The sequence below is a fragment of the Pyrococcus horikoshii OT3 genome (assembly GCF_000011105.1).
Classification (GTDB): Archaea; Methanobacteriota_B; Thermococci; order Thermococcales; family Thermococcaceae; genus Pyrococcus; species Pyrococcus horikoshii.
The window spans coordinates 571182-683687 of the sequence record NC_000961.1 but is presented as its reverse complement, the minus strand read 5'-3'; the positions used below and the strand labels follow the sequence as shown (position 1 = coordinate 683687).

The 112506-nt window shown below is 41.2% G+C and carries 123 protein-coding genes, 4 tRNA genes, 1 other RNA gene and 1 CRISPR repeat array (2 of these 129 running past the window's edge); of the genes, 62 read left to right on the top strand and 66 right to left on the bottom strand.

The window, feature by feature from the left end; all coding sequences use genetic code 11:
* Together PH_RS03635 and PH_RS03630 are read left to right on the top strand one after the other, a co-directional pair.
* Positions 1-845 carry the 3' portion of a DUF58 domain-containing protein gene (locus PH_RS03635; protein WP_010884867.1) on the top strand. 388 nt of this gene lie to the left of the window's left edge, so only the last 845 of its 1233 coding nucleotides appear in the window; the start codon falls outside the window, past its left edge; the stop codon is at positions 843-845.
* Positions 842-1258: a hypothetical protein gene (locus PH_RS03630; RefSeq protein ID WP_010884866.1), complete on the top strand. Its 417-nt coding sequence runs from the start codon at positions 842-844 to the stop codon at positions 1256-1258. Before PH_RS03635 ends, PH_RS03630 begins: the two co-directional genes overlap by 4 nt.
* On the opposite strand, the gene PH_RS03625 is transcribed toward PH_RS03630, so the two are convergent.
* From PH_RS03625 to cgi121, 4 genes are read right to left on the bottom strand one after another with little or no spacing between them, the layout of a single operon-like run.
* Entirely contained in the window at positions 1248-2441 is a 1194-nt protein-coding gene (locus PH_RS03625; RefSeq protein WP_010884865.1) for an MFS transporter, read from the bottom strand. The genes PH_RS03630 and PH_RS03625 overlap by 11 nt on opposite strands.
* An 11-nt stretch (positions 2442-2452) precedes the next feature.
* Positions 2453-2716 (bottom strand): TMEM165/GDT1 family protein, encoded by a 264-nt coding sequence (locus tag PH_RS03620; RefSeq protein WP_010884864.1) that lies wholly within the window; start codon positions 2714-2716, stop codon positions 2453-2455.
* Positions 2713-3888: a pyridoxal phosphate-dependent aminotransferase gene (locus PH_RS03615; protein ID WP_010884863.1), complete on the bottom strand. Its 1176-nt coding sequence runs from the start codon at positions 3886-3888 to the stop codon at positions 2713-2715. Before PH_RS03615 ends, PH_RS03620 begins: the two co-directional genes overlap by 4 nt.
* Positions 3889-3934: 46 nt before the next feature.
* Positions 3935-4366: a KEOPS complex subunit Cgi121 gene (gene cgi121, locus PH_RS03610; protein ID WP_048053564.1), complete on the bottom strand. Its 432-nt coding sequence runs from the start codon at positions 4364-4366 to the stop codon at positions 3935-3937.
* 200 nt (positions 4367-4566) lie between these two features.
* Between cgi121 and PH_RS03605 the strand changes: the two genes are divergently transcribed.
* The 7 genes from PH_RS03605 (at position 4567) to PH_RS03575 (ending at position 11178) form a co-directional block, all read left to right on the top strand.
* Positions 4567-4755 carry a ribbon-helix-helix domain-containing protein gene (locus PH_RS03605; RefSeq protein WP_010884861.1) on the top strand — a complete coding sequence of 63 codons (189 nt, stop codon included), beginning with the start codon at positions 4567-4569 and terminating at the stop codon, positions 4753-4755.
* Positions 4756-4775: 20 nt separating this feature from the next.
* Positions 4776-6020: a cell division protein FtsZ gene (ftsZ, locus tag PH_RS03600; RefSeq protein WP_010884860.1), complete on the top strand. Its 1245-nt coding sequence runs from the start codon at positions 4776-4778 to the stop codon at positions 6018-6020.
* Positions 6021-6060: 40 nt separating this feature from the next.
* Positions 6061-6831 carry a ParA family protein gene (locus PH_RS03595; RefSeq protein WP_010884859.1) on the top strand — a complete coding sequence of 257 codons (771 nt, stop codon included), beginning with the start codon at positions 6061-6063 and terminating at the stop codon, positions 6829-6831.
* Complete coding sequence (locus tag PH_RS03590; protein ID WP_010884858.1) at positions 6818-7150, top strand: hypothetical protein; 333 nt, start codon at positions 6818-6820, stop codon at positions 7148-7150. The genes PH_RS03595 and PH_RS03590 overlap by 14 nt, the downstream gene beginning before the upstream one ends.
* 102 nt (positions 7151-7252) lie before the next feature.
* Positions 7253-8626: an acetate--CoA ligase alpha subunit gene (gene acs / locus PH_RS03585; RefSeq protein WP_010884857.1), complete on the top strand. Its 1374-nt coding sequence runs from the start codon at positions 7253-7255 to the stop codon at positions 8624-8626.
* Entirely contained in the window at positions 8627-10573 is a 1947-nt protein-coding gene (gene iorA / locus PH_RS03580) for an indolepyruvate ferredoxin oxidoreductase subunit alpha (protein ID WP_010884856.1), read from the top strand.
* The gene (locus PH_RS03575) at positions 10570-11178 is read left to right on the top strand and encodes an indolepyruvate oxidoreductase subunit beta (RefSeq protein ID WP_010884855.1); all 609 of its coding nucleotides are present in this window, start codon (positions 10570-10572) and stop codon (positions 11176-11178) included. The genes iorA and PH_RS03575 overlap by 4 nt, the downstream gene beginning before the upstream one ends.
* A 1-nt stretch (position 11179) precedes the next feature.
* Here the strand turns inward: PH_RS03575 and PH_RS03570 are convergent, their stop codons facing one another.
* From PH_RS03570 to PH_RS03565, 3 genes are all read right to left on the bottom strand, one after another.
* Positions 11180-11611 (bottom strand): Tfx family DNA-binding protein, encoded by a 432-nt coding sequence (locus tag PH_RS03570; RefSeq protein WP_048053211.1) that lies wholly within the window; start codon positions 11609-11611, stop codon positions 11180-11182.
* A 46-nt stretch (positions 11612-11657) separates the two neighbouring features.
* An RNA gene (locus PH_RS09570) (C/D box small nucleolar RNA) lies at positions 11658-11713 on the bottom strand.
* 43 nt (positions 11714-11756) lie between these two features.
* Positions 11757-11834: transfer RNA gene (locus PH_RS03565), tRNA-Arg, on the bottom strand.
* 92 nt (positions 11835-11926) lie between these two features.
* Between PH_RS03565 and thyX the strand changes: the two genes are divergently transcribed.
* Together thyX and snatA are read left to right on the top strand one after the other, a co-directional pair.
* Positions 11927-12658, top strand: coding sequence for an FAD-dependent thymidylate synthase (gene thyX, locus PH_RS03560; protein ID WP_010884853.1), 732 nt, complete (start codon positions 11927-11929; stop codon positions 12656-12658).
* Positions 12659-12766: 108 nt separating this feature from the next.
* On the top strand, positions 12767-13372 hold the full coding sequence (gene snatA / locus PH_RS03555) for a neutral amino acid NAAT transporter SnatA (RefSeq protein WP_010884852.1): 606 nt from the start codon (positions 12767-12769) through the stop codon (positions 13370-13372).
* Here the strand turns inward: snatA and fbp are convergent, their stop codons facing one another.
* Positions 13373-14500: a fructose-1,6-bisphosphate aldolase/phosphatase gene (gene fbp / locus PH_RS03550; RefSeq protein ID WP_048053210.1), complete on the bottom strand. Its 1128-nt coding sequence runs from the start codon at positions 14498-14500 to the stop codon at positions 13373-13375.
* A gap of 110 nt (positions 14501-14610) precedes the next feature.
* On the opposite strand from fbp, the gene PH_RS03545 reads away from it, so the two are divergent.
* The gene (locus PH_RS03545; protein ID WP_010884849.1) at positions 14611-15399 is read left to right on the top strand and encodes an extradiol dioxygenase; all 789 of its coding nucleotides are present in this window, start codon (positions 14611-14613) and stop codon (positions 15397-15399) included.
* On the opposite strand, the gene PH_RS03540 is transcribed toward PH_RS03545, so the two are convergent.
* The 4 genes from PH_RS03540 to PH_RS03525 are packed head-to-tail and all read right to left on the bottom strand — an operon-like array spanning position 15386 to position 19631.
* Complete coding sequence (locus tag PH_RS03540) at positions 15386-16459, bottom strand: ABC transporter ATP-binding protein (RefSeq protein ID WP_010884848.1); 1074 nt, start codon at positions 16457-16459, stop codon at positions 15386-15388. The two genes, PH_RS03545 and PH_RS03540, sit on opposite strands and share 14 nt — an antisense overlap.
* On the bottom strand, positions 16459-17298 hold the full coding sequence (locus tag PH_RS03535; protein WP_010884847.1) for a carbohydrate ABC transporter permease: 840 nt from the start codon (positions 17296-17298) through the stop codon (positions 16459-16461). Before PH_RS03535 ends, PH_RS03540 begins: the two co-directional genes overlap by 1 nt.
* Positions 17295-18236, bottom strand: coding sequence for a carbohydrate ABC transporter permease (locus PH_RS03530; protein ID WP_010884846.1), 942 nt, complete (start codon positions 18234-18236; stop codon positions 17295-17297). Before PH_RS03530 ends, PH_RS03535 begins: the two co-directional genes overlap by 4 nt.
* A 9-nt stretch (positions 18237-18245) precedes the next feature.
* Positions 18246-19631 carry an ABC transporter substrate-binding protein gene (locus tag PH_RS03525; RefSeq protein WP_143522647.1) on the bottom strand — a complete coding sequence of 462 codons (1386 nt, stop codon included), beginning with the start codon at positions 19629-19631 and terminating at the stop codon, positions 18246-18248.
* Between the two features lie 136 nt (positions 19632-19767).
* Here PH_RS03525 and PH_RS03520 point away from each other — a divergent pair, with 136 nt between their 5' ends.
* From PH_RS03520 to PH_RS03510, 3 genes are read left to right on the top strand one after another with little or no spacing between them, the layout of a single operon-like run.
* Positions 19768-20841 (top strand): TrmB family transcriptional regulator, encoded by a 1074-nt coding sequence (locus PH_RS03520; protein WP_010884843.1) that lies wholly within the window; start codon positions 19768-19770, stop codon positions 20839-20841.
* Positions 20838-21530, top strand: a complete 693-nt coding sequence (locus tag PH_RS03515) for an HAD family hydrolase (protein WP_010884842.1) — start codon at positions 20838-20840, stop codon at positions 21528-21530. The genes PH_RS03520 and PH_RS03515 overlap by 4 nt, the downstream gene beginning before the upstream one ends.
* Positions 21527-23740, top strand: coding sequence for a glycoside hydrolase family 65 protein (locus PH_RS03510; RefSeq protein ID WP_010884841.1), 2214 nt, complete (start codon positions 21527-21529; stop codon positions 23738-23740). Before PH_RS03515 ends, PH_RS03510 begins: the two co-directional genes overlap by 4 nt.
* Here PH_RS03510 and PH_RS03505 read toward each other — a convergent pair.
* Entirely contained in the window at positions 23737-24879 is a 1143-nt protein-coding gene (locus PH_RS03505; protein ID WP_010884840.1) for a DUF763 domain-containing protein, read from the bottom strand. The two genes, PH_RS03510 and PH_RS03505, sit on opposite strands and share 4 nt — an antisense overlap.
* A 49-nt stretch (positions 24880-24928) precedes the next feature.
* On the opposite strand from PH_RS03505, the gene PH_RS03500 reads away from it, so the two are divergent.
* Complete coding sequence (locus PH_RS03500; RefSeq protein ID WP_010884839.1) at positions 24929-25222, top strand: transcriptional regulator; 294 nt, start codon at positions 24929-24931, stop codon at positions 25220-25222.
* Here PH_RS03500 and PH_RS03495 read toward each other — a convergent pair.
* From PH_RS03495 to PH_RS03485, 3 genes are read right to left on the bottom strand one after another with little or no spacing between them, the layout of a single operon-like run.
* Complete coding sequence (locus PH_RS03495) at positions 25203-25577, bottom strand: ribonuclease III family protein (RefSeq protein ID WP_010884838.1); 375 nt, start codon at positions 25575-25577, stop codon at positions 25203-25205. The genes PH_RS03500 and PH_RS03495 overlap by 20 nt on opposite strands.
* Positions 25570-26697 carry an iron-containing alcohol dehydrogenase gene (locus tag PH_RS03490; protein WP_010884837.1) on the bottom strand — a complete coding sequence of 376 codons (1128 nt, stop codon included), beginning with the start codon at positions 26695-26697 and terminating at the stop codon, positions 25570-25572. Before PH_RS03490 ends, PH_RS03495 begins: the two co-directional genes overlap by 8 nt.
* Positions 26698-26704: 7 nt before the next feature.
* Entirely contained in the window at positions 26705-27367 is a 663-nt protein-coding gene (locus tag PH_RS03485) for a C2H2-type zinc finger protein (protein ID WP_048053209.1), read from the bottom strand.
* 122 nt (positions 27368-27489) lie between these two features.
* On the opposite strand from PH_RS03485, the gene hypE reads away from it, so the two are divergent.
* On the top strand, positions 27490-28500 hold the full coding sequence (hypE, locus tag PH_RS03480; protein WP_010884835.1) for a hydrogenase expression/formation protein HypE: 1011 nt from the start codon (positions 27490-27492) through the stop codon (positions 28498-28500).
* On the opposite strand, the gene PH_RS03475 is transcribed toward hypE, so the two are convergent.
* Entirely contained in the window at positions 28487-28954 is a 468-nt protein-coding gene (locus tag PH_RS03475) for a Mut7-C RNAse domain-containing protein (RefSeq protein WP_010884834.1), read from the bottom strand. The two genes, hypE and PH_RS03475, sit on opposite strands and share 14 nt — an antisense overlap.
* A gap of 52 nt (positions 28955-29006) precedes the next feature.
* Here PH_RS03475 and PH_RS03470 point away from each other — a divergent pair, with 52 nt between their 5' ends.
* A complete protein-coding gene (locus PH_RS03470; RefSeq protein WP_010884833.1) occupies positions 29007-30017 on the top strand; it encodes a M42 family metallopeptidase in 1011 nt (336 codons plus the stop codon).
* The gene (locus PH_RS03465) at positions 30005-30553 is read left to right on the top strand and encodes a GNAT family N-acetyltransferase (RefSeq protein ID WP_010884832.1); all 549 of its coding nucleotides are present in this window, start codon (positions 30005-30007) and stop codon (positions 30551-30553) included. Before PH_RS03470 ends, PH_RS03465 begins: the two co-directional genes overlap by 13 nt.
* Here the strand turns inward: PH_RS03465 and PH_RS03460 are convergent.
* Genes PH_RS03460 through PH_RS03445 form a run of 4 tightly spaced genes read right to left on the bottom strand, consistent with a single transcriptional unit; the run spans position 30531 to position 32689 of the window.
* Positions 30531-30977, bottom strand: coding sequence for an adenylyltransferase/cytidyltransferase family protein (locus PH_RS03460; protein ID WP_010884831.1), 447 nt, complete (start codon positions 30975-30977; stop codon positions 30531-30533). The two genes, PH_RS03465 and PH_RS03460, sit on opposite strands and share 23 nt — an antisense overlap.
* Entirely contained in the window at positions 30956-31474 is a 519-nt protein-coding gene (locus tag PH_RS03455) for an RNA-binding protein (RefSeq protein WP_048053208.1), read from the bottom strand. The genes PH_RS03460 and PH_RS03455 overlap by 22 nt, the downstream gene beginning before the upstream one ends.
* 1 nt (position 31475) lies before the next feature.
* Positions 31476-32102: an orotidine-5'-phosphate decarboxylase gene (gene pyrF / locus PH_RS03450; protein ID WP_048053207.1), complete on the bottom strand. Its 627-nt coding sequence runs from the start codon at positions 32100-32102 to the stop codon at positions 31476-31478.
* Positions 32099-32689, bottom strand: coding sequence for a DUF4443 domain-containing protein (locus tag PH_RS03445; RefSeq protein ID WP_143522646.1), 591 nt, complete (start codon positions 32687-32689; stop codon positions 32099-32101). The genes pyrF and PH_RS03445 overlap by 4 nt, the downstream gene beginning before the upstream one ends.
* A 222-nt stretch (positions 32690-32911) precedes the next feature.
* Here PH_RS03445 and PH_RS03440 point away from each other — a divergent pair, with 222 nt between their 5' ends.
* Together PH_RS03440 and PH_RS03435 are read left to right on the top strand one after the other, a co-directional pair.
* Positions 32912-33721 (top strand): hypothetical protein, encoded by an 810-nt coding sequence (locus PH_RS03440; protein WP_010884827.1) that lies wholly within the window; start codon positions 32912-32914, stop codon positions 33719-33721.
* Between the two features lie 178 nt (positions 33722-33899).
* Complete coding sequence (locus tag PH_RS03435) at positions 33900-34949, top strand: bis-aminopropyl spermidine synthase family protein (RefSeq protein ID WP_010884826.1); 1050 nt, start codon at positions 33900-33902, stop codon at positions 34947-34949.
* Here PH_RS03435 and PH_RS03430 read toward each other — a convergent pair.
* From PH_RS03430 to PH_RS03415, 4 genes are all read right to left on the bottom strand, one after another.
* Entirely contained in the window at positions 34919-35755 is an 837-nt protein-coding gene (locus PH_RS03430; RefSeq protein ID WP_010884825.1) for an ATPase, read from the bottom strand. The genes PH_RS03435 and PH_RS03430 overlap by 31 nt on opposite strands.
* Positions 35756-35779: 24 nt before the next feature.
* A complete protein-coding gene (gene argF, locus PH_RS03425) occupies positions 35780-36733 on the bottom strand; it encodes an ornithine carbamoyltransferase (RefSeq protein ID WP_010884824.1) in 954 nt (317 codons plus the stop codon).
* A gap of 129 nt (positions 36734-36862) precedes the next feature.
* Positions 36863-37660 carry a diphthine synthase gene (gene dph5, locus PH_RS03420; RefSeq protein WP_010884823.1) on the bottom strand — a complete coding sequence of 266 codons (798 nt, stop codon included), beginning with the start codon at positions 37658-37660 and terminating at the stop codon, positions 36863-36865.
* Complete coding sequence (locus PH_RS03415) at positions 37661-38485, bottom strand: MBL fold metallo-hydrolase (RefSeq protein ID WP_010884822.1); 825 nt, start codon at positions 38483-38485, stop codon at positions 37661-37663.
* 47 nt (positions 38486-38532) lie between these two features.
* On the opposite strand from PH_RS03415, the gene PH_RS03410 reads away from it, so the two are divergent.
* Positions 38533-39684, top strand: coding sequence for a M20 metallopeptidase family protein (locus PH_RS03410; RefSeq protein WP_048053205.1), 1152 nt, complete (start codon positions 38533-38535; stop codon positions 39682-39684).
* Here the strand turns inward: PH_RS03410 and pyrI are convergent.
* Together pyrI and pyrB are read right to left on the bottom strand one after the other, a co-directional pair.
* Positions 39674-40132, bottom strand: a complete 459-nt coding sequence (gene pyrI / locus PH_RS03405; RefSeq protein WP_010884819.1) for an aspartate carbamoyltransferase regulatory subunit — start codon at positions 40130-40132, stop codon at positions 39674-39676. The two genes, PH_RS03410 and pyrI, sit on opposite strands and share 11 nt — an antisense overlap.
* Complete coding sequence (gene pyrB / locus PH_RS03400; RefSeq protein ID WP_010884818.1) at positions 40133-41059, bottom strand: aspartate carbamoyltransferase; 927 nt, start codon at positions 41057-41059, stop codon at positions 40133-40135. It lies immediately after the preceding gene.
* Between the two features lie 91 nt (positions 41060-41150).
* Between pyrB and PH_RS03395 the strand changes: the two genes are divergently transcribed.
* Genes PH_RS03395 through PH_RS03380 form a run of 4 tightly spaced genes read left to right on the top strand, consistent with a single transcriptional unit; the run spans position 41151 to position 44657 of the window.
* Positions 41151-41450 carry a PadR family transcriptional regulator gene (locus PH_RS03395; protein ID WP_010884816.1) on the top strand — a complete coding sequence of 100 codons (300 nt, stop codon included), beginning with the start codon at positions 41151-41153 and terminating at the stop codon, positions 41448-41450.
* A 1-nt stretch (position 41451) separates the two neighbouring features.
* Complete coding sequence (locus tag PH_RS03390) at positions 41452-42639, top strand: MFS transporter (protein ID WP_048053204.1); 1188 nt, start codon at positions 41452-41454, stop codon at positions 42637-42639.
* Between the two features lie 22 nt (positions 42640-42661).
* Complete coding sequence (locus PH_RS03385) at positions 42662-43846, top strand: CGP-CTERM-anchored Cys-rich protein (protein WP_231833729.1); 1185 nt, start codon at positions 42662-42664, stop codon at positions 43844-43846.
* Positions 43767-44657, top strand: a complete 891-nt coding sequence (locus tag PH_RS03380) for a thiamine-phosphate synthase family protein (protein WP_010884813.1) — start codon at positions 43767-43769, stop codon at positions 44655-44657. Before PH_RS03385 ends, PH_RS03380 begins: the two co-directional genes overlap by 80 nt.
* Before the next feature lie 112 nt (positions 44658-44769).
* A CRISPR array of direct repeats spans positions 44770-45950; the repeat unit is 30 nt; unit sequence CTTTCAATTCTCTTATAGTCTTATTGGAAC.
* 1017 nt (positions 45951-46967) lie between these two features.
* Here the strand turns inward: PH_RS03380 and PH_RS03370 are convergent.
* Both PH_RS03370 and PH_RS03365 read right to left on the bottom strand, forming a co-directional pair.
* Positions 46968-47381 carry a hypothetical protein gene (locus tag PH_RS03370; protein WP_010884810.1) on the bottom strand — a complete coding sequence of 138 codons (414 nt, stop codon included), beginning with the start codon at positions 47379-47381 and terminating at the stop codon, positions 46968-46970.
* Positions 47382-47387: 6 nt separating this feature from the next.
* Positions 47388-47594, bottom strand: a complete 207-nt coding sequence (locus tag PH_RS03365; RefSeq protein WP_010884809.1) for a hypothetical protein — start codon at positions 47592-47594, stop codon at positions 47388-47390.
* Positions 47595-47850: 256 nt separating this feature from the next.
* On the opposite strand from PH_RS03365, the gene PH_RS03360 reads away from it, so the two are divergent.
* On the top strand, positions 47851-48264 hold the full coding sequence (locus PH_RS03360) for a secondary thiamine-phosphate synthase enzyme YjbQ (protein ID WP_048053203.1): 414 nt from the start codon (positions 47851-47853) through the stop codon (positions 48262-48264).
* Here the strand turns inward: PH_RS03360 and PH_RS03355 are convergent.
* Positions 48218-48910, bottom strand: coding sequence for a M48 family metallopeptidase (locus PH_RS03355; protein WP_010884807.1), 693 nt, complete (start codon positions 48908-48910; stop codon positions 48218-48220). The two genes, PH_RS03360 and PH_RS03355, sit on opposite strands and share 47 nt — an antisense overlap.
* A 50-nt stretch (positions 48911-48960) precedes the next feature.
* On the opposite strand from PH_RS03355, the gene trm10 reads away from it, so the two are divergent.
* From trm10 to nob1, 3 genes are read left to right on the top strand one after another with little or no spacing between them, the layout of a single operon-like run.
* Entirely contained in the window at positions 48961-50070 is a 1110-nt protein-coding gene (trm10, locus tag PH_RS03350) for a tRNA (guanine(9)-/adenine(9)-N1)-methyltransferase (protein WP_048053202.1), read from the top strand.
* Positions 50071-50117: 47 nt separating this feature from the next.
* Positions 50118-51485 (top strand): serine--tRNA ligase, encoded by a 1368-nt coding sequence (gene serS / locus PH_RS03345; protein WP_048053201.1) that lies wholly within the window; start codon positions 50118-50120, stop codon positions 51483-51485.
* Complete coding sequence (gene nob1 / locus PH_RS03340; RefSeq protein WP_010884804.1) at positions 51470-51955, top strand: endoribonuclease Nob1; 486 nt, start codon at positions 51470-51472, stop codon at positions 51953-51955. Before serS ends, nob1 begins: the two co-directional genes overlap by 16 nt.
* Here nob1 and PH_RS03335 read toward each other — a convergent pair.
* The 4 genes from PH_RS03335 to PH_RS03320 form a co-directional block, all read right to left on the bottom strand.
* Positions 51952-52422 carry a type II toxin-antitoxin system VapC family toxin gene (locus PH_RS03335; RefSeq protein WP_010884803.1) on the bottom strand — a complete coding sequence of 157 codons (471 nt, stop codon included), beginning with the start codon at positions 52420-52422 and terminating at the stop codon, positions 51952-51954. The two genes, nob1 and PH_RS03335, sit on opposite strands and share 4 nt — an antisense overlap.
* Positions 52391-52648, bottom strand: coding sequence for a hypothetical protein (locus PH_RS03330; protein WP_010884802.1), 258 nt, complete (start codon positions 52646-52648; stop codon positions 52391-52393). The genes PH_RS03335 and PH_RS03330 overlap by 32 nt, the downstream gene beginning before the upstream one ends.
* 216 nt (positions 52649-52864) lie before the next feature.
* Positions 52865-53266, bottom strand: coding sequence for a hypothetical protein (locus PH_RS03325; protein ID WP_010884801.1), 402 nt, complete (start codon positions 53264-53266; stop codon positions 52865-52867).
* A gap of 23 nt (positions 53267-53289) precedes the next feature.
* Positions 53290-53802, bottom strand: coding sequence for a KH domain-containing protein (locus PH_RS03320; protein WP_048053200.1), 513 nt, complete (start codon positions 53800-53802; stop codon positions 53290-53292).
* A gap of 178 nt (positions 53803-53980) precedes the next feature.
* On the opposite strand from PH_RS03320, the gene PH_RS03315 reads away from it, so the two are divergent.
* The 4 genes from PH_RS03315 to PH_RS03300 all read left to right on the top strand — a co-directional run bounded on the left by PH_RS03315 (position 53981) and on the right by PH_RS03300 (position 58423).
* Positions 53981-55165 carry a magnesium transporter gene (locus PH_RS03315; RefSeq protein ID WP_048053199.1) on the top strand — a complete coding sequence of 395 codons (1185 nt, stop codon included), beginning with the start codon at positions 53981-53983 and terminating at the stop codon, positions 55163-55165.
* A gap of 46 nt (positions 55166-55211) precedes the next feature.
* A complete protein-coding gene (gene mtnA, locus PH_RS03310; protein WP_010884797.1) occupies positions 55212-56306 on the top strand; it encodes an S-methyl-5-thioribose-1-phosphate isomerase in 1095 nt (364 codons plus the stop codon).
* Positions 56284-56994, top strand: a complete 711-nt coding sequence (locus PH_RS03305) for a DUF257 family protein (protein WP_010884796.1) — start codon at positions 56284-56286, stop codon at positions 56992-56994. The genes mtnA and PH_RS03305 overlap by 23 nt, the downstream gene beginning before the upstream one ends.
* Before the next feature lie 109 nt (positions 56995-57103).
* The gene (locus tag PH_RS03300; protein ID WP_010884795.1) at positions 57104-58423 is read left to right on the top strand and encodes an MFS transporter; all 1320 of its coding nucleotides are present in this window, start codon (positions 57104-57106) and stop codon (positions 58421-58423) included.
* Here PH_RS03300 and PH_RS03295 read toward each other — a convergent pair.
* The 4 genes from PH_RS03295 to PH_RS03280 are packed head-to-tail and all read right to left on the bottom strand — an operon-like array spanning position 58366 to position 62902.
* Positions 58366-60243 (bottom strand): threonine--tRNA ligase, encoded by a 1878-nt coding sequence (locus tag PH_RS03295; protein WP_010884794.1) that lies wholly within the window; start codon positions 60241-60243, stop codon positions 58366-58368. The two genes, PH_RS03300 and PH_RS03295, sit on opposite strands and share 58 nt — an antisense overlap.
* A gap of 34 nt (positions 60244-60277) precedes the next feature.
* Complete coding sequence (gene ndk / locus PH_RS03290) at positions 60278-60751, bottom strand: nucleoside-diphosphate kinase (RefSeq protein ID WP_048053198.1); 474 nt, start codon at positions 60749-60751, stop codon at positions 60278-60280.
* A gap of 14 nt (positions 60752-60765) precedes the next feature.
* On the bottom strand, positions 60766-60984 hold the full coding sequence (locus PH_RS03285) for a hypothetical protein (protein WP_010884792.1): 219 nt from the start codon (positions 60982-60984) through the stop codon (positions 60766-60768).
* Positions 60977-62902 (bottom strand): helicase C-terminal domain-containing protein, encoded by a 1926-nt coding sequence (locus PH_RS03280; protein ID WP_010884791.1) that lies wholly within the window; start codon positions 62900-62902, stop codon positions 60977-60979. The genes PH_RS03285 and PH_RS03280 overlap by 8 nt, the downstream gene beginning before the upstream one ends.
* Positions 62903-62983: 81 nt before the next feature.
* On the opposite strand from PH_RS03280, the gene PH_RS09970 reads away from it, so the two are divergent.
* Complete coding sequence (locus tag PH_RS09970) at positions 62984-63169, top strand: HEPN domain-containing protein (protein ID WP_010884790.1); 186 nt, start codon at positions 62984-62986, stop codon at positions 63167-63169.
* A 225-nt stretch (positions 63170-63394) separates the two neighbouring features.
* Positions 63395-63691, top strand: coding sequence for a nucleotidyltransferase domain-containing protein (locus tag PH_RS03265; RefSeq protein ID WP_394295102.1), 297 nt, complete (start codon positions 63395-63397; stop codon positions 63689-63691).
* Here the strand turns inward: PH_RS03265 and PH_RS03260 are convergent, their stop codons facing one another.
* The 4 genes from PH_RS03260 to PH_RS03245 form a co-directional block, all read right to left on the bottom strand.
* A complete protein-coding gene (locus tag PH_RS03260) occupies positions 63692-64849 on the bottom strand; it encodes an MFS transporter (protein ID WP_048053197.1) in 1158 nt (385 codons plus the stop codon).
* A gap of 303 nt (positions 64850-65152) precedes the next feature.
* Complete coding sequence (locus tag PH_RS03255; protein ID WP_048053196.1) at positions 65153-65968, bottom strand: GNAT family N-acetyltransferase; 816 nt, start codon at positions 65966-65968, stop codon at positions 65153-65155.
* A 524-nt stretch (positions 65969-66492) separates the two neighbouring features.
* The gene (locus PH_RS03250; RefSeq protein ID WP_010884784.1) at positions 66493-67353 is read right to left on the bottom strand and encodes a hypothetical protein; all 861 of its coding nucleotides are present in this window, start codon (positions 67351-67353) and stop codon (positions 66493-66495) included.
* Positions 67354-67611: 258 nt separating this feature from the next.
* Positions 67612-68898 (bottom strand): ATP-binding protein, encoded by a 1287-nt coding sequence (locus PH_RS03245; protein WP_048053195.1) that lies wholly within the window; start codon positions 68896-68898, stop codon positions 67612-67614.
* 128 nt (positions 68899-69026) lie between these two features.
* On the opposite strand from PH_RS03245, the gene PH_RS03240 reads away from it, so the two are divergent.
* Both PH_RS03240 and PH_RS03235 read left to right on the top strand, forming a co-directional pair.
* A complete protein-coding gene (locus PH_RS03240) occupies positions 69027-69413 on the top strand; it encodes a HEPN domain-containing protein (protein ID WP_010884782.1) in 387 nt (128 codons plus the stop codon).
* Entirely contained in the window at positions 69389-69703 is a 315-nt protein-coding gene (locus tag PH_RS03235) for a nucleotidyltransferase domain-containing protein (RefSeq protein ID WP_010884781.1), read from the top strand. Before PH_RS03240 ends, PH_RS03235 begins: the two co-directional genes overlap by 25 nt.
* Before the next feature lie 484 nt (positions 69704-70187).
* Here PH_RS03235 and PH_RS03230 read toward each other — a convergent pair whose 3' ends face one another.
* Positions 70188-70364, bottom strand: a complete 177-nt coding sequence (locus PH_RS03230) for a hypothetical protein (protein ID WP_231833714.1) — start codon at positions 70362-70364, stop codon at positions 70188-70190.
* A 151-nt stretch (positions 70365-70515) separates the two neighbouring features.
* Here PH_RS03230 and PH_RS03225 point away from each other — a divergent pair.
* Positions 70516-70593, top strand: a tRNA-Ala gene (locus PH_RS03225).
* 12 nt (positions 70594-70605) lie between these two features.
* A tRNA-Val gene (locus PH_RS03220) sits at positions 70606-70683 on the top strand.
* A gap of 371 nt (positions 70684-71054) precedes the next feature.
* Here PH_RS03220 and PH_RS03215 read toward each other — a convergent pair.
* From PH_RS03215 to PH_RS03175, 9 genes are read right to left on the bottom strand one after another with little or no spacing between them, the layout of a single operon-like run.
* On the bottom strand, positions 71055-73577 hold the full coding sequence (locus PH_RS03215; RefSeq protein ID WP_010884779.1) for a CDC48 family AAA ATPase: 2523 nt from the start codon (positions 73575-73577) through the stop codon (positions 71055-71057).
* Positions 73558-74349 carry a hypothetical protein gene (locus PH_RS03210; RefSeq protein ID WP_010884778.1) on the bottom strand — a complete coding sequence of 264 codons (792 nt, stop codon included), beginning with the start codon at positions 74347-74349 and terminating at the stop codon, positions 73558-73560. The genes PH_RS03215 and PH_RS03210 overlap by 20 nt, the downstream gene beginning before the upstream one ends.
* Positions 74350-74379: 30 nt before the next feature.
* On the bottom strand, positions 74380-75375 hold the full coding sequence (porB, locus tag PH_RS03205) for a pyruvate synthase subunit PorB (protein ID WP_048053193.1): 996 nt from the start codon (positions 75373-75375) through the stop codon (positions 74380-74382).
* Between the two features lie 10 nt (positions 75376-75385).
* On the bottom strand, positions 75386-76573 hold the full coding sequence (porA, locus tag PH_RS03200; RefSeq protein ID WP_048053192.1) for a pyruvate synthase subunit PorA: 1188 nt from the start codon (positions 76571-76573) through the stop codon (positions 75386-75388).
* A gap of 15 nt (positions 76574-76588) precedes the next feature.
* Positions 76589-76906, bottom strand: a complete 318-nt coding sequence (porD, locus tag PH_RS03195; protein WP_048053191.1) for a pyruvate synthase subunit PorD — start codon at positions 76904-76906, stop codon at positions 76589-76591.
* Positions 76907-76936: 30 nt separating this feature from the next.
* Positions 76937-77872 carry a 3-methyl-2-oxobutanoate dehydrogenase subunit beta gene (locus PH_RS03190; protein WP_048053190.1) on the bottom strand — a complete coding sequence of 312 codons (936 nt, stop codon included), beginning with the start codon at positions 77870-77872 and terminating at the stop codon, positions 76937-76939.
* Between the two features lie 5 nt (positions 77873-77877).
* Complete coding sequence (porA, locus tag PH_RS03185; RefSeq protein WP_048053189.1) at positions 77878-79062, bottom strand: pyruvate ferredoxin oxidoreductase; 1185 nt, start codon at positions 79060-79062, stop codon at positions 77878-77880.
* Positions 79063-79072: 10 nt separating this feature from the next.
* Positions 79073-79390: a 3-methyl-2-oxobutanoate dehydrogenase subunit delta gene (locus tag PH_RS03180; RefSeq protein WP_010884772.1), complete on the bottom strand. Its 318-nt coding sequence runs from the start codon at positions 79388-79390 to the stop codon at positions 79073-79075.
* Between the two features lie 33 nt (positions 79391-79423).
* Entirely contained in the window at positions 79424-79981 is a 558-nt protein-coding gene (locus PH_RS03175) for a pyruvate/ketoisovalerate ferredoxin oxidoreductase subunit gamma (RefSeq protein ID WP_010884771.1), read from the bottom strand.
* A gap of 225 nt (positions 79982-80206) precedes the next feature.
* On the opposite strand from PH_RS03175, the gene PH_RS03170 reads away from it, so the two are divergent.
* Genes PH_RS03170 through PH_RS03130 form a run of 9 tightly spaced genes read left to right on the top strand, consistent with a single transcriptional unit; the run spans position 80207 to position 86303 of the window.
* Positions 80207-81259, top strand: a complete 1053-nt coding sequence (locus PH_RS03170; RefSeq protein WP_010884770.1) for a hydroxymethylglutaryl-CoA synthase — start codon at positions 80207-80209, stop codon at positions 81257-81259.
* A gap of 13 nt (positions 81260-81272) precedes the next feature.
* Positions 81273-82442 (top strand): thiolase domain-containing protein, encoded by a 1170-nt coding sequence (locus tag PH_RS03165; protein ID WP_010884769.1) that lies wholly within the window; start codon positions 81273-81275, stop codon positions 82440-82442.
* 1 nt (position 82443) lies between these two features.
* Entirely contained in the window at positions 82444-82848 is a 405-nt protein-coding gene (locus PH_RS03160) for a Zn-ribbon domain-containing OB-fold protein (protein ID WP_010884768.1), read from the top strand.
* Positions 82849-82871: 23 nt separating this feature from the next.
* Positions 82872-83327, top strand: a complete 456-nt coding sequence (locus PH_RS03155; RefSeq protein WP_048053188.1) for a hydrogenase maturation protease — start codon at positions 82872-82874, stop codon at positions 83325-83327.
* Positions 83324-83569, top strand: coding sequence for a LysO family transporter (locus PH_RS03150; RefSeq protein ID WP_010884766.1), 246 nt, complete (start codon positions 83324-83326; stop codon positions 83567-83569). The genes PH_RS03155 and PH_RS03150 overlap by 4 nt, the downstream gene beginning before the upstream one ends.
* Complete coding sequence (locus tag PH_RS03145; protein ID WP_048053187.1) at positions 83566-84150, top strand: lysine exporter LysO family protein; 585 nt, start codon at positions 83566-83568, stop codon at positions 84148-84150. Before PH_RS03150 ends, PH_RS03145 begins: the two co-directional genes overlap by 4 nt.
* Before the next feature lie 2 nt (positions 84151-84152).
* A complete protein-coding gene (locus PH_RS03140) occupies positions 84153-85082 on the top strand; it encodes a transglutaminase-like domain-containing protein (RefSeq protein ID WP_010884764.1) in 930 nt (309 codons plus the stop codon).
* 19 nt (positions 85083-85101) lie between these two features.
* Complete coding sequence (locus tag PH_RS03135; protein ID WP_010884763.1) at positions 85102-85620, top strand: cob(I)yrinic acid a,c-diamide adenosyltransferase; 519 nt, start codon at positions 85102-85104, stop codon at positions 85618-85620.
* Positions 85617-86303, top strand: coding sequence for an aspartate racemase (locus tag PH_RS03130; RefSeq protein WP_010884762.1), 687 nt, complete (start codon positions 85617-85619; stop codon positions 86301-86303). Before PH_RS03135 ends, PH_RS03130 begins: the two co-directional genes overlap by 4 nt.
* 5 nt (positions 86304-86308) lie before the next feature.
* Here the strand turns inward: PH_RS03130 and PH_RS03125 are convergent.
* Positions 86309-86457 (bottom strand) — tRNA-Trp (locus PH_RS03125).
* Between the two features lie 83 nt (positions 86458-86540).
* Between PH_RS03125 and PH_RS03120 the strand changes: the two genes are divergently transcribed.
* Positions 86541-87773 carry an MFS transporter gene (locus tag PH_RS03120; protein ID WP_048053186.1) on the top strand — a complete coding sequence of 411 codons (1233 nt, stop codon included), beginning with the start codon at positions 86541-86543 and terminating at the stop codon, positions 87771-87773.
* Here the strand turns inward: PH_RS03120 and PH_RS03115 are convergent.
* Genes PH_RS03115 through PH_RS03100 form a run of 4 tightly spaced genes read right to left on the bottom strand, consistent with a single transcriptional unit; the run spans position 87763 to position 89584 of the window.
* Entirely contained in the window at positions 87763-88320 is a 558-nt protein-coding gene (locus PH_RS03115; protein WP_048053185.1) for a Gins 15 protein, read from the bottom strand. The genes PH_RS03120 and PH_RS03115 overlap by 11 nt on opposite strands.
* A gap of 31 nt (positions 88321-88351) precedes the next feature.
* On the bottom strand, positions 88352-89101 hold the full coding sequence (locus PH_RS03110) for a DNA polymerase sliding clamp (protein WP_010884759.1): 750 nt from the start codon (positions 89099-89101) through the stop codon (positions 88352-88354).
* Positions 89079-89270, bottom strand: coding sequence for a hypothetical protein (locus tag PH_RS03105; RefSeq protein ID WP_048053184.1), 192 nt, complete (start codon positions 89268-89270; stop codon positions 89079-89081). The genes PH_RS03110 and PH_RS03105 overlap by 23 nt, the downstream gene beginning before the upstream one ends.
* On the bottom strand, positions 89252-89584 hold the full coding sequence (locus PH_RS03100; RefSeq protein WP_010884757.1) for a transcription factor S: 333 nt from the start codon (positions 89582-89584) through the stop codon (positions 89252-89254). Before PH_RS03100 ends, PH_RS03105 begins: the two co-directional genes overlap by 19 nt.
* 82 nt (positions 89585-89666) lie before the next feature.
* Between PH_RS03100 and PH_RS03095 the strand changes: the two genes are divergently transcribed.
* From PH_RS03095 to pheT, 5 genes are all read left to right on the top strand, one after another.
* On the top strand, positions 89667-90317 hold the full coding sequence (locus PH_RS03095) for a haloacid dehalogenase (RefSeq protein ID WP_010884756.1): 651 nt from the start codon (positions 89667-89669) through the stop codon (positions 90315-90317).
* Entirely contained in the window at positions 90277-90912 is a 636-nt protein-coding gene (locus PH_RS03090) for an endonuclease V (RefSeq protein WP_010884755.1), read from the top strand. Before PH_RS03095 ends, PH_RS03090 begins: the two co-directional genes overlap by 41 nt.
* Complete coding sequence (locus tag PH_RS03085; RefSeq protein WP_010884754.1) at positions 90824-91462, top strand: DUF120 domain-containing protein; 639 nt, start codon at positions 90824-90826, stop codon at positions 91460-91462. The genes PH_RS03090 and PH_RS03085 overlap by 89 nt, the downstream gene beginning before the upstream one ends.
* A gap of 213 nt (positions 91463-91675) precedes the next feature.
* Positions 91676-93175, top strand: coding sequence for a phenylalanine--tRNA ligase subunit alpha (locus PH_RS03080; RefSeq protein ID WP_010884753.1), 1500 nt, complete (start codon positions 91676-91678; stop codon positions 93173-93175).
* A gap of 11 nt (positions 93176-93186) precedes the next feature.
* A complete protein-coding gene (pheT, locus tag PH_RS03075) occupies positions 93187-94857 on the top strand; it encodes a phenylalanine--tRNA ligase subunit beta (protein WP_010884752.1) in 1671 nt (556 codons plus the stop codon).
* 169 nt (positions 94858-95026) lie between these two features.
* Here pheT and tdh read toward each other — a convergent pair whose 3' ends face one another.
* The 6 genes from tdh to PH_RS03045 form a co-directional block, all read right to left on the bottom strand.
* Entirely contained in the window at positions 95027-96073 is a 1047-nt protein-coding gene (gene tdh / locus PH_RS03070; RefSeq protein ID WP_010884751.1) for an L-threonine 3-dehydrogenase, read from the bottom strand.
* Positions 96074-96155: 82 nt separating this feature from the next.
* Positions 96156-97073 carry a type II secretion system F family protein gene (locus tag PH_RS03065; protein WP_394295101.1) on the bottom strand — a complete coding sequence of 306 codons (918 nt, stop codon included), beginning with the start codon at positions 97071-97073 and terminating at the stop codon, positions 96156-96158.
* A gap of 5 nt (positions 97074-97078) precedes the next feature.
* Positions 97079-98155, bottom strand: a complete 1077-nt coding sequence (locus PH_RS03060) for a type II secretion system F family protein (RefSeq protein WP_010884749.1) — start codon at positions 98153-98155, stop codon at positions 97079-97081.
* A gap of 2 nt (positions 98156-98157) precedes the next feature.
* Positions 98158-101568 carry an ATPase, T2SS/T4P/T4SS family gene (locus PH_RS03055; RefSeq protein ID WP_010884748.1) on the bottom strand — a complete coding sequence of 1137 codons (3411 nt, stop codon included), beginning with the start codon at positions 101566-101568 and terminating at the stop codon, positions 98158-98160.
* Positions 101561-102505, bottom strand: a complete 945-nt coding sequence (locus PH_RS03050; protein ID WP_048053182.1) for a hypothetical protein — start codon at positions 102503-102505, stop codon at positions 101561-101563. Before PH_RS03050 ends, PH_RS03055 begins: the two co-directional genes overlap by 8 nt.
* 5 nt (positions 102506-102510) lie before the next feature.
* Positions 102511-103923 carry a DUF515 domain-containing protein gene (locus tag PH_RS03045; RefSeq protein ID WP_048053181.1) on the bottom strand — a complete coding sequence of 471 codons (1413 nt, stop codon included), beginning with the start codon at positions 103921-103923 and terminating at the stop codon, positions 102511-102513.
* 128 nt (positions 103924-104051) lie between these two features.
* Here PH_RS03045 and PH_RS03040 point away from each other — a divergent pair, with 128 nt between their 5' ends.
* The 3 genes from PH_RS03040 to trm14 are packed head-to-tail and all read left to right on the top strand — an operon-like array spanning position 104052 to position 106539.
* Positions 104052-104384 (top strand): TIGR04076 family protein, encoded by a 333-nt coding sequence (locus PH_RS03040; RefSeq protein WP_010884745.1) that lies wholly within the window; start codon positions 104052-104054, stop codon positions 104382-104384.
* Positions 104341-105408, top strand: a complete 1068-nt coding sequence (locus tag PH_RS03035) for a GTPase (RefSeq protein WP_010884743.1) — start codon at positions 104341-104343, stop codon at positions 105406-105408. The genes PH_RS03040 and PH_RS03035 overlap by 44 nt, the downstream gene beginning before the upstream one ends.
* Positions 105409-105444: 36 nt before the next feature.
* Complete coding sequence (gene trm14, locus PH_RS03030; RefSeq protein ID WP_010884742.1) at positions 105445-106539, top strand: tRNA (guanine(6)-N2)-methyltransferase; 1095 nt, start codon at positions 105445-105447, stop codon at positions 106537-106539.
* On the opposite strand, the gene PH_RS03025 is transcribed toward trm14, so the two are convergent.
* Both PH_RS03025 and PH_RS03020 read right to left on the bottom strand, forming a co-directional pair.
* Positions 106536-107219: a fumarylacetoacetate hydrolase family protein gene (locus PH_RS03025; protein ID WP_048053180.1), complete on the bottom strand. Its 684-nt coding sequence runs from the start codon at positions 107217-107219 to the stop codon at positions 106536-106538. The genes trm14 and PH_RS03025 overlap by 4 nt on opposite strands.
* 5 nt (positions 107220-107224) lie before the next feature.
* A complete protein-coding gene (locus PH_RS03020; protein ID WP_010884740.1) occupies positions 107225-108013 on the bottom strand; it encodes a nitrilase in 789 nt (262 codons plus the stop codon).
* A gap of 395 nt (positions 108014-108408) precedes the next feature.
* Between PH_RS03020 and PH_RS03010 the strand changes: the two genes are divergently transcribed.
* From PH_RS03010 to PH_RS03000, 3 genes are all read left to right on the top strand, one after another.
* The gene (locus PH_RS03010) at positions 108409-109050 is read left to right on the top strand and encodes a metallophosphoesterase (protein ID WP_010884739.1); all 642 of its coding nucleotides are present in this window, start codon (positions 108409-108411) and stop codon (positions 109048-109050) included.
* A gap of 126 nt (positions 109051-109176) precedes the next feature.
* Complete coding sequence (locus tag PH_RS03005) at positions 109177-110346, top strand: inorganic phosphate transporter (protein WP_231833713.1); 1170 nt, start codon at positions 109177-109179, stop codon at positions 110344-110346.
* A 5-nt stretch (positions 110347-110351) separates the two neighbouring features.
* Positions 110352-111023: a TIGR00153 family protein gene (locus PH_RS03000; protein ID WP_048053179.1), complete on the top strand. Its 672-nt coding sequence runs from the start codon at positions 110352-110354 to the stop codon at positions 111021-111023.
* 1 nt (position 111024) lies between these two features.
* Here the strand turns inward: PH_RS03000 and PH_RS02995 are convergent, their stop codons facing one another.
* Entirely contained in the window at positions 111025-111252 is a 228-nt protein-coding gene (locus PH_RS02995) for an Lrp/AsnC family transcriptional regulator (RefSeq protein WP_010884736.1), read from the bottom strand.
* Between the two features lie 128 nt (positions 111253-111380).
* Between PH_RS02995 and cysS the strand changes: the two genes are divergently transcribed.
* Positions 111381-112506, top strand: the 5' portion of a protein-coding gene (gene cysS / locus PH_RS02990; RefSeq protein WP_010884735.1) for a cysteine--tRNA ligase. 305 nt of this gene lie beyond the right edge of the window; only the first 1126 of its 1431 coding nucleotides appear in the window; it begins with the start codon at positions 111381-111383; the stop codon falls past the right edge of the window.

Here is a 112506-nt window from a genome sequence, read left to right as displayed (position 1 = left end):
GGGTAAGAATCTCGTACAGAGATCCCTTTGGACTCTTCGAGGAGGATTATATTGTTGAGGTTTATGATGAGATAATTGGAGTTCCGAGAATAGAGGAAGTAGTAACCCCCTATTCGACAAAAGGAACAAAGATAACAACGGGGCATTTACCCTCTCCAAGGTTAGGGGAGGGACTAGAGTTCCATGCAGTGAGGGAATATAGACCTGGAGATCCTATGAAGGTAATAAACTGGAAGGCCACGGCAAAGACGGGAAAAATTATGGCAAATGAATTCGAAAGTGAGAGGAAAGTAGACGTTGTCTTGATAGTAGATGCTACATACAAGGGTAAGGAAGTATTCGACTACCTAATTAGGGTTGCGGCATCCCTGCTTATGGATGCATTAGAAAATGGGACTAGCTTTGGACTTTTAATTTCGGAAGCAGTTCCCGTGTGGATAAAGGTAGACTATGGGAAGAGGCATTTTTTTAAGTGTATAGATGTACTTAGTATGAGCAAACCTGATAAGAATAACCTTATTGCATATCAGGTTGAGCACTTGGCCAGAACTAGGCTACCCCCGAGGGCTCAGATAATATTCATTTCGCCCCTCTTAACTCAAGAGAGCGAGAAGGCCATATTTGAATTATACAAACTCGGTTATAAAATTGTCGTATTGAGTCCCAATCCATATTCACTAAGAGAACCAAAGAGCAAAGAGGAAGAGATCGCCATAAGGATACTTAGCCTAAAGAGAATGGCCAGGATTAAGAAGGTTAGAGAGTGGGGGATCGTAATAGACTGGAACGTAAGGGAACCATTAAAGGCAACGATACTGAATTCAATTAGGAGGAGAATTCTATGAGAGGATTATCATCGTTGTTGCTAATGATTGTACTTGCACTCCTTCTCTATCCTCTACCACATGGAGTAATTTTAATAGGGATCATGACCCTATCCCTACTTTCCCATACCCTTGGTATTATTAGCCTGGGGATATTGGCCTTGTACCTTATAGTGTTCAGGATCACTAATATCGTGGGAGTCGCAATAATGGCCCTGGGATTATTGGTCGTAGAAATTAGAGAGATGGAAAAAATAAGGGCACCAATGGAGCACTTTCTCTATCTCATAGTTGCAGTTGGACTAAGTTTATTAACGTACTTTGGAGTGTATGCGATATCCCTAGCTGGTGTTTCCCTCGATGTTACTTTACTTGCAGTTCTCTTTTTACTGCTCTTGTACGCGTTTATCCGGATCTCCGTGCTCAGTCCTTAACCTCAATTGGAAGTTTCATTCTACTTACAATTATTAGGGTCAATATTCCCACCAGAGGCATTATAGAAAGTTCAGCAAGCGCTAAGGCGATGCTATACCTTGCTAAGACTTCAGTAATAGTTGGAGCTATTGCATTGGCTGAATTGGAAATTAACCCTAATGCAAAGTTAGCCCTAGTTACTAAGCTTTCAGGATACACGGCCGGAGCACTTGTCCAAAATGCTGGCCCCGTCCCTTGAAGGGCTCCAACCAAGATCACGCTCGCTAGGACTAAGGGATAATTACCGGAGAGTATACCCTTGGAGTAAGTCACTAAGCCCAGGAAAGACACTATATACGCAAGTATCATAACCTTAACAATTGCTTCAAAGAGGCCCCTGGGAGTTGTATTCTTCCTTGAGAGCAAATATCCTAGGTATCCAAACCCTATACTCCAGAGGGCCTTTGAAATGTTTAGGGAGGTGGATAAAGTTGCAACCTGCTCCTTGCTCCAACCCATGTCATATCCAAGCTTTGCTGAAAACCCTATTATTGTGAATATAACCCATAGGGCCGGGAAAAACGTAAAGCCAAGTACCCAAGTAAAGGGGAGTTTCCAAATGCTTACAGTTGCCTCTCCTTCTTTCTGATGTTTAATCTCAAAATCATCAGTTAGGAAGTACCATATAATATAAACTAGGTACATTATAAGGCCCGTTATCACGAAGCTCTCCTTCCAGGGTATCCTGCCAAGTATATAGCTTGCACTAATACTACCAAAGACTCCTCCCCAGAAGATTCCAGATAGTATTATCCCTTTGGCGAACGGCCTTTCCGAGACAAAGTACCTAGCTATCTGAGTGCTAAATAGGGGTACTAGGCCAACTACAAAACCTTGAATGAACCTTAAGAATACAACCACATTCCAATTTCCAACGAAGGGGATTAGCATTTGGGGTATCGCGGCCCAGGAAATTGCTATACCAACGCTCCTCCTGAAGGATCCCTCATATATTCTCGTACTACCCAGGAGAAACGCTATAAATAATCCAAAAACGTAAGCTATGTGTTGCAACTCGAATTCATTGCTCGAGATTCCAAAGTGATGGATTATATCTGGCTTTGCAACTCCCATAAACGTTAGAGTTCCAAATCCGGCCGTCATTAATATTGTGTCAAGTATCACGGCCCTCCATCTACCCATTCTACCACCCCCTAAATTTTATCGAAGAATATTAGGATACCGAATATAATGAACAGAATACCCGCCGCTTTATTGATCACACTCATTGTAAAATAGTCCCCTATTTTTTCTCCGATTAGAGCTCCTATCAGGTTAACAACGGCAAGGGCCGAAACTGCTCCAATAAAGGCTTTTAACCATCCATACTTAGTTGCAAAAGTAATCGTGGCTAGCTGGGTTTTATCCCCAAGTTCCGCTAAAAAGATAAGTAAAAATATTTGGAGGACATCTTTCACTTTTCACCCTCCAAGGCTTTTTCAATTCTATTCATAGCTTCTATGAGTTTCTCCTTACTAGTCGCGTAGCTTATTCTAACGTAACCTTCACCCATCCTACCGAACGCTGTTCCTGGGATCACGACCACTCTAGCCTTCTCCAATAACCATTCACTGAATTTTTCACTAGACATTCCAGTTCCGGATATATTTGGGAATACGTAAAATGCCCCCTTTGGTTCTTTAACCTTTATTCCTGGCATATTCTTGAGCCGTTTTACAACAATTTTCCTCCTTTCATTGTATTCTTTTTTCATTTCCTCAACGGCCTTCCAGCTCTCTTCGCTCCTTAATGCCTCAATTCCAGCAATTTGAACAAACGAAGCTACATTCCCTATTACGTATGCATGTAACTTTGTCATTTCTTTAATTACCTGGGAAGGAGCAACTACAAATCCCAACCTCCAGCCCGTCATTGCAAACGTCTTTGAGAATGAATTTGCAAGTATTGTATTCTCTGGTGCGAATTTTATCATTGGATAATGCTTTGCATCCTCGTATATGAAATGTTCATAGGGTTCATCACTTAGTATGTAAATGTTGTAATCTTCCGCTATGTCTGCAATTGTCTTTGCCAACTCCTTATCTAGCGTTGCCCCAGTCGGATTATTTGGATAGTTTATCACTATCATCCTAGTATTCTTTGATATCTTCTCTAACAACTCGTTAGGATCGGGTAAGAAATTGTTTTCCTCTCTTAAAGGAATCCTAACTGGCTTTGCTTCTGCGACTTTCGCATCTTCAGCATATGAAACAAAAGCTGGATCTGGTATTATAACTTCATCTCCTCTCTCCAATAATGATTCAAAGGCTAAGTAAGTACCCTCATACGCTCCAGCTGTTATTATCACATTTTCTACCTCTATATCAATTCCATAGAATTTCTTATAGTATTCAACGACGGCTTCTCTTAGCTCTGGAATTCCTGCATTTGGAGTGTAATGAGTCCATCCTTCATCTAGAGCTCTTTTAGCGGCTTCTTTTATGTTTTTAGGAGTATCAAAGTCTGGTTCTCCGATTCCTAAAGATATTACATCCTCCATTTTAGAAGCTCTTTCGAATAATTCTCTTATTTTCGATCTTTTGATAAGGAGGACCCTCTCAGCGATAAAATACTTCCTCTTTTCTCTCATTTTTGAACACCCAGAACCGGATTACATGAAAAATTTATAAAACTTTTTAAAAGGCTTCAACCATAGCCATTTTTTCAAGGGACTTTTTCAGTTCTTCCTGGGGGCATTTGTTTAGTTCAATTTCCCTTATGCCGAGGGATTGCAGTAACCTCCGAAGCTTGTCACACGGATTATCAACATTAAAGATGACAATAAAATTCTCCCCTTTCGATGCGCCGACTAATTTTAAAGCATCCTTGATCTGCTTTACTCCGGCCAACCTCAGCAAAATTTCCCCCCTTACAGTCTTGGCAGTGTTTCTCTCAGAATTAAAGGATTTAAGAGCAAGTATTGTGGCAAAAACAACTTCTTCATAGCATTTAGTCCTCATAACCTGGCATTGTTCATCGCAAGCCTCTAGAACCTTCCCTACATCATCCTCATTTAAGTGGACTTTTGCAATACATATATTTCCAAATTTTGTTTTTATTTCTAGCATGGTATATTTGGAAATAACCACCGATAAATACATTTCTCCCCCTCACCAATTGTGTTGCTAAAAATTTTTAAATTTTGACCGGTATAAATTTAAAAGTTTTTTAAGTTCATAATATCACAAAAATAATTTAAGCCAAAAAATATTTAACTAGATAAACTCAAGCCTTAGAATAGGGAATTCCGCTGAAGGGTGTTGTAGGGATGGCCAAGATGAAAATAATCAGCGTCCAACTTCCCCAGAATTTAATTCATGGTCTAGATTCTCTCGTTAAGAGGGGAATATATCCAAATAGAAGTGAAGCTATAAGGGTAGCCATAAGAGAGCTTCTAAAAAAAGAACTCTACAAGGAGGAGATACAAGAAGAACTTCCTGAATACGTTGTTAGATAACAGTAGGGGAGGAGGAGAATATGGTATTTGACAAGTTATTGGAGCAAGCCGGGATAAATCTTGAATTCGAAGATAAGGAAATCAAAGATTCTGACTATCTTGGAGATGTTTCAGACTTGATCAAAATAGCCGTCATAGGAGTGGGAGGTTCGGGAAATAACACTATTTCTAGATTGTATGATCTAGGAGTCCAAGGTGCAGATCTTATAGCTATGAACACAGATGCCCAGCACTTACATCAAATAAAGGCCCACAAAAAGTTACTTTTAGGAAAGTCAATAACTCACGGAAAGGGATCTGGTGGAGATCCGAGAATTGGATATAGGGCCGCTGAAGCTAGTGCAAGTGAGATAGCTGATATCGTGAAAGATTACGATCTCATATTCTTAACCGCTGGAATGGGAAATGGAACAGGAACCGGAGCAACACCTGTAATTGCAAGGATAATTAAGGAAACAGCAAGAAACAATGGCTTACCTCAAGAACCTCTTGTTATTAGCGTTGTTACTTTTCCATTTAAAATGGAAGGGAAAGTAAGAATTGAGAAAGCAAAAGCAGGTATTGAAATGTTATTAGAATATTCAGACACCGTGATCATAATTCAAAATGATAAGTTAATCGAGCTTGTTCCAAAACTTCCTATCCAAGTTGCATTCAGGTTCGCGGATGAGATAATTGCAAGAATGGTTAAGGGAATTGTGGAGACGATAAAACTCCCTTCCATGGTCAATATAGACTACGCCGATATATATAGTGTAATGAAGGGAGGAGGGCCAGCACTAATAGGAATCGGTGAGAGTGATTCAAACAATAGAGCAGTCGATGCTGTGATGGAAGCTCTAAATAATAAGATGTTGGACATTGAATTCGGATCAGGAGATAAAGCCCTTGTTCACTTTACTGTAGGCCCAGATGTTAGTCTAGAAGAAATAACTAAGGCAATGGAGATAGTGTATGAAAGACTTGGAGAAAAAAGCGAAATTAAATGGGGTGCGATGATAGAGGAGGATATGGGAAAAACCGTCAGGGCTATGGTAATAATGACGGGAGTGAGAAGCCCGCAAATCTTAGGGAACATCAACGTCAATGCCTTAACGTATTCGTCATCATCCCTAGTTGTGCCAAGGGATAGTAAAATAATGAGTGAGAGTAAAGTTGATGAGATATTTAGCTCCATAGATCCAAGAGCAAGTAAGCTTAGGAAGGGAAATAACTCGTCTAGGATAAACAAGATTTTCAAAGACCTTGGATTTTATGAGCTTTAAACTTTTTAATTCTTTTCTTCAGATAACTTTAGGTGATTAAATGGGCGTAGTAATTAGCATAGCGAATCAAAAAGGGGGAGTTGGAAAGACAACGATAGCATTAAATCTCGGATATTCTCTCTCAAAATTTGGAAAAAAAGTACTTTTAGTAGACATTGACCCGCAGTTTAATCTTACGTTTGCATTAATTGGTATGGACGTAATTAATTACGAAAACAAGAACGTTGGAACCCTTATGACAAAAGAAAGCACTGTAGAAGATGTTTTAATAGAAATTAACGAAAACATACACTTAATACCCAGCCACTTAACCCTCTCCGCTAAGGAGATAGAGATTTTAAACACCTATAATAGAGAGAGGAGACTTGAAAAAGCCCTCAAGCCAGTATATCCGGAGTATGATTACATAATAATTGATAATCCCCCAAGCATGGGAATATTCCTGGTTAATTCATTAACGGCCTCGGATTATGTGCTCATTCCATTGGAGTTGAGTTATTTTGGGGTTATAGGGATGCAACTCATGTTTAATTTAATGAAAATGATCAAAGATGAAACCAATGAAGGCCTAAGACTTCTGGGAATAGTCCCTAATAAGTTCACAAGGCAGACTAAGATCCCAGAAAAGAGGCTTAAAGAATTAAAGGAGTTATACCCCGAAGCCCCAATATTAACCACTATACCAAAGACTGTGACCATTGAAAAAGCCCAAGCAGAAGGCAAGAGCATCCTTGAGTATGACCCCAATGGAAAAGCTAGTAGGGCATTTGAAAAACTCGCAAGGGAGGTGATTTCACTTGTCGAAGGATAGCAAAAAGATACCAAAATTATTTTCAGGCTCTTTAGATGATCTAACAAAGCCCGGAAAAAGAACTGAGGAGAAAAAGGACTTAAAATCTGAGAAAAAGCAGAAGACTCTATACATATCTTTAGATACAAATAGAAAGTTAATAGAGCTATATGGGGAGGAGGGAAGGAGACAAAGCAAGATTGTGGAGGATGCCGTTGATCTTTATTATTACCTCAAAAGGGCCCTGGGAGAAAGGAAATTTGACGAGCTCATGGAAGTTATCAAAAGGGAGGATGTAGAGGCCCTTAGGGAGTATTTAACTGAGAAGTTTAAGGTCTAATCCTCCCTCTTTTAAATTTTGATCATCAATGAATTTTACAGTCCACTAAAGCCTAAGAAGTCTTATAAGGTAGGAGTATAAGCATCAGATTGGTGGAAGAAAATGCTTGACTATTTCTTTAATCCTAAAGGAATAGCCGTAATAGGGGCTTCTAATGATCCAAAAAAGCTCGGCTACGAGGTTTTCAAAAATCTAAAAGAGTATAAGAAGGGCAAAGTTTATCCAGTAAACATAAAGGAGGAAGAAGTTCAAGGCGTCAAGGCGTATAAAAGTGTTAAGGATATTCCAGATGAAATTGACTTGGCAATAATAGTTGTCCCAAAGAGATTTGTAAAAGATACGCTAATCCAATGTGGCGAGAAGGGAGTTAAGGGAGTAGTTATAATAACCGCAGGGTTTGGAGAAACAGGGGAGGAAGGGAAGAGAGAGGAAAAGGAGCTAGTTGAGATAGCCCACAAGTACGGAATGAGGATCATAGGGCCGAACTGTGTTGGAATAATGAATACCCACGTTGATTTGAATGCCACTTTTATAACCGTCGCTAAGAAAGGAAACGTAGCATTCATAAGCCAAAGCGGTGCATTAGGAGCAGGGATAGTATATAAGACAATAAAGGAAGACATTGGATTTTCAAAATTCATAAGCGTTGGTAACATGGCCGATGTTGACTTCGCTGAACTAATGGAATACTTAGCGGATACTGAAGAAGACAAAGCAATAGCCCTGTACATAGAGGGAGTTAGAAATGGAAAAAAATTCATGGAAGTTGCAAAGAGAGTTACAAAGAAGAAGCCTATCATAGCTTTAAAAGCTGGAAAGAGTGAAAGTGGCGCAAGAGCAGCATCAAGCCATACAGGTTCTTTAGCGGGTAGTTGGAAAATATATGAGGCAGCATTTAAGCAGAGCGGAGTTTTAGTAGCGAACACTATAGATGAGATGCTCAGCATGGCTAGAGCATTTTCACAACCTTTACCTAGAGGAAATAAAGTAGCCATAATGACTAATGCTGGAGGCCCAGGAGTCCTAACTGCTGATGAACTTGATAAACGTGGATTAAAATTGGCCACCCTGGAGGAAAAAACAATAGAGGAACTCAGGTCATTCCTACCACCAATGGCCGCTGTAAAAAACCCAGTTGATATGATAGCATCCGCAAGGGGAGAGGATTACTACAGAACCGCAAAGCTTCTTCTTCAAGATCCAAACGTTGATATGCTGATCGCGATATGTGTCGTCCCAACCTTTGCAGGAATGACGCTAACGGAGCACGCTGAAGGAATTATTAGAGCGGTAAAAGAGGTTAACAATGAAAAGCCAGTTCTAGCCATGTTTATGGCCGGGTACGTGAGCGAGAAGGCTAAGGAACTTCTCGAAAAGAATGGAATCCCGACCTATGAGAGACCTGAAGATGTTGCATCCGCTGCTTACGCTCTCGTTGAGCAGGCTAAAAACGTTGGAATTTTGGAGGTGGAATGAATGGTTAAAGTAACTGACATAGTCTTATGGGATAAACCCGGGGAAAAGGTCCTCCTTTTAGGAAATCAAGCCATAGTTAGAGGGGCCCTGGAAGGTAACATCGGGGTTTACGCAGCTTATCCTGGAACCCCAAGTTCTGAAATAACGGATACCATGGCCATGGTAGCAAAGAAGGCCGGAGTTTATATGGAGTATTCAACCAACGAAAAGGTTGCATTTGAGACGGCACTAAGCGCTTCCTGGGCAGGATTAAGGGCTATGACCGCTATGAAGCACGTTGGATTAAACGTTGCAATGGATAGCTTCATGACCGTAAGTTACATGGGTATCAACGGCGGCTTGATTGTAGTAGTCGCAGATGATCCAAGCATGTGGAGTAGTCAAAACGAGCAGGATACAAGGGCAATAGCAAAGTTTGCAAACATTCCTGTTTTAGAGCCTTCAAGCGTTCAAGAGGCAAAAGATATGGTAAAGTATGCATTTGAGATCAGCGAAAAATATGGACAGATGGTCATACTAAGGACGACAACAAGAAGCTCTCATATGAGAGGGGATGTTGTCCTGGGAGAGCTTCCCCAGGAAATAAAGGAGGGAAAAAGGAAGTTCGGTAACTTTAAGAAGAACCCAGAGAAGTACGTAGATATACCAGCGTTTCAAAGGCCTAAGCATCCATGGTTATTGGAAACGATAGAAAAGTTCAGGGAAGAATTTAACACATCCCCATTTAACTGGATAGAAGGTCCGGAGGATGCAAAGGTTGGAATAATAGCTCCGGGATTGTCTTATGCTTACGTCAAGGAAGCTCTAGCCTGGCTTGGAATTGACAATGTAAAGATATTAAAGCTGGGAACGCCCTTCCCAGTTCCCTACGGATTGCTAGAGAAGTTCTTTAACGGATTAGAGAGAGTTCTCATAGTTGAAGAGCTTGAACCCGTTGTTGAGGAGCAGGTAAAGGTATGGGCATTCGATAACAACATCAACATTGAAATCCATGGAAAGGATCTAGTGCCAAGGGTTTATGAAATGACGACTAGGAGGGCCGTAGAAGCGGTAGCAAAATTCTTAGGTGTTGAAACGCCAATAAACTTCCAAGAAATAGATGAGAAGTATAAGAAAGTTCAGGAAATGGTTCCTCCGAGACCGCCCTCACTCTGTCCAGCATGCCCCCACAGGAACACATTCTTTGCAATTAGGAAAGCCGCGACACCAAGGGCGATATTCCCAAGTGACATAGGATGTTACACCCTTGGAGTTCTACCACCGCTCAAAACCGTCGATACGACTATAGCGATGGGAGGTTCCATTGGAGTAGCTCACGGATTAAGTATAGCCCTCAATGGAGCTCTAGGAGAGGAGCAAAGAAAAACAGGTAAAGAGAAGAAGATCATTGTCGCAACAATTGGTGATTCAACATTCTTCCACACTGGATTGCCGGCCTTGGCCAATGCAATATACAACCGCTCCAACGTTCTAATAGTGGTTATGGATAACATGGTTACCGCAATGACTGGAGACCAACCAAACCCAGGAACCGGTGAAACACCTCACGGACCCGGAAAGAGAATACTAATTGAGGAAGTGGCCAGGGCTATGGGAGCTGACTTTGTTGCCGTCGTTGATCCTTACGACATAAAGGAGACCTATGAAACTATAAAGAAGGCCCTCGAGGTTGAGGGAGTTAGTGTAGTCGTCTCAAGGAGGGCATGTGCCCTCTACAGGATCGGGCAATTAAGGAGGGAAGGAAAACAGTGGCCAATCTACCAGGTCAACGAGGAGAAGTGTACAGGATGTAAGATCTGTATTAACGCCTATGGTTGTCCAGCAATTTACTGGGATGCAGAGAAGAAGAAAGCTAGAGTCGATCCTCTCATGTGCTGGGGCTGTGGAGGCTGTGCACAGGTCTGTCCATTCGGAGCTTTCGAGAAGGTTAGGGAGGGAGAGCTATGAAGGAGTACAATATCGTTATTACGGGTGTTGGAGGTCAGGGTATCCTTACTGCTGCGAATCTATTGGGATGGGCAGCTCTTAAAGCAGGGTACAAAGTGAGGGTGGGCGAAGTCCACGGAATGAGTCAGAGGTTTGGTTCAGTTATAGCCTACGTCCGTTTTGGTGATGACGTTTATGGAGCAATGGTTCCTGAAGGAAAAGCCGATGTAATACTAAGCTTCGAACCCGTCGAAGCTTTGAGGTATATAAATTACCTTAAGAAAGGAGGTCTCGTGTTCACTAACGCAAGACCAATTCCACCAGTCCAAGTTTCAATGGGTCTCGCAACTTACCCAAGCCTGGAAGAGATAAAAAGAATTGTTGAAGAAGAGTTTAATGGCAAATTCCTAGCTTTTGATGCTGAAAAACTAGCCATAGAAGCTGGAAACGTGATAACTACCAACGTAGTTCTTATTGGAGCACTAACTCAAACCCCAGGATTTCCACTTTCAGCTGAGCACGTAAAAGAGGTGATAAGGCTCAGCGTTCCTCCAAAGGCCGTTGACGTTAACATGAAGGCCTTTGACTTAGGAGTTAAAGCCGCAAAGGAAATGCTCAACCTCTGATTTATTTTTTCTCTATTTCATCCAAGTTTATCAGGCAATCACTAATTCTCAGCCTATTCTTTGAATCCAGGAATATTACGAAATCCCTCTTTGCAAGCCTATTCTCTATTGGAGCATGCTCAACAAGAAAAGCTATTATTTCGGCCGTGCTATAAGGAACTTTAACCCCAGCCTCATCGGCCTTTTTGAAAAGCTTCTCGGGCACGCTAAATATATCCTCACCAGCCTTAACATTTACGTTGACCTTCGAGTTTATTTGCTCCCATAGAAGAAGAGTATTTTTAGCCTTTTCTATTTTCTCTAAAGCTCTTTTCTCCAATATACTAACGTTAGCTCTCGTAGTCTTAAGTATCTTAGCAATTTCACTCTGTTTAAGGCCTTTAGCCCTTAAAACTAAAACCTTTATTTGTTGCTCCGTTAAGAACGTCTTCATTGGTAAGCACCTCTGCTTACATATAAGGAAAAGGGTAAAAATAATTTGCTCAGCCATCGCAGGCTTCATCATATGTCAGGGACGCCACCCTACATCATCGCCCTTAGAGAATTGTACTCAAGTCGAAAGGGCAAGAAAAGAAATCTGGCGGACCGGCGGGGATTTGAACCCCGGACCTGCGGCTTAGGAGGCCGCCGCCCTGTCCTGGCTAGGCTACCGGTCCATGCCCAAAATTTTGTGGCCATAGAGCATTTTTAAATCTTGCGGTTGCATAAACCTAATAACAAGCCCTCAAAGATAGTAGAGGGAGTCAAAATGGTTAAGGTAAAACTGATAAATTACACTCCCAAACCCTTGGAGACAGTTACTTGGGCTGCACTTATAAGCTATTGGGATGGTTGGAGTACCGAAGCTTTTGAGAAGATATCCCCTAATGATGTTGAAATTCACCTACCTAGAATCCTAAGCTACGGACACGAATCAATCCTGGAGCATGCAACTTTCACATTCTCCATAGAGGGATGCTCAAGGGTGTGCACGCATCAGCTCGTTAGGCATAGGATAGCAAGTTACACCCAACAGAGTCAAAGGTACATTAAAATAAACCCTGAAGATGTTGAGGAAACCTTCGTCATACCGGAGTCCATAAAAAAAGATTCGGAGTTATTAAAAGAGTGGAAAGAGCTACTTAAGAGATCTTTAGAATTGTACGAGAAAAGCATTGAAAGGGGGATACATCAAGAGGATGCAAGATTCATCCTTCCCCAATCAGTTAAAACGAAAATTGTAGTAACGATGAACCTAAGGGAACTAAAGCACTTCTTTGGATTGAGATTATGCGAGAGGGCCCAATGGGAGATCAGGGAAGTTGCTTGGAAGATGCTTGAGGAAATTGCCAAAAGGAAAGAGCTCAAGCCGATAATTGAGTGGGCTAAGCTAGGGCCAAGATGCATCCAACTTGGCTACTGTCCAGAGAGGGAACTTATGCCACCAGGTTGCTTAAAAAGAACGAGGGAAAGGTGGAAAAACTTATTGGAAAAGTATTAGCTTCTCTTCTTACAGGGGAAAGTTTACTTCAAATTTAGTTGACAAAAAGACCACATAAGTTTCCGCTAGCTTTTTAAGTATTTATTTTACCGACCCTGGGGGAGCACGATGCTAGAAGCTATAAAAACGTTCATGATCCTCTACACAGGAATGTTTGCCATTACAAATCCCATTGGGGCCGTTCCCGTATTTATGAGTGTTGTCGGTCATTTACCTGCTGAGATTAAGCATGAAGTAGCTAAGAAAGTCTCAATTACAGTCTTCATAACTCTCACAGTCTTTGCACTAGTTGGGCAATGGATATTCAAATTCTTCGGTTCAAGTATCGATGCCTTTGCAATAGCTGGGGGAATACTTCTGTTCAGGATGGGAATGGAAATGCTGTCTGGAAAGCTTTCCTCCGTTAAGATAGATGAAGAGGATGTGACACTGGAAGAGGTAGCTGTAATACCCCTAGCCATTCCACTAATCTCAGGGCCCGGAGCTATAACAACCGTTATGCTATATATGACTAAGGAGTCCCCTGGGATCGTAATCCTCACGATAATTGCAATAGGGCTTACAACTTATGGAATCTTATATTCAGGTAACAAGATAATAGAGAGGCTCGGAAGGGTTGGAGTTAAAGTCACAACAAGAATGATGGGCCTAATTCTTACTTCAATGGCCATGCAAATGATAATAAATGGAATAAAAGGAGCATTCGGAATTTAACTACTCTATCGGCTCAAATCTATCCTTTAACTTTTCTAGAACTCCTGGAAGGGTTGTGTACTCCATTTCCTCAGATGGTAGCCTGTGTGGTTCGAAAGGCCCATGCCTTCTTATGTAATCAGTTATCTCTAGGGCCTTCTGTCTCGCCCAATCAAATGCAGGATCATCGAAGAGGTCAACGGGTCCGATAAGCTTTCCTTCCGGGCTTATCTGCCATCCTAGAGCTACGGCCCTAGGTGGTCCATCGAATCTCGTTGGCGTTGCATACTTTAGAGGAACTGGCATTAGTGGGCCGTTGTGGCTACCTCTCATCCATCCACTAACCAAGTGTGGGAATGCAAATGGTTCTAGAACTTCTCCCAGGGCTGGAAGGCCACTTTGGGCTCTTACTATTGCTACAGGATCATCTTTTCCTACGTACTCTCCTGCAACTTCATAAAGCTTCTCAGTTGAGACTACAGCAACTGGTTCATCCTTTGGTACTGGGTGGCCCTCCTTTGGATAGACCCTCTTGATAACGTACCTGCTCTTGGCTCCTATTAAGGCTAAGATGTCGTACATTTCCTCTGGAGAGCTCATTATAACCTTCTTGTGCTCTAAAATATCCCAGATCTCAAACCTGAATCCCATGTGCATCTTTGGATCTATGACTAACCCTGCAGTATTAAAGGGATCTGCAAACATCCTAAAGATCGGTAGGTTGAAAGCTCCCGGCTCGGTCTTATCTAAGTGGAAGGTAACTATTGGCTCGCTCTTTCTTAAGGTTATTTCCATCTCAGCAACGCTTGGTCCCAGTCCTCTAACGTTACCACTAAAGGCATCTTTAAGCAAGTCCTGACCAGCTCCGTAAAGACCAAGCTCCTTAGCAACCTCAGTAGCCTTCTTAAATGCCTCCCAAGCTAACCCGTGAACCTCGGGGCTGTCTACACCCTTCTTATGGGTCATGATCAGCTGAAGGTCATCTCCAGCGTAAGTTACGTAGAAGTCTATTATCGTCCCGTTCTTCTGGGCTTCAGAAAGAACCTCCCTGGCCTTTTCAATTAGGGCTGGATGAACTCTGGAGTGTCCCGGCCATCCACCAACATCAGCCTTTATAACGCTTATAGTTATCTTCTCACCAACGGCCATCGCAACCACCTCTGAAAAAAGCCAATTTATACTATTTATAACCACTTAAAAAGATTTGCTTCCCCCAAACTGTTTTAATACTCTAAGATTTATTCATTTAAGGTGGTGCTATGCTAGTTGGAATGGCCGTAATGCCTCATGGAAACGAAGCAGTTTATCCCCCAGACGATGAAAGTAGAAAGTTAAATGAAGCATTAAAGGAGATAGGAAGGAGGTTAAAAGATTCAGAAACCTACGTATTGATAAGCCCACATAACGTCAGGATAAGCGACAAACTTGGAATAATTATGACGGAATACCTAATCCCCTGGCTTCCCTTTAACGATGTACATGTGCCAAGTGAAAGCGAGTATAAAACAGATAGAATGTTGGCCGAGAAGATATTCAAGGAAGCAAGAGGAAGGTTTCCAATCGTTGATATAAACTTCGCAAGTGCTAAGGGAAGATACTCAAGATTTCCACTAACTTGGGGAGAAATAATTCCTCTCCACTTCCTTGAGAAGAGGGAGATAGTATTACTAACCCCAGCCAGGATAGATAGGAACATCTTAGTAGAATTTGGAAGGTTCCTTGGGAAGTTATTAGAGGAAGAGGAGAAAAAGATAGGGCTAATAATAAGTGCTGACCATGGGCACGCCCACGATGAAAAGGGGCCTTATGGGTATGCTAAAGAATCTGAAGAGTACGATAAGATAATAACGGAAGCACTAAAGAGTTCAAATCTCGAAACTTTATTAAGCCTAGATGATGAATTCATAGCAAAAGCAAAGCCTGATAGTTATTGGTCCCTTTTGATAGGACTTGGAGTTCTAAAGGAGATACCGATGAAATCAAGCCTGGTAACTTACGCTTGTCCAACTTACTATGGAATGGCATCGGCATTGTTTAGCCGTAAATGAGCTCACCTGTTCTTGGGTCAAAGAGGTAAATCCTAGTGAGACTAGGTCTCCAATATATTTTCCTTTCCTTAATTTTTAATTCCTCAGGCACCCGAATTATTATTTCAACATCACCATACGCTGGATGGGCATAGCTCTCGACGCCGAGCTTCTCAATCCCTATCAGTTTACCTTCAATGAAATCCTCTCTTGGCATTTCCGAGACCTCTACATGTTGAGGCCTGAATCCCAGGATTACCCTTCCTTCAATGTTTAAATCCTCTGGTAGCCTAAGAGAAAATTCACCGCAATCAAAGATGACTTTTCCATCTTTTTTAATTATTTCACCCTCTATAAGGTTCATCTGGGGACTTCCAACAAACGTTGCTACAAATGTATTCTTAGGTTTATAAAAGATTTCATCAGGAGTTCCAACTTGCTGAATAACCCCCTTATTCATGACTGCTATCCTATCCGCCATTGTCATGGCTTCAACCTGATCATGGGTAACGTATATCGTAGTTATTTTTAGGTCATAGCTGAGTAACTTCTTTAATTCAAACCTCATCTGAGTTCTAATCTTTGCATCTAAATTGCTCAAAGGCTCATCGAGCAGGAAAACTTCAGGCTCCCTAACAAGGGCCCTAGCCAATGCAACACGCTGTTGTTGACCTCCGCTGAGCTCACTAGGTTTTCTATTAAGCAAATCCCCAATACCCAAGAAATCTGCAATTTCCTTTACCTTTTTTATTCTCTCGCTCTTAGGAACTCCTGCCATTTTCAGCGGAAACTCTATGTTACCAAAAACTGTCATGTGAGGATAGAGAGCATAATTCTGAAATACCATAGCTACGTTCCTTTTTGTAGGATCAATGTCATTAACGAGTTTATCCCCTATCCAAATTTCTCCCTCAGTAGGTGTTTCTAAACCTGCTATTAACCTTAGGGTCGTTGACTTACCGCATCCACTAGGTCCGAGCAAAACCATAAATTCTCCATCCTTAACTTCTAGATTAAGCTTATTTACAGCCACAACATCTCCAAATACTTTGGTAACATTCTTTAATAGCACCCTCGCCATTATCCCTTCCCTCCCGTAACTACTATTCCTCTAATTAGGTACTTATTTAGAGCTACGAATAGTAGAATCGTGGGAGCGGCCGCCACTATCGAGCCAGCTATGATCGGAGTGTACTCAGTCCACATGCTCCTTTGGAACGCGAAGCTTAGACCTACGGGTAAAGTGAAATTCTCAGGAGAACGGAGGAATATCAGTGGGCCAATGAATGCATTCCAAGCACCTAAAAATTGATAAACAGCGACAGCACCTAAAGCTGGTTTGGCAAGTGGGAGTGCTATGTAAAAGAAAGACTTTATTGGCCCACATCCATCAAGTCGGGCTGCTTCAAATATTTCGTTAGGTAGAGATGTAAAGTATTGTCTCATCAAGAATATACTAGATACGCTCACTAAGCTTAAGAGGGAAAGGCCAAATATGTTATCAACAAGCCCCAATTTGTAAATTATGATGTAGTTAGGAACTAACGTTACAAACATTGGAATCATGAGTAAAGATAACAGACTAGAGAATATCACATCTCTTCCAGGAAACTTTAATCTGGCAAAAGCGTAACCAGCCATGCTTGAAAAGATTATATTCCCGGTAACCGTTATTCCAGCGTAAAGGGATGTGTTGAGTATCCATCTAGGGAACAATTCGAGTCTAAATAGTTTTCTGTAATTTTCTAACGTGAAGGGATGGGGAATCCACTCTGGTGGATACTTAGATGCCTGGGCCCACTCCATAAAGGATGCAACTATCGACCTTATGAAGGGCATTAAATACACTAAGGCAAAGATTATCAAGACGGAATACGTAAGCAGTAACCATAACTTCTTCATAGTTTTCTCACTAATCATCTTATTGCCCTCCCAAACCTTCTTTGAAAGAGATAAGTCGTCGTGAAAATTATCGCAAAGAGAAACCAGCTTTTAGCGACCGCGACACCAGGCCTTATGCGAGCAAAAGCTTCGTTATATATATCCATTGCAATGGTATATCCAGCTCCCCCAGGGCCTCCACTAGGTCCCGCCATAACCCAGGCTAGATCGAACATTTGAAGAGCTCCTATTAATCCCATGACGACCACGTAGACTATCATTGGCCTTAGCATTGGAATCGTTATATAGATGAACCTTCTAATGGGGCCGGCCCCATCAAGCATTGCAGCTTCATATATTTCCCTGGGGATGGCCTGCATAGCGGCTAAAAACGAGACCATAAAGTGCCCACTAGTTCCCCAAATTGCAACCAAAGAAATAGCGTACAGTAGGTACCTCCTATCATGGATCCAATCTATTGGGTGAAATCCTGGAATGACATGAACTAGAACATAGTTTATGAAGCCATTCCTCATAAATAACCAGATGAAAATTAAGGATATTATCACAGAGGATGTCGTTGCAGGAAGGAAGTAGGAAACCTTAAAAAACTGCTGACCTTTAATCTTCTGATTTGCAAATGCGGCTAATATTATCGCTAATATTGTTTGAGTGGGAACAACGATAAGCGTGTAAAGTAGCGTGTTTTTAAGGCCAGTGTAGAATGGAGACAAAAGATAAGGAGCACCTTTCATTCCCCTTATTAAATCCCTGAACATTATCTCAAAATTTCTCAAACCAACAAAATGCATTTTTCCTATGTAGTCCCATTCAAAGAAACTTAGATAGAAGGCGAATATCATAGCAAAATAACCAAACAAAATGTTCAGAAAAACCGCCATAGATATTAGTGTGTATCCAGCAACGATTTCCTTATTTTTAGCCTTTTCATAAAAATTAGAAAGAAATGAAGGCATAATATCACCTCATTGACTTAGCTCTTCCTGAACTACCTGCTTCATAGTCTCTATGGCCTCGTCTATGCTCATATCACCTCTCATTGCAGCGGCCATAGCATCGCTAAACTTAGCTTCGAGGGGCCCTGACTTTGGACCCCAAAGGAATACTATCATCTTATCATACTTAAAGGATAGTGTTTTCCTGTGCTGAGGCCAGAGATCAGGGTCGTTTTCAAAGCCTTTCATACTTGGTAATGTCTGCCCAGCTTTAACCACTAGCTCTTTCTGACCTCTTGGTCCCAGGATGAACTCAACAAATTTCCATGCTTCCTTGGGATGCTTTGTCTTTGAGTTTATACCAAGGATAACCGTATAGACCATCGTAACTCTTCCATTCTTTCCAGCCGGTAGTGGAGCTATGTCCCAATCTTCTCCATACTTAAAGTTCGGGAACTGATCTGCTAAAAACGGAATCATCCAATTTCCACTTATCACCATGGCAACTTTCTGTTGTCCAAAGGCATCACCAAGCCAACCAGCTCCAACATCCTCCGGAGCTACAACGTAGGGAGGTAAGCCCTTCTTTTCTCTTTCCACCTTTCCTTTTCTGTATAAGTTAATGTACCAAGTTAACGTTTCCCTAACGACCGGGTTATCGAACCATGAAGCATCTTCCGGTTTTTCAAACCACGGCTTAGGTGCTCCATTGCTAACGGCAACAGGAACGTATCTATTAAATCCTCCTAGATATATAGCCAACCCTGGCTTTCCAGTTTTCTCTGTTATTATCTTTGCGTACTCTAGCAATTCATCCCACGTCTCGGGCGGCTTAGTGAGGCCCGCTTGTTCAAAGAGCTTTTTATTGTAAAATAGCGCAAGCATGCTCCAGTCCTTTGGAAGACCATAGAGTTTTCCATTCTTTTTAAATGGCTCCAATAGGAATGGATAAAACTTGTTTATGAAGCTTTCATCTGCAAGCTCTGAAATTGGATATAAGGCCCCTTTCTCTATGAATATTGGAGCCCAGGAGCTATCAACATAGAAAACATCTGGCGCAACACCGGCTCCAAAGGAGGCTAGGATATTCTCATGGAACATCTGAGTTATAACCTCGTACTTTACTTTTATGTTTGGATTTTCCTTCTCAAAGAGTTCTATCATTCTCTGGTAATTTTTCATTTCAGTTTCTCCAGCACTCCAACCTGCAAATCTAATGAATACTTGATTTTGTATCATTGTCTTAGTTTCCGTCTTAGTTATAGTTTCAGTCGTCTGAGTTGGTGTTGGAGATTGAGTCCCAGTTGGGGACTGTGTTGGACTTGTTTGCGTTGTTCCTCCACCTATGCATCCTGCAGCTATTGTGGACAAAACCAGGGCAAGGATCAAAAACCCAACCAAGAGGGGCTTTCTCATTTTACTCACCTCATGACTATGGATGGGAGATCCTTAAAGATTTATACTAATGTTCTATTATATAAATTTTGCTATCTTAGTATCAAATATATTTAAATAGTATAAAGTCGTATAATCTATCTAAGGAGGGAGCAGCATGGATGAGTATAACTTCATAGTAGAGAAACTCCAGGAATTAGGGCTGACCAAGAGAGAGGCCGAGGTTTACTTAGCTATTCTCATGAAAAATGGAGCTACTGTAAAGGATCTCTTGGAGACCCTTGACGTTCATCAGCCCCAACTTTACAACATCATTCAAAGCCTCATAAGGAAGGGATTCATAAGGGCATCCGCAGGAAGACCTAGAGTGTATACAGCAAACGACATAACAGCATTAATAGATGTGCAAAAAATGAAGCTAGATTCCCTCAAGAGAATTCTCCAAGAAGAGTTAGGAAAAATAAGGGAAAATGAAGGTGAAGAGCCGTATATATCTTATGTAAGGAGTTTAGAGGGAGTTCTAGCGAGTGCCATAGAAACCATAAACTCTGCGGAAGTTGAAATAAGGGCCGAATTACCATATCAAATCTATAAAGAGCTTTCACCGTATTTTGTTAGCGCTCTTCGGAGAGGAATAAACTTATACCTTCTAGTATATCCAACTACAAAGAGTTTTATCGAGCTCGCCGATTTTAAAAACCAGATAAAAGTAAAGACATCTGAATTGGGAAATTTCCTACTAATAATATCAGACCTCCACAGGGCCGTATATTCCAAGCGCAGGTTCTTCACGATCCATAAGTTACCAATTTCTGAAAATGAAGTTTATGGTTACATAATTCATGAGAAGGACCTCCTCTTAAGGCTCTTGAACATACACAACAACTTATGGGTCAAGGCCAAGGAGATCATAGGCTGGATCCCAGGACCAGAGGTGTATCCGAAGACGTTTATAGACTTCTCAATGGCCCTTAATGAGCTAGAAGCATTGCTTAGACTAGGGTATACTCCAATAGTGAGGGTGCTTGGAAGGGATGTAAAAAGTGAGTACCCGATTGAAGTTTCCGGGAGGGTTAGGGCCGTTAACAGGATAGGAATAGTGAGCAACTTCATCTTGGAGAGTAACGAGGGAACGTTTACTGTTGGAGGATTTGACGCTGAAATTGAAGATATAGAAGCCCAGAGGGTTATAATTGAGAAAGTCGAAAGGGAAGGAGGAAAGAAACCATGAAGCCGGCCTTAATATGGGATTTTGATGGAGTCCTGGTTTACACTCCTCATGAAAAAGCGTGGAGAGAAGCCACTAGAAAGTATGGTGGGGATATTGACCATGAATTCTACGTTAAGTATGTATCTGGAAAACCAAGGTATGAAGGGGCCCATAATATCTTGACGTTAACTGGGATCTATGAAAAGTATGGAGCGAATTCAGAAGAGGAGAAAGAGAGACTACTAAAAGAATTTGCGGAGTTTAAGAATAAGATCCTTAACGAGCTTATAGATAAGGGAGAGTATGAGGTAAATTGGGGTGCCATAGAGTTTTTATTAAATGCTAAGAAAAGTGGAATATTAAATGCACTAGCCTCGGCTTCAAGAAATGCATCTAAACTAGCATCAAGGATCATCGTCAACGATAAAAGGTTAGTAGAGCTATTTGACGTAAATGTAAGTGGCCTGGCATCAACAAAGAAGGAAGTTTTTAGACTAGCAATTGAAGAATTAAAGAGGAGATTTTCTCCAACATGCTTCATAATAATTGAGGACGCCCCAGCGGGAGTTAAAGCAGGAAAGGAACTAGGGAGCTTAGTCCTGGGATATGAAAGGGATACGACCCTAGAGGAAGCAGACATGAGATTTAGGGATTTTAAAGAGCTTAATCCTTCCGTCATATTCGAACTATGTAAGGAGGGGAAGATATGAGATTTCAATTCGGATTCTCCAAAGAAGATGAACAGGTGCTGGGCACAATACTAACACTCGGAAATGGACAATTAGGAGTTAGGGGAGAATTTGAACTCGAGAGATCTCCTTATGGAACGATCGTTAGCGGGGTCTATGATTACACTCCCTACTTCTACAGGGAATTGGTAAATGGTCCCAGGACTATAGGGATGATAATAATTATAGATGGAGAACTAATAAATCCAAGCTCTCAAAAAGTCAAGGAATTCCAGAGAGAGCTCGATATAGAAAAAGGCTTATTAAGAACTCACTTAGAGATTGAAACAAAAAATGGAAATAAAATTTTATATAAAAGTACAAGGATAGTCCACATGAAAAGAAAAAACCTAATCCTTCTAGATTTTGAGCTAAAAGCTAGCAAGGGAGGAATCGCAGTTGTAGTTAATCCCATAGAATTCAATACTGCAAATCCAGGGTTTATAGACGAGATAATGATCAAGCATTATAGAGTGGACTCGATAAAAGAGACTGAGGAGGGAGTATACGCTAGGGTGAAAACTTTAGACAATAAGTACACGTTGGAAATTGCAAGTAGCTTGGTTCCATCAGAATATACATCGAGGAGCACCTTTAGAACCGATAATGAAATTGGAGAAATTTACATTGTTAAACTTAAACCAGGAAAAACGTACAAATTTACAAAGTACGTTACAGTATCTAAAGGAGCAGCTTTAGAGGAGTTAAAAGATGTTAAGAGATTAGGATTTGAAAAGCTATATGAAGAGCATATAAACAGCTGGAAGAGAATATGGGAGAAAGTGAAAGTGGAAATCGAAGGAGATAAAGACCTTGAAAATGCCCTAAACTTTAACATTTTTCACTTGATCCAATCCCTTCCACCAACAGATAAAGTCTCGCTACCAGCAAGGGGAATACATGGGTTTGGGTATAGGGGACATATATTCTGGGATACAGAGATATATGCATTACCTTTCTTCATATTCACGATGCCAAAAGAGGCCAGGAGATTGCTCCTCTATAGATGCAACAACTTAGATGCCGCTAAAGAAAATGCAAAGATGAATGGATATCAAGGGGTCCAATTTCCCTGGGAGTCGGCAGATGATGGACGCGAGGCTACCCCCTCTGAGATACCATTGGATATGTTGGGAAGGAAAATCGTTAGAATTTACACCGGAGAGGAGGAACATCACATAACTGCGGATATAGCATATATAGTTGATTTTTATTACCAAGTCTCTGGAGATCTCGAATTTATGAACAGGTGTGGCCTTGAGATAATCTTTGAGACGGCCCGATTTTGGGCTAGTAGGGTTGAGTTCGAGGAAGGAAAAGGGTACGTCATTAAAAAAGTAATAGGACCTGATGAATACCATGAGCACGTTAACAACAACTTCTTTACAAACTTAATGGCCAAGCATAATCTCGAACTTGCAATAAGATACTTTAGAGAGTCAAAGAATAGGGAACCGTGGAAAAAGATTGTCGAAAAATTAAACATAAGAGAGGAGGAGGTTGAAAAATGGGAAGAGATAGCTAAAAACATGTACATTCCCAGGAAGATAGACGGAGTTTTTGAAGAGTTTGATGGTTACTTTGAATTGATGGATTTTGAAGTTGATCCCTTCAATATTGGAGAAAAAACACTCCCCGAGGAAATCAGGAATAACATAGGGAAAACGAAACTCGTTAAGCAGGCCGATGTCATCATGGCCCAATATCTCCTTAAGGACTACTTCTCTCCAGAGGAAATAAAGAGTAACTTTAACTATTATATAAGGAGAACTACCCATGCTTCATCACTCTCCATGCCCCCATACGCGATCATTGCAACCTGGATAGGGGAGGTAAAGATAGCATATGAGTACTTCAAGAGATGTGCAAATATAGATCTCAAAAACGTGTACGGAAACACTGCAGAGGGATTTCACTTAGCAACGGCGGGAGGAACCTGGCAAGTACTCGTCAGAGGATTTTGTGGCCTCAATGTAAAAGGAAACAAAATAGAGCTTAATCCTAATCTTCCTGAAAAATGGAAGTACGTTAAGTTCAGGATATTCTTCAAAGGTTCATGGATAGAATTTAAAATTTCTAGGAAGAAAGTTAGGGCTAGAATGCTTGAAGGATCGAGAAAAGTCAAAATATCTAGCTTTGGAAAGGAAGTAGATCTATATCCTGGAAAAGAGGTTGTAATAGTAGCTAATTAAAATGTAGGGACCTTTTCTTTCTCTGGAAACTTCCACTTTTCGCTTATCCTTTTTACGGCTTTTAGCAAATACTTGTTACCACTTTCGCTTAGCTTCCCAAGGAAGTTTATAAGATCGTCATAAGTCTCCTTCTCAACTCTAAACGGAACCCTGTCCTTTCCTCCAAGGGCGTAAGCAAATTTAAAGGGATCCGGAGGATGGGTAACGGGATCCCTCCAGCTCGGTTTCACATCATATATGAGCTCTGCAACCAGAGAAAGAGCCCGCAACGTACTTGGGCCAATCCCTTTAATAAGGAGGAATGTGGAATAATCTTTTATTTCTAGTTCTCTCATAAATTCCAAAGCCCTAGCGTTAAGTTCTAACTTTCCGAGACTTTCATACCTCTCATATATCTCCTTCACATCAACATCCCTAGGCTTATAGAATACTGCATACCCCTTTACCATTGCCTTTACAGTTTCTAAATCTCTCATAACCCTTCTTCCCTCTTGGGCGATCTCCACTACTGTCCTTTGAAATTCTCTCATGTCTTTATCTACAGTATTTAGGGCGAAATCACTTCTAATTCCGGAAATTCCAGAATGAGGATTTTCTAAATCCTTAAGATCAGAGTTAAACCAATGATACCTTCTAGCTAACTTTTCTTTAACGTTCATCCCCTGCTGAACAACGGCCCAGTTTCCTTCCTCATCTAGAAAGAAAGTATGATGGTAAAGCTGATATCCAGCTTGCAGGGCTACATTGTCCACTTTAGCAACGAGCCTAGATACCTTTATGTACTCCCCTGGATCTAATTCAAACTTCTCTGCTATCCCTTTAATTTCCTCAGGGGTCTTTCTGCTATTCTTCCCCTTACCTCCGGCAACCTTTACCCCAAGATCCAACTCATTTAGTGCCTCCTTTATTATACCCGTAGTAACCGTTGTGCTTCCAGAAGAGTCCCAGTCCATTCCAATCAAGTTGTTAAAGGCTTGAAACCATACAGGATCTGCTAATCTCTCGAGTAACCCTTTTGTTCCGTACTCCTCAATAAGTAACTTAAGAACTATCCCAGCGAGCTTCTTCATCCTAGTGGCCAACCATAATGGGACATGCCCCGTATGAAGAGGGAGCTCAGCAATGCCAGTTCTCATCATCTAACCTTCAACCCACAACTTTAAATCAGTTACCTCCTTAACTCAAAGCATGCCCTCAAGAAGAGAGAAAATTATAGAACTACTCTTGGAGAGAGATTACAGCCCTAGCGAGCTAGCAAGAGCGCTAGATATTAGAGGAAAGGGATCTAAGAAGCTGATATTGGAGGATTTGAAAGCTATCGCCAAGATCGCCAAGAGGGAAGGGATGATACTCCTTGTAAAACCCGCTCGATGTAAGAAGTGTGGCTTTACTTTTAGGCCCGAGATAAACATTCCTTCGAGATGTCCAAGATGCAAAAGTGAATGGATAGAGGAACCAAGATTCAAACTCGAGAAGAGGTGAGCCTCTCAGCCACGACCCTAAGCAATGGAGCTAAAGCCTTCCCTATGGCTTCCTTCTTCTTGGAGAAGTCAAGAACGTCAACACTTAAGTTAGCCTTTATTATTTCAATGGCTTCCCTTTCACTTATAACTCCCTCAAGCCAAGCTTGGGCTATAAGGGCTTCAGCATAATCTCCCTTAGCATGCTTATCCATCCTTCTAAGTCCTTTAGACAACCCAGCTAAATCTAAAGCTATAGCTAAAGATGCATTCGGCACCCTATCTCCGGTTGGTTTTCCTAAGAATTCCGTTAGGGCCAGAGAATAAAGGAAATTAATTAGAGAATCCCCGAACTTCGCTAACCCTTTATCAATCATGGAAGGCCCTCAGATAGATGTTCTTTATATCATCAACGCTTGGTTCCACTGGATTGAAGTTAACCAGGGGATCTTCGTAAGCCTTTCTGCTCATCTCATCAAGCCTTGAAGTGAAATCTTCCTCGCTAACTATTTCCGATAACTTTGGAACGTTTAATCTTTCATTGAGCTCTTTAACCTTCTGAAGAAGTTCTTCAGCATTGGAAAGCCCAAGTTCCTTGGCCATTGCATCGTACTTTTCTCTAGCTTTTTCCATATTGAACTCCATTACATATGGGAGTAGTATCGCATTAATCAATCCATGAGGGCCAATCCACGCTGCTTTATGACTCATTGCATGGACGAGTCCAAGTCTACCATTTAGGAAGGCTATTCCGGCCATAGTGGCGGCATAATGAACTTCTTCTCTAGCGGTAGGATCGCCATTAACGCTATCTTCAAGCTTTTCAAGAATTGTCCTTGCTGCTTTTACGGCCATAGCATCACTAAAAGGTGTTGATGCCTTTGAAACGTAAGCTTCTATGGCATGAACTAATACATCTAATCCAGAGTTCCTAGCTACTTCCCTGGGCATGTTCTCGGGGAGTCTCGGATCCAAGATTGCATAATTTGGACAAAGCTCTGGACTCACTATCGTGTACTTGATATCCCCCTTCTTTATCACGGTCGCAGCGGATACTTCACTCCCTGCACCACTCGTAGAAGGAACGGCTATAAGCTTTGTTTTAAGCTTTGGAAGAGGTTGAGCTTTTTTAAATCTGCTAAATATTGCAACACTGTCAAAATCAAGTTCAGGAGCATCATAGAAAACTTTCAGGGCTTTTGAGATATCTATCACGCTCCCTCCACCGAGTGCTATGAAGGTTTCCGGAGAGAAATCCTTGACCTTTGGGAGCAATTCCTCAACGTTTTCAATGCTTGGCTCGGAAGGTAATCCCGTAATACTTTCATAGGTTGCACCTGCTTCGTCTAAATAGTCAATTACCTCTTTTAAAAAGCCAAGCCTATCCATAGACTTTGAAGAAAAGACGAGTACCCTCTCACCTTCAGATACAAGCTTTTTTATATTTTCAAGGGATCCCCTACCCATTAATATGGTAGTCTTTAGGAAGAATGTCATGCAATCATCACCCCTCAAAGCTATCCTTAATGAAATCTTGAGCTTCCTCTGTGAAGTTATCTAAAGGAATCTCCTCCCCAAACTTATTGTAAACCTTCTTATCGACAAAGCTTATCTCTAAAACTTCGTACCTTTCCTCACCCCACTCTTTAACATCCTCTCCATGCTTCCTCATGTGCCTGGCGAAGTTGTCTATATCTATGTACTTATTACAATACTTACATTTATAGAACTGCCAGAACACGTAATCTTTACCATTTATCATTCCCTGCTTGAGATGCTCTATTAGCCTTCCGCCGAGATATTCGTAGATATCCTCCTGCTTGAGTCTTCCATCTTCATCAACAACTTTAAACCCTGCCCACACTATGTGATCGGCAATATCTTGAATTGTTGGCCTTAGAAATTTTAATGACATAATAAATGCTCCATTGTTGACGTAAAATGTTCCTTTTCCAGGGATGACAAAAAGGTCTATTCCAACATCTTTTTCTTGAGCCAACTTATCGGCCTCTTCCCTGCTTCCCGCTATCCTTATTCTTATCCTCATTCCACTTTTCTTATGAATTCCCAATATCTGGTGATCCTCAATATACCAATAGAAGTCGTCTAGGGTTCTCACTTTTGCATAAACCTTCTTCATTTTCTCATCAAGCTCTTCAAACTTCATATGCATCCCTTTAGGATGATTCCTTAAAGAACTAATAAACGTTCCCGAAAAAGCTTTTAAACAGTAAGATCGTCGTTGGGTTTTTAACCCCAAAGATTTCTCTTCCATTTGGGGGATTATAAGTGAAGATAAAGCTTGAGCATGGTGCGGGTGGAGAGCTAATGGAAGAACTCATTAGAGATGTTATATTAAAGAATTTAACCTTAAACTCTGCTGGAGGGATTGGCCTAGAAGCCCTCGATGATGGGGCAACGATCCCCTTTGAAGGTAAACACCTTGTCTTCACAATAGATGGTCATACCGTTAGACCCCTCTTCTTCCCTGGAGGTGACATAGGTAGACTAGCGGTTAGCGGAACGGTAAATGATCTCGCCGTGATGGGAGCTAAACCACTAGCCCTCGCTAGCTCTCTAATAATAGGGGAAGGCTTTGATTCAGATAAATTAGAAGAGATCCTTAAATCTATGAATAGAACTGCCAAAGAGGTTCCAGTTCCAATAATCACTGGCGATACCAAGGTAGTTGAAGATAACATTGAGATATTTGTGATAACCGCTGGTATAGGAATTGCCGAGAAGCCTATAAGTGATGCTGGGGCTAAAGTTGGAGATCTCGTTCTGGTAAACGGAACAATAGGAGATCATGGAATAGCTTTGATGAGCCATAGAGAAGGAATAAGCTTTGAAACGGAACTCAAAAGCGACGTAGCCCCTATCTGGGATGTAGTTAAAACCGTCGCTGACGCCATAGGGTGGGAAAATATCCACGCAATGAAGGATCCAACAAGAGGAGGATTAAGCAACGCGCTGAACGAGATGGCAAGGAAAGCCGATGTTGGCATATTAGTTAGAGAAAGTGACATTCCAATACGTCCGGAAGTTAAAGCAGCTGGTGATATGCTTGGAATAAGCCCATATGATGTTGCAAATGAGGGTAAGGTAATCATGGTAGTAGATAGAGAATATGCAGAGGATGCCTTAGAGGCCATGAGAAAGACGGAAAAAGGGAAAGATGCCGCTATAATTGGGGAGATAATAAAGGATTATCCTGGGAAAGTTATCCTAGAAACCGGTATTGGAGGGAGAAGATTCCTGGAACCCCCAATTGGAGATCCAGTTCCTAGGGTTTGTTAGCTTTGAACTTCCTATCCATCTTAAGCATCTCTTCCCATTGTCTTCCAGGCCAGTAAATTTGGCCACAATTAGTGCAAACATAAAATTCATCATACATCCTGTAAATCTTTTCAGGAACTTTTCCTTTGACTTCCTCTTTTTTTACTTTAACTATGATACCATTACACTTGGGGCATCTAGCTCCTTCCGGAAATAATTCACCAAACTTTATTCCAGCCTTCATAAGTTGGGCCATTTGCTCCTCAATAGAATTGGACTCTACATATATAGCATCAATTCCAAGTTTTCTCGCCTTTTTAACTAGCTCAAAATCTCTAGTTAGGATAATTCTTCCTTCTTTCTTAGCTATTGAGATTATCTCATCATCATCCTCTACTCCATACCTTGTGTCATAACCATAAAGCCTAAGCCACCTCGCTAATCTTCCGAGCATCATATCAGCTATAAACTTCATCAGTACACCATAGTTTTATAATTCCGTAAATACTTTACCTAAGGGGATCGAGATGGAAAGGATAGTCAAGATCTTAAGGGAAATCTTAGAGATACCTTCTCCAACGGGCTACACGAAGGAGGTAATGAGTTACCTAGAAAAATTTCTAAAGGAAAATGAAGTAAACTTTTACTATACGAACAAGGGGGCCCTAATAGCCGGTAATCATCCAAAGCCTGAGCTCGTTGTTATAGCCCACGTAGACACGCTTGGGGCAATGGTTAAGGAGATACTACCAGACGGACACTTAGCATTTTCAAGGATAGGAGGGCTCGTTCTACCTACGTTTGAAGGCGAATACTGTACTATAATAACGAGAAAAGGAAAGAAGTTTAGAGGAACGCTCCTCCTTAGAAATCCGAGCGCTCATGTAAATAGGGAAGTAGGTAAAAAGGAGAGAAAAGAGGAGAATATGTATATAAGATTGGACGAGCTCGTGGAGAAGAGAGAGGATACAGAAAAGCTGGGGATAAGGCCAGGAGACTTCATAGCTTTTGATCCCAAATTTGAATACGTAAACGGCTTTGTTAAATCACACTTCCTAGATGACAAGGCTAGCGTAGCTGCAATACTCGATCTAATAATAGATATGAAGGATGAACTCGAGAAGTATCCAGTTGCATTCTTCTTCTCACCGTATGAGGAAGTTGGCCACGGAGGCTCAGCTGGCTACCCACCAACGACTAAGGAACTGCTCGTGGTTGATATGGGAGTAGTGGGTGAAGGTGTTTCAGGAAAAGAAACCGCCGTATCTATAGCGGCCAAGGATACAACTGGGCCTTATGACTATGACATGACGAACAGGTTAATAGAGCTTGCTGAAGAGAACAATATCCCATATGTAGTTGACGTGTTCCCCTACTATGGTTCCGATGGTTCAGCTGCACTAAGAGCTGGATGGGATTTCAGGGTTGCCCTAATTGGGCCAGGTGTGCACGCAAGCCACGGAATGGAGAGAACCCACGTTAAGGGATTGTTGGCAACTAAAGAGCTTATAAGGGCTTACATAAAATGGAAGGGGTAAAAAAGATTAAGAATCCTTCAACCGTTAAGGATGAACTACTAGAGTTAATGTTCAGGATATACAGGAGCACAAATGGAAAATATCCGGCCCTTGAGTGGGTAAAGAGAAAACCAAACCCAAATGATTTCGATGGATTCAGAGAGGTATATGAACCTTTCCTGAAGTTCAGGCTTTCTCAGGAGTTTGACGAGCTATATACCTACCAGAAAGACAATAGAATTATTGGAACAATAGCCCTCGTATACAAGAGAATTAAAGAGAAGGGGATTTGGTGGGTTCCAGAAGAGCTAATGAACGAGAAGGTAGGATTAATAGAGTTCTTCGTTGTTGATCCAGAATTCCAAGGAAAAGGAATCGGCTCAACTCTCCTAGAATTCGCAGTCAAGAGACTTAGATCCCTTGGAAAAGATCCCTACGTAGTAACATTTCCAAACCTCGAAGCTTACAGCTACTATTATATGAAGAAAGGATTCAGAGAAATTATGAGGTACAAAGAATTTGTCATTCTTAAGTTTAATCACAAAAAATTTCAGTAATCCTTTCAATTATCTTGCTCGTCTTTGCCCTATCTTTTTTATATAAATAGGGAAGCCTTATCACCTCTACGTTTAACCCAATACTTTTTAATTTCCGCTTTAAATCCTCACAGTCAAAGTCTTGATCTGGACCTAAAGCTATAACATCAGGCTTTAGCCTTTTTATTAAATCGAGGCTTATTTCTCCTGGTTTGCCTATCACAACATCATCCACGTACCTTATAGCCTTTAAAACTTCGGCCCTATCCTCAGCTGGGTTTATAGGAGGCCTACCTTTTCTTTTTTTAACGGTTTCATCGTGAGCAACTATTACTATGAGTTCATCCCCTAATTCTTTGGCCATCTTTAAGAAGTGAACATGACCTGCATGTATTATATCGAATACACCTCCAACCACTACCCTTATCTTGCGGTCACTTCCCATATTTTATCCCTCGCATGGTGGATTACTTTTACTGCTTTACCTCTATTCTTCTCCTTCATGACTTTTCCACTCATTAAGGCTATCCCAATTGCAAGAGGTCTCCCATACTTTTCCTCAACGACGAATACGAAATCTCCCTCCTTTATCCCCTCATCGGCGTCTACTATTCCTGGGGCCATAACATCAGCACCGTTTAGAATGTGAGGAACGGCCCCTTCATCAACCACTACTCTTCTTGGCCACTTTCTGAGATCCTCCTCATCTGAGAGATTATATAAGGCTATCACCAGGGGGAAAATTAGATCTTTTCTCCTTATGAACATCGGTTTGTCGTTAACTAGAATTATTTCAGTTGTTTTATCAAACTCTGCAACTTTAACTTCGTCTTTCTTATTGAGCATTTTTCTTGCTATTTCCTCCCCAAACATTTGGGATAACTGGGCTATTATCTCCTTAACATCTTTCTTGCTTAATGGATGCTTTATTTTTAACTCCATTCTAAACACCTCTTATTTCATCGTATATCGCTTTTGCTGCTTCTCTTGGATTTGGAGCGTTATATATTGCCCTTCCCACTATTATATAATCCGCTCCAGCTTTAACAGCATCCTTAGCTTTACCACCCTGGGCCCCTATCCCAGGGGCGAGAATCTTTATCCCTTCCTTCAATCTATCCCTAATGTATCCAATTCTCTCAGGCCTTGTCCCAGGAGCTATAACCCCAAAAGGCTCAATTTCATTTGCGACTTCTATGAATCTATCTGTTAAAGGATTAATGAACTCGAGTGCTCCAGGATGGCTCATTTCAACCACCATTATTATTTCCCCAAGCTCCTTCACTGCCATTACGCTATCCCTACCAACGAAGGTATGCACTATTACATAGTCCGCTCCAGCCCCAAAGACCTTTCTTGCTATCAACCTATTAGTATTCGGTATGTCAGCAAGCTTAAGATCAGCTATTATCTCAACTCCTGTCTCCTCCTTAAGTCTTCTTATTATATCCACTCCACTTCCAAGAATGAGTGGCCAGTTAACCTTTATCATCGAAATGTAATCCTTAACACTTTTAGCTATTTTAATGGCCCTTTCTCCTTCATAAACATCTAAGGCCAAAACTATCACTTGACCACCTCCAGTATTTCGGGCGTTATCTCCTCTTTCTTTAGGATATAGGCCACGTGAATTGCACTCTTGAGGGCTTTCGCTGGGGTTTCGGCCCATGTTATAATAACCGCATCTCCATCCTCGTAATCCACGATCTTCTTAGCTACCTCTGGATACATCTCCTTCAGAGGTCTAAAATCTTCAGGAAACACTATCTCGTTGTCCTTAACTGTAAGTATCATGGCCCCCTTTGCATCAAATTTAATTGCTTCATCCCTAAGCTCTATTGACTTAAATTCGGGGGGATTCTTAACTACAATTGCTATTCCAGGATAACCATCTACAGAAACACCAATCGGTTCGGAAAACATGCTAAGAAGTTTATCCCTGATTTCTTTCCCTTTTAAAGTTAAGAAGTGACCCCTTTGCTTCGATCTTATAATATCAAGATGAGAAAGCTTCCTAAGAAGGGTTCTTACACTTCCCTCTCCCAGCTCGAGCCTTTCAGAAATCTGTTTCCTTCCAAGTGGTTCCTTAAGAAGGAAGATAACTGCTAGAACATCCTCTACTGTATATTCCGGGTAAGCCCCTCTCTTCCTAATCACTTGCCCCACCATAATCTTCCTTTGCTTTAAAGCTAAATAAACTTTAAGTAGCACTATCTTAGGATTGTCCAGTCTTCAACGGAGGTTTGCGAAACTACTTCTCATAAAGACCTGGCCCTTATAAATTACACTACATAGGAAAGGAGCAAAATTTATTAGTTGGAATTTTATATAACATAGTATCGACGTAGAAACAATTATTCAGGGAAGGAGGAAGTAATCATGAGGTATTTCCACTTACTCTCTGCTGTTCTCATGATAGTAATCTTAATCTACGCATTTTTTATCAACTCACATCAAAATACTCCATCTACCCTGTGTTCCATAAGCTCAGATTCCCAAGTTTTCACACTTGATTGGGGTTTAATCACCCTTCAAAAGGTAAGCGAAGTTAAAAATGTTTCCTTAGTGAAATTCAGTGTTGATTCCCAAGGCAGGACAAACATCACAGTTAAAAATGTAACAGCTAAAGTGCCAATTGTTGTTTTAAGTGCCTGTAGTCGCGATAGAAAGTTTCTATGGAGGGTGGAATTTACGAGCTATATATGGGTTTATGAGGATAACTACAGGAAAGAGAATGGAACTGCAGTTCCGAGTGTTCTAATAACTCACACCGATAGTTACCTCTACGCTCTTGTATACCAAACTGCCCCGCACACAATTCAAGACTTTAGGGTAGAAGCTCCAAATGACTATCTTTACATTTTAGGAGAGAATGGAACTGTTAAGGCGATTGACTTAGGTAGTAATGTTGTTCCCATTAGAAATGTCTTTTTAACATCTAATGGCGATTATGTACTAGTAGGATTTGAGAAGCCTCAACTGGATGGTTCTCCAGGTTCTGGAGAAGTTATAATCTTGAACAGGACTGAAGTTATCTTTAGAAAGTCCTTCTTCATGAAAGATCCCTCCTGTCTCTGTTATATCATACCTGGTTGGGGCAGAATAAACCGGAATGGATGTGCAGTGTTTGGACTTTATAATGGAAGAGGAGAATACTGTAACGGGGAATTTACCTACAAGGAAAGTTAAGCTAGGTTTAGAATGTTTACATTAAACGGCTTTTCCTATCCTAGCCTAAATCCTAATTGTTCCTGGGAAACTTTAAAAAGATACAGAGGTCATTGTGTAATTTCAGTAGGCCATTAGAAACCTTTAAAAAGAAAAGAAAAGAGTAGAATAAAAAAAGCATTTTTGGAGGTGTTTAAGGATGAAAGAGATTGTTGAGAGGGTAAAAACAAAGACTAAGATTCCCGTTTATGAGAGAAGTGTAGAAAACGTTTTATCAGCAGTTTTAGCGAGTAGTGATATATGGAGGATTGTAGATCTAAGTGAAGAACCCCTCCCACTCGTTGTCTCGATTTTAGAAACCCTTAACGAGCTTGGATACGTAACTTTTGATAAGGGAGTTAAGCTTACAGAAAAGGGAGAAGAGTTAGTAGCTGAATACGGAATTGGAAAGAGATATGACTATACCTGCCCACACTGTCAGGGTAAGACCGTTGATCTTCAAGCCTTTGCTGATCTGCTTGAGCAGTTTAGAGAGATAGTAAAGGAGAGACCAGAGCCTTTACATGAGTACGATCAAGGTTATGTAACCCCGGAAACCACAGTTGCTAGGGTAATCTTAATGCACACAAGAGGGGACTTAGAGAACAAGGAGGTATTTGTCCTGGGGGATGATGATTTAACGAGCATAGCCTTAATGCTTTCAGGACTACCCAAGAGGATAGCCGTTCTGGATATAGATGAGAGGCTGATAAAGTTCATAGAGAAAACCGCGGATGAAATAGGGTACAATGACATAGAAATATTTACCTTTGATCTTAGAAAACCCCTGCCTGAGTATGCCCTCCACAAGTTTGACACGTTTATAACGGATCCACCTGAAACGATTAAAGCGATAAGGGCATTCGTTGGAAGGGGAATTGCAACGCTTAAAGGTCCTAGATGTGCTGGATATTTTGGAATTACAAGGAGAGAGAGCTCTCTCGATAAGTGGAGGGAGATTCAAAGAATGCTCATCAATGAATTTAATGTTGTAATAACTGACATAATAAGGAACTTTAATGAGTACGTGAATTGGGGATACGTTGAGGAGACGAAGGCTTGGAGGCTAATACCCATAAAGAAGCTTCCTGAATACAACTGGTATAAGAGTTACATGTTCAGAATTGAAACTTTAGAAGGATCAAAGGGATATGAGGAAGAAATAACTGAAGAGGACATTTACAACGACGAAGAAGCATCAACAACTTGAAGCACTTTCTCGAGAGAATTTTTAGGTCCCTCGGGCCCGAATTCTACTATTTTTCTTGGACGTAGAAGAGGTAGAACATCCTCGGTCGTCACGATCCATGGGCTTTTCAAGTTAAAGTACAGAGAAACTGCTCTTTTGTACTGCTCTCCATCGAAGATTACCGCTTTACTTGGGGCAACGACAACTACAACATCAACGTCTAGGGAGCCAAACGTTGGAGCGGCATAGTTCGCATAAGATTCTATGACCATTAAGTCATGATAGTGCTCTAAGTACCGGAGAACTTCGTCAGCTATCTTTCTCGATTCTGATAGGATATCATCCAACTTACCAACCGACAAGGGCTTCGGGTTTAAAACTGATATGAGCTTTCCAACTTCCCCTCTCAGAGGTTTAGTTAATTTATTCAAATTTTCGGGAATATAATAGTGAATTGTCCTGTGCAATCCACTAATCCTAACGATAACTACCTGATTCTGAAAGCTTATACCCATGTAAGAGCTAACCCTCCATCCAACCCTCTCCGGATCTGGGGGGAGGAGAAGGACTGTTACTGGGCTTTCCAGCTCTATTCTGTCAATACTTTTTGCCGCATTGTGAAGTTTATAGGCATCTTCCCCTATTAACAATCCAAATTCAATGCTCTTCTTTAAGAACTCATATTGATACCAGCCGTTAAAACCCCCAACTGGCTTTGAAACTCCAACATCAAATCCTTCCTCTATAGCTTCCCTAATCAAATTAAGGGCAAATGTAGTCTTTCCGGAATCGTAAGGGAGAGCACCAACTATTAAAACCGACACCATTTTCGCTTTCAAAAAATTTTAAAATCAGAAGCCAGTCTTAACTCCTCCCAACAATAAGGCTAAGACTGCTTTCTGTGCATGCAACCTATTTTCTGCTTCATCCCAAACGACGCTGTTTGGTGAGTCTATGACATCGTCAGTAACTTCTTCTCCCCTATGGGCTGGTAAGCAGTGCATGAACATGTAGTCAGACTTAGCGTGCTTGACAAGATCCTTGTTAACCTGGAACGGTCTGAAAATCTTTCTTCTCTCTTCTGCCTCAGCTTCTTGGCCCATTGAAGCCCACACATCAGTGTATATCACATCGGCATCTTTGACGGCTTTAACTGGATCGTGAAGAAGCTCAAAGCTTCCTCCGCTTTCAGCTGCATTCTGCTCGGCCCATTTAATCACTTTTTTATCTGGCTCATAACCCTCTGGAGTTGCCACTACAACATCAGCACCAAGCTTTGTCCCAGCTATCATTAGGGAGTGGCAGACGTTGTTTCCATCGCCAACGTATACGACTTTAACTCCCTTTATCGTTCCCTTCTTCTCCCAAATTGTCATGTAATCAGCTAAAGCCTGGCATGGATGAGAGAAGTCACTCAAACCATTTATAACCGGGACGCTTGCATACTTAGCTAAATCTTCAACATCCTTATGGGCATAAACCCTAGCCATTATAGCGTCGACGTACCTGCTGAGAACTCTAGCGGTATCAGCTATTGTCTCTCCCCTCCTAAGCTGAAGGTCTTGGGCGTTTAGGTAGAGAGCGTGACCGCCCAAGTGGGCCATTGCAACCTCAAAGCTAACCCTTGTTCTAGTTGAGGGCTTTTGGAATATCATGGCTAAAGTCTTCCCTTCAAGAAGTCTGTGGGGCTTTCCTATCTTCTGCCAGATCTTGAACATCTTAGCCGTCTCGAGGATTGTCCATATTTCTTCAGGAGTATAATCCTGGAGGCAGAGAAGATCCCTACCCTTTAAGCTAACTACCATGACCAATCACCGTAACCACTTAGGCTTGAGTTTTAATAATCGTTTCTGCGACATAAGTAAACTTGGATTAGAAAAAGCTCAGGTATGAAGTTTTAATAAGTTAAAAAGTTTCGGAGGGGATTGAGTATTTTAAACATTAACCCTTAATATCTCCCTGGGGGCCCCAGCGATTTCAACGAGGTATTCAGCTTCAACTATATGCAACTTCCCAGGAACTATTAGAATATGAGGAGGATCCCCAAAATCTTCCCTTATCAAATCCTTTACGTATCCGGCCCTTATAGTAGGATTTAACGAACCGGCCCTAGCTAGGACAACTACCAGAGTATCATCTGTGAATACCCCTCCCTTCTTCATATCTTCAACCTTCAGCAATAATTCCATAGCTTCATTAGCGGTCATATACATCCTTTTTTCGGCCTTTATATCAAGGAACAATAGGGTATGAAGTCCCCTCTCAGCGTTCTCTTTTATAACATCATAGTAACTTGTCGGGAACCAATTACCTTCCGGATAAGCAACCGTAGCACTTTTACCAAACTTATATATATGAAGTCCAGTGATACCTACCGCCGAGTATATGCTTGGAGCATGAATTACATAGCTTTCAACACCAGCCCTCTTCGCCCTTATCCTGAGCTCCGCATGGGTTGTGGCAACGAGGGGATCTCCAGGAGTCAAGAAGGCTACATCATTTTCCTTTGCCAAGGGTAAAACTATGTTCTCAAAGTTTAACTCAACATCTTCTCTACTTAGCACCCTTATCTCCTTACCTATTAATTTTTGGATCCTTCCAAGCGTAGTTCCCGCCATTAGAGAGGTATAAAATTCTGCAAACACATAGTCGCACTTCTTAGCTATCTCAAGACCTTTAACGGTTATATCCCTCTCATCGTAGAGCCCCAATCCAATAAAGTACAAAACCATCTACCACACCTCCAGCTTCTGATTTCTTCTAATCGATTTTGCCTCGTATCCTAATCCATTAAGTATCTTAGCGAACGCTTCGGCATGCCCATATACCGTAAAAACCTTTTCTGGATTCACGCGTTCAACTATCTCCAAGAGTTCCCAGAAGTCAGCGTGGTTACTTAGCTTAATTCTCCCAAAACCAGAAACTGAAATTCCCTTAGAGGATGAAACTTTTACTTCTCCTTCCTTCTCAAATTTAAGCCTAACCCCAAACTTCATATAAAACTTTGAAACCTTCGCTATTTCCCTATCAACGCTGACCGAGTAGCCATGTACGTTAAGGATCTTTATTATCTCCTGGGCCTTCCCATAGGGATTGGCCATAAAAGTGGGAACTTTTCCCCTGTCAATGAGATCCTCAACTATTCCTATGATTACTTTCTCGCTCTCCCTGGGATCCGGAAAGGTAAACCTCGGGAGCCCAAAAGTTGACTCGATTATCAAAAAGTCGGCCTTTGGAAGCTTAGCCCTTTCAACCGTTCTAAGCTTCTTAACCTTTACATCTCCAGTGTAGTATAAGGTTCCCTCATCGAGCCATATCTTAATCCCAGAAGAACCGAGTATATGACCAGAAGGATACAACTTAGCCTTAAAATCGCCGATATAAAATTTCTTGCCAAAATCTACGGGGATGTAATATCTTGAATTTCTTAAATGGCTTAAAAAGATAGTAGGTCTCGTTGCGAATATTAACCTACCATTCGCGAAGTGGTCAGTATGTGCATGCGACTGGAATGCGAATTCTCCACTTCCATCTAGTCCTAGCGTTAAGATCCTCATCAAAATAAAGATAAAGGTTCAAGGATAAATAGATGTTGGTGAAGTCCATGAACTTCGATCCGCTTAAGGAAGCTGAGAAAATAAAGGACGAGATAATATCCTGGAGAAGAGACTTTCACATGCATCCAGAACTTGGCTTTGAGGAGGAAAGGACGTCTAAGATAGTTGAGGAGCATTTGAGGGAATGGGGCTACAAGATAAAAAGAGCTGGAACTGGGATAATAGCGGACATTGGAGATGGAGGTAAAACGATCGCGTTGAGAGCTGATATGGATGCTTTGCCTATTCAGGAGGAGAATGATGTTCCTTATAAGTCTAGGGTTCCTGGGAAGATGCATGCTTGTGGTCACGACGCCCACACAGCAATGCTACTAGGAGCAGCAAAGATAATTGCCGAGCACTCAAGCGAGCTTGAAAATAAGGTTAGGCTAATATTCCAGCCTGCTGAAGAGGGAGGAAATGGAGCCCTAAAGATGATAGAGGCCGGAGCATTAGAAGGAGTTGATGCCATCTTTGGGATCCACGTGTGGGCCGAGCTACCTTCAGGCATTGTAGGGATAAGAGAAGGGCCGTTCCTTGCAGGGGTTGGAAAGTTTATCGCGAAGATAATAGGGAAGGGAGGTCACGGAGCAGCACCTCACTTCTCGATAGATCCAATACCAGCTGCTGCAGATGCCGTGTTAGCCCTGCAGAGAATTGTAGCCAGAGAAGTAGACCCCCTAGAAAGTGCTGTAGTTACGGTGGGAAAGATTCAAGGAGGAACGGCATTTAATGTAATTCCCCAATACGTTGAGCTCGAAGGGACATTCAGATTCTTTACCCAGGAACTAGGAAAGTTCCTAGAGAGAAGAATTAGGGAGATCATCGAAAATACAGCAAAAGCCCACAATTGTAAGGCCGAGGTTAATACGGAAATCTTAGGGCCACCCACGATAAACGACGAGAAGATGGTTAAGTTCGTTGCGGAAACGGCAAAGGCATTGGGGCTTAAAGTCGGGGAAGTCAGGAAGACACTTGGTGGAGAGGACTTCGCTTATTACCTAGAGAAAGTTCCAGGAGCATTCATAGCACTGGGAATAAGAAATGAAGAGAAGGGAATAATTTACCCCCATCATCATCCGAAGTTTGACGTAGATGAAGATGTCCTCTACTTAGGCACAGCGCTTGAGGTTGCATTAGCTTTCAACTTCAAAGGTTAGCCAAGATCTCCTCTTCTTCCATCGTTCTTTCACAATAGTGACACCGAACCTTCAATGGGTTTTTGCTTATCACGTAGAATTTTGTCGTAACGTATTCATAGTTGGTTATGCAGTTGGGATTTCCACACTTCAATATCCCCTCAATGACTTCGGGAACTTCAACCTTAAACTTCTCAACGACTTTGTAATTCCTGATTATGTTCACCGTAGCTGTAGGAGCTACGAGTGCTATCTTATTAACCTCCTCTTCACTAAGGAACTTTCCCTCGACTTTGACTATATCCTTTCTCCCCAGCTTTTTGCTTGGAACGTTCATCGCTAATAAAACAGAACCCCCATTGGAAAGCTTACTTAGTCCAAGTATTTCTATTACCTTAAGTCCCTTTCCAGCTGGGATGTGATCTATAACGGTTCCCTCCTTAATTGCGGAAACCTTAAGCTCAGGCATTCAAATCACCCCCAAGACTAGGGCCAAGAGGGCCATCCTCACGGGAACTCCATTAAACACCTGCTTAAAGTATATAGCGTGCTTCGTTTTATCAACTTCAGGATGTATCTCATCAACCCTTGGTAGGGGATGCATTATTCTAAGGCTATCCTTAACATTTTCCAGGATTTTTAGATTAACCTGGTAGCTTCCCTTGACCTTCAAATACTCCTGTTCATCCGGGAACCTTTCCTTCTGGATTCTCGTTACATAAAGAACATCTAGTTCACCTATAACTTCTTCGAGCTTAGTGGTTTCGACTATTTTCATTCCCCTCTCCCTTAGCTCTTCCACTATATGCTTTGGCATTCTCAATAGCTCTGGAGAGATTAAATAGAGCTCAACATCATAAAATGCTAGGGCCTCGGCCAAGCTGTGTACCGTCCTTCCGTACTTAAGATCCCCAAGTAACCCTATCTTAAGTCCATCAATGGTACCGAACTCTTTTTTAATTGTATACAAATCCAGTAACGTCTGCGTGGGATGCTGATTGCTTCCATCTCCGGCATTTATCACAGGAATATCTGCAACCTCAGCAGCTAACCTTGCAGCTCCTTCCTTTGGGTGTCTTATTACTATAACATCGGAATACTGCTCAACTGTTTTTATGGTATCCCTCAGGCTCTCTCCCTTCTTGACACTACTTGTTGAAGCTTCGGCAAATCCTATTACCGAACCACCTAAACGGTGCATTGCACTCTCAAAGCTTAATCTAGTTCTAGTTGATGGTTCAAAGAATAATGTTGCCAATATTTTTCCCTTAGCATATTCTAATTGCCCCTTTTCCTTCATCTCCTTTTCCAACCTCTCGGCCGTGGAAAGAACAACCTCTATATCTTCCTTAGAAAAGTCCCTAATGCTTATAACATCCCTACCTTTCCACTCCATAAAAGCCCTTCTTCATTCAATAATTAGGAGATATTTAAAGTTTACCAAAAACTTTTAGTATTGATATCGAAATCCGATATCGTGATTCGATATGATAAGGCGCATAATACTCGGATTCATGGGCCTCCATATCTTACACCATGCAAGTAAAGAACCAGTAACAGGGGCCTTTATCATGGAGGAACTCAAAAGACATGGATATAAGGTAAGTCCAGGAACGATATACCCACTTCTCAGGAAAATGGAGGATCTAGGCTTACTAAAGAGCAGGTGGGATGTGGTAAATGGAAGAAGGGTTAGACTTTACGAGATAACTGAAAAGGGGCTTGAAGTGTTGAAGGAAGGAAAAGAGAAGGTTAGAGAACTTTGTAAAGAAATTTTAGGTGATTAAAATGGAAAAAGAGAGGAAAATAGCAGGTATAAGCTGGAACGTATTTTTGCTAGGTCTCGTCAGTTTTTTAAACGACATGAGTAGCGAAATGATAGCTCCCATAGTTCCCACTTACCTTACAGACATCCTAAAGATGGGAAAACTCGCTAGCGGTTCAATAATGGGACTCATAGAAAGCCTCAGCTCCCTGTTTAAGGTGATATTCGGATATATCAGCGACGTATTTAGAAAAAGAAAAACGTTCGTTGCTCTCGGTTATCTATTATCCACGATAGCGAAAGGCGCTTTAGCACTCACCCACTCATGGTGGGACTTCTTAACCCTAAGGATACTTGACAGGATTGGAAAAGGAATTAGAACGGCTCCAAGAGATGCCCTTATCGCTGAATCTAGCGAAAAGGGGAAAAGCGGAAAATCCTTCGGTTTCCATAGGATGATGGATACCCTGGGGGCCGTAACAGGACCCCTCGTTGCTGTCGGACTTTTAGCGCTCTTGAGTAAATACCCAAAGGAGCTAGCTTATAGGTATATATTCTTAATCTCTGCAATTCCCGGGGCAATAGGTGTCCTAATAGTAATTTTCCTGGTAAAAGACCGCGGAGGGATCGTCAAGAAAAAGATCAAGGAAATATCATCACTCAAAAGCCCCCACCTAAGGGCGTTCCTGGCCGTAGTCGCAATAGCAGCACTGGGAAGATATAGCTATGCATTTACCCTTTGGAAGGTTAAGGAGCTGGGTTACTCAATCTTTCAGGGACTCGAATTCTACGCTCTCTTTAACGTCATATATGCGTTAGCGGCTTACCCGATAGGATCCTATTCCGATAAGGTAGGAAAGAAAAAGATCATAACTACAGGATTTGGAATAGCTGGATTGGCATCGTTACTCTTCGCTTATTCAAAGAGCTTAGCAATGCTAATGTTAGCATTCATCCTCTATGGTGTGTACATGGCAATTGAAGACACTATTCCAAGGGCATATATGGCCGATTTAGCGAAAGAGTACGAGAAGGGAACAATAATAGGTATGTATCACACAGTATTTGGAATCTTTGTATTTCCAGCATCCATAATCGTTGGCTACCTTTGGCAGACGTACTCCCTGGAGATAGGGTTCCTCTATGCCTCGGTAATGAACTTCATAGCGATGATCCTCATGGGAACCTTTGTTAAAGAAAAGGCTAATTAAGGTTAAAGTACTAGAAATTATGGTGGGCGATTTGAAGAAAGCCGCAATTTTAATTATCCTCCTATTTTTAATTCCCTTTGCGAGAGCATGCTTCTTTCCTCAGGATCTTTACGCTGTGGAAGTTGAACTTAAAGATTACAACCTCAATCCCCTCCTAAAGGCCAGGAACATAGTAATTGAGGATCACAAGATCATCTACCGCTCCCACTATGATCCAAGGTTAATAGTTATGATATGGAACGACTCAAAACTCCACGTTAGGGTTCAAATACCAACGAAATCCGTAGAGGAAAAGATATTTACTGAGGAATTTACGGGAGTTATTCCAGCTCAGACGATTGTTGAGAGGGCGAAGGAAAGTGGATGGGATGTTAAAGAGTATTATCTGAAAAAAGACAACATAACGATATACCTAACCCCCAAAGTCGGTAAAGAGTGTAAAAGCGATTCAGACTGCAAAACTGGGGGATGTTCTGGGGAATTATGCTTAAAGAAAAATGAAACGGCTTTCTCTACGTGCATATATAGGGAATGGTACGAATGCCTAAAGTTGACGAAGTGCGGATGCTATAATGGATTTTGCACTTGGAAGCCAAACCCCCTCTTTATGGAATGTCTCAAAAAATACAACGTTAGTATAGAGAAAATAATAAAGGCTAAGACTCAAATAAGAATTGAAATTAAAGGAGAGATAAATGATAAAATCATAAGAGAAATTGAATATTTACTCGAATGTAAGATACCCAGGAATTTCAATGAAATTGATAAAACCTCGATAGTTCCAACTATAGATCCTAGGATCGTTAATGCGGGAACTGCAATTGAAAGCGAATTGAGATGGCTTAGGGAAGTTGGGGTAATAAAGATAAAAGATGAAGATATCAAAAAGATTAGTGAAATAGCCAAGTGGGGATACTCAGGATACAACGCGCACATAGGCTTCTACGACGGGGAATGGAAGCCGTATTTTAATGCCTCGAACGCTGAACTGATAAGGTGCGTTGGAAATGGATTCAAAGATTACCAGGAGGAATTACCCAAAGATCCCCCAACCATTGAGAGGGGCACGTGCGGGCCCGCTGTTATGATCTTGCTAACTTTAATTGGAATACTCGGAGGGAAAAGACGTGAAAACTCCAACGACGTTTTGGGCAGAGGTAATCTTACCCGCAATAAGGGCAAAAGTAGCGAAGATATTAAGCTCTGAAGGATTCTCCCAGATGAAGATAGCCAAAGAACTAGGGGTAACTCAGGCTATGGTTAGCAAATACTTGTCTAAATATAACCCACCGGAGATCCTTAACCAAATAATGGAGGAGATAGACACCTTAGCCGTGTTAGTAGCTGAAATGATAAAAAATGATACGAAAAAAGAGGAAATAATAAAAACAATAGAAAGGAGCTTTCTCAAGTTTTTAAGCGACGAGAAATTCTGCAGAGCTTATGAAATGTATTCAGGGATCTCAGGAAAGGTATGTAAAGATATAATAACCAGTTCAGAGAGAAAGGAAGTAATTGACGAATTAACCAAGGCCCTAGAGATATTGCTCAAGGATGAGAAGTTTGCTAGGTTAATTCCGGAGATAAGGAGCAATTTTGCATATTCAATATCAAATCCCAGGGATCTTAACGATGTTGCTGCAGTTCCTGGGAGGATCACCGTGATTAAGGATAAGCCCTACGCTATGCCACCTGAGTTCGGAGCTAGCAAGCACACCGCTAAGTTGCTCATAAAGATATCAAGATACAACCCAAAGATTAGGTCAGTCATTAACATTAGATTCGGGAAAGACGTTGAGGAGGCGGTAAAAAAGGCTGGATTAAGAGTTATCTACCTTCCCAGGAACTTAAAGTCAATAGAGGAGGTTGAAAATGAGATAGCTAAAATTTTTGGGATGGGAGAACCTGACATAGTTATCGATCCAGGAAGGCATGGCGTGGAACCCTGCGTTTACGTTTTTGGTGAAAATCCCTGGGATGTTATAAGGAAGCTTAGAGTTGTAGAGAAATATTTATGAAATCTTGTTTTGGAAAAGAAAGCTAATATTATGACAGTAGATTGAGTAACAATCTTCAACAATAAAGAAGCATGAAGAGGTTGTAATCAGCATTTCAAGCCTTGATATGCTTCTTTCAATTCTATTTTAGTCTTGTTGGAACCAAACTCCTGGGTGCTTGACTCCTGGTCCGATAACCTCCTTTCAATTCTCTTATAGTCTTATTGGAACCTCAACCTCTGATTTTGGTATTGCCTTCCTTCCAGACTTTCAATTCTCTTATAGTCTTATTGGAACAACATCATCCCATTTCACGTTATAATGAACAACCTCAAGCTTCTTTCAATTCTCTTATAGTCTTATTGGAACACAGAAGGAACCCAAGTGTGAAAGTCGACATAGAACTCCTTTCAATTCTCTTATAGTCTTATTGGAACTTGACAGCTACATGGGTACTCTCCCGTCTATCTTAAATCTTTCAATTCTCTTATAGTCTTATTGGAACGAGGACGATGAGGAGGAGCTAGTCGAGTACGAAGTTCTTTCAATTCTCTTATAGTCTTATTGGAACTATAGCCTTCAAAACGTCTTCCATGCTGACGTTAGCGTCTTTCAATTCTCTTATAGTCTTATTGGAACCTCTAAATGCGTCCTCCTCCCTCTTATCTAGCTCGCCGCTTTCAATTCTCTTATAGTCTTATTGGAACGGCTCGAATCCCTGGGTTACGAGCTGGAAAGGAAGAACTTTCAATTCTCTTATAGTCTTATTGGAACGAAGGATTTCATACCTGAACATGTCCGATGCAACACACTTTCAATTCTCTTATAGTCTTATTGGAACTTGCGTCATACTTTCCTATCCTGCCCTCTTCCGAGCTCTTTCAATTCTCTTATAGTCTTATTGGAACAAAAGATATTGAGCAGGCAATGATTTTATCAACTTGACTTTCAATTCTCTTATAGTCTTATTGGAACATGGCTTGAAAGTGGAGGTAAGCCTGTCGTTTCTCTCCTTTCAATTCTCTTATAGTCTTATTGGAACGTCCACCGGCATCTATATAGATTTGACGACATCTATACTTTCAATTCTCTTATAGTCTTATTGGAACCCCTGCACACATCGTAGCAACAGCGTACCCAGAGCACGCTTTCAATTCTCTTATAGTCTTATTGGAACAACAGGTGCGGAACCCTTTTCGAGGTTGATTACGTCGTCTTTCAATTCTCTTATAGTCTTATTGGAACCCCTTATGAACTCAACAAGTTCCCTCCCGCTTAAGGTTACTTTCAATTCTCTTATAGTCTTATTGGAACAGGGAGCTTTTTCGTCCTAATTCTCCTACGGAGTGACTACATCACTCGAATTTATAAGGCTTACGGGGTGTTAGACTTATCAAGGAACCTACTTTATAAACAAATTTCTCGGTCTCGACTATCACGTTGGCTTCAACGTCAGACCAAGGAACCTACTTTATAAACAAATTTAACCCTACCTAGAGCTTTAAATTAATAATACTCCCAAGAGCACCCTGGGAAAAATTTATCCTTATCACACCCTATCCCAGGAAAAGACTTAACTAGCTTAACTAATCAGACTTCTAACTTTTTGCAAGAATCCAACAGAATCTCTCAAACCTTCTCTAAAAATTTATCTTTAGCATTCTATTCAAGAATTTTCGAAAAATCTTCGTCACAATTTAACAACAAAATTGTAACACAAAGTAAATAGTAACTTTGGGTTACTAAATCAAACCCTAACTCCTCAAAGGACTTTATTTCAAAAATTAAGCTCAAACAAAATTAAAAAGCAAAAAATAAGCCCAAATATCGTGTACCGAAAAATCTTCACTCATAAAGTACTTCATTATCAGATACTCCTATTGAAGTTATCGAGGAAGACATAGTTGAAAGCGTGCTTAGTCTGAGATTTGAGGATTTGGATGAATATGATGTCAACATTGAGGATCCCTTTGAAGATTTTGATCCTTCGTATTGGGAGCTTGTAGATTGGGAGGAGTGAGGGTAGTATCTATGGTTGAGCTTAGCCATAGGATAAACCCGACTTTTCCCTGAAACATTTTTTGGTTATCTCTGCACCGCAAGTAAAAAACTACGAGGAGAATTATTACTGAGATCGTGGAGGGCGAAGTGAACTTTGGAATGCCCATTTCCCTAATTTCTTCATGAATTTTGTGTGAAAGTCCATACCAAAAGAATAAAAATAGAATGAAGTAGTAGATGAGGAAAATGGGAAGATCCTTCATGAGCATCTCTTTTTCCTTAGGAGACAACTTAAGCACGCTCTCCCTTAGCTGTTAGTTGATGTGGCCCCTAGTGATTCTTCTTTCGTAGCTCTTCCTTAGTTTTTATAAGTGTGTTAATGTAAATCAGAAAGAGAGATACAACAAACAGTATGGAGGCCCTTCCCACATACATTACCACGAGGAGCATTATAAAGAATCCGAAAAGCATGAAAAGTGCCGCTCCCGGTGTGTTCCAGTTGGTATCTCCTTTTCTCATTAGGTAGGCATCTGTAATCGCAAGCAATAGAAGAACCACCAATGTAGAGCGCCAAAAGTCGGGACTGACGTTTCCGCTCAAAATACTTTCTCTAATTTCCTCTGCTGATTTCTGAGTCAATCCAAACCAAAAAATCGTAAAGAGAAATAAGTAGTAGAACAAAAAACGAGGAAGGTTATCAAAAAATCTTTCCTCTTCGTCAGGACTGAGTTTGAATATTCTCATAGTTTATCACTCCCTTGGAAGCTGGATGTATTTATCTATTGGTGCACTCCTCCACGTGCCACTTTCCTCAAACTTGTGTATTGCATATGAGATCGCAACTCCTGCTATATAGTCAAGCCCAGGATATTTTACGACTTTTCCAGCCACATATGACGAAATCCTACTGATCGTATCCACAAGTCTTGCATTCCCATATGTGTGCGTGTAGATCATGTGGGCACTTATTCCGCCGCCTTTCCCAAGTACATCATAATATAATGAATCCTATATACCATGTGGACTACTCCAATAACGTACTGGTATTTTAAGCTTTAGCATTTATAAAATTTTTTGTAATAGATACTAGTATCACTGTATGAACATTGTAAAAAATAAGAATAACCTGGCTAAGTTAACCTAAACAATATGAATGGACCTGAGTACCATTAAAGTTTTTGAGCAAAAATTAGAGTTACATAGGGAGATGCCTATGAAAGTTGTAAAAAAAGAGCTACACTTCTCTACAAAGGGTGAAATTGACCTAGTTGATATAACAAGGGAAGTTGAGCTCTTCGTGGCCGAGAGTGGAATATCCAAGGGGCAAGTGTTAATCTTTGTTCCAGGAGCTACGGGAGCTGTTGTAGCTATAGAGCATGAGGAAGGATTATTAGAGGACTTTAAGAAAATATTAAAGGAGATTGTTCCAAAGGAGAAGCCTTACCTCCACAACAGGTTCGACGACAATGCGCACTCCCATATAAGGGCCACGCTCTTAGGCCCAAGCCTTGTGTTTCCCATAGTTGATGGAGAATTAGTAAGGGGAACATGGCAACAGATATTCTTCGTTGAGCTAGATACTAGGCCCAGGAAGAGGAGGATCCTCCTCCAGGCCATTGGAGAATAGCCCTCCACGTTTCATTTAAATGAACGATAAACCACCATTTCTTGAGCTCTCTCCTCTTTTCCTTGTAATCTGGGTGGTACCTTGCAACTATACTCCAAAACCTCTTGCTGTGGTTAAGCTCGATTAAGTGAGCTAACTCGTGGATGACTAAATAGTGGAAAAGTTCCTCTGGAAGTGCCACGGAAGACAAGTTAAGTGTAACCGATTTTCTCCAAGTTGTACTTCCCCATTTAGTTTTCATTACCCTTACGTAAATCCTCTTCGGAGCTACCCCAAATTCCTTGGATATCTCCTGTGCTCTTCTTTTTACTTCCTTCTTAATCCAATCCCTCAAGACATCTATCCCTGGGTAAATAATTATTCGGTTTTTATCGTCTATCTCAAATTTTTCTCCTATCTCCAGGGAATAAAATCTACCAAATAAGGGAAATCCTTCTCCTGCCAGCTCTTTCGCCTCCTCAATTATGGAGAGCTTTGAGAGTATCCAATTCCTCTTCTTAATTAAAACTTCTCGAACTATTTCCTTGGAGGGGGTAACTACAAGTAGTGTACCGTCTTCAAGGAATCTTAAAGTTACGTACTTCACGGGCTTTTCAACAACCTTATACCTTACGATTTTTCCGTCAAGGGTTATCTCATGTATCATCAAATAGAGGGAGAGGAAAATTTAAAAAAGTTCCTTCGAGTTTGTGCCCGATGAAGAAGCCAGGAGATGTACTTAGGGAGATACTCCAAGAGAAGGGAATTATTTCCGTTGGAACCCTCTCAAGGAAGTGGCCGTCAGGTAGGGATATATATCAAGAACTAGCCCTCCTCCTGTTAGAAGGGGATGGGGCCATAGTTGAACTTGAAGAGGAAACTTCCGAATCCTGGGACTTAAACGGAAAAAAGGTAGGTCCCTCAAAATATGCATACGTTAGGCCCTGCCTAGTAGAGAAGTTTAAAGTTGTCGTTGATGGGGATGAAATAGCCAGACGTCTCCCAGATTATCCATGGATAATAGTTGACCTAATGCTGTGGGATAAGCACATTCCAAAAGAGAAGGATAAGATTACCCTACAGGTAAGAGAAACCTACGCAGTTATGAGGAGGATGTACTACCCGAGGAAATTCGCAATAACTTGGATAAACGAGGAATATAAAAAGAAGAACAAGTTACCCCTCGAAAAAATTGTGAGCTATGAAGGTACAACTGCAGAGTTCCTAAAGGAGAGGGGAATTAACAGGGTAGTCCTCCTAGATCCAAATGCTGATGAAGCTCTCAGCGAGAAGGATTTAGAGGAGAAAGCCTTTATAATTGGCGGAATTGTCGATATGAAGGGGGACAAGAAGGGAACGACAGCAAAGATTGGTGAGGTTCTTAAGAAAGAAGGAATAGAAGTTCTCAGGAGAAAAATAGTGCTAAGGGGAGACGTAATTGGAGTTCCAGATAGGATAAATCATATCACCGAGATCCTGATAAGAATGCTCTACGGTGAACCAATGGAAAGGGCTATTTTAGCTGTCCAAGCTCCAACTCACGCTAGATGGAGGTTGAGGAGGGAGATTCCGAAGAGGAAAATTAGGTATTTGATAGATGGAAAACTTTACTTAGTTGTTGAGAAGGAGCTTTTTGATGAGCTTAAAGGGTGGTTAAATATAAGGTGGGAAGATTTTGTTAAGGTTTTAAGGGAAACTGGTATAATCGCCCTGGAAAGGAGGAGAATACATCGTTTGAATAAGATATCCACATACAGGCCCGATAGAAACGGCGGTAAGAGGGTTATACTGCTAAAGAGAGCAGCGCTACTTTGCTATAATTATTAAACCGCAAACAATTTTTAGATGAATGCTCAAGTATGGAGGGGATAGATATGCTGGATATAAAGCTGATCCGTGAAAACCCCGAATTAGTTAAAAACGACTTGATAAAAAGGGGAGAGCTAGAGAAAGTTAAGTGGGTAGATGAGATTCTAAAGCTCGACACAGAATGGAGGACTAAGCTTAAGGAGATAAACAGACTTAGGCATGAGAGAAACAAGATCGCAGTAGAAATTGGAAAGAGAAGAAAAAAAGGAGAACCCGTTGATGAACTTTTAGCAAAAAGCAGAGAGATCGTCAAAAGAATAGGAGAACTCGAAAATGAAGTTGAGGAACTAAAGAAAAAGATCGATTATTACCTATGGAGACTTCCAAACATTACCCATCCAAGCGTCCCAGTTGGGAAGGATGAAAATGATAACGTCCCCATAAGATTCTGGGGAAAAGCCAGAGTTTGGAAAGGCCACCTTGAAAGATTCCTGGAGCAGAGCCAAGGGAAGATGGAGTATGAAATTCTTGAATGGAAACCAAAACTGCACGTTGACCTCTTAGAAATCCTAGGAGGAGCAGACTTCGCAAGGGCCGCGAAGGTCAGCGGTTCCAGGTTCTATTACCTCCTCAACGAGATAGTGATACTTGATCTAGCCCTAATTAGGTTCGCCCTTGACAGGCTCATAGAGAAGGGCTTTACGCCGGTAATTCCTCCTTATATGGTTAGAAGGTTCGTTGAGGAAGGATCTACTAGCTTTGAGGACTTTGAGGATGTTATATACAAGGTTGAAGATGAGGATCTATATCTAATTCCGACCGCTGAACACCCCTTAGCTGGAATGCACGCGAACGAGATATTAGATGGAAAAGATTTACCCCTCCTCTACGTCGGTGTTTCACCATGCTTTAGAAAAGAAGCAGGAACAGCTGGAAAGGATACTAAGGGAATATTTAGGGTTCACCAATTCCATAAGGTAGAACAGTTCGTCTACTCAAGACCTGAAGAAAGCTGGGAGTGGCATGAGAAAATAATAAGGAACGCTGAAGAGCTATTCCAGGAGTTAGAGATACCATACAGAGTTGTAAACATCTGTACCGGAGATTTAGGTTACGTCGCAGCTAAGAAGTACGACATAGAAGCCTGGATGCCAGGACAAGGTAAATTTAGGGAAGTAGTCTCAGCAAGCAATTGTACTGATTGGCAGGCTAGGAGGCTTAACATAAGGTTTAGGGATAGGACTGATGAAAAGCCCAGGTACGTTCACACTCTAAATTCAACGGCAATAGCTACTTCTAGAGCGATAGTTGCAATCCTGGAAAACCATCAGGAGGAAGATGGAACCGTTAGGATCCCAAAGGTTCTGTGGAAATACACAGGGTTTAAGGAGATAGTTCCAGTAGAAAAGAAGGAGAGGTGTTGCGCAACTTGAAAAAAACCTTAGTCCTTGACTCTTCAGTTTTCATTCAGGGGATTGATATTGAAGGATACACAACCCCTAGTGTAGTTGAGGAAATAAAGGATAGAGAATCTAAGATCTTCCTGGAATCTCTGATATCAGCAGGAAAAGTGAAGATTGCAGAACCTTCAAAGGAGTCCATCGATAGAATAATCCAAGTAGCTAAAGAGACTGGTGAGGTAAACGAACTTAGTAAAGCCGATATAGAGGTTCTAGCTTTGGCCTATGAGCTCAAGGGAGAGATCTTCAGTGACGATTATAACGTTCAAAATATCGCCTCGCTCCTCGGGCTTAGGTTTAGAACCCTTAAAAGGGGAATCAAAAAGGTCATAAAGTGGAGATACGTATGCATAGGCTGTGGAAGAAAGTTCTCAACCCTTCCTCCTGGAGGGGTATGCCCGGATTGTGGAAGTAAGGTAAAGTTGATTCCTAGAAAGCGCTAGATTAACTTTTCTCTCTTTGCCTCTTCCCTAGCAAGAACCTCAACTTCCTCTAAAAACTTGTCATAGTTTACGCAATCAAGTCCGTATTTCCTTAAAGGGGAGTACTTTTCCGCATTACCACTGACAACCAACAGGGATTTAGATGCTATAGCAGAGACAGCGGTTATTAAATCTTCCAGGGAGAGGAAGTAACCATCTTTAATTAAGGAGGCATCTATCTCAGCTATTTCCCCTAGTAGATCATCCGTCAAGTCGACTATTCTAACTATTCCCCTCAACTTTTGAACCTCTTTTTTTGGATCCTTCCCCTTAAAGGATTTCGCCAGGAGGTAGGCATGAACTGTCGTTATCGGGAGATATATCTCGAATTCCGCTAAGACAAATTCTAAAAGCTCCTTATTTTGCTTTCTCGTAAGTTGAATAAAAGAAGAAGGATCAAAGCAAATTTTTCGAAGCATTGGAGTCATTCTTATTTCCCTCCTGGACAAATCTGCCCCTTTCTTTAATTACTGAAAGCACAAGTTCGGCCTCTTCGTCATCCAATGATATACTCTCAGCTTTTGTTTCCAACTCCAAGGTGTGCCATGCCTGTATTAATTTTTTTAGTACTTCATCGTATGATTTTGCATCTAATCTAGCCTTGAGCTTTTTAATGGCTTCCCATGTTTCCTCATCAACCGCTATTGTTTTCATATTTCATCCCCTTTAACAACTCTTCCTCAATTCTCTTCGTTATACCATTATTGGCTACTATATCCTTAAACACTGACACGCTCTTTTCCCTCGGTATCCTTTCCTTCGTGATTAAGTTGACTACATAGCATACTATCTTTACACCAAATCATAGCGTCAGCGCTCATAGGGCTCTTCACCAATCCGAAATTAGCCTTCATCATCCGCCTTCAATTATCATACACCCATGTAATACGAGATTATTTTCCTTAATTCAACATTACGATCTATTTTCATCTTCAAAAATCTTTTTAGTTGAACGTTCTCAGCCAAAAGACCGGATACTTCTATCGCCAGGAGTTTATTTTCTTGGGTTACGTTGTAGGCCTTAAATTTTAAGGGAGCAAACTCCATTTCAAGATTCCAAACTTTCTTCTCCAGCTTTTTTATCTCTTCTTCAGCCTTTTCAATATTTGAAGAGGATGGCTTCTTAAATTCACTAAATATTATAATCTGGAGAATTCTCTCAATAGGGACTTTGAATTCCTCTCCTAATTTAAGGATTTCATTTGCAATATAATCGTCTAGCTCAAATGTTATCTTACCAAACCCTTTATCTGGTTTTATTGTTACCTTCATGATCCTGAGAAATGTTAAAGAATTTAAATAAAGAATATCTTAGCTTCGACTCCAGTTATCTGAGTTAGTATGCTCTCGAGAACCTCAGCTTTTTCGGGTAGCTTATTCTTATCCCTACTGAAGACTAGGATCTTGTAGTATTTCTCCCCATCTGGCCTGTAAACTATGTTAACGCCGAAAACCCCTGCTGGGTATAGGAGATCTATTGCCAGCTTTTTCACATCTTCCGTGCTCTTAATATCCCTTCCCTCTATTACCCTGACCCTCTTACCTAACTCCCTTGTAAGATACTTTATATTCTTTCCTCCCTTCCCGATCACTATGGGAACGTCTCCCTCTCCAACTATAAGAACGACGAGATCACCTGCCTCCACGGCCTTTTTGAACTCTATGTCTGCATCTCCAAGTAGTTTGTATAACATTCTTGAGATTTTAACATCTAGCTCAGTTATAATACCTTCTTCTAGCTTTTTTTCATCAGCAGGACATAGAATTCCATCAGTTTTTAGACAAACCTCACAGATCGGCGCCTTCATGTTCTCACCCCCCACTCCAAGAATCAAAATGAAAGCTAAAACCACTACACAGAGAGCACTTAAAAACCTTTCCTTTCAACTCAATAACCAGAGGTTAGAAAAGAAGGATGAAGAAAGTATTAAAACCTATCCTTTATCATGAGATTGCGGGGGGCTTTAAAGATGGAAGGTGATGAGGATGAACCTCAAAATAAAATTAGAGAAGTTTATAAATTCAGAATTAGTAAGAAACGCCTTCTTAGTTTCATTTCCAGCTTTGTTATTCTGTATATTGCTTGATTTCTTTGCAGGGGCATTCTTAGGCAAATTCTTCAGTTTAATAAGGAGGAATTATCCGATAATTCTTGTAATGCTTCCAGGTTTGATGGGCATGAGAGGGAACATATTTGGGGCGATGGCCTCCAGGCTTTCAACTTTACTATATCTGGGAGAAATCGAGCCGAAATTAATGGATAGAACCGTTTTAAAAAATGTATTCTTGAGCATAATGCTATCCTTAGTTCCTATGACGATGCTATGGATTATAGGGGCCATAAAGGTTAGAGAATTAGAGGTTGCCATAGCCGTATTGTTGATAGTTTTTGTCTCAACGATCTACACAAGTTTCCTCCTAGGATCCGCAACAGCCCTTGCTACGATACTCCCCTATAAGAAAGGGGCCGATCCTGATGCCATAGCGGCCCCTGTAATAACATCTATAGCTGATCTTGTAACGATACCACTCCTAGTGGGCTTTATACTTCTATATTCTAATAGAATGGCTTTTATGGGAGTGGGACTGGTTTCCCTCGCAATTCTTGTGTTCCTGAAGTTAAACTCCAAACTTGAAAAGAGTGACATAAAAACTTTTAGAGAATTACTAAGCATTCTCATAGCTTTAGCTCTCTTCTCAAGCATTGCCGGTACTATATTGGAGAGCTACAGTAAGCTCATAGAGAAGGTGGCCATACTGAGTATAATGTATCCAATGATTCTAGACACGACTGGGAATTTAGGAGCGATAATTGGAGCAAAAACATCAACAAAGCTTCATCTCGAAGGAATTGAAAAAATAATCAACATTGAAACGTTTAAAGAAATTCTAGTATACTCCCTACTGGCACTTCCGCTAGCCCTCGTGGGGAACGTTATAGGGGCCGGAATTACTCGAGTCATCCTAAGTGTTGAAGCAACGGTAATGCCTACTTTCATCATTTTATACCCACTCTTCACGTTTGGAGTTATGTGGATGGCATATTTCATTGCGATTCTTGCCGAAAGGGCAAATTTAGATCCCGATAATGTAACGGTTCCCACGATAACTACACTTTCAGATATATTTTCGACGCTCTTCATAGTCCTTTTAGCCCATTTAATATCTTAAAGAAAAGTTTAAGGGAAAGAGGGTAGAGATCTAAATAGGTGGAACTATGGAGATAAGATACACTCCAAAGGAGCTCACGAAACTTCCAAGAACCGTAGAGTATAAGAATAAGAGTGTCTACATGATAAATCAAAGGTTATTACCAAAGGAATTTAAAGTCGAGAAGTTTAGCAAGGTTGAAGAAGTCGCGGAAGCAATAAAGAATATGACTGTAAGGGGAGCACCAGCTATAGGAGCTGCAGCGGGTTTTGGTTTAGCATTGTATGCTGAAACATCTAAAGCTAAAACCAAAGAGGAATTTCTGGATGGATTTGAAAAAGCATATGAGATCCTCAAGAATACCAGACCAACGGCGGTAAACTTATTCTGGGCTTTAAACAGAATAAAGAAGCTGGTTGAGGAACATTCAGAAGATCCTTTAGATGAAATAAAGAGACTTATTGTGCAAGAAGCCTACAAGATAGCCGATGAAGATGTAGAAGCGAACTTAAGAATGGGCCATTACGGAGCTGAGGTTCTCCCAGAAGGAAATATATTAACTCACTGCAATGCTGGAAGCTTGGCCACAGTTCACCTGGGAACCGTAGGATCCGTGGTTAGGGTTATGCACAAAGATGGGAGCCTTAAGCTGTTATGGCTGGATGAGACTAGGCCAGTTCTCCAAGGAGCGAGGCTCTCAGCTTGGGAGTACAGTTACGATGGACTGAATGTGAAGTTGATAGCTGATAATGCAGCAGCTTTCGTTATGCAACAGGGATTCGTAGATGCTATAATAGTGGGAGCAGACAGAATAGTGGCCAATGGTGACTTTGCAAATAAGATAGGGACGTACATGCTTGCTGTTCTTGCTAGAGAGCATGGAATACCATTCTTCGCCGTGGCCCCGCTATCCTCAATCGATATGGAGCTAAAGAGTGGAAAAGATATTCCAATAGAAGAGAGATCTCCAGAAGAAGTTCTAACATGTGGAGGATGCAGAATAGCCCCAGACGTTCCAGTTTATAACCCAGCGTTTGATGTAACACCTCATAAGTACCTTACAGGGATAATAACCGATAGAGGGGTGGTATGGCCCCCATTCAAGAGAAATCTGAAGAAATTATTCGAGGTGAATAAGAGTGGAGGAGACGAAGCAGTTTGAAGCAAAAATGCTTGAGCATATTTCTCGGATATTTCCTGGGGGAATAGATATTATAGAATATGAATCTCCCGAGCTTACTCCCTTTTTGTTTTATCTTATAGTCAAAAGACTAAAGGAGAGAAACTCGCCGATTATAATTCTAGATATACTGGATCAGCTCCACGTTATTCGAACCCTTCTAGAACTCTCGGGAATAAAACCAGAGATCATTGACGAGAGTGAAGTTATAAAATTAGGGGGCTTTCTGAAAACTGGAAAGGTGATAGAGAGGATCGACGTTCACAAGGATATTATGATATTGAGAGATAAGTTCCTAAGAACGATACAGGAGTTAACTAAAAACAGGGAACACGTGATACTCATAGGAATAGGAGCTGAAAAGATGGTAAGAATATATGAGAGAGATCCAATGGAATTTGAATACTTCTTCGCCTTAATAGGGAGGGCTATGCTTGGAGATAAGAGACTTTCAAGAATTATCTTCCTAAATAAATCTCTCCTAGATAAGAAGACGGTTATTGAACTAGAGGAACTCGCGAGCAGGGTATTTGAGATAAAGCTCATAGGAGAAGTGGGGATAGGGAGAGAGCTAGCATTTAGGATTAAGAAATCTCTACACTTCAATGAGTATGGGGAAGAGATAAGGATTAAAGTTCAGGATTTCCAAAAACATCTTCAATCAATTTAATTCCATTTTTGGAGTTATCAGTTCCTCCTTTTCTTTATAACCAAATTCTGTTTTAAACCTCCTTTCGAAGACTTTATATACCCGTTTCTAACGCTAAGCCCTCGCAACGGTGAGAAGGTTGAAGAAGCAAGAATTAATCGCGCTAAAATCACGGGAAAAGGCAAAGTACTCATCAAGTATTAAGAAAAGAGGGGAGTGGTTTTATCCATTCATCCTATTTAAAGTATTCTCCGGTGGTATGGCCCCACTAATTCCAAGCCTCATCGTAAATGAAGGAGGGGGCTCAACTGAAGTTGGATACGCAAGCGGATTTGGTAGTTTGGCCTCGATGGTAGGGGGTATGATCTGGGGGAGACTTAGCGATCGTCTAGGGAGAAGAAAAATCCTCATGATACTAGGAATCTTTGGAAGCTCCATCTCTGTATTGCTAATGGGAATTTCCCTCTCAATTAAATGGACAATAATTCTAAACATCTTCTACATGTTCTTCTTAGCCGCTACGATCCCACTACCATTATCCTTAATCTCAAGAGAATTTAGAAGGTACGAAATTAACAAAGCTATAGGAAGATTCAACGAACTTGGAGGATGGGGATGGGTAGTCGGATTGATACTTGGATTCACGTTAATAACCCTTGTCAACCCCAGGATCACCACCTTAACCCTGGGTTTGCTTGGAGTTTTATCTGCGGTCTTTATGAGAAGCAAGATAAAGGAGGTACCGATCCACATCAAAGGAATTAAGATCAACGGTACCCCCTCCATCTTTACATTTCATCCGAGGAGGGTATCATTAACGAGACCCCAAGTCCAAGATGGGATGCTAAAAACGATGTTTGTTTCATCCTTTTTATTCTGGCTGGGATCAATGCTCGTGCTTACCCAGTACCCTATAATTGCTAAAAGTAAAGGCTTTGATGGGAAAGCCCTGTATTTAGTGAGCATCTCAAGCTCAGTAACCTCGGCCCTAATGTACCAGAGGGTTGCGAACTCGATAATTGGGAGTGGAATGCTAAACTATGTCGAGGGTTTAATCTTGAGGGGCCTTGGATTGATGGGTCTGCTGTTTTCAACCCTCCTTCCCTCCAATATGTTCCTCCCCGCATCCATGTTAATGTACTCAATTTTAGGATACAGCTGGGCCATAGTGAGCATCTCAACTTCCTCGATAATCTCCTCCAGAACCCCAGAGAATAAAAGGGGAAGAATATTTGGCTCGTACAATTTTATTTGTTCCAGCGGAGCGATAATTGGAAGCTTAGGAAGTGGCTACCTTATAAATAAAATGGGAATTCAAGTGGACTTTATGATTGGGCTTTGGCTTATATTACCTGGAATATACATGAGCTCAAAAATTTTAAGAAGGGAGGGTCAGCCTCTAAACTTTGGCCTTTTGCTAAGGAGAAGTGGCAAAGGTCTTGGCTTGTAGGGGAACCCTTCTACCTTTTCTTTTATCTCCTTTATCAGCTCTTCTAATCTCGTCTCATACTGCTTTCCATCTTCCCTTCTTCTTACAGTTATCGTTCCACTTTCCTTCTCCTTGGCACCAACGACAACTATGTAGGGAATCCACTCCTTCTCGGCCCTTCTTATCTTCTTGTTCAACCTTTCATCCTCGTCATCAACGTCAACCCTAATCCTAGCCCCCTCAAGCTTACCCGCTATGTAAAGGGCATAGTCTAGGTATTCCTCACTAACTGGAATTACCCTAACCTGAATCGGACTGAGCCAAAGAGGAAGCATGGGCTTCTTTCCTTCCTGCATTAACTTAGCTTGCTTTTCAAGTATAGCGTACATAACCCTCTCGATAGCTCCGCTCGGAGAGCAGTGAAGGATTAGGGGATACTTTTCCTCACCGTTCTCATCATAGTACTTAATCCCAAACCTTTCAGCGTTCTCAACGTCAATCTGTACCGTGCTTAAGGCCGCTGCTTTGTCGAGGTTGTCAACGAAGTTGAATTCGAACTTGAGTATGAAGTAGAAGAATCTCTGCTTCCACATTTCAATTAGCACAGGTTTTCCAATTATTTTAACTAATTCAACTATGAAATCTCTGTTCTCCTTCCAGAAGTCTTCGGTGAACCTTATAGCTACTTCATAATCCTCTGGAGTCAGTCCAACTCCTTTAAGAACCTCCATACTAAGCTTGAACTGCTTCTTAAACTCATCCTTAGCCTGCTCAAGATCCTTAGCAAGTGTATGCATGTCGGGCATTGTGAAGGCCCTAAGCCTCCTCAGCCCAGAGAGTTCTCCCCTCTTCTCTCTTCTAAAGGAGTACCTAGTTAGTTCATACATTCTTAGTGGTAGATGCCTGTAACTTATGACCGCATCCTTACTTATAAGGAACTGTCCAAAACATGCTGCAAACCTTAGGAAGTACTTTTTATCTCCACTCAGCACTATATATTGCCTTGCAGGGAACCTGTTGAGGTATTTCTCTAGGGCCGGGTGCTCAAAGTCATACATAACGGGAGTCTCAACTTCCATAGCTCCATACTCTATTACTTTCTCGGTCACATACTGCTCCAAAAGGGATTTGATCAACCTTCCCTTTGGATAGTACCTTAAATTTCCTGGGTCGCTCCCTGGTTCGTAATCAACGAGCTCGTGCTCCAGCATTAATTTCACATGTGGTGGTTCTTTTTCAGCAATCCTGCTCTTGCTTATCTCATAATTAGCGAATTTCCTCAAGTTTTCATAGCCAGTGAAGTCGAACTTGTCAACCTCGATCAATTCTCCCTCCGGGGTTAAGATGTACCAGTAGCTGACCAACTCAGTCTCTTCCTTCTTCAGGGCCTCTGGAACTTCCTCCTCCTTCGCTCCCTCTGGAATTATCGTCCTGCTGAGCTCAGCTAGCGGATGACCTTTACAGCTTATCTTAAAGGCCTTATAATAACCGAAGGGTGCTTTTCCAACGTTATACCCCTTTTCTTTTAAGCCCTCATAGACCTTCCTGAGGATCTCCTGGGCTACTGAAGGTTTTGCAAGTTCACTGCTTAAGTGGGCAAATGGATAAACGAAGACATTCTCGGCCTTTACTTGGCTCGCGACGTTTATTATTTCCTCAACGGCCTTACTTACAACTTCTTCAGGATTAGTCTCATCAACCTTCTCAACGCTTATAAAAGCGACTAGAACTTCATCCATCCTACCCTTCTTCTCTTCTTCACTTATCGGCTCGGGGTTCTTTATGGCCTTATCCTTAACCTCGTACTCGATGTAGTCACTATGGATAAGTAGTATCCTCATCCTACCACCTTCCTTAACCTAAAACAAGCATCGTTTAAATACCTTTCTTATAGAACCAATCGGCCGCCCTAGGATATTCAAATAATTCCTCAGGTTTGAAGAATAGACTTATTTCCCTCTCAGCGCTCTCCTTGGAGTCACTGGCATGTATAACGTTACATATAGCATCGCTGACCTCAAGACCAAAATCCCCTCTTATCGTTCCAGGTGCAGCATCCTTTGGATCCGTTGCTCCGGCCATTTTTCTCACAACTTCCACGGCATACCTTCCCTCGAGTACCATAACTACAACAGGGGTTTTTGTTATGTAATCGATTAAGGCCTTGAAGAAGGGCTTCTCCCTGTGCTCTTCATAATGTTTCTCAGCTAGCTCCCTGTCGATCCATATCATCTTCATTCCTACAATCTTGAGGCCTTTTTTCTCAAATCTACTTATTATTTCACCTATAAGGCCCCTAACGACGGCATCAGGCTTTATAATTACCAGGGTTCTTTCAGTTTCACTCATCTGAAACACCCCTATTATCTTCCCCTTGAAGGTTTAAGTAAGTTCCTAACCTTCCATAATAAGAATACCCCTCCAGTAAAGATCCCGGCAAGAACAAAGGGAGTCTTTGAGGGTAGGGGTAATCCCCTGTGCCACCTATAAAGGAGGTAGTTCTGATAAAGAAAAGCATAAGTAAACCAGGAGATAAAGACCACCTCTAACGCTAAGATTATTGCATCGCTGACCTTACTCATTTAACCTCTCCCTCCAAAATCTCCTAAGCTTAATCCTTAGGGTGGGTAATGTTACGGGAATCATGGTTTCTACCATCCAGTCGGGGAGGTCTTTCTTAACGTTTTTCCATAGGACTCTGTAGTCTAAGATCACTATACTACCCTTTTCATTTTCAGACCTATGAACCCTACCTGCAGCTTGAGCTAGCTTTCTATGGGCTGGTAGGATATATCCATAATACCTCCCTTTCCCAGGAAATTTCTTTTCAAAGTACCTTGTCTGAGCTTGAACCCTGGGAGTTGGCCTTGCATAAGGGATCCCAACCAAGATGACTCCATTCATTTCATCCCCCGAATAGTCCTGACCTTCACTGTTCCTCCCTCCCATAACACCAAATAGTACCGCACCTTTTCCTTTAGATTCTTCCTTGAATTCCCTAATCATCTCATCGTTTTCCCTGGAAGGAGCATCTTTTTTCTCTATGAAGACTTTCTTTCCGACTTCTTCCTCAATCTTTATGTGAACATTAGTACTTAGAACTCCCTCAAGAACCTCATAGGAAGCCGTAAATACTCCAACATTTTTTGGAGTATTTTTGACGGCTTCAAATATGTATTCCGCGATCCTTTTATACAGAGGAGGACTTCTCTCTATCCCTCTGGTTGATACATCTCTCGCCACAAGGACGATAGCATTTTCCCTCTTTACAATTCTGGGAAACTTCTTTAGTCTAGCATTAACACCAATTATATCCCTAAATGCCTCTAGGGGGCTGAGAGTTCCGGACATAAATATTGCAGAGTGAACCTCCTCAAGGAAGTCAAGGGCAACGGAAGGATCGAGGGCCACTAACTCCAAGGCTAAGCCTTTTTCTTTTGTGAATAGGTGTAAGTAGTCTTCCCTATCTCGAAGGGAAAGCCAATTCCACAGAAACTCTCCAACTCTTCCAACGTAACTCCTAGGAGGAAGATTCCTTTCTATTCTATCCTCCCTAATGGCATCACCAACCTCGATCATATCCTCTAGCATCATTCCAATATCTCTTCCCCTCCACCCCAGGATGGAAGCTGGGTGAAGAAACACCTCCTCTGGCCTTATGGGGATCTCTTCACTTTCATAGTTCTCTAACTTTTCTTTATATAAGATTTCTAGACCCCTTAGTAATATCGAGAGGAAGTTTTCGATATCTTTTTCCCCGTACTCTTCGGCTTCTTTAATGGCCCTTTCTATACTTCTCACGCTTAATCTATCGCTAAGTGCAGAAATAGCCTGATCGGGCAAGTTGTGAGCTTCATCGAATATCACTATCAAATCTGAATAATCAACACCTAGGTTTTCCAAGAATGCCTGCCTTATTGGGGGGCTTATCATGTATAAGTAACTAGCCACAACGACGTTGGCTTTCTCACCAACCTTCTTTGTAATCTCATAAGGACAGAGCTCAAGTAATTCGCTATACTCAATAACTTCACGAGGAAAGGGGGGAAAGCTTAAGAAGAATTTTACAATTTCATCAACCCTATCCCTCTTCTCCTTTAAGTTTTCATAATACTTGCACTTTCCAAGCTTTCTTAGACTCTTACACACTATCATACTAGTGTAAGCATCCTGGGCAAAGGTCTGAATATAGGCGTGAAGGCATAAATCTTTTCTACTCCTAAACTCTATTCCACTAACTTCGCTTTTCTCCCCGATCTTTCTGAGCTCCTCTATCACCCTATCCATCTGCTTATGAGTTCTAGCTAAATACACTACTTTATAGCCCAGCGAGATAGCATAGGGAAGCACCCCAGCTAAAACGCTTATTGTCTTTCCAAATCCAGTTGGAGCCTCAACAATAAGGTTCTCTCCTCTTTTTACGGCTTCCTTAACTATTTCGATAAATTCCCTCTGATTCGGCCTGAACTTTTCATATGGGAAGTACTGAAGCTCCTCCATTTCTCTCGGAGTTTTTAATTAAATTCCAAGGCTAAAAACCTACCGATTACTATTCGACCAGAGATATTATATGGTGAGATAATGCACTATGAAGAAGTTGAAATTCTCCTCAGGAGGTCAAAAGACTATACACATCTTGCAAACGTTGCTTTTAAAGAAGGAAAGTATGACATAGCAATTTTTCTTGCAGAGCAAAGGCTTCAGCTTTATCTAAAGGCCCTTCTCATTAAATATGCTGATCTAAGATTGAAGACTTACTCAATATGAGTATTGGGAAGGTATTTGAGATGAAAGATAGAAGTCCAATCGAGTAATGCTTCGAAGATGCATGTGTTGATGTGGGATACGAAGCAAAGCTATACTCTCGTGAGGATGCAGAAGATATTATTGAATTTGCTAAAAGGGCAATAGCCTTTGTGGAGGAACTTGCAAATAAATTCGAGAGAAAAGGTGCTTGAAACAGCTATTGAACGGGGAAGAAAGAGATGCCTTATGATAAAAAGCTATCATTTTTATCTACTATCAATAAGGAGAGCCTGTGAGAAAGTTTTTGATAGTTGTGAGGTCTGCGTATTTGGGAGTGTACTAACAGGAAAGTTCACATTAGAAAGTGACGTTGATCTACTGATAAAAGTTCCTAACCCTCCGAAAAGCTTACAGGAGAGGGCCAAAGTCGAAGCCAAAATAGAGGAACTCGCAGGTTTGCCGGACTATCATCCCTTTAAGTTCCACATAGTTGATGAGGAAGGCTTCAAATGGTATGTGGAAAAGCTAAAGAGAGTAATGTAGCTATTTCTTTGCAATCCACAAGAGAAACACTCCTGCTAATATAAATGCTACTAAACTTGCTGCATAAGGTAGCGTCGGATGAATGCTAGCCAGAGCTCCGGCCGTTATTGGCGTTATAAGTCCAAGAACTCTCTGGTAACTCGAAAGGGCTGCGTGGAATTCAGTTGTTCTCTCCTTTGGAATGAGCTTGAAGAGCCAAGAACGATAGAAGGGGAACCATAGAGCATTACCGAAGTCTCCAATAGCGTAAACAACTAATGCAAGCCAGAAAGGTGGGGCTAGGGCCATTACGAGAGCATAGAGAGCATTGAGAAACATTCCAAGGGATATTGCATAAAAACCCTTCTCCTTAGGAACACGCTCACTCACATAAGTACCAGCTATCCTCATCACGCTACACGCGACCGCTATGAGCGTTATCTCGAAGATTGTCTTTTTCAACACGAACACGACGTAGTTTATAAGGATAAACTCCGGTGCAAGCCCCCAAGCAAGGGTTAAGAGAGTCTCAAACACAAGTAAACGTTTAAATTCTCCAACTTTGAATGTAAAACCTTCAGGGTTTATCCTCTCCTCCTTGCCTACAGGAGGTAGAAAGAGCCAAAGATACGTGACAGTTACAACTGAGAAAAGGCCAAAAAAGAGGAAGGTTAAGCGGTAGTGCTCCGGCTTATTATAGACATACCCAAGGAGATAGCCCATTATGGGAAAGCTCACGAGGGTTGCTATTTCTGGAAGGCGAAGATGCCAGGCGAATATCTCCTCATACTTATCCTCGGGATAAATTATCTGCTCATAAGCTTGATAAAGGGGATAAAGAAGAGTTGATAGCTTTTCCACAATTCTGCCTGCAAAAAGCATTAGAGGTGCAATCGCACCTTTTGCAAGGCCGTACATAACATAGGCTACACCATCAAGTACATCAATTGTTATTAGCCCTTTCTTGATATCCCAGTTGTTGAATAACCTGCCAAAAATGTAGGTGAGGGGTATTGACGCTATGTTAATCGCCGTGAAGAACGCCCCAACCTCTAAAACGGAATAACCAGTTTTCATGAGGTAAAGGGGAAAGAGCGTCCACACTATAAGCCCAGGAGCTATCAGGGTGTGGTAGAGCATGTAAGCCTTGGCTTCCCTGGGAATCTCGTTCCAGCGCATAAAGATCACTCTCGTGTGGAAAAACCTTTAAATAATTTTTGACTGAGAGTAATAGATTAATTTATCAGGAACTTTTTGAGGCATTTGAAAGGTCGCGACGCCTCAAAATAACGGCCGACAAGAACGACATCTCATCTCCTGGAGGGAAGGTAAAGTTAAAATCTTGAGTTTTATGTCTTTGGATCTATTTCAGGAAAAAGGTTCAGGTAGGTGTTCCCATTACCTATTAAAAACACTATACAACAACTCTCCATAAGCTGAAGAAAAAATTATTTATGAATTAATAAAGCCAATGCTCTTACATTAGACTCCTAACTTCTTTCTAAAAACGAAAACATTCGGTTCCTTAGCATTGTCCCATATATGGACTCCTATCCTCCTAAAAACTGGAAGAACTGGTTTTACTGAACTAGGTAACATAAGTGAAAACTCCTCTCTATTCTTTTCTTTTGCAACCCATGCCATTGCCGGTAGAAGTACCCTCAGGACGGCAGGGCCAGGTTCAAGGGGAGTAAATGTAGTCCCATTTTTTGGTCCCAGGAAGTGTAGACCGTTGTACTCATAAACTTCGGCATTCCTTCTTATCCACTCCAAGGCTTCCTCACTCCTTTTTATGAATCTCCACCCAACCGGAATGATGCCTAAAGTTAGATCCTCAATTCTTGGTTCTATCCTTGTTGGCTCCTCAGCTTCAAAATCGCTAACCCTTACGCTAGCAACAAAGAACCGTGCTTTAACCCAGAAACCATCCTTTTCTGCCATGGCTATTGTCTTTTTGTTAAGGAAGTAAGTAGAGAACTCAAGGGCTTCTATTTTACCCTCATTTGCTAGTACCATCCCTTTCTCTACAATAAAGTCGTGAAGCATTTTACCAAATCCTCTACCATGGTAGTTGGGATGTACTCTAAGTCCCTCCATCCATCCAACTCTATTGGGAAGAAAAGTCAATTTGACAGTGCCAATGACCTTCCCATTAAGCTCGAGAACGTAGAAGTTTCCATCCTTAATCCATTCGTCAAATACGCAGGCAAGGTAGTCCTCACCATCCCAGGTGAGGCGAGCTATTTCCTCGATAGAGGGTTTATCCTGGGGTTTAGCCTCGCGGATTATGGGTTTCATCATGGTTCACCTGATAGTATGTTGGAGGCTTTGAGATTTATGCTTTTGTCTCTAAAAATATCCAAGAGGGCTGGAATTAAAGCCTTTAAGGGCTTATTGTAATTTTTATTTTCTTGTTTATATCTCCCCTACTTTCTTCGCCTTCAACTTTTAACACAACTTAAAGGTCGGAAATATAAGCAGAGGGAGTACTCCATCTTCATAGAGGCATCCAATGAGGTTAAAGATCTATTTCCTCTTAAGTCTAAAGTATTTTCCAATAGATGGGGAATCCCGTGGAGTAAGGTATTCTACAAATTTTGAGCATTCCTGCGTCCAAGATATCTGCTCATACCCGGCTAGCATCGATTACATTTAGTACATAAGACTAATCCCTAGATCTTTTTTTAATTCCAAAGGAGATTAGTGAATAAAAGAGATTTTTGAAGAGCATCCAAAGCATTACTTAAGCACTTCGTCATAAAATTAATTTTCTAATGAATCATGACAAACATGCACAGCAATGAGAGTGGGTAGTGGAAGAACTAACTTGGAGAGTTATATAGCAATATTACCACTCTATCAAACCCCATCACCTGGGAATACTCAACATAAAAGCGGGTGTTATCCTTCTTAAACATCTTCCCAGTCGCATTTACTGGAGTGATGTCTTTCCAGCTCTTTGCTAATGCTTTAATAATCTCAAGGTACACTTCCCTCCCGCAACCTTTGGGGTAAACATAAATTGCCACATTCAGGTTTGGCTTCACGCTTCCTTCAAGTTTGGCCATGTAACCCCCTATCTTTACTCCTACTCCAGCTGTCCAGTTCTCTTCCTTGACTTGAATATCTTCCTCTAACATAGTTGATATATTTTTCTCAAGCAATGTGTAAAAGATGACTTTTTCTGGCGAAGGCCCATAGTACAAAGGAGTCACAGCCTCTGCAAAATTTGTTACATCCTCACGCCCTCCTCGAGCAACAACAAGTATGTATGCATCCCCCATGAATTTACAATTAACGTAATATCCCTTCTTGTCTTTTACCCATATGTTATTTTTGTAGATGCTAAATCCTCTCTGCTCTAATTCATTGGTTATTCTGTTTTTCTCTTTCTCGCATGAATCGGATGAATAGTAAGTGTAAAGTCCAAACTCAGTTTCATTAGCCTTTCCACTGAATTTTTTCAAATAATTATGAGGTGAAACAATGTTGAGTGGTGCCTCTTCCACTTTGTATAGGTATCTCGCTCCCTCAAGAAAAATCCTTAGGGCTTCAGAACCATTTGAATAGTTGCAGTGTGGGGATAAGCTTACGTTAAGGTTGATTTGGGATGTATGGAGTTTGTATGCATATCCAAATATTGCCAAAATAACAAGTAGAAGGAGAATAATTACTTTTCTCATTTGACATCACCAAGTTTATGTTGTTATTATCTTTATGATATCTGCACCTTGCAAAGCCAGCTGTGGAGGGATTTCCCTATTCTCCATAGCAGTTGTATTTCCTAAATATCTAAAAACAAATATACAAAGCATTAGTATTGATAATTTTTTAATCAATTTTTATGATTTATAATTTACCTATAGTTATAATATTGTAAAATATTTAAAATTTTTGCTATTAAATCAACGTAAATACTTTACTTTGTTCTAATTGTTAAGTTATCCTAAGAGCCACTTCCATAAGGGGACAAATCTAACTCTTTTTCCTTTGTAAACCTCAGTTCCTTCATAATCCCATGTTACAACCGTTAAATTGTTACACTTTAAAAGTCTAGAAGCTCTTAAAAGTGCCTCTACTTCTCGCTGCTTTGTCTCGATGTCCTCGATACTATAACTTACCTGGATCAGTTCTTTTACTTTAAATCCTGTTAAGACGACAAAATCTACTTCTCCTTTAGAATCCATCCAGTATCTGATTTCAAGCCTTGGTTCTTGATAGTACTTCCTTCTTAGGAGTTCAAGGGCTACAATGTTCTCAATTCGATGACCTATGTCTTTAACCCCTAGAACTGTTGGAAAACCGACATCTGCAACGTAGAGCTTTGGAATGCTCCTTAAGGACTCGACTTCACTAAAGTGAAGTCGTCTTACTGGAATAATGAAACCTATATCCTCGAGGTAAGAGAAGTACTCGTAGATTTTACTTTTACTAAGGTTCAAGCCAAGAGAGGATAACATGTTATGGAGTTTTCTTATTGAACTTCTTCTTGCAAAGTTCCTTGTTATGACTCGTATAAGGCCCTTCATTGCATGGATTTTTTCAATTCCATATCTCTCAATAAGATCCTTATAGATTATTAAGTCAAGATATTCCTGGAGTGTTTTTATCTTGAGTAGTGGAGGATAGTCCACTATCTCAGGAAAACCTCCGTATTCGACGTATTCTTCTAAGTAACGTTTTATTTTGCCCCTTTCAGCTTCAATAAGGGGTTCTTTAAATTTTGAACCTTTAAAAGTAAGGAACTCTCGGAAGGATAACGGGAAAAGCCTAAAGCTTAAACTTCTGCCTCTAAGTGCTGTTGCTATCTCCTTCGAGAGAAGGTTTGAGGAAGAACCAGTAATAAAGATTCTAGCATTTTTTCTCTCTAAGATCCTCCTTACAAATTTCTCCCAACTAGGAACATTTTGAACTTCATCAAAAAACAGATACATAAGGGAAGCATCTGGATTATATTTATAGTATAGCTCAACAATTTTTGAGAGGTCTTTTCCCGTTATATCTTCAAGTCTTTCATCTTCAAAATTAATGTAAAACAACCTTTCTATGGGCAATCCTTCTTTCATAAGTTTCAGCATTGTTTGATATAGAAGATATGTCTTTCCCGTTCTTCTGAGTCCATAAACAACTATTGCCTGACTTAAATTCGTTGGAAGTTTTAATTCCCGAATTCTAACTTCTGGAATACCAAGTTTATGAAATTCCACTATTACCTCTTCGAGGTTCATGCGTTCACCATTTGTACTATTATAGTAGGACATATTTTAAATTTTTGTATCATCAAGGTAAAACATTTGGATATCATATACTCATTAAGAAAAGAGTTAAAACTATTGTTCATACAAATGTCATAGAAATGAGAGAGGAAGCTAGACTACTGTGGGAACAGGCACTAGAGGATCTAAAAACTGCCGAAGTTCTAATTGAAGTTAAAAGATACTATGCAAGCGTATTCTTTTCTCAACAAGCTGCTGAGAAGGCCTTAAAAGCCCTGTATATTGAAGTGAAGAGAGAATTTCCTCCCAAAACTCATAGCTTATTGAGACTATCAAATGAACTAGGAATCAAGGACGAGGAGATAATCGATGCAGTTTTGGACTTGAATCCTGAATATATAGTTACCAGGTATCCCGATGCTGCAAATGAAGTTCCAGCAAAGATTTACAATGAGAGAATAGCCGTTGAACATCTCGAAAAAGCTAAGAAGGTGATTGAGTTTTGCAGACAGAAGCTTGGACTTTGAGAATCGTGAGAGCTATAAGGAAACGTTATCCAGATGCGAAAATAATATTTTTTGGTTCTCGAGTTAGAGGAGATTACCTTAAAGACAGTGATTATGATATTATTGTTGTGTCTGAAGCCTTTAGAGGGAAACATTTTACTGAAAGATCAAGTGAGATCTTGAGAGTTTTGTGGAACGATGGTATCATAGGAGATTTTGAAGTGCTATGCTACACTCCAGAGGAGTTTGAGAGAAAGAAGAGGGCTTATGGAATAGTTAGGAAAGCAGTAGAAGAAGGAATTATTGTTTAAACACTGTTGTTTCATAGAAACTTCAAACGGAATCTTCTTTATGAGTTTGGGGTAGCTGATAACCTCATAGTACTCGGCTTTGGTTGAAGTGGAATAGTAATTTATGATCCCCCAAAGAGAAGTTCAAGGACTCTAAAGGCATAACCTTTGGTGGAGATTGCACCAGAAAACAACACGGAGGTATCAATGACTACTCTAAGCCGAGCTTCTTTAGTTTTCTTTCAATTCTCTCCCATTTTTTAAATTTCCTCCCCAGCTTCATAGTAGAGTTTAACAGCTTTCTCCTCGCTCATACGGGGTTTCTCTTTCTTCCACTCCACTATTATTTTTCTCACTTCGGCCTCCGTCATCCTCTTTCGACTCTTTTTGAGCTTCTCTCGGTTAGCCTTCCACTCGTAATATTCAATAAGCTCCTTTGGTGGAACTCAAATAGCTCTCGCAACCTTCTCAATGAGGAGTTTCACACCCTCAGAATCCTTCACATTTACAACCATGCCCAACACCTAAACGAGGATTTAGAGAAGATTATTAACTTTTCTTCCCCTTCTCTCTGAGTAACCAATCCCCTTAATGTCGTAGCGTTCTCCGTAACCATGCCTCCAACTGCCTTAAGTCGGAACTTATTGAAGAGTATAACGGCCATCCATTCTTGCAGCTTCATTCCCAATAATCCTGCTAAGACATTGATATTAGCAAACTCTTTATTCAAAGTAAATTCCTAAATGAAAGCTTTTCTGCAATTCGTGAGTTTTAAAAGAGTTTGGCGTAAAGTTTTTAAGGCCAACTTTAGGATACGTAAATGGTCTTAAGGTGGGCCGGTAGCTCAGCCTGGTATGAGCGCCGCCTTGGCAAGGCGGAGGCCCCGGGTTCAAATCCCGGCCGGTCCACCACAAATTTTGGGCGGGCCCGTGGTCTAGACTGGTTATGACGCCACCCTGACAAGGTGGAGGTCCGGGGTTCAAATCCCCGCGGGCCCACCAGATTTTCTTAGCAATTCAAAAACTTACTTTTCCTGGGAATTTTGTCTGCAACTTTCTTTGCAAAGTCTATGGAAACTTATTATTCCTCCAATTGTTGGGGCAATTCTAACAGAGAGAGTTATGGGTATATTTATTGAGTTTGGAAAGCCAAGTGATATAGATACTTTCTGAGAAGCTCCTAACCGATATAGTCTTCAACTTCCGTGTTTCCATGTTCAGAATAAGTCAACTTTTTGTAAACTCCGAGGTATACAACACCTCCACTACCCGTGCCTGGGTCTATGTATGTTGAATTTATAATTTCACCTATTGCGCTTACTGTTCCACTTATCAGTAAGAATTTCTGTATAAAAAGTAAAAGGATAAAAAAGTTATCCAGTAAAGTAATCTGGTTCCCTTCCTACGGACTCTCCACTAACCCTCTTTCTTGCCTCTTCAAATTGTCTATAGTATTCCATCATATACTTGCTAACACTCGGTTTGACTTTCTTCAACGCTTCTTCAAAATCCTTTCTTGTGACTACCAATTTATTGAGGAACTCTTCACTTTCCTCCTCCAATTTCTCCTTTGGCACGCTCTTAACAACCCTCCTCAGCGCGTTTAGGGCTGCTTCTCTGCATACTGCTGCTATGTCTGCTCCTGTGTATCCTTCTGTTCTCCTTGCTAATTCTCTTAAATCAACGTCATCGGCTAATGGCATGCTTCTAGTGTGAACCTTGAAAATCTCAAACCTAGCCTCCTCATCAGGAGCAGGAACTAAAATAAGCCTATCAAAACGCCCAGGCCTCAACAAAGCAGGATCCAAAATATCAGGCCTATTAGTAGCAGCAATAACGACGACACCACTGTTCTCAACTAGTCCATCCATTTCCGTAAGCAACTGATTAATGATCCTATCAGTAACCTTTTCACCCTCAGAAGTTCCCCTAGCCGGAGCTATTGCATCAATCTCATCAATAAAGATTATTGCGGGTGCAGCTTGCCTTGCTTTCCTAAAGATTTCCCTAATTCTCTTCTCGCTTTCGCCAACCCACTTGCTTAATACTTCTGGGCCTCTAACGGCTATGAAGTTGGCTTCACTCTCAGTAGCAACGGCCTTAGCTAAGAGAGTCTTACCAGTCCCAGGAGGACCATACAACAAAACACCCTTAGGAGGAGTTATACCGAGTTTCTTAAACGCCTTGGGGTATTTTAGTGGCCATTCTACTGCTTCTCTTAGTTCTTGTTTTACTTCTTCTAATCCGCCTATGTCATCCCAGTGGACGTTTGGGACTTCGATGAGGACCTCCCTCAAAGCAGAAGGCTCAACCATCTTCAAAGCCTCATAGAAATCTCTCTTTGTAACCTTCAACTCTTCGAGAACCTCCCTTGGAATACTTTCGGCCTCTGGATTTATCTTACCCTCATTTATGAGCCTTCTAAGCACGACCATTGCTGCTTCTCTGGCTAGTGCTGCTAGGTCAGCGCCAACGAAACCATGAGTAACCTCAGCCAATTCCTCAAGCAACTTATCTATTAGCCTGTTTCTAACCTCTACATATACGTTCCCGTCCTCCTTGAGTATCTCCTTTATTTCATCCTCGCTGTTGGCCTTTGAAACCTTCTCGATTATCTTCTCAATCTTCTCCTTCTCAAACCTCTCATCCTTCTCCAAATCTTTGAGGACTTTTATTACTGCATCCTTCTCGAAGTCTGGTTCTATTGGCATTCCTCTTGTGTGGATTTGTAGTATTTCTTTTCTTCCTTGCTTGTCTGGCACTCCAACCTCAATCTCCCTATCAAAACGCCCAGGCCTCCTCAAAGCAGGATCCAAAGCATCAGGCCTATTAGTAGCCCCAATAACAATAACCTTACCCCTACCCTTCAAACCATCCATCAAAGTTAACAATTGAGAGACAACCCTCTTTTCTACCTCACCAACAACCTCCTCCCTCTTCGGAGCTATTGCATCAATCTCGTCAATGAAGATTATTGCAGGAGCATTTTCCTCAGCTTCCTTAAATATCTCCCTTAATCTTTCTTCGCTTTCTCCGTAGTATTTGCTCATTATCTCTGGCCCGTTTATTGCGATAAAGTAAGCGTTAGCCTCATTAGCAACGGCCTTAGCTAAGAGAGTCTTACCAGTCCCAGGAGGACCATAAAGAAGAACACCCTTAGGAGGCTCAATACCCAGTCTTTCAAAGAGCTCAGGATGCTTTAGGGGTAGCTCGACCATTTCCCTTATCTTCTGTATTGCCTCCTTAAGGCCACCAATATCCTCATAGGTAACTTCCGGGATCTTCTCTTCCCTGACCTCAACGGCCTGAGGAAGAACCTCGACTTCGGTGTTATATGTTATCTGGACTATCCCTTTTGGAATGGTATTTACAACCATGAATTTAAGCTCTCCAAAGCCGACCGACATGGCCTCAAAGAATCCCCTGAAGATCTCATCGAATGGAGTTCCGCTAGAATAGTATAAATCCCCACGACCACTAGCAACTACGATGTCACCCTTAACTACAGGCCTCCCGAGAAGGTTATTCTTTATAATATCTCCAGGAATCTGGACTATAACTCCCTTCTGCGCAGGAGCAAGGACAACCTTTTTGGCCTCTTTAACTTGAGCTCTCCTAATGGTAACGTAATCTCCAATGCTAACTCCAGCGTTTTTTCTTATATAACCATCCATCCTTATTATGTCGAGCCCTTTATCATCCGGATGGGAGTTCGCAACGATAGCTGCTGTTACCCTCTCTCCCTCTATCTCAACTATATCCCCCGGCTCAACGCCTATCATCTTCTGATAGCGTCTATCAAATCTAACAATCCCCCTACCAACGTCACGCTTAAGGGCCTCAGCTACCCTAAGCTTGATCTCCTCCTTTTGAGGCTCACTCCTCCCGAGTATCATCTTTCCACCTCTCCTTTCTTTTTTGAATCTCAATGGCCTCCTCAATTGTGAGATTACCAAGGGCTACCTCTCTAGCGAGCTCGGATGATATGGTAATTTTACCCCCACTAAGTATTCTACTTCTGGCTTTAATGTTTTCTATCTCTCCTTTAGTAACTTTGTCTCCACGAACTAGTTCCCTTATCGTTGTTTCCCTACCTTCCCTAAGCCCTATATTTATCGAAGCTACTATATCCTGGATTGCCCATGCTTCAACTCCTCCAACCCTAGGGGTAGTACCCCTTTCATTAACTATTATGATTGGATAATCTTCACCAAGGATCTTTGCTAAGCTCTTAAGCATTAATACCCTGTGCCTCTTCGCACCGTGACCTATTTTTATCTTAGCCCCAGGATACTTCTCAAGGAGTTGCAGGATAACGTTGATATCTCTCGGACTCTTTAAATGATAAACTTCTAGAACCCTATTGTCTGCGACAACACTTACTCCCGGCCTTTCCCCTGGGTCTATTGCTATAAAGACGTTCTTGAACTTTGAGCGGCCCTCAAGCTTTAGAAGGAGTTCATCTATGAACGTTTCATCTCTAACTATTATCTTATTGGGGAAGCTAACCTTGTCAAAGTCTTTCTCAGACGTCAAAACTACCTCAACATCAAAGGGTATCTCATCACCTAATCTCAGGCTATAAAATGGAATCTTATTTTCTTTTAGCACCTTTGCAGCTATGTAATATACCCTAGGATCGCTAGTTACTATAGCCACTCGCATCATAGGAGAAAAGAAGGAGAAAGATTAAAAACCTCACTCCTCAGGCCTTGGGAGAATGGCCTCAACTCCAAGGACTTTCCACATGGCCTTTATTTGATTCCTGAGTTCTTCAATTGCTTCCGGTCTCTTGAAGAGGTGCTTGAATCTTCCCTGGTACTTGAGGTACTCCTCTATGGGTTTCTTGAACTCTATCCTTACAACCCTTCCTCCTTCCTTGTAAACCTTGGCCCCTCCTCCTGGGGGCTGTATCTTTATGTTCCATATATCTCCGTTTTCAATCTCAAAGAGTGGCCACATTCCGGTTTCAATAGCTAACCTAGCTATCTCAACTCCCTTCTCAAGTGGGGTTCTCCATCCTGTTGGACAGGTACAGTGAACTTGTATAAAGGCTGGACCGTCAACCTTAGCAGCTTTTTTAACTTTCTTCACTAGATCGAATGGATTACCAATGCTAGCAGTTGCAGCATAAGGTATCTGGTGGGCCGCAGCTATTAACGCAACCCACTTCTTTGGTCTATCCTCACCAATGGAATACTTTCCTGGGGGTGAAGTCGTTGTCCATGCTCCGTAGGGTGTTGATGAAGACCTCTGAATTCCAGTATTCATGTAAGCCTCATTATCGTACATGAGGTAAACGACGTTGTGGCCTCTCTCAAGCATTCCGGAAAGTGCCTGCAATCCTATATCTGCGGTACCTCCGTCTCCACCTATGGCTAGTATCTTACCCTTTATACCAAGCTTTTTCCATGCAGCTTCAACTCCAGAAGCTGCTGCAGCGGCATTTTCAAATGCAACATGAATCCATGGAACTTTCCAAGCGGTGTATGGGAATACAGCTGAGACGACTTCCATACAACCAGTGGCTTGAGCGATTGCGAATGCATTTGGATCACCATACTTCTCTTCCATAGCTTCGCTGAATGCTTTGGTTGCCAACTTTAGGGCTATAGCACATCCACAACCAGCACATGCAGCATGACCAGGAGCCCAATATTCACGAGTAGTAATGGGAGGCTTTCTAACGGCCATATTAATCACCTCACAATAATTCCTTCCTCAATCCGATCCAGTGAATTGGCTTCTCAACTTCACCCTTCTCAAGGGCCTCTTCTGCAATCCTTAGTGCATCGTCTAACTGGCCGAAGGTGACATCCCTTCCACCAAGGCCAGCTATGAAGTCCAGCATTAGTGGCCTCTCGCTTTCATTTACTAAAGCCGCGGAGGCATCTATGAAGACTGCACCGTAGAGACCTATGCTTATATCCTTCTCTATGAATCCAAGAACCTTCGCCTTCTTAGCGAGGGCCCTTATTTCCTCAACTGGGAAGGGCCTGTAAACTGTCATTTTAGCTGCTCCAACCTTGTATCCCTCTTCCCTCTTCTTATCTACCCAGTCTTTAAGGGTTCCGGCTAGTGAACCCATTGTGACGAAAATTATCTCGGCATCATCAGTTTTGTATTCCTCTATCTTCTGGTACTTCCTTCCGAACCTCTTCTCGAACTCTGCAAAGGCCTCATCTATTACCTTCCTAGCCTTCTCCATAGCATCCCAGACTAGGTATTTGGCCTCCATATAGTGGGCCGGGAAGGCTAGTGTACCCTGGGTTATGGGCCTCTTTGGATCAAGGTATGCATGCTTGGGCTCATATTCTCCCAGGAATTCATCTACGACTTCCTGATCTGGAATCTCAACCGGCTCGACGGTGTGCGTTAGGATGAATGCATCAAAGCCTACCATTGCTGGAAGGAGAACTCTTTCATCCTCGGCAACCTTATAGGCTAGGAGGATTAAGTCTAAGGCCTCTTGGTTGTTCTCAGCATAGAATTGGATCCAACCGGTATCTCTCTGACTTATTGAGTCCTGCCAGTCGTTCCAAATGTTAATTGGAGCACTTAACGATCTGTTACCAATTGCCATTACGATAGGTAACCTCATTCCAGCCGCTATGAATAGGACTTCATGCATAAGGGCTAAACCTTGAGAAGCTGTAGCCGTGAAGGTTCTAACTCCAGCCGCACTAGCCCCCACCACTGCGGAGATTGCTGAGTGTTCACTTTCAACCTTTATGAATTCAGCATCGAGTTCTCCATTTGCGACGAATTCACTAATCTTTTCGGGAACTAGAGTTGATGGTGTAATTGGGAATGCAGCTATTACCTTAGGCTTTGCAAGCTTAGCCGCCCATGCGGCGGCCTCGTTAGCCTTCATAACAGTTCTAATTGGCATAAAAAACACCCCCTTTCACTTAACTTCCCTAACCATTTCAATTGCTTTTGTTGGACACTCATTTGCACATATACCACAACCCTTACAATAATCATAGTCGAAGACTGGGTAACCCTCCTCGTCTAGGTATATTGCCGGTTCAGGACAATATATGTAGCATAGGAAGCATCTTACACATTTGTCCTTATGGAATTCCGGCTTGAAGACTCTCCAAGAGCCTGTCTTGTTAATTACGCTACTTCCTGGGATGTAGGCTATTGCTCCAGGAGTCATTTTTTCCGTTAATTCTTTTTGCGCCCTCTCAATATCGGCTTTAAATGGGCTTTCGGCCATATCCATCACCTCTCAAAAAGGGTAATAAATTCAACCAAATACCTCAGCAAGCTTCTTTAACCTTTCCCATTCTTCGAGCACCCACTTTTGTAGAGCTTCAACATCCTCCTTTGTCATGTACTTAAACCTACCCTGGAGCTTAAGGAACTCTTCAATTGGTTTAGGTTCTTTCTTTGGATTCGGCATGTTTATCTTATATTTCCCGTTTTCATACTCAAAGAGTGGGAAGTAAGCTGTTTGAACAGCTAACCTAGCTATCTCTATTGACTTATCAGTTGGGGCCCTCCAACCGGTGGGACATGGAGCAAAGAGCTGAATAAAGCTCGGCCCAGGGATCTTTTGGGCCTTCTTCAACTTCCTTATGAAGTCTTCGGGATATGCAACGCTTGCAGTCGCTGCATATGGAATCCTATGGGCTATTACAATATCAATAACCTTTTTCTTGTGCCTCTTCTCAAGGAGATGTCTCTTTCCTCCTGGGGTATTAGTAGTCCATGCTCCGTAGGGTGTTGATGAAGACCTCTGAATTCCAGTATTCATGTAAGCCTCATTATCATACATTATGTAGACCGCATCATGGCCTCTTTCAATGAAGCCACTTAAAGCTTGCAATCCTATATCTGCGGTACCTCCATCACCAGCCCATCCAACGACCATTATTCCGTCTTCTCCTTTAACCTTGTATCCCAAAGCTTTTAATCCTGCCTCAATTCCACTAATGACTGCTCCCGTTGTTGCAAATGCTGTGTGGAATAAGTTAGCGTTCAAAGCCGAGTATGGCCAGGGGCCGGCAATTATTGTTGAACAACATGCAGGAATTACAACGATAGTTTTCCTTCCATACGCCTTTAACACATACCTTAAACCAAGAGATGCACCGCATCCTTGACATGCAGTATGTCCAGCAAAGAAATTCTCTTCAAATGGAATTGTAAGTCTCTTCTTAACTTCTTCTGGAATTTCCATAATTCTCACCTCTTAAGGTGATACCATTCAATTTCTTTATCGAGCTTTCCAGATTCAACAACCTTCTTCATATCCTCGGCTATGGCCTTAACATCCCTAACCGTGAAGTCTCTTCCTCCAAGTCCAACTATGTAATCCTTCATTATCGGCCTTACCCCCGTATTGTACAATGCCCCCTTGGCTTCCGTGAATAGGATCCCCTCCTGTCCAAAGGAGAAGTTTCTATCAAGAACTGCTATCCCCTTAACGCTCTCAGCGATCTCTAGTAGCTCTTCCTTGGGGAATGGCCTGAACCACCTAACCTTTGCATAACCAACCTTGTAACCTTCCTTTCTGAGTAGGTCAACAGCTTCTTTCACGGTTCCCATTAGGGAACCCATTCCCATGAACACGAAATCCGCATCTTCTATGTAGCCCGTTTCTATCATCTTGCTGTAATCCCTTCCAAAGCGCTCCCCGAATTCCTTTCCCACGGATTTAATAACTTTTTTAGCTTCTTCATGAGCTTTTGCTATCTTATACCTGAACTCATAATAATCTGCAGGAGTGGCCAAGGCTCCAACAGCTATTGGATTCTCGAAGTCAGTTAGCGTATAGAGTGGCTTCCTTGGAGGTAAGAACTCGTCAACAAGCTCCTGGGGGATCATGTTAACTACTTCGTAAGTGTGGCTTAGGATAAAGGCACTTTCAATGATCATTGTTGGAATGTTAACGGTTTCAGCAACCTTGTATGCCATCAAGACACCATCGTAAACCTCTTGATTGTTTTCAGCATAGAATTGCATCCAGCCGGTGTCTCTTTGTGATAGGCTATCAGTCTGGTCATCCCAAACGCTCCAGGGGGGAGCCATGGCTCTATTAACGTTGACCATCACGATAGGTAGCCTGGAACCAGCGGCCCAGTGAAGCATCTCATGCATAAGCGCTAAACCTTGGGCCGAGGTAGCCGTGAATACTCTAGCCCCCGTCGCGGAAGCTCCTATACAGGCGGCCATTGCTGAATGTTCACTCTCTACTGGGATATATTGAATATCAGCTTCACCATTAGCTATGAATTCAGCTATCTTCTCTATTATACTCGTTTGAGGCGTGATTGGATAAGCGGCAACGACTTGAACTCTAGCATGTAAAGCTGCATATGCAGCAGCGTAATTTCCACTAACAACTTTTTTAATCGGATTATACTCCATACGATTCACCTCACTTCTCCTCTCTAACCATGGTTATCGCCTTAGTAGGACACTCATTTGCGCATATACCACAACCCTTACAGTAATCGTAATCTATTGCAACAAAACCATCCTCCTTTATATAAATAGCAGGCTCTGGACAGTATTTCCAGCAAATATAGCATTTAACACACTTTGATTCATCAATAACAGGCATAAAAGTTCTCCAGTCTCCAGTAAAGTTTACTAAAGTTATTCCCAAGCTTACTGGAGCTTCAGGATACTCATCAACTGACTTAGGAGTTATTGGCTTTGCTTCTTCTTTGGCCTTTCCAAACAGCGTATTCATAGGTATCCCTCCATATAAAAAGGTTTAAGAAAATCAAACTTCAAATATCTCAGTCTTCTCAAAGGCTTCCCTTGCAGCTTTTGCATTCTTCTCCCCAAGTTCTCCAGAGAACGTGTCTTTAATGGCCTTTTCGACGCTTTCAATGTTCACCAGGCCCGTGGCTTTTGCCACTGCACCAAGAATAGCGGTATTCGTAATTGGGAGCCCTAGGGTTTCAAGGGCTATTGTCGTTGCATCTACGAGTGCTAACTTCTTTGGCTTCTTCTTAAGCTTTTCAAGGATTTCATCCTTGCTCTTTTCTGTGTTTATTATAACGATTCCTTCCTCTTTAAGACCAGCGGTTACATCCACAGTCTCAAGAAGTGATGGGTCTAAGACTACAACTATGTCAGGTTCATAAATTTGGGTCTTTATCCTTATGGGCTTCTCATCGATCCTTGTAAATGCAGTGACTGGAGCACCTCTCCTTTCAACACCAAAGAATGGAAACGCTTGAACGTACTTTCCTTCTAAGAATGCTGCTTCTGCAAGGATGTTTGCAGCGGTAACAGCACCCTGTCCACCTCTACCATGAAAACGAATCTCTATCATCTTTTTTGCCCCCTTAAGCTTTCAATTAATCTGAGTTCAATCTAGAGTTTTTAAGTTAGATTTATGTAGTTTTCGGTGGAGGTACTAAGACATTACGACAATTGTCAAATGCTATCATTACCTACATATATTCGGCGATCAACGATTTTAGATTGTACTATTACCGAAAGTCTTTTATAAAGGGTTGAAAGGCTAATAGGTGAAGAAAAGAAAAGGTGATGAAGAATGGGTAAACTTCTAAAACCCATTAAAGACGTGGGAATAGTTGGTTATGGAGCTTACGTACCAATGTACAGAATAAGAAATGAAGAGATCGGGAGGGTTTGGGGAATATCAAATTTCCCAATTGAAGAAAAAGCCGTCCCAGGATTAGATGAAGATGCTATAACAATTGGAATAGAGGCTGCAAGGAATGCTTTAAAAAGAGCTAAAATAGATCCAAAGGATATAAGGGCCATTTGGTTTGGAAGTGAAAGTAAGCCTTATGCTGTAAAACCCTCATCAACGGTAATCGCCGAAGCCATCGGGGCAACACCAGATCTAGAAGCAGCAGACTTTGAATTCGCGTGCAAAGCTGGGACTGAAGCTCTTCAAGCAGCAATAGGGTTTGTAGCTTCAGGAATGGCTAAGTATGCAATGGCAATAGGGGCCGACACGGCCCAAGGAAGACCAGGAGATCATCTCGAATTCACAGCAGGAGCAGGGGGAGCAGCTTTTATAATCGGTGAAAAGAGTTCCGAAACAGTAGCATACTTTGAAGGTAGCTACTCCTATGTTACCGACACCCCTGACTTCTGGAGAAGACAACATGAGCATTATCCAAGGCATGGAAACAGATTTACGGGGGAACCAGCATACTTTCATCATGTAGTAACCGCGGCAAAAACCTTAATGGATGAGCTAGGGCTAACTCCAGAGGACTTTGACTACGCAGTATTCCACCAACCGAACGTTAAATTCCCACTCGTTGCGGCAAGGATGTTAGGTATACCAAAGGAGAAGGTGTTACCTGGACTTCTAAGTGGGAGGATAGGAAATACTTACAGTGGAGCAACAATGGTTGGAATCTCGGCCGTATTAGATATTGCAAAGCCAGGAGATAGGATCCTTTGGGTTTCCTTTGGTTCTGGAGCTGGAAGCGATGCGTTTAGCATAGTAGTCCAGGATGCTATTGAAGAGAAGAGAAACCTTGCACCGAAGGTTGAAGATTACATTAAGAGAAGGAAGGTTATCGATTATGCCCTATACGCTAAGGCGAGAAGGAAATACATCATATGAAGGGGTGGTTTAAATGAATAATAAGGTAATAATAGTTGGCGTTGGCATGACTCCCGTAGGGGAGCACTGGAGGACGTCACTTAGAGATCTGGCCGTTGAAGCAATTTTAAAGGCCATGGATGATGCCGGAATAGACAAAGTTGACTCTCTGTATGTAGGAAACATGGCATCAGGCTCATTCATAGAGCAGGAAAATCTTGGAGCCCTCATAGCGGACTGGGCAGGTTTAGGAAACATTCCCGCTGTTAAAATTGAAGCAGCTTGTGCCTCAGGTGGAGCTGCGGTTCAGGAGGGAGTTAAAGCAGTACTAAGCGGATTAGAGGATGTCGTCCTAGTAGTCGGCGTAGAGAAGATGACCGATGCCTGGCCAAGCGATGCCACAAGGTATTTAGCTTACGCAAGTGACGCAGAGTGGGAGCTTTTCCATGGGGTCAGCTTCGTCGCACTTAATGCATTAGTAATGAGGTATTACATGAATACTTATGGATATACAGAGGAAGATTTAGCCCTATTTGCAGTTAATGCTCACGCTAATGGGGCTAAGAATCCATATGCAATGTTTAAGAAGCCGATAACTGTTGAAACAGTCATGAAAAGCCCCTATATTGCAGATCCACTAAAGCTATTTGATGCATCTCCAGTTTGCGATGGGGCAGCGGCGGTAATAATAACAACTCCAGAGAAGGCGAAAGAACTGGGAGTTCCAAAGGATAAGTGGGTAGAAGTTGCAGGAATGGGAAGGGCTATAGATACAATAAACCTAGCAAACAGGGAGGATCTGTTAACGCTAAAAGCCGCAAAAATTGCAGCTGAGAAGGCCTATAAAATGGCCCACGTCGAGCCGAAGGATATAGACTTCTTTGAAGTCCACGATGCATTTACAATTATGGCCGCCCTTAGCTTAGAAGCCCTTGGAGTTGCCGAAAAGGGAAAGGGAGCTATGCTTGCTAAAGAGGGACAAATAGCCATAGATGGCGATTATCCAATACAAACGATGGGAGGATTAAAAGCTAGAGGACACCCAGTTGGAGCAACGGGAGTTTACCAAGCAGTTGAAGCTACCTTACAGCTCAGAGGAGAAGCTCCAAATGGTATTCAGGTTCCTGACGCTGAAGTAGGATTAACCCAAAACATAGGTGGAACGGGTTCAAATATAACCGTCACAATCTTCAGGAGGGTTTGAAATGGGGAAACCAATGCAGGTTTCCCGATATTGGAGACATTTTAAGGAGAAGTATAGGTTAATTGGAGGTAAATGTGAAAACGGACATGTTTTCTTCCCCAAGAGACCAGTCTGCCCGATTTGTGGCAGCAGAAACGTTGAGGATTTCGAATTCAGCGGTAAGGGGAAGGTTATAACATGGACGATAGTTAGAAATCCACCAAGTGGATTTGAATACTATAAACCCTACCCAATAGCACTAATACAGCTCGAAGAAGGCCCAATAGTCTTAGCCCAGCTAACTGACGTTGAGCCAGATGAAATAAAGGAAGGAATGGAAGTAGAGATGGTGACGAGAAAGATAGTTGAATTTAACGAAGATGGCATAATACTCTATGGTTACAAATTCAGACCAATTTTAAAATAGCCTTCCTTTTTTATTAATTTTTGATGAGCGTGCTGATTGTAACCCTCGGGAACGAAGTTATGGGAGATGATGGTGTAGGGATAAAAGTAGGTAAAATACTAAAAGAAAGAGGATATAGGGTAGAAGAGCTGGGTACGGATGTATTTTTACTTCAGCGAAGGTATAAGGGAGAAGATAGGGTAATAATAGTCGATGCGATACTTTCAGATGAGTCAGGAAAAGTCGTTCACTTAAAAGGGGAGGAGATATTTCAAAAGTTAAAAGCCGAAATAAGAAGTGCACATTTTATGGGAGCTATAGAAGGGCTGAGGTTGCTCATAGAATTAGATGAGAGATTGAGAAGAGCAGAGCTACACTTCATCGGGATTACAATAAGAGAAGAAAATATTAAACCAAACTTAGAGTTAAGCGAAGAAGCAAGAAAAGCAATTCCCAAAGCTCTAGAAGTTATAGAAAGGATAACGAGGGAGAAGTCATGAATATTATTATTCCTCTAACCTTTGGAATAGTAGTAGGATACCTTCTCAGAGGTAAGATAAGGCTGAATACTGAAATTCTCATGTCTGCTTCGATAATTATCCTGGTATTCTTAATGGGAATGAAAATTGGTAACGTTAAGATAAACACTGGTAGAGTAGCGATATACTCCATCCTACTTGCAACACTCACGATTGTAGGTAGCTTAGTATTTGCTAAAATTACATGGGAGGGGATAAAGTGAAGTTCACCATTCTAGTATTGATATCCCTTTCCATAGGTTTCATATTAGGTAAGCTTGGAATTAACCCTGGGAACTCTTATGAAGTATCCCTTTACATTTTAATATTCATAATAGGTCTCGATCTTGGGCTCAATACAAAGATTAAAGATTTCAAAAAGGTACTATCTCACAAAACTATAGCACTACCTTTTTCAACGTTAATAGGTTCAATAATTGGGGGAGCATTAGCATCTTTGGTAATTGATATACCCCTAAAATGGAGCTTAGCTATAAGTGCAGGTGTTGGATGGTATTCTCTAACTGGGGCCATTTTAGCTCAATATTCTCCAATATATGGGGTAATTGGCTTCTTGACCAACTTTATCAGGGAGGTTTTTACCGTTTTGAGCTACCCAATGCTTGCAAAAATCTTTGGAAAAGAGCCATCAATATCAATAGGAGGCGCAACAACTATGGACTCAACACTACCTATAATAGTGAAGTTTGGAGGTAAGGAGGCTGGAGTTATAGCGTTCATACACGGATTTCTGCTCTCCCTATTGGTCCCAATTATTGTACCAGCATTGACTTCGGGTGAATAAGAGTGAAGAAAGTTTCAGTTATTATATTTATAGTCATAATGTTGGGAATTGGGTGCTTAAATCTAAATGAAAGCATTAAAGAAACGTGCCCCAGGACCTCCAATATAACTCAAGCTATGTCATGCTACATCCCCGAGGATTTTGAAATTCTTAAAGGAGTTGCTGAGGAAATTCCTGGGGGTACGATAGAGTGGAAGATCTGGAATATACTCGAATGGGAAGAAGACCACCTTAGTTATGATAACAATAAGGGAAGCGATATCATACTGAAACCCTCAGAGTTTATAAAAGTTGGAGAGGGAGTTTGTACAGATTATGCAGTATTAACGGCCGGACTTCTTCTGGCATCGAACATAAGCCCTGTATATCTTATGATATTTCACTTCATGGAGGATCCAACTCTTCACGCTGCGGTGGCCGTTAACATTTCCGGAAAACTCTTCATTTTAGATCAAAGGCTTCCACCAAAGAACTTGGATTCATATTTGATCCAATTCTCAAAACTTGAGGGAAAAATAATTTTATTTGCTGAGATGTACAAGGTCGAAATGAAAAAGGGAAGAGTTGTAGTATCAGGACGTAAATATCTAGATCTGAGCAATTTTGGATTTTACCCAGGTAACATCTCCTTAGATATGTTAGAGAATCTTCTCCTATCGGAATTTCAGAGAAGAACTAATTTGTTCCCCAGGATAGACCTTAAAACTGTGCTCCCACAAGGGCTCAAAGAGAGAAAAGTCTGGATGATTAAATTTGAGAACTTCAAGCTATTTTACGACGATACATTCGTAGAGCAATATTCAAATTTCATAGCGGACGAAATATTAAAGAATGAAAAAATCAAATCAGACATCTCACGATATTCCGCATTCTGGATTTCTATAAAGCTTGAAGGGGATGATTTAATAGTTAGGCTTTTCTTGGGTAGGTAGAGGATCATATGGTGATTGGATGAGAATAACAACCAAGGTTGGAGACAAAGGATCGACACGGCTGTTTGGAGGAGAGGAAGTCTGGAAAGATTCCCCAATCATAGAGGCAAACGGAACCTTAGATGAACTAACGAGTTTTATAGGGGAAGCCAAGCACTACGTTGACGAGGAGATGAAAGGGATCCTAGAGGAAATTCAAAACGACATTTACAAGATAATGGGAGAAATAGGAAGTAAGGGAAAGATAGAAGGAATCAGTGAGGAGAGAATAAAGTGGCTCGAAGGGCTTATATCTAGGTATGAAGAAATGGTCAATTTAAAGTCTTTTGTACTCCCAGGAGGAACTCTCGAAAGTGCTAAGCTTGATGTATGCAGAACCATAGCTAGGAGGGCCGAAAGAAAGGTTGCTACAGTATTAAGAGAATTTGGTATAGGTAAGGAGGCGTTAGTTTACTTAAATAGGCTTAGTGATCTTCTATTCTTGCTCGCAAGAGTTATTGAAATCGAAAAGAACAAACTTAAGGAGGTCAGATCATGAAAACGATAGGTATACTTGGTGGTATGGGTCCGTTAGCTACGGCCGAACTCTTCAGGAGAATTGTCATTAAAACCCCGGCAAAGAGGGATCAGGAACACCCGAAGGTTATAATATTCAATAATCCTCAAATTCCTGATAGAACTGCTTATATTCTTGGTAAAGGAGAAGATCCAAGACCACAACTTATCTGGACGGCTAAAAGACTAGAAGAGTGTGGGGCCGACTTTATAATAATGCCTTGTAACACCGCGCATGCGTTTGTTGAGGATATAAGGAAGGCTATCAAGATCCCCATAATTAGCATGATAGAAGAAACTGCAAAAAAAGTAAAAGAGTTAGGGTTCAAAAAAGCTGGCTTGCTAGCTACTACTGGAACTATAGTGAGTGGAGTTTATGAAAAAGAGTTTTCCAAGTATGGAGTTGAAATCATGACTCCAACGGAAGATGAGCAGAAAGATGTTATGAGAGGGATATATGAGGGGGTTAAAGCCGGGAATTTGAAGCTTGGAAGAGAGCTACTACTTAAGACTGCAAAAATCCTAGAGGAGAGAGGAGCAGAGTGCATAATAGCTGGATGTACCGAAGTTAGTGTAGTTCTTAAGCAGGATGATCTAAAAGTTCCCCTCATAGATCCTATGGATGTTATAGCAGAAGTTGCCGTTAAGGTTGCATTAGAAAAGTAAAAACTTGGTGGGGGCGCGGGGATTTGAACCCCGGTCCGCGGGTTTCTCCGGCCCTCGGGGCTCCAAAGGTTCATCACGCCCCGAGGTCAGCAAACCCGCCTATCCTCATGGCCTCTGGAGCCCGCGATGATGGACCAGGCTACACCACGCCCCCACTCGATTAATTTTTAGCTTTCGATGAACTTATAAACTTTATCCCATTGAGTTCAATAGCTAAACGTTTAGAGGGTGACCTTAATGAAAACGAGAAAGAACACAATTCTTCAGGGTATCCGAGAAAGGGCTGGAAAAGCCAGAAGAAACACCCTTAAGAGGAATATAACCTTCTTTGCAATAGGGATGTTCTTTGCAAACTTAGCTTGGGGGATTGGATATCCATACTTAACTGTGTACATGAAGATTATAGGGGGAACGATGTTTTTAGTGGGTTTATTAAGTGTTATCTACAACTTAACCTCAGCAATCTTTCAGTATCCATTTGGATATCTTTCAGATAAAATTGGAAAGAGAAAGCCATTCATAATTTTGGGAGTTCTATTCTCGGGTACCACATACGTTTTAGTCATCTTTATATCAACACCGATCCTCCTTCTATCCCTAAGAGGTACCCAAGGGGCATTAGGAGCTTCCTTCGCACCAGCGCATTCAGCATTGATATCGGAACTTTCTACTAGGGTAGGTTCAATGTTTGGCTTCTTTAATTTCGTGGAGAATATGGGGTTCATGGTAGGGAATTTCCTGGGTGGGTATATAGTGAAAAAGGTGGGAATAAAAAGTGCATTTTTGGCAACCTCCATAGTTTCTCTGGTCTCAATATTGTTCTTGACCCAAGTAAAGGAGAGAGAAAGGAAAAAGAAGAATATTGGTAGTTTTCTTCCAATTAGAGAGGGTAGAGAGTCCGAAAAAGTTGAAATGAAGAGTTCAGCATTTAAAATGTTAATGAAGGGGGAACTTGGAGCGTTCTATCTCTCAGTTTTACTGGCGATGATTGCCTCAGGAGAAGTTTATGCAACCGTTCCAGTGTATTTTCAAGAGAAGTTCGGAGAGGAATTTGTTGGGTTTTTACTTGGAATAGATTCCCTGGCAGCGGCCCTAGGATCACTTCTAATTGGAAGGCTAATAGATAAATACGGAGAAAAGGTATTTTACAAGCTGGCAATTCTTGGATATATATTAACGTTCATAGGTTATGCTTGGGCTACCACTATCATCATTATGGCCCTAGTGTCATTGCTATCGGGAGTGAAATGGGCCATGATTACCAGTTCTGCATCGACTTACGTTGCAAGAAGAGTACCACACAGGGAAAGAGGTCAGGGTATGGGACTTTTAAACACGATGATGACTCTGGGATGGGTGATAGGTCCTTTAATTGGAGGGTTAATAGCAGATAATTTCGGATTCTCAGTAATGCTTTATTCTACAACCCTACCATTAATAGTGAGCTTTCTACTCGCCTTCAAATCCTAATCGTTATTTTTTCGGCCACCTCACGCTTGACCAAAACATTCCCAATAGATCTTGGTAGGGTAACAAGATCCCCGGCCTTAAAGGGGCCATATTCGTTAAGGTTCTCATCAATGATCCTGGGGATATCTGATTTTAAGAGGTACAACTCTAAAAAGCCAGAAGGTGTCTTTGATTCTACTTTTTCTTCCTTTACCTCTACCTCTGTTGTCTCAATTGAAATAGGTTCTCCATTAATAAAGGCCGATAGTACGGCAAATATCTTTTTCTCGTCGCCAACCAAATTCTTCGGCACGCCCTCAAAGGCCATATCTACAATCTTATGCAGTCTGATCTTTAAGATCTCTCGAGCTATGCTTTGAACAAGCGAAAGTTGGGCTAGATATAATCTTTTTTCTATATCCTCTCCCCTTTCTTCATACCTCTCAGCATTTAGTTCCAAGGCCTTCCTAAAGCTAGCCAAATCTCTGTAAAATTCCTCATCTATCTCAGTTAGCTCCTCAGAAGATAATTCCCTCTCGAGAAGACGTCTCAGAACCTCAATATCCATTTGAATCCCCATAAAAAATTATGAAGAAGTATCACTCCTCAACCCTTGGGGCTAGCAGGAACGTTAACCTACCTTCATCCCTAATATAGTACTCCATCTGCATCGGCATTTCATTCCCGAATCTCATTGTCACTTCATCGGCCTTTCCTATTCCCTTTACCATATCCGCTAGATAACTAACCCCATAAGCGCTCTTTGTCTCCTCTTGAACTTCTATATCAAGTAACCCCTCATCCTCCAGGGTTAACTTAACTTCAACTTCCTGGGTTTCTCCTTCCGCTCTCATGATAAACTCATTTTCCTTAGCCATGAACTTTATGCTATCGCTTACTAAGGAAGCATCTTTAACTGCTTCCTTAAGCACTTCGCCCAGAACGACAACCTTTGCTGTATACGGGAGATCAGGTAATTCCACTTCGATCTCTTCAACGTCGATTAGGGGTAATCTAAAGGTTCTAGTAGCAGTCCCTTGGAGGCTTATTTCTAGGAAGTTCTCTTCTCCTTTTCTCAAGATAAGCGTATCCTTGGCCTTACCTCTCTTAAGAACTTTCTTTAGGTGATCCATATTGACACCTATCGTCTCTTCCCCATCCACCTCATACTTACTGAATATGCTCGAAGGTAAGTTAAGGTCAATTAAAACTACTCTACTCGGATCCATAGCCCTCATTGATATTCCTTCTTCTGTTACCTTAAAGGCCGCTTCATCTATAAGCCTGCTGGCCGTCTCTATGAGCTGGGCAAATTCCTTTGCACCCTCAAAGACTATTTCGAATGGCATCTTTTTGCACCTCCTTTAGGATATTAAGCATAAGCCTAACTCTCTCTTTCCCTCTTAGTAAATAAGTTTTTCCATTGTTAACCTCAGGAATCCTTCTATAGGCTTCATCAAGTTCCTTTAAAGCTTTCTCCGCTAACTTAATAAGAACTTTTACTCGTAGCTCCTCCATACGTAGCCACACCTTTTGCACTTATAGAATATCGTTGAGGGTTCATCCCCGGCCCTAGTCTGAACCTCCCAATACCAGGCTTCATGATAGCCGCATTTCGGACAGGTAACTTTTGCAGTTGGTAACGTTGAAAAGTCTTGTTCTATCACTATAACTCCCTCATCGGGCTTATGCTTAATCTCCTCAGTTCTTCTATAGGCTTTAGCATCCTCAGGATTAATGGGTTCCTCGTAACCACACTTCCTACACACGAAAACTCCTCTCTTCTTATCCGGAATCATTATACTCCCGCACCTAGGGCAGAACTTTACCATTTTCTCACCCCCCGTTTAGCCAAAGTTAAGGTAACCTAATTTAAAATAAAAACTTTACCTAAAAATAGGGAGGGGGAAGGAGATGAAGATAAATGAGGTTATAGCAAGAATTAAGGAGGTACTCGATGAAAAAGACGCTATTAGGGAAGAAGCTCTTCAAATCACGAGAGAAATAGTCAGACTTAGTGGCGATGCTATAAAGGCTATGCATAGGGAAGATATGGAGCTAGCTAGGGAAAGACTTGAAAAAGCTTCATTACTAATAGAGGAACTTAAGAAAAAGCTCAAAGAGCATGAAGACCTTTATTATTCAGGATACGTTCAAACTGCTAACCAGGAATTCGTCGAAGCAACACTCCTTTACAGGTATTTGACCAACAAGGATTTCCCAAGCTTTGAAGAACTTGGAGTTCCACCCCAGGACTACATATTGGGAATCGGAGATTTCATCGGAGAGTTAAGAAGGCATTTTTTAATAAACCTCATGCAAGGAAAGCTAGATGTTGCTGAAGATATATACAAATTTATGGAAAATGTGTATGAAGAGCTAATGACACTTGAATATCCAAAAGGACTAGTTAATATAAGACAAAAACAAGATCAAGCTAGATATATCCTTGAAAAAACATTAGAAGATTTAACAAGGGCAAAGATAAACAGAAGTGTTGAGGAGAAGATAGAGGGGTTCCTAAATGTTAGAGAGGATAGCAAATATTCAGAAAAAACTGAGTAAAAGTATAGTCGAAAGGAAGATAAATGAGGTTAGAAAAGTTGCAGCAGTGGACGTTTCATACAAGGAAGAAAAGGCAAGAGCAGCATTAGTTATAACGACGTTTCCAGAGGGAGAAGTCCTGAAAACTAAAGTTATTGAAACAACGGTATCTTTTCCATATATCCCCACCTTCTTCTTTCTAAGGGAGACCAAACCTATACTTATAGCAACAAAAGGAGAGACATTCGATGTTCTTATAGTTGAGGGGCACGGAAAAGCCCATCCAAGAGGGTATGGATTAGCCTCACATATTGGAGTTGTTCTTAGGAAACCTACTATAGGAGTGGCAAAGAGATTACTAAAAAACACACCAAAGGATACCTATAAGAAAGTTGGAAAAGTCTATGTAAGTGTTGGAAATCTTATAACGCTTGAAGATGCCACCAAAATAATAAGAGCGATACTCGACGAAAGTGGGTATCCAAAACCATTAAAATTGGCCGATAAACTATCAAAGGGGAGGATTTATGAAGTTAAAAACACTCCTTCTCCTAATAGATCTAGGAAAAAGAGGGGCAATAGGGGGAAAGATAACAATAACTCTCAGGGAAATTAGTAAAGAGTTAGATGTTTCACCCCAAACAACTCTCAGATGGCTTGAAGAGCTTGAGGAGTTGGGATACATAGAAAAAGAGGAATCAAGAAGGGGGACTTCAGTCATGATTACGGAAAAGGGGATAAGGCTCTTAGAGAAGCTTTACGAGGATATATCAATAGCCCTATATTCTGGAGTCATAGTGGGCGAAGTTATCTCAGGGATTGGGGAAGGGGCGTATTACGTTAGACAGTATGCTCCTTTTATCAGGGAATATTTAGGATTTGATCCCTATCCTGGAACATTAAATGTTAAGGTCATTTTCCCAAAAACAATCTTTGATGCTTTATGCACGTCTAGACCAATCATAATTCCGGGATTTAAAAAGAACGGGAGGACTTTTGGAGATGTAAGAGCCTATAGAATTAAAATAGATGGAATAGAGGGGGCTATAGTTATACCATCAAGAACCGTTCATCCTCCAAAAATCGCCGAGGTAATAGCTCCAGTTAACTTAAGAAAAACTTTGAATCTTCAAGATGGAGATAAAGTTAGAATTAAAGTTCTTTAGGCCCGGATTATCCGCCCGCCTTCATTGAACGCCATTCTCGGCAACCTCAGGCGGCCCCGGAGACCGGGCCCTGTCCGCCCGACGACGTCACCTCGTTCATTGCGCGCCATTCTCGGCACGCTCCCTCGGTCGGGCCCCCGGGCGGCAGGTCGGACATATTAATGTACCAAAAAGAATTTTTAAAGGTATAACCTTACCTCACAGGGTGCGAACATGAGGTTGGGGTATAATGAAAAGCTCGTGCTCCTAAAGTTAGCCGAGCTAAAAAATGCTACAGTAGAAGAACTCATAGAAAAGACAAATTTAGATCAAGTAGCAGTGATGAGGGCTCTTTTAACATTGCAATCTCAAGGGCTAGCAAAGGTACATGAAGAAAGGAGAAGGATGATAAAATTAACTGAAACGGGGAAGAGATATATAGAAATCGGACTTCCAGAAATAAGGGCATTAAAGATCCTTAAGGAAAAGGGAAAGGTAACATTAAATGATCTAAAGGATGTCTTAAGTGATGAGGAGCTAAAGGCCATAGTTGGAGTACTAAGAAAAGAGGGATGGGCTGAAGTTAGTAAAACTAAAGAAGGTCTTACCCTCAAATTATCTGAAAAAGGCAAAAAAGCTGAAAAAAGAGCTATTGATATAGCTTTAGAGGTTTTATCCAAAGGAGAAGTTTCAGTTGAAGAAATTGAAAAGATAATTTCAGTTAAAGAGTTAAAGAGGAGAAAGATAGCTGAAGAGGAAGAGAAAGTAATCAGAAACGTTGAAATAACTGACAAAGGGCTAGAGCTAGTGGAGAAAGGAATCGAACTTAAAAGAGAGGTTAGCATTTTAACTCCAGAACTGATTGTAACAGGAAAATGGAGAGAAGTTGAATTCAAGCCATTCAATATAAAAGCCCCAGTAAAAAAGATTTATCCTGGGAAAAAGCAGCCTTATAGAGTCTTCTTGGATAAAATAAGAAGAAGGCTAATAGAAATGGGATTCATTGAAATGACTGTCGATAGCCTCATTGAAACTCAATTTTGGAACTTTGATGCTTTATTTCAACCTCAAAATCACCCAGCTAGGGAATGGACTGATACATATCAGCTAAAATATCCAGAGAAAGGGTACCTACCTGATGAGAATTTAGTATCCAAAGTTAAAGAAGCCCACGAAAGGGGATTAGCAGGTTCAAGAGGTTGGGGCTATGTCTGGTCCCCAGAAAGGGCAATGTTACTTATGCCAAGGGCCCATGCAACAGCATTGAGTGCAAGGGAACTAGCTAAGGGAATAGAAATCCCAGGAAAATACTTCACGATTCAAAGAGTATTTAGACCGGATGTTTTAGATAGAACCCACTTAATAGAGTTTAACCAAATAGATGGATTTGTCGCAAGCGAAGATTTGACTTTTAGGCATTTACTTGGAATTTTAAAGAGATTTGCAATTGAAATAGCCGGTGCAAAAAAGGTAAAGTTCTTCCCAGATTATTATCCATTTACCGAACCAAGCGTTCAGCTAAGCGCTTATCATCCAGAGCTTGGGTGGGTAGAATTCGGAGGGGCCGGGATTTTTAGGGAGGAAATGACAGAAGCTCTTGGAATTAAAGTACCTGTAATTGCTTGGGGTATAGGAATAGATAGGTTAGCAATGTTCAAGCTCGGAGTTGACGATATAAGGTACCTTTTCAGCTACGACTTGAAATGGCTTAGGGAGTCCAAGTTAATATGGTGAGGTGATAAGGAATGCCAAAGTTCGACGTTTCAAAGTCTGATTTAGAAAGACTCATTGGAAGAAGCTTCAGCATAGAAGAGTGGGAAGATTTAGTACTTTATGCCAAGTGTGAGCTTGACGATGTTTGGGAGGAAAATGGAAAGGTATATTTCAAGCTCGATTCAAAGGATACAAATAGGCCTGATCTATGGAGCGCTGAGGGAGTTGCGAGGCAGATAAAGTGGGCCCTCGGAATTGAAAAGGGCTTACCTAAATACGAGGTTAAAAAGAGTAACGTAACGGTTTACGTTGATGAAAAGCTTAAAGATATAAGGCCTTATGGAGTTTACGCAATAGTTGAAGGTTTAAGGCTCGACGAAGATTCTTTAAGTCAAATGATTCAGCTACAAGAAAAGATAGCCCTTACATTTGGAAGAAGAAGGAGAGAAGTGGCCATAGGAATCTTCGATTTTGATAAGATTAAGCCACCTATTTACTATAAAGCCGCCGAAAAAACTGAAAAGTTTGCCCCCCTGGGCTATAAAGAGGAAATGACTCTAGAGGAGATCCTTGAAAAGCATGAAAAGGGAAGGGAGTATGGGCACCTTATAAAGGATAAACAATTTTATCCACTACTTATTGACAGCGAGGGGAATGTGCTCTCCATGCCGCCAATAATCAACTCCGAGTTTACGGGAAGAGTAACAACGGATACGAAAAATGTCTTCATAGATGTCACGGGATGGAAGCTTGAGAAGGTAATGCTTGCCCTTAATGTCATGGTAACTGCATTAGCAGAGCGTGGAGGTAAAATAAGGAGCGTTAGGGTTGTCTACAAGGACTTCGAAATTGAAACCCCAGATTTAACTCCCAAAGAATTTGAAGTCGAGCTGGACTACATAAGAAAGCTTTCAGGGCTTGAGCTAAATGATGGAGAGATAAAAGAGTTGCTAGAGAAAATGATGTACGAGGTTGAGATATCGAGAGGAAGGGCCAAGCTTAAGTATCCAGCCTTCAGGGATGATATAATGCATGCCAGGGATATATTGGAAGATGTTCTAATAGCTTATGGATATAATAACATAGAGCCCGAGGAACCGAAGCTAGCAGTTCAGGGAAGGGGAGATCCCTTCAAAGACTTTGAAGATGCAATAAGGGACTTAATGGTGGGCTTTGGATTGCAGGAGGTAATGACGTTTAACTTGACCAATAAGGAAGTCCAGTTCAAGAAGATGAACATTCCAGAGGAAGAGATCGTTGAGATAGCTAACCCAATTAGCCAGAGATGGAGTGCTTTAAGGAAGTGGATCTTACCTAGTCTTATGGAATTCTTAAGCAATAATACCCACGAGGAATATCCACAGAGGATATTTGAAGTAGGTCTAGCCACGTTAATAGATGAATCGAGGGAAACGAAAACGGTTAGCGAACCTAAGCTTGCGGTAGCCCTAGCGGGTACAGGTTATACGTTTACAAATGCAAAGGAAATTCTGGATGCACTGATGAGGCACTTAGGGTTTGAATATGAGATAGAAGAAGTTGAACATGGAAGCTTTATCCCAGGAAGGGCGGGGAAAATTATAGTCAATGGAAGGGATATTGGAATTATCGGTGAAGTGCACCCACAAGTCCTAGAAAACTGGAACATAGAGGTTCCTGTTGTTGCCTTCGAGATTTTCCTGAGACCCCTTTATCGCCACTAATTTCTTTAAGTATTTTCTTATGAGCGTAAGCATTATCTCGAAGTTTTCTAAGTTTAACATCAACTCAACATCCACTTTCCTCACCCAAAATTAATTTGACAATTGAGAAAATAAAGATTTGGTAAATGGGATTGAAATACGTTCAAAAAATTTTACAAAGGTAAAGGTATCATTTAAGCATAAAAACAACTTTACCCGTTTTGCCGGCCCTCATTAGCTCAAAGGCTTCCTCGTACTTGTCGAATCCCTTATATTTATGAGTTATAATAGGATCTAAGTTGAGCTTTCCGCTCTGAAGGAGCCTTGAAACTGTATACCAAGTTTCCCAGAGGTGCCTTCCAGTTATTCCATAGATTGTTAGCGCCTTGAAGATTATTAGATTGTTAAAGTCAATGGTAACCTTTCCTGGGTATAGACCCAGGAGAGATACCCTTCCAGCAGGTGTAACTGCTTGAAGACCCTGCTCTAGAGCCTTAGGAGCTCCACTGAATTCCAGAAATACGTCAACACCATTTCCATCTGTGATATCCATTACCTCCTTAACGACATCCTCTTCGAATGGATTGATAACGTAATCAGCACCTACCTTCTTGGCCAACTCCCTTCTGAAGTCACTAGGTTCTGAGACTATCACAGGGTATGCGCCAGACGCTTTTGCCACTGCAATTCCCAATAATCCAAGGGGCCCCGCTCCGGTTATTAAAACGCTCTTACCAGAAATTGGTCCTGCCAAAACGGTATCAACAGCATTACCCAAGGGCTCCTGGAGGGTTGCATATTCTGGTGGAATTGATTTAGGATTCTTCCAGATATTTTGGGCTGGAACAACGGCATACTCTGCGAATACGCCATCTGTATCGACGCCAAATATCTTGGTATTCTGGCAGACGTGGTACTGGCCCCTTCTGCAGGCGTAACACTTGCCACAAACTATGTGCGTTTCAACGGAAACGTAGTCACCAACTTCAATTCCTTCCACACCTGGCCCGATTTCAACGACTTCTCCCGCAACTTCATGCCCCATTATCTGAGGTGGCTTAATCCTGCTCTGTGCCCACTCATTCCACTCGTATATATGAAGATCAGTTCCACATATGCTGGTTGCAAGAACCTTAATGAGAACTTCTCCAGGTCCAGGCTTTGGAACGTCCACCTCAACAAGCTCAGCACCATACCCAGGCTTTGTCTTCATGATAGCTACCATCTTTTCTGACATATAGACATCCCTCCAAAATTTGACACATGATCAACTATGTAGATGTGTATTTAAACGCTTTATGGATCATTTATGAGTACATCTACATCCCAATGCCGACTCTAAGCCCTATCCAGAAGACGAACCCGGCCATTAGGGCAACTATAATCCCAAATCTCATTCCGGATGAAAACTTACCCTCCCTAATAACTCCAATGCCGATGCCGGTAACAAAACCTTGAATTACTGAAAAGAGCCACAGAACAACCCTTAAATCTGAAACAGGTATCTGAATTCCAGTACCACTTGAGGCTATAAATTCCGAGATCTTTGAGACTATTGCCACGATAAATGGACCAACGAAACCGCCAGAGGTTAAAAAGAACATCATCTGCATTCCTGTCGAAGCCTTTCTCTCCTTCTTTATCCTAAGTATCTCTCTAACGTCATTACCAACTGCTATTAAAACATCCGCCATTGGGGCCCCCCTTTCCAAGGCCTCGATAACTATCATCATTGACCTGTATATCACGAGAGACTTCTTGTTCCTTAAGGCAAAAGCCCTAAGGGCATCAACGGTTGGTCTTCCTCTTTTCATTTCGGCAACTGTTCTCATGAATTCCCTGGTTAACGCTCCAAACTTAGCCGTTGATAATTCTTCCAGGGCCTCTGAAAATGAGACTCCCGCTCTAAGTGATCCAGCCAAGTAAAAAAAGGCATCTGGTAATGCTCTCTCCATTTCTTCAATCCTTCTCACTATCCTAAAGTTTGGATAGAGGTAAAGAAAAGTCAAAAACACTATCAAAAAGCTGATCGTAAGGATCTTCAAAGAATCAGTAAAGATGAAAGCTAAAACTCCTCCAATTACCCCGAAAATAAGGGAAATTACAATATATTCGGAAGCCTTGAAATCTATACCTGCGGAATATAAAAGCAAGTCGTACCTTTTAAGGTACTTTTTTGGAACTACACTCTCAATAACTTTTGCTAGCCTTGAACTTACTACAACCTCCTTTGCCAACTCCTTCACCTCGGCTCCGCTCTCTTAATCATCATGATTATTATAAAGGATAAGGTGGGAAATCCAAGGAGGAAAATGACTATCATACCACTTAAGTTTATTACAAGCCTCTTCATAAAAATCGAGCCAGCGAGAATTACAACTATTAGAAGGGTCGGCATTACAACGGTCATGAACATGTAAACGAAGGATATACCATTTATCTTCTGAACGTAATCCATGAGCTTTATCCTATACTCGAACGAAAATTCGTCGGCCATCTTATAAAGTATATCAGCTAGATTGCCACCGAACTTTAGAGCCCTTAAAATCTGTTTAACAACCCTACTCACCATGTCCGATTTCATCTTCTCCTCAAACTTAGTCAGTGCATCTTCAAAACTCGAACCCTTATGCATCTCCTGGACTACCATTGCAAATTCCTCAGATACAACCCCATAATCAGCTTTTGATACCGATACCATGGCCTCTGCTAGGCCTATGCCAGCATTGAGCAAGGAGGCCATATGTCTGAGAACATAAGGAAGGGCTTTTTCCACTTCCTCGACTCTCCTTTTCCAAACGCTCTTTGGATAGAACCTCATATAGATGAATCCAAATATGAATCCCAAAACTCCTAGGAGCATGCTCATATCAATAGGAAGGGCTATTATTAAACCTACAATAAAGGTTAAAATTGCCGAAATTATTCCCACTGCTAACATTAAGGCTACATACTTTTCCTTCGGCATTAATATGTTTGCCCTGTATAGATCTTCATCTAAACCCTTAATTGACTTACTCAAAGATTCGACCGGACCTCTAAAATATTTAAGAAAGCTCTCTGCAATTCTATCTGACAATGGCCTTTGAATCGTCTTTTCACGCCATTCAATTGCTTCTTCTATGAATTTCTCTTCTTCACTTTCTTTTTCTTTCTCAATTTCCTCTCTCATTCTCTTTAGTAATTCAAGCCTTTCTCTAACCGTAAGTTCACGACTAGGCATTCTCCTAACTGGTGCTTCTGCTATCTCAATAGTCTTACCTCCAAGCTTCTCTAGGAATCTGAGAAATCCCTCAACAACTCCTGGCACTTCTATCACCTTTAGATGAACTCCTTAACCCTCTTGCTCATTTCAATTGTAGTTGCTTCCCTTTCGAGTTTTTTAAAGAATTCCTCTTCGTCAATATAGAATTCCCTAATCTGGGCTCCAACTTCATCTATCCTTCTTATTCCCTTCTCTATCATCCAATCCAGGACGAGTTTTCTCTTTTCTATTTCATAATAGAGCTCATCCATTCCCATACCAGTATGATAGCTTAAAATATTGAGGAACCTGCTCGGAACTTCAGTTCTAACGATTTCATCCTTCGCTGGATCGTACTTGTAAAGGAAGTTAAGTTGAATGCTCTCCCCTTCAATTCCGGAAACCTCAGCTATCTCAGTCATACGCCTTATGGTTCCCTTCTTTCTTGTATGGTACCTTACCTGCATAATTATAATATCCAATGCTGGAATCATTATCCTGGGAACGTTCATTGGAGGACTCTCAAGTCTGATTATTGTTTCCCTTGCGGAGTTTGAGTGAATGGTCCCCATACAGTTTGAAACCAAGATACCGTTTGCAACGTAGTTGTGATCGTCTTCAACCGTTAAATCATAGACGTACTCAATGCCAAGTTCCTTTGGATCAACTTCTTCAACGCTTACAACTTCATCCCAATAAACATCCCCCTCAGCTATCAGTTGAAGTCTTCTTGCTTTCACCCAAGCTTCTTCATCACCAACATCCTTGGCCACTTGCTGAAGGGCAAGGGCTATTCCCCTAAGTGTGGAGCGCCTTATCTCTTTGACCCTTCCTTTTTCTACATGCCTAATAAGGCTTTCAGAGACTTTTTCTCCTGCATAATGAGAGGCCAACTTTGAGAGCTCTGAAACCGTTAATCCTAACATCTGACGAAGAGGAGCTATCATTTCAGCTGAGATTGGCACGCGATAAGCTCTTCTTCCGCGATGGGTCTTTTTGGTTTTTAATACCTCCATGAGTTTTGCTCTCTTCCTTGAATGGTGTAGGGGTATAGATCTTGCAAATTTAGCAAGGTCATCAACACCACTAATTATTACCCTAAATATTTCGCCTTCTTTGAAGCCTTTATTCTTTACACGGGAAACTGTACTTATTATTCCCAGTCTTTGGAGAGCATACCATATTTTCCTTGCTACATTTTCGCTCTTGGTTACCAAAATTATGGAATTTTCATCTACATATCCATCTGCATCGAAAAGTCCAGCTATAAAGTACCTCATGAGATCGTCATTTGAGAGCACTATGTCTGGAACATCCCATTCAAGTTTTCTACCCTTAGGTATTCCAAATATCCTTGAGAGCATTTCAGCAAAGATCTTCGAGCCAACAGTTACAACCATATACTTTCCATTCTCTTTTACATTTGGAATATAGTTGGGGATAAAGTCTGAGATTACAGATACAAATGCTTCCATGTAATCCTCGTCATCAAACGTAGCTGAAATGTAGTATCCATTTGAGGATATATAACCATCTCCAAGGATGACTCCAGCTAGGTAGGATAGCTTTTCATCAACCTCTCTAACCAATTTTACGGGATGTGAATTTACTGAAACCAAGTATTGAGCCTTTTCTGGAGGAAGACCTTTATTGGGGACCTTTATCATTCCCTTTCCGTTGGGGACAAGGTAATAATCACTTATTTTTGCATAAATGCTAAGGTCAACAACAGCTTTAGTTTGAGGTGGTTTAGGAGGATTCATCATTACCGCAACTCTATCTCCAACCTTAAGGTTCCCCGCTTCTTTTCTGACGACATCTCCATTAGAGAACGCGAAAAGCGGATGACTTCTGGTAAGTATTACTTCGTTGCCTGTTCTCGTCTTTATGCGTATTAGCTTTTCTCCTTCTCTGACCCTTCTTCTCCAAACTCTAGAAACAATATGCTTATTTGCCTTTAAGTCTGGGCCAACGCTAACGACTTCGAAACGATCCTCATCATTAAGTTCTATGTACTCGAGATCCTTGTACCTCTCAATTTTGTCAGAATACTTCTTGAAGAGTTCCTCAACCAAATCACCTATGAGGACAAATCTACCGTTGGAGAGCTGGATTATGGAGAAATCATAAAGTGCCCCATCATGTCCGGTATTCATGGCCGTAAACATTGTCCTTGCCTCTGGTCCACGGACTTCACCTACAATAATTCTATCCGGACGCATTCTTAATGTGTTCTTAACTAAGTCATCCATGGTTATTTCTCCCTTTCCTTCCACGTTTGGCGGCCTTGTTTCAAGTCTTACCCAGTGCTCTATTGGAAGCTGAAGCTCTGCGGTATCCTCTATGCTTATAACCCTTTCACTTGGTGGAATGAACATCGCTAAAGAGTTCAATGTCGTCGTCTTACCGGAACCTGTACCTCCGGCAACTAGAATGTTTGCGGGCTTAACTCCTAGGCCATCAACGAGGAGCCAGAGAAATGCAGCAACTTCGGAGTTTAAAGTCCTAAACTTTATTAAGTCTATTATCGTTAGCGGATCTTTCTTGAACTTCCTTATCGTTATTGTAGGCCCATCCAGACTTATCGGTGGCAACGTGGCATTGACTCTACTTCCATCAGGAAGTCTAGCATCAAGAAGTGGATTTTGTTGATCTATTCTCCTTCCAACTTCCCTAGCAATTCTCTCAATTATCGTGAGGATCTCGCGCTCACTGGTAAAGGTTATGTTAGTCTTACACATACCAAAGCGCCTATGCCATACGTAGACTGGCCTATTAGTTCCAATAACCATTATCTCTTCTAAGTTGTCATCCCTTACGAGGGGATCGAGCTTTCCATAACCTATCATGTTCTGAACTATTAGCTCAGATAACAGCTCAACTCTCCCCTCAGACAACGTCGGAGCCATTTCTTTGACCATCTTCCGAACTTCTCTAAGGAATATCCGCCTTCTCTCTTCTAGATTAGGTATGGACTCTGGATCTATCTGTATTTCCACTATCGCCCTATCCCTAACCAATTTTAACAGCTTTTCTTCATCCTTACTCAACTCAGGAATGCTCAGTTCATATATTGGAACGGCCTCTCCCTTGACTCTTATAATCCTAACATTTCCATAGACATCTAAAACCTTTAAAATCTGGCCAGTATACTTTTTTGAAGTAGGTGGGGTTAGGATTTCCTGTATCCTTATAGGCACTTCTTCTTCCTTTCTTTCCTCTTCAGGTTTCTTCAATATATCCTCTAACCTAAGGGCTCCTGTTTTTTCAAGGAATGCTAACGGGAGACCTTCACCAGCTTCTTGTTTTTGAGGAGAAGGAGTTGGTAAAATATTACCACGAGATAAAGACTCTGTCTTGGGCTTTTCAGGAGTAGACTTACCCTCCCCACTACTCTTTTTTAGTATCGCTTCAAGGGTTAAGTTGTCACTACTTAATATCTCATCTATCCATGACCTCGCCCTCTTTTTTTCCTCCTTCTCACTCACTCGCCTCCCCCCGACTCCACTCAAATTTATACGTTATCTCTATAGATGAATTATCACCAATCCATATTACCCAAATTGGATAATCGACTTTCTTAAACTTAACATTTTTGACACTAATAAGGTCGATTTTGGTACTAATTAAACCCAACTTTACGTCATAGAGCATGAAGTTATTGTCCAATTTTTGCATTTTAGCTTGAATGTTAGTTGATTTAAAACCAAGTGCCCCCTTTAGGTACTCGATGTACTCGGTATAATTCATTGTCGGATGTGGATAGTACCCATAAACTTTCGCATTTGGAAAGAGTATTGGCGGGGAAACAGCTATCACATCCCTAAAATAACCTTGCTTATAACTTGAGTTATGAATTAGTTTAAACTTAATGAGACCTTCATAGCTGTAGAGAACCAACGAAGGATCACGGAAATTAAAGAGGGATTCAGGACTTAAGTACATTGGGGAGTTTATTAAAGGTGGGAACATGAGATCACATATTGGGGGAGCTAGAGAGGTGAAAACGGGAACTTCAACGAAGTATCTTCCATTTTCCACGTATATATTACCCGTACATTGAGGGGTCACGAAATCTCTTAAGGGAACCTCTAAAGGATTTGAGTCATTAATGTAGAATCTTATCTTCACAACTTCATGAGGGTATACCCAAAATCCGAGCTTATAATTGATCACATTTTTCCTTGGTGAGTTTATCTCAATCCCATTATAGCTCTCACTTAGATTTTCTCTAATAACCTGAAAGTTATAGCGTGGATTCACCATTAGGAACTTTGCTTCATCACCAAGATTTATGAGCGTCACATTCATTTCAATATCTACCAAGCCCTTCAAGTACAGATTATTCTGAGCTATACTAGGCCTTGAAGTGAATGATAGGGTAAGTATTGTAATTATAAAAAGAAAGGGCAGGAACCTTCTCATATTTATCACCCCGTAATCTTCGCTATGACGACAGAGGATTCATAGGTAAGAAGCTTAGGGACAAAATCCTTAGGAACTTCAACGAGGACCAGCACTTCTGTATTCTTCGGAAGGGCCATTAAGTTTGTTTCACGCTCTAAATCCAAAACTTTCCAGCCGTACTTCTCTAGCTCGGCCTTAACTTTTTCGGGATCATTTATTTTTCCGGCTGCTATTGCCTTAAGTATCTCCGAGAGATCTACAGAATAGGAGTACGAAGCTGATATAGTCTCACTACTTGTTTGAGTCGTAGAAGCTTGTGTCTGAGAAGTTTGAGAAGTTTGATAGTTTGTTTCTGCCCCAGGAGCATAGTTTGTTAATGAAGATTGTTGAGATGTCGTCGAGGATGAGGAAGAGACAGAAGTTGTCTTAGTTTCTGATTCATACAAGTTAATTTTGCTAGCAGCAAAGAGCACCATTGAGACCCTACCTTCTGGAACTATTTCTTCAAATTTCGTCCCATTGCTCCTAGCATATATCTTTATTTTATCGCCCGGCTCTAGAAATCCTCCCACTACACTATCCCTCGGAAGAACCAATGCGACCTGTACGAATTCGACCTCCTTAACTGAGTATTGAAGCAATTCAGATAATGTTCCTATCTTTCCTATAATCTCCTTGGCCTCTTCCTTTGTATATATATTCATGGAAGTTCCCCTTTTCAGGATGACATCCTTTGTAGGTATGGAGTCGATCCTGTAGAAATATACCTTTTTCCAAAGATTGAGCAAGTATTCATCAGGCGATATTGAGAGAACTTCATCTTTCGTCTTTGCGGCGTCAACCTGGGCCAGGAGTGCGTTGAGGGTAGAAACTATCTCGGCCTTTAATTCATCTGGAACACGTACCTGAAGAAGAGGCTCAAAAGCAAGTTTGATATTCTCTTTAGTCTGATTTTTCAATGCTTCCAATTCTTTCAGGCGTTTCTCTTCCTCAGCGCGACGCTTTGCTTCCCTTATCTCCTGTAAACGCTTCTCACAAATTGCTTTAACATTTATACTCTGAACTTCTTTGACGCTCTTAGCCGCGAGTATTTTATTTATCAACTGAACCTTAACAGTATCGTTTGCCAATTCTCCAGTAAAACACTTATTTACCTCGGCTATTTTAGCCTTTTTAGCGTTTTCTAATTCCCTAGCTGCCTTGCTTTCAAGATACGTATAAATGCTAATGACAGCACCAACAATTACAATCGTAAGAACTAAAGCTCCAATTATAATCCTTTTTCTCCTCTCCCTCTCTCTAAACATGCCAATTCTAGAGACTCTTCTTCTTGGAGGTTTTGGAGGACCTGGGGTAGGAGGTTGTTCCTCAGTCTCCGCGGCAGCTCTTCCAAGCTCTCTAAGTCTCCTTATTTTTTCTTCAATATCTTCAGCCACCGCAGACACCACCACCCAGCTATCCGGAAAGTAAAGTATGAAAGTTTGATTATCCTTCCCAGCTTATTAATATTCGACTAATAAGATTTATTTTCCAAACTTTTTAAATCCTTTGTAGGTGATTAAGTATGGAAAGACTCATAATAAAGGTAATTGAGATAAGAGGGAAATGTCCCGTCTTTAAAGTTGGTGACAAAATTGTCATTGAGGGGCCAGAAGTAAAACTTAATGAAACAGATGCCTTATGTATTCATGCGTTCTCATCCTTATTACCCTACATAATAGCGTTCAGAAAAGGCGTGAAGCCAAAAGAAATAGGGCTTGGAACCGAGAATAAGGCCTACATCCAGTGTCCCGACCCTGGCCCCCCTTATACCCCAGGGGGTACCGTAGTCTTTGAAGTAACGGTGGTGAGGGATGAAACAGAAAAAAGCTTGGGCAATAGTGAAAGAGGTAATTGAGGAAGCCGACATAGTGGTCGAGGTAGTCGATGCTAGGGATCCCATTGGGACGAGAAATAAAAAACTTGAAAGGATGGTTTTAGAAAGCGGTAAAAAGCTCTTATTGGTTATGAATAAAGCTGATTTAGTGCCTAAAGAATGGGCCGAAGAGTACAAGAGAAAAAGCGAAATCCCAGTGGTTTTTATTTCAGCGAGAGAGAGGAAAGGAACTGGGATCCTTAGGAGGGAACTAAAGAAAATAGCAAAGATGATCAATAAAGAGAGGGTCAAGGTAGCATTAATAGGGTATCCAAACGTTGGAAAAAGTACGATAATAAATGTACTCAAAGGGAAACACTCCGTTGGAACGGCCCCAATACCAGGATATACAAAGGGTAAACAAATGATAAGGCTCACCAAGAAGATCTGGCTCTTAGATACTCCCGGAGTTGTTCCGATAGATGACTTTGATGAGCTAGTAATAAAAGGAGGTTTTCCAGCAGATAAAATAAGAGAACCGGTAAAGCCAGCCCTTAAGTTAATAAGGAGAATTTTAGAAACTAGGAAAGAGGCCTTAACCGAGAAGTTCAATATAACTGAATTTGAAGATGAAGAGGATATCCTGAGAAAAATTGGTGAGAGGAGGGGAATTATAAGGGAGGGTGGTGTGGTAGATATAGAGGAAACCGCGAGATGGTTCCTGAGAGAATGGCAAACAGGCAGATTTACACTCTTTAGCACAGAAGAAAAAAGAGAAGAGGAATATATAGAGAGCTTTGATGAAATTTTAGAAATAATAAAGGAGCAAAATCTAACGGATCCTAGGATGATTATTTGGAAGTTTGGAAATATCCTTGAGGATTATCTAGGAGCAGAAAGAAGGTTCGGAGCGATCAAAGTCGGGGAATTTATGATTGCAATAGCTACTGGATTTAAAAAGTGCCCCAATGCTATAAAATTTGTGGAAAGGATTACCAGGAAAAATGCGGTAGCAGCCGAATGCTTTGGAAAGAAATGGAAGGGTATAGTTGCAATATTGGAATAGGATAAAGCGAATAAACCCTGAAGGATACTTAAGAACATGAGGCTACTTCTAACAACGGCCCAAGGAATTGAGGATATAGCAAAAAAAGAAATTATGGAACTACTTAAAGAGAATACAGTAACGATACAGGAAAAACCTTTTAACGTGGAAGGTAGGCTTTTAGTTGAGGTTAAAGAAACCTTTTATACGGATGAAAAAGGAAGAAAAAGGCCCTTCGAGTTTGCTACATACCTTAACGAAAAGTCGAAAACCTTACACAGGGTCATTATTGAGATAGCGAGTCATGAATTTAAAGGGATAACAGAGGAAAACCCTGAGAAAGCACTAAAAAGAATTGAAGAATTCACTGTAAACATTCCAGTTGAGAGGTTTATCAAAGTAACAGAGAGCTTTGCAGTAAGGGCCTTTAGAAAAGGGGAGCACACGATAACTAGCGTTGACATAGCAAGGGTCGTGGGGAAAGCGATATTTGACAGGCTTTCAAGGATTGGAAGTCCGATCGTTAACCTAGATCATCCCTCTACCATTGTTAGGGCCGAACTTATAAATGAAGCCTTCTTCTTAGGAATAGACACAACAGGTGATCATTCCCTCCATAGAAGACCCTGGCGCGTATACGATCATCCAGCCCACTTGAAAGCGAGCATAGCAAATGCCCTAATAGAGCTAGCTGAGGTAGAGGATGGAGCCTCCTTTATAGATCCTTTCTGCGGCTCAGGTACGATCCCAATAGAATTAGCCCTCAGAGGTTATCAAGGAAGAATAATATGCCTCGAAAAATTTGCAAAACATTTGAATGGAGCAAAAATGAATGCTTTAGCTGCTGGGGTTTTCGATAAGATTGAGTTCATAAAGGGAGATGCAAGGAGGTTAAGTAAGTATGTTGATGAAGTTGATTTTGCAGTTAGTAACCTTCCCTACGGATTAAAAATAGGACGAAAAAGCATGATTCCTTCCCTATATGAAAGGTTCTTCGATGAACTTTCTAAGGTGCTCCAAAAAAGAGGAGTTTTCATAACAACTGAAAAAGAGGCCATAGAGAAAGCCATTGAAGAAGTTGGGTTCAAAATAACTCATTATAGAATAATAGGGCACGGGGGGCTGAGGGTTCATACGTATGTAATAAGTTAGCATAAAATTGAATCCTCCGCAAGCACATCAAACTCCATCTTTCCAATACCCTCAATCCATGCTTCAATTCTATCACCATGCCTTAATGGGCCCACCCCAGGAGGGGTTCCCGTAGCTATTATATCTCCTGGTTCCAGGGTCATTATATGGGATATGTATTCTATCAACTCGGGTATCTTAAAAATCATCTGACTAGTTCTTCCCAGTTGCCTAATCTTACCATTGACCTTCAATCCTATTTCAAGATCCGAAGGATCTAGTTCTCTACTGTCAACAACCCTGGGCCCTATCGGGGCAAAGGTATCAAAGCCCTTCGAAATAGTCCAAGGGTACCCCTTTTTTCTAGCTTCCGCTTGCAAGTCTCTGGCCGTTATGTCTAGAATTATTGTATACCCCAGAATATAGTCAAAGGCTTTACTTGCCGGGACATTCTTTGCCCTCTTTCCCATTATAACTGCGAGTTCAACCTCGTGATCCACTCTTTTACTTCTCCTGGGAAGTATTATTGACGATCCAGGTCCTATTAAGGCTGAAGGTGGTTTAAGGAAGATAATTGGCTCCTCTGGAGGCTCGCTTCCCATCTCCCTTGCATGTTCAGCATAGTTCTTCGCCAATGCTACTATTTTTGTTGGCCTAACATCGTAGTAACCATCCCTAAAAGGTAATCTAACGCTACTCATTTCGTTCACCTGAAGTAATATTCCTCCCTTCTATCCTTAAATATGTCATTCATATCATTTAGCCTCTTATTTCTGGCTAGATTTAGGTCTATCTCAACGACTCCAATTTCTTCCTCAGTTTCGCTTGCAATAGATAAAACCTCAGCTTTTGGAGAGGCTATTAAGCTCTTTCCTATGAATTTCAATCCACGTTCTTCTCCCACTCTATCAGCGGTTATTGTGTAAACTCTATTCTCAAGGGCCCTTATTGGCATAGCCCTGGGAGCGTAAGGCATGACTAGATTTGCAGGATGAGCTATTATCTCGGCCCCTTTCAGGGCTAGAGTTCTTGCACTCTCTGGGAAAAACCAATCAAAGCATATCATCACGCCAACCTTCGCAAATCCAATATCAAAGACCTTAAACCCTAAATCACCGGGCTCAAAAAAGACCTTTTCTCTGTAGAATAGGTGTATTTTTCGATACTTTCCAATGTATCCCCTCGGACCTACAACCACGGCCGAGTTATACAAATAGTTTCCAGATTTCTCTGCTGTCCCGGCGACTATGTAAAGGCCTAGCTCCCTAGCTAATTCCATGAGAAAGGTAGTCGTTTCCCCCTCAGGAATCTGTTGAGCAACATCAAAAACTTCTTCCCTACTTTCGAAATTATATCCTGTATCAAATAATTCCGGTAAAACTACAAGTTTTGCACCTTCTTTGCTCGCTTCTTTTATCAACTTTTCAGCTTTTGAATAATTTTTATCCAATTCGAGTATTTTCGGCTCCATCTGAATGTAGCCAACCTTTACCATGCCCGCATCCCCATTAGATAGGTTAGGGAGCTAACAAAAATTTAATTTTTTTGTCTTATCGATACTCAAATTTCATGTTCGATTTTGTCTAAATTATTTGCTAGAGTAGGTTATTGGCTAGAAAAACCGATATGATTATCGCACTGTTAAATTCTAGTTAGAAATTTTACTAAAACAAAATAATAAGATAGGATATTAAGGGTTTCAAATAAACTAATAAAACTTAAAAATTTGGTAATAAGGCTTAGTTTGGGGAGAGATTAGGAGGTGATGCTCATGAAGAGGAGACCAAGGAAATGGAAGAAGAAGGGTAGAATGAGGTGGAAGTGGATTAAGAAGAGAATAAGGAGACTCAAGAGACAAAGAAAGAAGGAGAGAGGACTTATCTAACGGAGATGCTAGATTTTTCTATATATTCTTTTTATTTTGAAACGAAGCTTGGAAAAACTCTCGTATTCGCTGATCCGCATTTAGGATTCGAACGATTTAGGGGGATCAATGTAAGGTCAAAGTTGGAGATAAAGCTTGCCAAATTTATAAATGAGGAGAAACCCGATGCAGTGATAATCCTTGGAGATGTCAAAGAAGATATAGGATTAAGTAAGTTCACTGAAAAAATCCTTTTAGATTTCTTCAGCTTGCTTAGAGATGTCCAGGTAATAATAACTAAAGGGAACCATGACGGAAAGATTGAGGAGGTCACGACAAAATTCGAGAACGTTAACGTAGTTGAATTCTTCCTGGATAAGGGGTTACTATTCGTTCATGGGCATAAAAATTTACCAAATGTCAAGTTCAAAAAGGTTATAATGGGACATATCCATCCTTCAATATTAATCTCAACTGAGAGTGGAGTCAGAAGAAAGGTTAAATGTTTCTTAAGGACATCAGATATTTTAGTTTTTCCGACAATAAATCCATTTTACGAGGGAATTAACTTTAGAGACGGTATAAAGATGTCTCCAATTTTAAAGAACTATAAAGAATTCGAGATAATAATCCCTCCAGGAATCTATCTCAAGAAAGTATCTATATAGAATATTTAGATATCAATATTTTATTTCGGCAAGGGTTTTATTTTCCCAAAGTACTCTATAGCTGGAGGGAGAAAAGTGATCCCTATCGATCCCTGGATCATTCTCACTTTAATCTTAGGTTTTGGAATGGCATGGGCTATAGGGGCCAATGATGCAGCTAACTCAATGAGTACGGCCGTTGGGGCAGGGGCGATAACTCCAAAACAAGCCGTTTTAATAGCTGGAGTCCTTGAATTTACGGGAGCTTATTTCTTTGGAAAAACCGTAACCGAAACTATAAGGAAAGGAATAATAGATCCTTCGAAAATATCCGACCCTAACGTCTTAATTTACGGATCTATTGCAGCGCTTCTAGGAGCAACTATCTGGCTAATAATAGCCACCAAATATGGGCTACCAGTATCAACTACCCACTCAATCATTGGAGGAATAGTAGGATATGGAATAATCTACGGGGGAATAGGGATAGTAAACTGGGATAAGATGGTGAGGGTTGTTCTAAGTTGGGTTTTATCCCCAATAGTAGGAGCGATATTCGCATTCTTAGTTTTCCGAGCGCTAAGAAGAACCGTACTTCAGAGCGAAGACCCTGTGAAAAGCGCAAAAAGGTGGTCCCCATTCTGGATTGGACTCGCATTTATAGTCATCGGAACCATGTTCTATATAAAAGTCCTTCATGGTAGTTCACTCTACATAGGAATACTCAAGTACGGAATTCCAACGGGGATAATAGTCTTTATAATAACCTCGATGCTTTTGAGGGTTAAGTTTCCAAATGTAGATCCATATCTTGGCGCTGAGGTCATATTTAGAAAGGTACAAGTTATAACCTCCGGATACGTAGCTTTAGCCCATGGGGCGAATGACGTTGCAAATGCCATTGGACCAGTAGCAGCCGTCTATACAATAGCAACTATGGGATTAGCTGGAGCTAAAGTCCCGGTTCCCAGATGGATACTTGCATTAGGAGGTCTCGGAATTGCAATAGGAGTAGCAACCTATGGCTATAGGGTTATGGAGACCGTTGGAAAGAAGATTACCGAATTGACAAACACGAGAGGATTTACAATAGATTTTTCAGCTGCAACGGTAGTTTTAATAGCTAGCTGGCTTGGAATGCCAATCTCAACAACCCATACAGTCGTTGGAGCTGTAATTGGGGTAGGATTAGCAAGGGGGGTAAAAGCAATAAATAAAAGCGTTGTAAAGGATATAATAATCTCCTGGTTCGTTACAGTTCCCGTTGCTGGAATAATTGCAGGGATAATATTCAAGGTGCTCCTGTTAATAGGGTGATAAAGATGCAAGTTTGGAAAAAGTTGTTCGCAAAAAGCCCATTCAAACCTCTCATAAGACACGCTGAAGTTGTAGTACAGACGGTAGAGACATTAGAGAAAGCCCTGGATTCCTGGGCCCGAGGGGATTATGAAAACATGAAAGAATATGCTAAGAAGGTAGATGATCTAGAGGATATAGCGGATAAGATAAAAAGCGAGCTTAGGGATAGCATAACTTCAAAACTGCTGATGCCAGTCCAAAGGACTGACATACTAGAGTACCTACACATGCAAGATAAAATAGCGGATGCGGCCGAGGATACCGCAAAGTGGCTACTGATAAAGAGAAATCTCGACAGCATCCCTAATGATATTAAGGATATAATTCTAAAGATGGGGAAGGAGAGTATTAAAGCAGCGAAATTAGTATATGAAGCGATAAAACAACTTGACAATGTTTTGGAGAGTGGATTTGCAGAAAAGGAAATAAAAAAGGAGTACAAGATAATTAAACAGATAGAAGAAGTGGAAAGCAAAATCGATGGGTTAGACTCTAAGTTGATGGAAATCGTATTTACGTCAGAACTTGACTGGAAAGACGGGTTATACATTCTTAATATAGCGAGAACGTTAAGTAATATTTCAGATAAAGCAAAAGATACAGCAGAGAGGATCAGAGTCCTGATGAACAAATGAATCAAATTGCTATCATAGTCGAGGTCATCTGAATTTCAGGCATTTTCCTTATTTTTTCAGTTATGAACTGATCAAGGTCTTTTAATGTATCCGTTTCAACCTTCACTATTAAATCATATTCTCCGTAAACTACATAAGCTTCTTTAACCTCTGGCATTGCCAATAGCTTTTCCATAACTTCCCTCTCCTTTCCTGCCGCAGTAACCATCAGGATAAAGGCCGTCACCATTCTTCATCACCAAAAAGAATTTACCTTCTTTAGGTATTTAAAGCTTGCTTTTGGCTTGAGGTTTCATAGTTGCCAAAACCGACATCCTAATAAAATTCCTGGATGGAGATTAAGGAGGTGAAGGGTGAATGACATTGAGGATTTACAACACTTTAACGAAGCAAAAGGAGGAGTTCAAACCCATAAATGAGGGAGAGGTAAGGATGTACGTTTGTGGGCCTACTGTTTATGATTACCCCCACCTAGGTCACGCGAGGACGTACATAGCCTTTGACGTTATAAGGAGATATCTTGAACATAAGGGATACAGCGTTCTAATGGTAATGAATTTTACAGATATAGATGATAAGATAATTAGAAGGGCCAAGGAAACAGGTGAGGATCCAGCGAAATTAGCTGAGAAATTCATAAAGGTGTTTTTAGAGGACATGAAAGCCCTGAAAGTTAAGCCGGCCGACATTTATCCAAGGGTTACGGAGCATATAGAGGATATAATTCAGTTCATAGAAAGATTAAAGGAGAAAGGATATGCATATGAGGGAAGTGATGGGGTTTACTTTGAAGTCCAGAAATTCAAAGAATATGGAAAGTTAAGCGGGGTTAAATTGGAAGAGCTCAGAAAGGGAGCGAGAGTTGAACCTGGGGAAGGAAAGAAAAATCCTGAAGATTTTGCTCTCTGGAAAAAAGCAAAGCCGGGAGAACCTAAGTGGGAGAGCCCTTGGGGGGAGGGAAGGCCTGGATGGCACATAGAGTGTTCAGTTATGAGTAGTAAATACCTAGGAGAGAGCTTTGATATACATGGTGGAGGAAATGACCTAATATTCCCTCACCATGAGAATGAGATAGCCCAGAGCGAAGCCTGCTTTGGTCACGAATGGGTCCATTATTGGCTTCATACGGGCTTTGTAATGGTCAAAGGGGAGAAGATGAGTAAGAGCTTGGGTAATTTCGTTACGGTGAGGGAACTACTACAAAGGTACAGTCCAGAAGTTATTAGATTCTTCGTCCTTCAAAAGCACTATCGCTCCCCTTTAGATTACAGCGAAGAGGGATTACAGCACGCCAAAAATAATCTGGAAAGACTCTATAACACGCTCGAAAACATAAGGATTGCAATGGAGAATGCGGAGCTCGCTTATACGTGGGATGAAAATGATTTTAAAGCTTACAATTCGATAAAAGAAGCCAGAAGAAAGTTTTATGAAGCTATGGATGATGATTTTAATACAGCGGAAGCATTAAAAGCCGTATTTG

Bases quoted from the DNA above. Each gene is read 5' to 3' on its own strand.
- pheT (WP_010884752.1), top strand. From the start codon at position 93,187: ATGCCAAAGTTCGACGTTTCAAAGTCTGATTTAGAAAGACTCATTGGA.
- PH_RS03365 (WP_010884809.1), bottom strand. From the start codon at position 47,594: ATGATCTACACGCACACATATGGGAATGCAAGACTTGTGGATACGATC.
- PH_RS03515 (WP_010884842.1), top strand. From the start codon at position 20,838: ATGAAGCCGGCCTTAATATGGGATTTTGATGGAGTCCTGGTTTACACT.
- cgi121 (WP_048053564.1), bottom strand. From the start codon at position 4,366: ATGCTAGAAATAAAAACAAAATTTGGAAATATATGTATTGCAAAAGTC.
- PH_RS03465 (WP_010884832.1), top strand. From the start codon at position 30,005: ATGGAAGGGGTAAAAAAGATTAAGAATCCTTCAACCGTTAAGGATGAA.
- PH_RS02995 (WP_010884736.1), bottom strand. From the start codon at position 111,252: ATGGTGACGGCCTTTATCCTGATGGTTACTGCGGCAGGAAAGGAGAGG.
- PH_RS03495 (WP_010884838.1), bottom strand. From the start codon at position 25,577: ATGATTGATAAAGGGTTAGCGAAGTTCGGGGATTCTCTAATTAATTTC.
- PH_RS03250 (WP_010884784.1), bottom strand. From the start codon at position 67,353: ATGAGAAAAGTAATTATTCTCCTTCTACTTGTTATTTTGGCAATATTT.
- PH_RS03115 (WP_048053185.1), bottom strand. From the start codon at position 88,320: ATGGATATTGAGGTTCTGAGACGTCTTCTCGAGAGGGAATTATCTTCT.
- PH_RS03190 (WP_048053190.1), bottom strand. From the start codon at position 77,872: ATGGAAATTCCAGAAGAAGTTAAGAAGAGACTTACAATTCCATTTGAA.
- PH_RS03000 (WP_048053179.1), top strand. From the start codon at position 110,352: ATGCAAGTTTGGAAAAAGTTGTTCGCAAAAAGCCCATTCAAACCTCTC.
- PH_RS03510 (WP_010884841.1), top strand. From the start codon at position 21,527: ATGAGATTTCAATTCGGATTCTCCAAAGAAGATGAACAGGTGCTGGGC.
- PH_RS03160 (WP_010884768.1), top strand. From the start codon at position 82,444: ATGGGGAAACCAATGCAGGTTTCCCGATATTGGAGACATTTTAAGGAG.
- PH_RS03490 (WP_010884837.1), bottom strand. From the start codon at position 26,697: ATGACATTCTTCCTAAAGACTACCATATTAATGGGTAGGGGATCCCTT.
- PH_RS03545 (WP_010884849.1), top strand. From the start codon at position 14,611: ATGCTAGTTGGAATGGCCGTAATGCCTCATGGAAACGAAGCAGTTTAT.
- PH_RS03315 (WP_048053199.1), top strand. From the start codon at position 53,981: ATGAACCTCAAAATAAAATTAGAGAAGTTTATAAATTCAGAATTAGTA.
- porA (WP_048053189.1), bottom strand. From the start codon at position 79,062: ATGGAGTATAATCCGATTAAAAAAGTTGTTAGTGGAAATTACGCTGCT.
- PH_RS09970 (WP_010884790.1), top strand. From the start codon at position 62,984: ATGCACTATGAAGAAGTTGAAATTCTCCTCAGGAGGTCAAAAGACTAT.
- ndk (WP_048053198.1), bottom strand. From the start codon at position 60,751: ATGAGTGAAACTGAAAGAACCCTGGTAATTATAAAGCCTGATGCCGTC.
- PH_RS03440 (WP_010884827.1), top strand. From the start codon at position 32,912: ATGAGGTATTTCCACTTACTCTCTGCTGTTCTCATGATAGTAATCTTA.
- iorA (WP_010884856.1), top strand. From the start codon at position 8,627: ATGGTTAAAGTAACTGACATAGTCTTATGGGATAAACCCGGGGAAAAG.
- ftsZ (WP_010884860.1), top strand. From the start codon at position 4,776: ATGGTATTTGACAAGTTATTGGAGCAAGCCGGGATAAATCTTGAATTC.
- fbp (WP_048053210.1), bottom strand. From the start codon at position 14,500: ATGGCCGTTGGTGAGAAGATAACTATAAGCGTTATAAAGGCTGATGTT.
- PH_RS03230 (WP_231833714.1), bottom strand. From the start codon at position 70,364: ATGAAGCTGCAAGAATGGATGGCCGTTATACTCTTCAATAAGTTCCGA.
- PH_RS03010 (WP_010884739.1), top strand. From the start codon at position 108,409: ATGCTAGATTTTTCTATATATTCTTTTTATTTTGAAACGAAGCTTGGA.
- snatA (WP_010884852.1), top strand. From the start codon at position 12,767: ATGCTAGAAGCTATAAAAACGTTCATGATCCTCTACACAGGAATGTTT.
- PH_RS03485 (WP_048053209.1), bottom strand. From the start codon at position 27,367: ATGAAGTTTGAAGAGCTTGATGAGAAAATGAAGAAGGTTTATGCAAAA.
- PH_RS03215 (WP_010884779.1), bottom strand. From the start codon at position 73,577: ATGATACTCGGGAGGAGTGAGCCTCAAAAGGAGGAGATCAAGCTTAGG.
- PH_RS03260 (WP_048053197.1), bottom strand. From the start codon at position 64,849: ATGCGCTGGAACGAGATTCCCAGGGAAGCCAAGGCTTACATGCTCTAC.
- PH_RS03410 (WP_048053205.1), top strand. From the start codon at position 38,533: ATGAACTTCGATCCGCTTAAGGAAGCTGAGAAAATAAAGGACGAGATA.
- PH_RS03415 (WP_010884822.1), bottom strand. From the start codon at position 38,485: ATGAGGATCTTAACGCTAGGACTAGATGGAAGTGGAGAATTCGCATTC.
- PH_RS03470 (WP_010884833.1), top strand. From the start codon at position 29,007: ATGGAAAGGATAGTCAAGATCTTAAGGGAAATCTTAGAGATACCTTCT.
- PH_RS03360 (WP_048053203.1), top strand. From the start codon at position 47,851: ATGAAAGTTGTAAAAAAAGAGCTACACTTCTCTACAAAGGGTGAAATT.
- PH_RS03370 (WP_010884810.1), bottom strand. From the start codon at position 47,381: ATGAGAATATTCAAACTCAGTCCTGACGAAGAGGAAAGATTTTTTGAT.
- PH_RS03295 (WP_010884794.1), bottom strand. From the start codon at position 60,243: ATGAGGATACTACTTATCCATAGTGACTACATCGAGTACGAGGTTAAG.
- PH_RS03165 (WP_010884769.1), top strand. From the start codon at position 81,273: ATGAATAATAAGGTAATAATAGTTGGCGTTGGCATGACTCCCGTAGGG.
- PH_RS03285 (WP_010884792.1), bottom strand. From the start codon at position 60,984: ATGAGTAAGGTCAGCGATGCAATAATCTTAGCGTTAGAGGTGGTCTTT.
- PH_RS03540 (WP_010884848.1), bottom strand. From the start codon at position 16,459: ATGGCGAGGGTGCTATTAAAGAATGTTACCAAAGTATTTGGAGATGTT.
- serS (WP_048053201.1), top strand. From the start codon at position 50,118: ATGCTGGATATAAAGCTGATCCGTGAAAACCCCGAATTAGTTAAAAAC.
- acs (WP_010884857.1), top strand. From the start codon at position 7,253: ATGCTTGACTATTTCTTTAATCCTAAAGGAATAGCCGTAATAGGGGCT.
- porD (WP_048053191.1), bottom strand. From the start codon at position 76,906: ATGGCCGAAAGCCCATTTAAAGCCGATATTGAGAGGGCGCAAAAAGAA.
- PH_RS03320 (WP_048053200.1), bottom strand. From the start codon at position 53,802: ATGAAGGCGCCGATCTGTGAGGTTTGTCTAAAAACTGATGGAATTCTA.
- PH_RS03005 (WP_231833713.1), top strand. From the start codon at position 109,177: ATGGCATGGGCTATAGGGGCCAATGATGCAGCTAACTCAATGAGTACG.
- PH_RS03240 (WP_010884782.1), top strand. From the start codon at position 69,027: ATGAGAGAGGAAGCTAGACTACTGTGGGAACAGGCACTAGAGGATCTA.
- trm14 (WP_010884742.1), top strand. From the start codon at position 105,445: ATGAGGCTACTTCTAACAACGGCCCAAGGAATTGAGGATATAGCAAAA.
- PH_RS03615 (WP_010884863.1), bottom strand. From the start codon at position 3,888: ATGAGAGAAAAGAGGAAGTATTTTATCGCTGAGAGGGTCCTCCTTATC.
- PH_RS03085 (WP_010884754.1), top strand. From the start codon at position 90,824: ATGAAGTTAAAAACACTCCTTCTCCTAATAGATCTAGGAAAAAGAGGG.
- PH_RS03255 (WP_048053196.1), bottom strand. From the start codon at position 65,968: ATGAAACCCATAATCCGCGAGGCTAAACCCCAGGATAAACCCTCTATC.
- PH_RS03500 (WP_010884839.1), top strand. From the start codon at position 24,929: ATGCCCTCAAGAAGAGAGAAAATTATAGAACTACTCTTGGAGAGAGAT.
- PH_RS03335 (WP_010884803.1), bottom strand. From the start codon at position 52,422: ATGACTCCAATGCTTCGAAAAATTTGCTTTGATCCTTCTTCTTTTATT.
- porB (WP_048053193.1), bottom strand. From the start codon at position 75,375: ATGGCCGTTAGAAAGCCTCCCATTACTACTCGTGAATATTGGGCTCCT.
- PH_RS03355 (WP_010884807.1), bottom strand. From the start codon at position 48,910: ATGATACATGAGATAACCCTTGACGGAAAAATCGTAAGGTATAAGGTT.
- PH_RS03435 (WP_010884826.1), top strand. From the start codon at position 33,900: ATGAAAGAGATTGTTGAGAGGGTAAAAACAAAGACTAAGATTCCCGTT.
- PH_RS03330 (WP_010884802.1), bottom strand. From the start codon at position 52,648: ATGAAAACAATAGCGGTTGATGAGGAAACATGGGAAGCCATTAAAAAG.
- PH_RS03605 (WP_010884861.1), top strand. From the start codon at position 4,567: ATGGCCAAGATGAAAATAATCAGCGTCCAACTTCCCCAGAATTTAATT.
- PH_RS03455 (WP_048053208.1), bottom strand. From the start codon at position 31,474: ATGGAGTTAAAAATAAAGCATCCATTAAGCAAGAAAGATGTTAAGGAG.
- PH_RS03535 (WP_010884847.1), bottom strand. From the start codon at position 17,298: ATGATTAGTGAGAAAACTATGAAGAAGTTATGGTTACTGCTTACGTAT.
- PH_RS03625 (WP_010884865.1), bottom strand. From the start codon at position 2,441: ATGGGTAGATGGAGGGCCGTGATACTTGACACAATATTAATGACGGCC.
- trm10 (WP_048053202.1), top strand. From the start codon at position 48,961: ATGAAGAAGCCAGGAGATGTACTTAGGGAGATACTCCAAGAGAAGGGA.
- dph5 (WP_010884823.1), bottom strand. From the start codon at position 37,660: ATGGTTTTGTACTTTATTGGATTGGGGCTCTACGATGAGAGGGATATA.
- pyrI (WP_010884819.1), bottom strand. From the start codon at position 40,132: ATGCCTGAGCTTAAGGTTTCCGCAATTAAGGAGGGAACCGTTATAGAT.
- PH_RS03080 (WP_010884753.1), top strand. From the start codon at position 91,676: ATGAGGTTGGGGTATAATGAAAAGCTCGTGCTCCTAAAGTTAGCCGAG.
- PH_RS03520 (WP_010884843.1), top strand. From the start codon at position 19,768: ATGGATGAGTATAACTTCATAGTAGAGAAACTCCAGGAATTAGGGCTG.
- tdh (WP_010884751.1), bottom strand. From the start codon at position 96,073: ATGTCAGAAAAGATGGTAGCTATCATGAAGACAAAGCCTGGGTATGGT.
- PH_RS03475 (WP_010884834.1), bottom strand. From the start codon at position 28,954: ATGAAGTTTATAGCTGATATGATGCTCGGAAGATTAGCGAGGTGGCTT.
- PH_RS03105 (WP_048053184.1), bottom strand. From the start codon at position 89,270: ATGGAGGAGCTACGAGTAAAAGTTCTTATTAAGTTAGCGGAGAAAGCT.
- PH_RS03135 (WP_010884763.1), top strand. From the start codon at position 85,102: ATGAGAATAACAACCAAGGTTGGAGACAAAGGATCGACACGGCTGTTT.
- thyX (WP_010884853.1), top strand. From the start codon at position 11,927: ATGGTTAAGGTAAAACTGATAAATTACACTCCCAAACCCTTGGAGACA.
- PH_RS03175 (WP_010884771.1), bottom strand. From the start codon at position 79,981: ATGATAGAGATTCGTTTTCATGGTAGAGGTGGACAGGGTGCTGTTACC.
- PH_RS03530 (WP_010884846.1), bottom strand. From the start codon at position 18,236: ATGCCTTCATTTCTTTCTAATTTTTATGAAAAGGCTAAAAATAAGGAA.
- PH_RS03170 (WP_010884770.1), top strand. From the start codon at position 80,207: ATGGGTAAACTTCTAAAACCCATTAAAGACGTGGGAATAGTTGGTTAT.
- PH_RS03280 (WP_010884791.1), bottom strand. From the start codon at position 62,902: ATGGAGGAGCTTCAGTACTTCCCATATGAAAAGTTCAGGCCGAATCAG.
- PH_RS03390 (WP_048053204.1), top strand. From the start codon at position 41,452: ATGGAAAAAGAGAGGAAAATAGCAGGTATAAGCTGGAACGTATTTTTG.
- PH_RS03245 (WP_048053195.1), bottom strand. From the start codon at position 68,898: ATGAACCTCGAAGAGGTAATAGTGGAATTTCATAAACTTGGTATTCCA.
- PH_RS03595 (WP_010884859.1), top strand. From the start codon at position 6,061: ATGGGCGTAGTAATTAGCATAGCGAATCAAAAAGGGGGAGTTGGAAAG.
- PH_RS03040 (WP_010884745.1), top strand. From the start codon at position 104,052: ATGGAAAGACTCATAATAAAGGTAATTGAGATAAGAGGGAAATGTCCC.
- PH_RS03180 (WP_010884772.1), bottom strand. From the start codon at position 79,390: ATGAATACGCTGTTTGGAAAGGCCAAAGAAGAAGCAAAGCCAATAACT.
- PH_RS03460 (WP_010884831.1), bottom strand. From the start codon at position 30,977: ATGGGAAGTGACCGCAAGATAAGGGTAGTGGTTGGAGGTGTATTCGAT.
- PH_RS03110 (WP_010884759.1), bottom strand. From the start codon at position 89,101: ATGCCATTCGAAATAGTCTTTGAGGGTGCAAAGGAATTTGCCCAGCTC.
- PH_RS03120 (WP_048053186.1), top strand. From the start codon at position 86,541: ATGAAAACGAGAAAGAACACAATTCTTCAGGGTATCCGAGAAAGGGCT.
- argF (WP_010884824.1), bottom strand. From the start codon at position 36,733: ATGGTAGTTAGCTTAAAGGGTAGGGATCTTCTCTGCCTCCAGGATTAT.
- PH_RS03155 (WP_048053188.1), top strand. From the start codon at position 82,872: ATGAGCGTGCTGATTGTAACCCTCGGGAACGAAGTTATGGGAGATGAT.
- PH_RS03325 (WP_010884801.1), bottom strand. From the start codon at position 53,266: ATGAAGGTAACAATAAAACCAGATAAAGGGTTTGGTAAGATAACATTT.
- PH_RS03095 (WP_010884756.1), top strand. From the start codon at position 89,667: ATGAAGATAAATGAGGTTATAGCAAGAATTAAGGAGGTACTCGATGAA.
- PH_RS03150 (WP_010884766.1), top strand. From the start codon at position 83,324: ATGAATATTATTATTCCTCTAACCTTTGGAATAGTAGTAGGATACCTT.
- PH_RS03265 (WP_394295102.1), top strand. From the start codon at position 63,395: ATGATAAAAAGCTATCATTTTTATCTACTATCAATAAGGAGAGCCTGT.
- PH_RS03090 (WP_010884755.1), top strand. From the start codon at position 90,277: ATGTTAGAGAGGATAGCAAATATTCAGAAAAAACTGAGTAAAAGTATA.
- PH_RS03395 (WP_010884816.1), top strand. From the start codon at position 41,151: ATGATAAGGCGCATAATACTCGGATTCATGGGCCTCCATATCTTACAC.
- PH_RS03575 (WP_010884855.1), top strand. From the start codon at position 10,570: ATGAAGGAGTACAATATCGTTATTACGGGTGTTGGAGGTCAGGGTATC.
- PH_RS03525 (WP_143522647.1), bottom strand. From the start codon at position 19,631: ATGAGAAAGCCCCTCTTGGTTGGGTTTTTGATCCTTGCCCTGGTTTTG.
- PH_RS03025 (WP_048053180.1), bottom strand. From the start codon at position 107,219: ATGAGTAGCGTTAGATTACCTTTTAGGGATGGTTACTACGATGTTAGG.
- PH_RS03020 (WP_010884740.1), bottom strand. From the start codon at position 108,013: ATGGTAAAGGTTGGCTACATTCAGATGGAGCCGAAAATACTCGAATTG.
- PH_RS03130 (WP_010884762.1), top strand. From the start codon at position 85,617: ATGAAAACGATAGGTATACTTGGTGGTATGGGTCCGTTAGCTACGGCC.
- PH_RS03035 (WP_010884743.1), top strand. From the start codon at position 104,341: ATGAAACAGAAAAAAGCTTGGGCAATAGTGAAAGAGGTAATTGAGGAA.
- porA (WP_048053192.1), bottom strand. From the start codon at position 76,573: ATGCCAATTAGAACTGTTATGAAGGCTAACGAGGCCGCCGCATGGGCG.
- PH_RS03430 (WP_010884825.1), bottom strand. From the start codon at position 35,755: ATGGTGTCGGTTTTAATAGTTGGTGCTCTCCCTTACGATTCCGGAAAG.
- mtnA (WP_010884797.1), top strand. From the start codon at position 55,212: ATGGAGATAAGATACACTCCAAAGGAGCTCACGAAACTTCCAAGAACC.
- PH_RS03050 (WP_048053182.1), bottom strand. From the start codon at position 102,505: ATGAGAAGGTTCCTGCCCTTTCTTTTTATAATTACAATACTTACCCTA.
- PH_RS03210 (WP_010884778.1), bottom strand. From the start codon at position 74,349: ATGATGCGAGTGGCTATAGTAACTAGCGATCCTAGGGTATATTACATA.
- pyrB (WP_010884818.1), bottom strand. From the start codon at position 41,059: ATGGAGTGGAAAGGTAGGGATGTTATAAGCATTAGGGACTTTTCTAAG.
- PH_RS03505 (WP_010884840.1), bottom strand. From the start codon at position 24,879: ATGATGAGAACTGGCATTGCTGAGCTCCCTCTTCATACGGGGCATGTC.
- PH_RS03630 (WP_010884866.1), top strand. From the start codon at position 842: ATGAGAGGATTATCATCGTTGTTGCTAATGATTGTACTTGCACTCCTT.
- PH_RS03570 (WP_048053211.1), bottom strand. From the start codon at position 11,611: ATGAAGACGTTCTTAACGGAGCAACAAATAAAGGTTTTAGTTTTAAGG.
- PH_RS03100 (WP_010884757.1), bottom strand. From the start codon at position 89,584: ATGGTAAAGTTCTGCCCTAGGTGCGGGAGTATAATGATTCCGGATAAG.